Annotated in this window: 112 protein-coding genes and 6 pseudogenes (1 of these 118 only partly in view); 56 read left to right on the forward strand and 62 right to left on the reverse strand. The window is 59.0% G+C overall.

Features of this window, described 5'->3' with window-relative positions; translation table 11 throughout:
• Positions 1-100: 100 nt before the first annotated feature.
• The 6 genes from ACNA0J_RS05290 (at position 101) to ACNA0J_RS05315 (ending at position 7,067) form a co-directional block, all read left to right on the forward strand.
• Entirely contained in the window at positions 101-604 is a 504-nt protein-coding gene (locus ACNA0J_RS05290; RefSeq protein WP_415817157.1) for an SH3 domain-containing protein, read from the forward strand.
• Positions 605-713: 109 nt separating this feature from the next.
• On the forward strand, positions 714-848 hold the full coding sequence (locus tag ACNA0J_RS05295) for a zinc ribbon-containing protein (protein ID WP_415817159.1): 135 nt from the start codon (positions 714-716) through the stop codon (positions 846-848).
• 339 nt (positions 849-1,187) lie between these two features.
• Positions 1,188-2,783 (forward strand): GmrSD restriction endonuclease domain-containing protein, encoded by a 1,596-nt coding sequence (locus ACNA0J_RS05300; protein ID WP_415817161.1) that lies wholly within the window; start codon positions 1,188-1,190, stop codon positions 2,781-2,783.
• A 413-nt stretch (positions 2,784-3,196) separates the two neighbouring features.
• A complete protein-coding gene (locus ACNA0J_RS05305) occupies positions 3,197-4,147 on the forward strand; it encodes a HamA C-terminal domain-containing protein (protein ID WP_415817163.1) in 951 nt (316 codons plus the stop codon).
• Entirely contained in the window at positions 4,144-6,744 is a 2,601-nt protein-coding gene (locus ACNA0J_RS05310; protein ID WP_415817165.1) for a DEAD/DEAH box helicase, read from the forward strand. Before ACNA0J_RS05305 ends, ACNA0J_RS05310 begins: the two co-directional genes overlap by 4 nt.
• 26 nt (positions 6,745-6,770) lie before the next feature.
• Positions 6,771-7,067, forward strand: coding sequence for a DCL family protein (locus tag ACNA0J_RS05315; RefSeq protein ID WP_415817167.1), 297 nt, complete (start codon positions 6,771-6,773; stop codon positions 7,065-7,067).
• A 138-nt stretch (positions 7,068-7,205) separates the two neighbouring features.
• On the opposite strand, the gene ACNA0J_RS05320 is transcribed toward ACNA0J_RS05315, so the two are convergent.
• The 4 genes from ACNA0J_RS05320 to ACNA0J_RS05335 form a co-directional block, all read right to left on the reverse strand.
• Positions 7,206-7,820, reverse strand: coding sequence for a hypothetical protein (locus ACNA0J_RS05320; RefSeq protein WP_415817169.1), 615 nt, complete (start codon positions 7,818-7,820; stop codon positions 7,206-7,208).
• A gap of 288 nt (positions 7,821-8,108) precedes the next feature.
• Positions 8,109-9,668 (reverse strand): AAA family ATPase, encoded by a 1,560-nt coding sequence (locus tag ACNA0J_RS05325; protein ID WP_415817171.1) that lies wholly within the window; start codon positions 9,666-9,668, stop codon positions 8,109-8,111.
• Positions 9,665-10,666 carry a reverse transcriptase domain-containing protein gene (locus ACNA0J_RS05330; protein WP_415817173.1) on the reverse strand — a complete coding sequence of 334 codons (1,002 nt, stop codon included), beginning with the start codon at positions 10,664-10,666 and terminating at the stop codon, positions 9,665-9,667. Before ACNA0J_RS05330 ends, ACNA0J_RS05325 begins: the two co-directional genes overlap by 4 nt.
• Positions 10,667-11,356: 690 nt before the next feature.
• A complete protein-coding gene (locus ACNA0J_RS05335; protein WP_415817175.1) occupies positions 11,357-12,418 on the reverse strand; it encodes a LacI family DNA-binding transcriptional regulator in 1,062 nt (353 codons plus the stop codon).
• Between the two features lie 163 nt (positions 12,419-12,581).
• Here ACNA0J_RS05335 and ACNA0J_RS05340 point away from each other — a divergent pair, with 163 nt between their 5' ends.
• Entirely contained in the window at positions 12,582-13,910 is a 1,329-nt protein-coding gene (locus ACNA0J_RS05340; protein ID WP_415817177.1) for an amidase, read from the forward strand.
• A gap of 79 nt (positions 13,911-13,989) precedes the next feature.
• A complete protein-coding gene (locus ACNA0J_RS05345) occupies positions 13,990-15,324 on the forward strand; it encodes an MFS transporter (RefSeq protein ID WP_415817179.1) in 1,335 nt (444 codons plus the stop codon).
• 145 nt (positions 15,325-15,469) lie between these two features.
• Here the strand turns inward: ACNA0J_RS05345 and ACNA0J_RS05350 are convergent, their stop codons facing one another.
• Both ACNA0J_RS05350 and ACNA0J_RS05355 read right to left on the reverse strand, forming a co-directional pair.
• Positions 15,470-15,760, reverse strand: a complete 291-nt coding sequence (locus tag ACNA0J_RS05350; protein ID WP_415817181.1) for a hypothetical protein — start codon at positions 15,758-15,760, stop codon at positions 15,470-15,472.
• Positions 15,761-16,271: 511 nt separating this feature from the next.
• Positions 16,272-17,261, reverse strand: a complete 990-nt coding sequence (locus tag ACNA0J_RS05355; protein WP_415817183.1) for an NmrA/HSCARG family protein — start codon at positions 17,259-17,261, stop codon at positions 16,272-16,274.
• Between the two features lie 110 nt (positions 17,262-17,371).
• On the opposite strand from ACNA0J_RS05355, the gene ACNA0J_RS05360 reads away from it, so the two are divergent.
• A complete protein-coding gene (locus ACNA0J_RS05360; RefSeq protein WP_415817184.1) occupies positions 17,372-18,268 on the forward strand; it encodes a LysR family transcriptional regulator in 897 nt (298 codons plus the stop codon).
• Between the two features lie 57 nt (positions 18,269-18,325).
• On the opposite strand, the gene ACNA0J_RS05365 is transcribed toward ACNA0J_RS05360, so the two are convergent.
• Positions 18,326-18,910 carry a TetR/AcrR family transcriptional regulator gene (locus tag ACNA0J_RS05365; RefSeq protein ID WP_415817185.1) on the reverse strand — a complete coding sequence of 195 codons (585 nt, stop codon included), beginning with the start codon at positions 18,908-18,910 and terminating at the stop codon, positions 18,326-18,328.
• A 114-nt stretch (positions 18,911-19,024) separates the two neighbouring features.
• Here ACNA0J_RS05365 and ACNA0J_RS05370 point away from each other — a divergent pair, with 114 nt between their 5' ends.
• Positions 19,025-19,699: a glutathione S-transferase gene (locus ACNA0J_RS05370; RefSeq protein ID WP_415817187.1), complete on the forward strand. Its 675-nt coding sequence runs from the start codon at positions 19,025-19,027 to the stop codon at positions 19,697-19,699.
• Positions 19,700-19,853: 154 nt separating this feature from the next.
• Here ACNA0J_RS05370 and ACNA0J_RS05375 read toward each other — a convergent pair whose 3' ends face one another.
• A complete protein-coding gene (locus tag ACNA0J_RS05375) occupies positions 19,854-20,813 on the reverse strand; it encodes a LysR family transcriptional regulator (RefSeq protein WP_415817189.1) in 960 nt (319 codons plus the stop codon).
• A gap of 131 nt (positions 20,814-20,944) precedes the next feature.
• Between ACNA0J_RS05375 and ACNA0J_RS05380 the strand changes: the two genes are divergently transcribed.
• The 3 genes from ACNA0J_RS05380 to ACNA0J_RS05390 all read left to right on the forward strand — a co-directional run bounded on the left by ACNA0J_RS05380 (position 20,945) and on the right by ACNA0J_RS05390 (position 23,677).
• Complete coding sequence (locus tag ACNA0J_RS05380; protein WP_415817191.1) at positions 20,945-21,658, forward strand: SDR family NAD(P)-dependent oxidoreductase; 714 nt, start codon at positions 20,945-20,947, stop codon at positions 21,656-21,658.
• A 97-nt stretch (positions 21,659-21,755) separates the two neighbouring features.
• Positions 21,756-22,769, forward strand: coding sequence for a DMT family transporter (locus ACNA0J_RS05385; RefSeq protein ID WP_415817193.1), 1,014 nt, complete (start codon positions 21,756-21,758; stop codon positions 22,767-22,769).
• Between the two features lie 113 nt (positions 22,770-22,882).
• On the forward strand, positions 22,883-23,677 hold the full coding sequence (locus ACNA0J_RS05390; RefSeq protein WP_415817195.1) for an SDR family NAD(P)-dependent oxidoreductase: 795 nt from the start codon (positions 22,883-22,885) through the stop codon (positions 23,675-23,677).
• A 110-nt stretch (positions 23,678-23,787) separates the two neighbouring features.
• On the opposite strand, the gene ACNA0J_RS05395 is transcribed toward ACNA0J_RS05390, so the two are convergent.
• The gene (locus ACNA0J_RS05395) at positions 23,788-24,570 is read right to left on the reverse strand and encodes an IclR family transcriptional regulator (RefSeq protein ID WP_415817197.1); all 783 of its coding nucleotides are present in this window, start codon (positions 24,568-24,570) and stop codon (positions 23,788-23,790) included.
• Between the two features lie 184 nt (positions 24,571-24,754).
• Here ACNA0J_RS05395 and ACNA0J_RS05400 point away from each other — a divergent pair, with 184 nt between their 5' ends.
• The 4 genes from ACNA0J_RS05400 to ACNA0J_RS05415 all read left to right on the forward strand — a co-directional run bounded on the left by ACNA0J_RS05400 (position 24,755) and on the right by ACNA0J_RS05415 (position 29,594).
• Positions 24,755-25,948, forward strand: a complete 1,194-nt coding sequence (locus ACNA0J_RS05400) for an acyl-CoA dehydrogenase family protein (RefSeq protein ID WP_415817199.1) — start codon at positions 24,755-24,757, stop codon at positions 25,946-25,948.
• Positions 25,945-27,453 carry a class I adenylate-forming enzyme family protein gene (locus ACNA0J_RS05405; RefSeq protein WP_415817201.1) on the forward strand — a complete coding sequence of 503 codons (1,509 nt, stop codon included), beginning with the start codon at positions 25,945-25,947 and terminating at the stop codon, positions 27,451-27,453. Before ACNA0J_RS05400 ends, ACNA0J_RS05405 begins: the two co-directional genes overlap by 4 nt.
• Positions 27,454-27,484: 31 nt before the next feature.
• Entirely contained in the window at positions 27,485-28,504 is a 1,020-nt protein-coding gene (locus ACNA0J_RS05410; RefSeq protein WP_415817203.1) for a cyclase family protein, read from the forward strand.
• Between the two features lie 103 nt (positions 28,505-28,607).
• Positions 28,608-29,594 (forward strand): Bug family tripartite tricarboxylate transporter substrate binding protein, encoded by a 987-nt coding sequence (locus ACNA0J_RS05415; protein ID WP_415817205.1) that lies wholly within the window; start codon positions 28,608-28,610, stop codon positions 29,592-29,594.
• A gap of 51 nt (positions 29,595-29,645) precedes the next feature.
• On the opposite strand, the gene ACNA0J_RS05420 is transcribed toward ACNA0J_RS05415, so the two are convergent.
• The 6 genes from ACNA0J_RS05420 to ACNA0J_RS05445 are packed head-to-tail and all read right to left on the reverse strand — an operon-like array spanning position 29,646 to position 36,148.
• On the reverse strand, positions 29,646-30,617 hold the full coding sequence (locus tag ACNA0J_RS05420; protein WP_415817207.1) for a Bug family tripartite tricarboxylate transporter substrate binding protein: 972 nt from the start codon (positions 30,615-30,617) through the stop codon (positions 29,646-29,648).
• A 26-nt stretch (positions 30,618-30,643) separates the two neighbouring features.
• Complete coding sequence (locus ACNA0J_RS05425) at positions 30,644-31,807, reverse strand: FAD-dependent monooxygenase (protein ID WP_415817209.1); 1,164 nt, start codon at positions 31,805-31,807, stop codon at positions 30,644-30,646.
• The gene (locus tag ACNA0J_RS05430; protein WP_415817211.1) at positions 31,804-32,280 is read right to left on the reverse strand and encodes an acyl-CoA thioesterase; all 477 of its coding nucleotides are present in this window, start codon (positions 32,278-32,280) and stop codon (positions 31,804-31,806) included. Before ACNA0J_RS05430 ends, ACNA0J_RS05425 begins: the two co-directional genes overlap by 4 nt.
• Complete coding sequence (locus ACNA0J_RS05435) at positions 32,277-33,953, reverse strand: AMP-binding protein (RefSeq protein ID WP_415817213.1); 1,677 nt, start codon at positions 33,951-33,953, stop codon at positions 32,277-32,279. The genes ACNA0J_RS05430 and ACNA0J_RS05435 overlap by 4 nt, the downstream gene beginning before the upstream one ends.
• A gap of 18 nt (positions 33,954-33,971) precedes the next feature.
• Positions 33,972-34,868, reverse strand: coding sequence for a VOC family protein (locus tag ACNA0J_RS05440; protein WP_415817215.1), 897 nt, complete (start codon positions 34,866-34,868; stop codon positions 33,972-33,974).
• Positions 34,869-34,888: 20 nt separating this feature from the next.
• Positions 34,889-36,148 (reverse strand): alpha/beta fold hydrolase, encoded by a 1,260-nt coding sequence (locus ACNA0J_RS05445; RefSeq protein ID WP_415817217.1) that lies wholly within the window; start codon positions 36,146-36,148, stop codon positions 34,889-34,891.
• A 176-nt stretch (positions 36,149-36,324) separates the two neighbouring features.
• On the opposite strand from ACNA0J_RS05445, the gene ACNA0J_RS05450 reads away from it, so the two are divergent.
• The gene (locus ACNA0J_RS05450) at positions 36,325-37,041 is read left to right on the forward strand and encodes a TetR/AcrR family transcriptional regulator (protein WP_415817219.1); all 717 of its coding nucleotides are present in this window, start codon (positions 36,325-36,327) and stop codon (positions 37,039-37,041) included.
• A 113-nt stretch (positions 37,042-37,154) separates the two neighbouring features.
• On the opposite strand, the gene ACNA0J_RS05455 is transcribed toward ACNA0J_RS05450, so the two are convergent.
• Complete coding sequence (locus ACNA0J_RS05455) at positions 37,155-38,060, reverse strand: DMT family transporter (protein ID WP_415817221.1); 906 nt, start codon at positions 38,058-38,060, stop codon at positions 37,155-37,157.
• A 112-nt stretch (positions 38,061-38,172) separates the two neighbouring features.
• On the opposite strand from ACNA0J_RS05455, the gene ACNA0J_RS05460 reads away from it, so the two are divergent.
• Together ACNA0J_RS05460 and gph are read left to right on the forward strand one after the other, a co-directional pair.
• Positions 38,173-38,961: a helix-turn-helix transcriptional regulator gene (locus ACNA0J_RS05460; RefSeq protein ID WP_415817223.1), complete on the forward strand. Its 789-nt coding sequence runs from the start codon at positions 38,173-38,175 to the stop codon at positions 38,959-38,961.
• A 9-nt stretch (positions 38,962-38,970) separates the two neighbouring features.
• On the forward strand, positions 38,971-39,663 hold the full coding sequence (gene gph / locus ACNA0J_RS05465; protein ID WP_415817225.1) for a phosphoglycolate phosphatase: 693 nt from the start codon (positions 38,971-38,973) through the stop codon (positions 39,661-39,663).
• Positions 39,664-39,680: 17 nt separating this feature from the next.
• On the opposite strand, the gene ACNA0J_RS05470 is transcribed toward gph, so the two are convergent.
• Positions 39,681-40,124, reverse strand: a complete 444-nt coding sequence (locus ACNA0J_RS05470) for a GNAT family N-acetyltransferase (protein ID WP_415817732.1) — start codon at positions 40,122-40,124, stop codon at positions 39,681-39,683.
• 133 nt (positions 40,125-40,257) lie between these two features.
• Between ACNA0J_RS05470 and ACNA0J_RS05475 the strand changes: the two genes are divergently transcribed.
• Positions 40,258-40,911 (forward strand): HAD family hydrolase, encoded by a 654-nt coding sequence (locus tag ACNA0J_RS05475; RefSeq protein WP_415817227.1) that lies wholly within the window; start codon positions 40,258-40,260, stop codon positions 40,909-40,911.
• A gap of 229 nt (positions 40,912-41,140) precedes the next feature.
• Here the strand turns inward: ACNA0J_RS05475 and ACNA0J_RS05480 are convergent, their stop codons facing one another.
• The 3 genes from ACNA0J_RS05480 to ACNA0J_RS05490 all read right to left on the reverse strand — a co-directional run bounded on the left by ACNA0J_RS05480 (position 41,141) and on the right by ACNA0J_RS05490 (position 43,014).
• Positions 41,141-41,506 carry a hypothetical protein gene (locus tag ACNA0J_RS05480; protein WP_415817229.1) on the reverse strand — a complete coding sequence of 122 codons (366 nt, stop codon included), beginning with the start codon at positions 41,504-41,506 and terminating at the stop codon, positions 41,141-41,143.
• Positions 41,507-41,647: 141 nt separating this feature from the next.
• Positions 41,648-42,367: a hypothetical protein gene (locus tag ACNA0J_RS05485; RefSeq protein WP_415817231.1), complete on the reverse strand. Its 720-nt coding sequence runs from the start codon at positions 42,365-42,367 to the stop codon at positions 41,648-41,650.
• A 32-nt stretch (positions 42,368-42,399) separates the two neighbouring features.
• Positions 42,400-43,014: a TetR/AcrR family transcriptional regulator gene (locus ACNA0J_RS05490; RefSeq protein ID WP_415817233.1), complete on the reverse strand. Its 615-nt coding sequence runs from the start codon at positions 43,012-43,014 to the stop codon at positions 42,400-42,402.
• 228 nt (positions 43,015-43,242) lie between these two features.
• Here ACNA0J_RS05490 and ACNA0J_RS05495 point away from each other — a divergent pair.
• Positions 43,243-44,240, forward strand: a 998-nt coding sequence (locus tag ACNA0J_RS05495) for an MFS transporter (RefSeq protein ID WP_415817734.1), incomplete at its 3' end; no start/stop codon positions are given.
• Positions 44,241-44,451: 211 nt separating this feature from the next.
• Here ACNA0J_RS05495 and kce read toward each other — a convergent pair.
• From kce to ACNA0J_RS05530, 7 genes are read right to left on the reverse strand one after another with little or no spacing between them, the layout of a single operon-like run.
• Positions 44,452-45,393, reverse strand: a complete 942-nt coding sequence (gene kce / locus ACNA0J_RS05500; RefSeq protein ID WP_415817235.1) for a 3,5-dioxohexanoate:acetyl-CoA acetone transferase — start codon at positions 45,391-45,393, stop codon at positions 44,452-44,454.
• 39 nt (positions 45,394-45,432) lie between these two features.
• Entirely contained in the window at positions 45,433-46,155 is a 723-nt protein-coding gene (locus ACNA0J_RS05505; RefSeq protein ID WP_415817237.1) for an ABC transporter ATP-binding protein, read from the reverse strand.
• Positions 46,152-46,907 carry an ABC transporter ATP-binding protein gene (locus tag ACNA0J_RS05510; RefSeq protein WP_415817239.1) on the reverse strand — a complete coding sequence of 252 codons (756 nt, stop codon included), beginning with the start codon at positions 46,905-46,907 and terminating at the stop codon, positions 46,152-46,154. The genes ACNA0J_RS05505 and ACNA0J_RS05510 overlap by 4 nt, the downstream gene beginning before the upstream one ends.
• Positions 46,904-48,187, reverse strand: a complete 1,284-nt coding sequence (locus tag ACNA0J_RS05515) for a branched-chain amino acid ABC transporter permease (protein WP_415817241.1) — start codon at positions 48,185-48,187, stop codon at positions 46,904-46,906. Before ACNA0J_RS05515 ends, ACNA0J_RS05510 begins: the two co-directional genes overlap by 4 nt.
• 4 nt (positions 48,188-48,191) lie before the next feature.
• Positions 48,192-49,133 carry a branched-chain amino acid ABC transporter permease gene (locus ACNA0J_RS05520; protein WP_415817243.1) on the reverse strand — a complete coding sequence of 314 codons (942 nt, stop codon included), beginning with the start codon at positions 49,131-49,133 and terminating at the stop codon, positions 48,192-48,194.
• A gap of 7 nt (positions 49,134-49,140) precedes the next feature.
• Entirely contained in the window at positions 49,141-50,388 is a 1,248-nt protein-coding gene (locus ACNA0J_RS05525; RefSeq protein ID WP_415817245.1) for a branched-chain amino acid ABC transporter substrate-binding protein, read from the reverse strand.
• Positions 50,389-50,439: 51 nt separating this feature from the next.
• A complete protein-coding gene (locus ACNA0J_RS05530) occupies positions 50,440-51,222 on the reverse strand; it encodes an SDR family oxidoreductase (RefSeq protein WP_415817736.1) in 783 nt (260 codons plus the stop codon).
• 179 nt (positions 51,223-51,401) lie between these two features.
• Here ACNA0J_RS05530 and ACNA0J_RS05535 point away from each other — a divergent pair, with 179 nt between their 5' ends.
• The gene (locus ACNA0J_RS05535; RefSeq protein WP_415817247.1) at positions 51,402-53,393 is read left to right on the forward strand and encodes a helix-turn-helix domain-containing protein; all 1,992 of its coding nucleotides are present in this window, start codon (positions 51,402-51,404) and stop codon (positions 53,391-53,393) included.
• Here the strand turns inward: ACNA0J_RS05535 and ACNA0J_RS05540 are convergent.
• Positions 53,382-54,884, reverse strand: coding sequence for an FAD-dependent oxidoreductase (locus ACNA0J_RS05540; protein ID WP_415817249.1), 1,503 nt, complete (start codon positions 54,882-54,884; stop codon positions 53,382-53,384). The two genes, ACNA0J_RS05535 and ACNA0J_RS05540, sit on opposite strands and share 12 nt — an antisense overlap.
• Before the next feature lie 49 nt (positions 54,885-54,933).
• Between ACNA0J_RS05540 and ACNA0J_RS05545 the strand changes: the two genes are divergently transcribed.
• A complete protein-coding gene (locus ACNA0J_RS05545) occupies positions 54,934-55,431 on the forward strand; it encodes a MarR family winged helix-turn-helix transcriptional regulator (RefSeq protein ID WP_415817251.1) in 498 nt (165 codons plus the stop codon).
• Between the two features lie 22 nt (positions 55,432-55,453).
• Here ACNA0J_RS05545 and pdxR read toward each other — a convergent pair whose 3' ends face one another.
• Positions 55,454-56,872, reverse strand: a complete 1,419-nt coding sequence (gene pdxR / locus ACNA0J_RS05550) for a MocR-like pyridoxine biosynthesis transcription factor PdxR (protein WP_415817253.1) — start codon at positions 56,870-56,872, stop codon at positions 55,454-55,456.
• Positions 56,873-57,025: 153 nt separating this feature from the next.
• On the opposite strand from pdxR, the gene ACNA0J_RS05555 reads away from it, so the two are divergent.
• The 6 genes from ACNA0J_RS05555 (at position 57,026) to ACNA0J_RS05580 (ending at position 62,595) form a co-directional block, all read left to right on the forward strand.
• Positions 57,026-57,472, forward strand: a complete 447-nt coding sequence (locus ACNA0J_RS05555) for a carboxymuconolactone decarboxylase family protein (protein ID WP_415817255.1) — start codon at positions 57,026-57,028, stop codon at positions 57,470-57,472.
• A gap of 153 nt (positions 57,473-57,625) precedes the next feature.
• On the forward strand, positions 57,626-58,576 hold the full coding sequence (locus tag ACNA0J_RS05560) for a GlxA family transcriptional regulator (protein WP_415817738.1): 951 nt from the start codon (positions 57,626-57,628) through the stop codon (positions 58,574-58,576).
• A gap of 131 nt (positions 58,577-58,707) precedes the next feature.
• Positions 58,708-59,466: an SDR family oxidoreductase gene (locus tag ACNA0J_RS05565; RefSeq protein WP_415817257.1), complete on the forward strand. Its 759-nt coding sequence runs from the start codon at positions 58,708-58,710 to the stop codon at positions 59,464-59,466.
• Positions 59,467-59,526: 60 nt separating this feature from the next.
• Positions 59,527-60,720, forward strand: coding sequence for an MFS transporter (locus ACNA0J_RS05570; RefSeq protein ID WP_415817259.1), 1,194 nt, complete (start codon positions 59,527-59,529; stop codon positions 60,718-60,720).
• A gap of 61 nt (positions 60,721-60,781) precedes the next feature.
• Positions 60,782-61,321, forward strand: coding sequence for a carboxymuconolactone decarboxylase family protein (locus ACNA0J_RS05575; protein ID WP_415817261.1), 540 nt, complete (start codon positions 60,782-60,784; stop codon positions 61,319-61,321).
• A gap of 218 nt (positions 61,322-61,539) precedes the next feature.
• Positions 61,540-62,595: an RNA methyltransferase gene (locus tag ACNA0J_RS05580; RefSeq protein WP_415817263.1), complete on the forward strand. Its 1,056-nt coding sequence runs from the start codon at positions 61,540-61,542 to the stop codon at positions 62,593-62,595.
• A gap of 216 nt (positions 62,596-62,811) precedes the next feature.
• Here the strand turns inward: ACNA0J_RS05580 and ACNA0J_RS05585 are convergent, their stop codons facing one another.
• Positions 62,812-63,570 carry an SDR family oxidoreductase gene (locus ACNA0J_RS05585; RefSeq protein WP_415817265.1) on the reverse strand — a complete coding sequence of 253 codons (759 nt, stop codon included), beginning with the start codon at positions 63,568-63,570 and terminating at the stop codon, positions 62,812-62,814.
• A 100-nt stretch (positions 63,571-63,670) separates the two neighbouring features.
• On the opposite strand from ACNA0J_RS05585, the gene ACNA0J_RS05590 reads away from it, so the two are divergent.
• A complete protein-coding gene (locus ACNA0J_RS05590) occupies positions 63,671-64,582 on the forward strand; it encodes a LysR family transcriptional regulator (RefSeq protein ID WP_415817266.1) in 912 nt (303 codons plus the stop codon).
• A 146-nt stretch (positions 64,583-64,728) separates the two neighbouring features.
• On the opposite strand, the gene ACNA0J_RS05595 is transcribed toward ACNA0J_RS05590, so the two are convergent.
• The 7 genes from ACNA0J_RS05595 to ACNA0J_RS05625 all read right to left on the reverse strand — a co-directional run bounded on the left by ACNA0J_RS05595 (position 64,729) and on the right by ACNA0J_RS05625 (position 71,504).
• Complete coding sequence (locus ACNA0J_RS05595; RefSeq protein ID WP_415817268.1) at positions 64,729-65,835, reverse strand: cupin domain-containing protein; 1,107 nt, start codon at positions 65,833-65,835, stop codon at positions 64,729-64,731.
• A 47-nt stretch (positions 65,836-65,882) separates the two neighbouring features.
• Positions 65,883-66,686, reverse strand: a complete 804-nt coding sequence (hpaH, locus tag ACNA0J_RS05600; RefSeq protein ID WP_415817740.1) for a 2-oxo-hept-4-ene-1,7-dioate hydratase — start codon at positions 66,684-66,686, stop codon at positions 65,883-65,885.
• A gap of 17 nt (positions 66,687-66,703) precedes the next feature.
• Positions 66,704-67,708 (reverse strand): ornithine cyclodeaminase family protein, encoded by a 1,005-nt coding sequence (locus tag ACNA0J_RS05605; protein ID WP_415817270.1) that lies wholly within the window; start codon positions 67,706-67,708, stop codon positions 66,704-66,706.
• 56 nt (positions 67,709-67,764) lie between these two features.
• Positions 67,765-68,178: a nuclear transport factor 2 family protein gene (locus ACNA0J_RS05610; RefSeq protein WP_415817272.1), complete on the reverse strand. Its 414-nt coding sequence runs from the start codon at positions 68,176-68,178 to the stop codon at positions 67,765-67,767.
• A 2-nt stretch (positions 68,179-68,180) separates the two neighbouring features.
• Positions 68,181-68,996: a fumarylacetoacetate hydrolase family protein gene (locus tag ACNA0J_RS05615; RefSeq protein ID WP_415817274.1), complete on the reverse strand. Its 816-nt coding sequence runs from the start codon at positions 68,994-68,996 to the stop codon at positions 68,181-68,183.
• 129 nt (positions 68,997-69,125) lie between these two features.
• The gene (locus ACNA0J_RS05620; RefSeq protein WP_415817276.1) at positions 69,126-70,424 is read right to left on the reverse strand and encodes an MFS transporter; all 1,299 of its coding nucleotides are present in this window, start codon (positions 70,422-70,424) and stop codon (positions 69,126-69,128) included.
• Positions 70,425-70,760: 336 nt separating this feature from the next.
• Entirely contained in the window at positions 70,761-71,504 is a 744-nt protein-coding gene (locus tag ACNA0J_RS05625) for an SDR family NAD(P)-dependent oxidoreductase (protein WP_415817278.1), read from the reverse strand.
• Between the two features lie 125 nt (positions 71,505-71,629).
• Here ACNA0J_RS05625 and ACNA0J_RS05630 point away from each other — a divergent pair, with 125 nt between their 5' ends.
• A complete protein-coding gene (locus tag ACNA0J_RS05630) occupies positions 71,630-71,833 on the forward strand; it encodes a hypothetical protein (protein ID WP_415817280.1) in 204 nt (67 codons plus the stop codon).
• A gap of 81 nt (positions 71,834-71,914) precedes the next feature.
• On the opposite strand, the pseudogene ACNA0J_RS05635 reads toward ACNA0J_RS05630, so the two are convergent.
• The 3 genes and pseudogenes from ACNA0J_RS05635 to ACNA0J_RS05645 form a co-directional block, all read right to left on the reverse strand.
• Positions 71,915-72,308, reverse strand: a pseudogene (locus tag ACNA0J_RS05635) (DapH/DapD/GlmU-related protein); the annotation flags it as partial.
• 48 nt (positions 72,309-72,356) lie between these two features.
• Positions 72,357-72,563, reverse strand: a pseudogene (locus tag ACNA0J_RS05640) (macro domain-containing protein); the annotation flags it as partial.
• 56 nt (positions 72,564-72,619) lie between these two features.
• Entirely contained in the window at positions 72,620-73,030 is a 411-nt protein-coding gene (locus ACNA0J_RS05645) for a VOC family protein (RefSeq protein ID WP_415817282.1), read from the reverse strand.
• 321 nt (positions 73,031-73,351) lie between these two features.
• On the opposite strand from ACNA0J_RS05645, the gene ACNA0J_RS05650 reads away from it, so the two are divergent.
• Positions 73,352-73,447 (forward strand): carboxymuconolactone decarboxylase family protein, encoded by a 96-nt coding sequence (locus tag ACNA0J_RS05650; protein WP_415817742.1) that lies wholly within the window; start codon positions 73,352-73,354, stop codon positions 73,445-73,447.
• A gap of 227 nt (positions 73,448-73,674) precedes the next feature.
• Here the strand turns inward: ACNA0J_RS05650 and ACNA0J_RS05655 are convergent, their stop codons facing one another.
• From ACNA0J_RS05655 to ACNA0J_RS05685, 7 genes are all read right to left on the reverse strand, one after another.
• On the reverse strand, positions 73,675-74,571 hold the full coding sequence (locus ACNA0J_RS05655; protein WP_415817284.1) for an amidohydrolase family protein: 897 nt from the start codon (positions 74,569-74,571) through the stop codon (positions 73,675-73,677).
• Between the two features lie 31 nt (positions 74,572-74,602).
• Entirely contained in the window at positions 74,603-75,586 is a 984-nt protein-coding gene (locus ACNA0J_RS05660; protein WP_415817286.1) for a Bug family tripartite tricarboxylate transporter substrate binding protein, read from the reverse strand.
• Between the two features lie 99 nt (positions 75,587-75,685).
• A complete protein-coding gene (locus ACNA0J_RS05665; RefSeq protein ID WP_415817288.1) occupies positions 75,686-76,507 on the reverse strand; it encodes an amidohydrolase family protein in 822 nt (273 codons plus the stop codon).
• A 49-nt stretch (positions 76,508-76,556) separates the two neighbouring features.
• Entirely contained in the window at positions 76,557-77,558 is a 1,002-nt protein-coding gene (locus ACNA0J_RS05670) for a Bug family tripartite tricarboxylate transporter substrate binding protein (protein ID WP_415817290.1), read from the reverse strand.
• Between the two features lie 107 nt (positions 77,559-77,665).
• Complete coding sequence (locus tag ACNA0J_RS05675) at positions 77,666-78,574, reverse strand: LysR family transcriptional regulator (RefSeq protein WP_415817292.1); 909 nt, start codon at positions 78,572-78,574, stop codon at positions 77,666-77,668.
• Positions 78,575-78,615: 41 nt separating this feature from the next.
• On the reverse strand, positions 78,616-79,485 hold the full coding sequence (locus tag ACNA0J_RS05680) for an amidohydrolase family protein (RefSeq protein WP_415817294.1): 870 nt from the start codon (positions 79,483-79,485) through the stop codon (positions 78,616-78,618).
• A gap of 67 nt (positions 79,486-79,552) precedes the next feature.
• Positions 79,553-80,899: a LysR family transcriptional regulator gene (locus ACNA0J_RS05685; RefSeq protein WP_415817296.1), complete on the reverse strand. Its 1,347-nt coding sequence runs from the start codon at positions 80,897-80,899 to the stop codon at positions 79,553-79,555.
• Positions 80,900-81,034: 135 nt separating this feature from the next.
• Here ACNA0J_RS05685 and ACNA0J_RS05690 point away from each other — a divergent pair, with 135 nt between their 5' ends.
• The 7 genes and pseudogenes from ACNA0J_RS05690 to ACNA0J_RS05720 all read left to right on the forward strand — a co-directional run.
• A complete protein-coding gene (locus tag ACNA0J_RS05690; protein WP_415817298.1) occupies positions 81,035-82,015 on the forward strand; it encodes a Bug family tripartite tricarboxylate transporter substrate binding protein in 981 nt (326 codons plus the stop codon).
• 52 nt (positions 82,016-82,067) lie between these two features.
• Positions 82,068-82,570 (forward strand): NAD(P)-binding domain-containing protein (locus ACNA0J_RS05695; protein ID WP_415817300.1); only part of this gene is annotated, 503 nt, incomplete at its 3' end.
• 88 nt (positions 82,571-82,658) lie between these two features.
• On the forward strand, positions 82,659-83,006 hold the full coding sequence (locus tag ACNA0J_RS05700) for a DUF1932 domain-containing protein (RefSeq protein ID WP_415817744.1): 348 nt from the start codon (positions 82,659-82,661) through the stop codon (positions 83,004-83,006).
• Entirely contained in the window at positions 83,003-84,028 is a 1,026-nt protein-coding gene (locus tag ACNA0J_RS05705) for an amidohydrolase family protein (RefSeq protein WP_415817302.1), read from the forward strand. The genes ACNA0J_RS05700 and ACNA0J_RS05705 overlap by 4 nt, the downstream gene beginning before the upstream one ends.
• 2 nt (positions 84,029-84,030) lie before the next feature.
• A complete protein-coding gene (gene ligK, locus ACNA0J_RS05710) occupies positions 84,031-84,714 on the forward strand; it encodes a 4-carboxy-4-hydroxy-2-oxoadipate aldolase/oxaloacetate decarboxylase (RefSeq protein ID WP_415817304.1) in 684 nt (227 codons plus the stop codon).
• Between the two features lie 28 nt (positions 84,715-84,742).
• Positions 84,743-84,830, forward strand: a pseudogene (locus ACNA0J_RS05715) (substrate-binding domain-containing protein); the annotation flags it as partial.
• A gap of 1 nt (position 84,831) precedes the next feature.
• Positions 84,832-85,423: pseudogene (locus ACNA0J_RS05720) on the forward strand (substrate-binding domain-containing protein); the annotation flags it as partial.
• Positions 85,424-85,624: 201 nt separating this feature from the next.
• Here ACNA0J_RS05720 and ACNA0J_RS05725 read toward each other — a convergent pair.
• Positions 85,625-85,804 (reverse strand): hypothetical protein, encoded by a 180-nt coding sequence (locus ACNA0J_RS05725; protein ID WP_415817306.1) that lies wholly within the window; start codon positions 85,802-85,804, stop codon positions 85,625-85,627.
• A gap of 17 nt (positions 85,805-85,821) precedes the next feature.
• Positions 85,822-85,968, reverse strand: coding sequence for a UTRA domain-containing protein (locus ACNA0J_RS05730; RefSeq protein ID WP_415817746.1), 147 nt, complete (start codon positions 85,966-85,968; stop codon positions 85,822-85,824).
• 29 nt (positions 85,969-85,997) lie between these two features.
• On the opposite strand from ACNA0J_RS05730, the pseudogene ACNA0J_RS05735 reads away from it, so the two are divergent.
• Positions 85,998-86,387, forward strand: a pseudogene (locus ACNA0J_RS05735) (transposase); the annotation flags it as partial.
• A 537-nt stretch (positions 86,388-86,924) separates the two neighbouring features.
• On the opposite strand, the gene ACNA0J_RS05740 reads toward ACNA0J_RS05735, so the two are convergent.
• Positions 86,925-88,100 carry an MFS transporter gene (locus tag ACNA0J_RS05740; protein ID WP_415817308.1) on the reverse strand — a complete coding sequence of 392 codons (1,176 nt, stop codon included), beginning with the start codon at positions 88,098-88,100 and terminating at the stop codon, positions 86,925-86,927.
• A gap of 87 nt (positions 88,101-88,187) precedes the next feature.
• Between ACNA0J_RS05740 and ACNA0J_RS05745 the strand changes: the two genes are divergently transcribed.
• A complete protein-coding gene (locus ACNA0J_RS05745; RefSeq protein ID WP_415817310.1) occupies positions 88,188-88,688 on the forward strand; it encodes an Lrp/AsnC family transcriptional regulator in 501 nt (166 codons plus the stop codon).
• Positions 88,689-88,793: 105 nt separating this feature from the next.
• On the opposite strand, the gene ACNA0J_RS05750 is transcribed toward ACNA0J_RS05745, so the two are convergent.
• Entirely contained in the window at positions 88,794-89,687 is an 894-nt protein-coding gene (locus tag ACNA0J_RS05750) for an AraC family transcriptional regulator (RefSeq protein WP_415817748.1), read from the reverse strand.
• Positions 89,688-90,001: 314 nt separating this feature from the next.
• Here ACNA0J_RS05750 and ACNA0J_RS05755 point away from each other — a divergent pair, with 314 nt between their 5' ends.
• The gene (locus tag ACNA0J_RS05755) at positions 90,002-90,850 is read left to right on the forward strand and encodes an SDR family oxidoreductase (RefSeq protein ID WP_415817312.1); all 849 of its coding nucleotides are present in this window, start codon (positions 90,002-90,004) and stop codon (positions 90,848-90,850) included.
• 62 nt (positions 90,851-90,912) lie between these two features.
• On the opposite strand, the gene ACNA0J_RS05760 is transcribed toward ACNA0J_RS05755, so the two are convergent.
• Positions 90,913-91,536, reverse strand: a complete 624-nt coding sequence (locus tag ACNA0J_RS05760) for a LysE family translocator (protein ID WP_415817314.1) — start codon at positions 91,534-91,536, stop codon at positions 90,913-90,915.
• Positions 91,537-91,712: 176 nt separating this feature from the next.
• Positions 91,713-92,690: a Bug family tripartite tricarboxylate transporter substrate binding protein gene (locus tag ACNA0J_RS05765; RefSeq protein WP_415817316.1), complete on the reverse strand. Its 978-nt coding sequence runs from the start codon at positions 92,688-92,690 to the stop codon at positions 91,713-91,715.
• A 200-nt stretch (positions 92,691-92,890) separates the two neighbouring features.
• On the opposite strand from ACNA0J_RS05765, the gene ACNA0J_RS05770 reads away from it, so the two are divergent.
• From ACNA0J_RS05770 to ACNA0J_RS05790, 5 genes are read left to right on the forward strand one after another with little or no spacing between them, the layout of a single operon-like run.
• Entirely contained in the window at positions 92,891-94,057 is a 1,167-nt protein-coding gene (locus ACNA0J_RS05770) for a CaiB/BaiF CoA transferase family protein (protein ID WP_415817318.1), read from the forward strand.
• Positions 94,054-94,773 (forward strand): enoyl-CoA hydratase/isomerase family protein, encoded by a 720-nt coding sequence (locus tag ACNA0J_RS05775; RefSeq protein WP_415817320.1) that lies wholly within the window; start codon positions 94,054-94,056, stop codon positions 94,771-94,773. Before ACNA0J_RS05770 ends, ACNA0J_RS05775 begins: the two co-directional genes overlap by 4 nt.
• 58 nt (positions 94,774-94,831) lie before the next feature.
• Positions 94,832-95,665 carry a CoA transferase subunit A gene (locus tag ACNA0J_RS05780; protein WP_415817322.1) on the forward strand — a complete coding sequence of 278 codons (834 nt, stop codon included), beginning with the start codon at positions 94,832-94,834 and terminating at the stop codon, positions 95,663-95,665.
• Positions 95,658-96,392: a CoA-transferase subunit beta gene (locus tag ACNA0J_RS05785; RefSeq protein ID WP_415817324.1), complete on the forward strand. Its 735-nt coding sequence runs from the start codon at positions 95,658-95,660 to the stop codon at positions 96,390-96,392. Before ACNA0J_RS05780 ends, ACNA0J_RS05785 begins: the two co-directional genes overlap by 8 nt.
• A 16-nt stretch (positions 96,393-96,408) precedes the next feature.
• Positions 96,409-97,911, forward strand: a complete 1,503-nt coding sequence (locus tag ACNA0J_RS05790) for a class I adenylate-forming enzyme family protein (protein ID WP_415817326.1) — start codon at positions 96,409-96,411, stop codon at positions 97,909-97,911.
• 40 nt (positions 97,912-97,951) lie between these two features.
• On the opposite strand, the gene ACNA0J_RS05795 is transcribed toward ACNA0J_RS05790, so the two are convergent.
• The 4 genes from ACNA0J_RS05795 to ACNA0J_RS05810 form a co-directional block, all read right to left on the reverse strand.
• Positions 97,952-98,701 carry an IclR family transcriptional regulator gene (locus ACNA0J_RS05795; protein ID WP_415817328.1) on the reverse strand — a complete coding sequence of 250 codons (750 nt, stop codon included), beginning with the start codon at positions 98,699-98,701 and terminating at the stop codon, positions 97,952-97,954.
• A gap of 105 nt (positions 98,702-98,806) precedes the next feature.
• Positions 98,807-100,324, reverse strand: a complete 1,518-nt coding sequence (locus ACNA0J_RS05800; RefSeq protein ID WP_415817330.1) for a DUF1254 domain-containing protein — start codon at positions 100,322-100,324, stop codon at positions 98,807-98,809.
• Between the two features lie 83 nt (positions 100,325-100,407).
• On the reverse strand, positions 100,408-101,856 hold the full coding sequence (locus ACNA0J_RS05805; RefSeq protein WP_415817332.1) for a DUF1254 domain-containing protein: 1,449 nt from the start codon (positions 101,854-101,856) through the stop codon (positions 100,408-100,410).
• A 32-nt stretch (positions 101,857-101,888) separates the two neighbouring features.
• Entirely contained in the window at positions 101,889-102,740 is an 852-nt protein-coding gene (locus ACNA0J_RS05810; RefSeq protein WP_415817334.1) for a transporter, read from the reverse strand.
• A 270-nt stretch (positions 102,741-103,010) separates the two neighbouring features.
• On the opposite strand from ACNA0J_RS05810, the gene ACNA0J_RS05815 reads away from it, so the two are divergent.
• Positions 103,011-103,799: an AadA family aminoglycoside 3''-O-nucleotidyltransferase gene (locus ACNA0J_RS05815; RefSeq protein ID WP_415817336.1), complete on the forward strand. Its 789-nt coding sequence runs from the start codon at positions 103,011-103,013 to the stop codon at positions 103,797-103,799.
• Between the two features lie 174 nt (positions 103,800-103,973).
• On the opposite strand, the gene ACNA0J_RS05820 is transcribed toward ACNA0J_RS05815, so the two are convergent.
• The 4 genes from ACNA0J_RS05820 to ACNA0J_RS05835 form a co-directional block, all read right to left on the reverse strand.
• Positions 103,974-104,417, reverse strand: a complete 444-nt coding sequence (locus ACNA0J_RS05820) for a PA2169 family four-helix-bundle protein (protein WP_415817338.1) — start codon at positions 104,415-104,417, stop codon at positions 103,974-103,976.
• Between the two features lie 84 nt (positions 104,418-104,501).
• Positions 104,502-105,410, reverse strand: coding sequence for an AlkA N-terminal domain-containing protein (locus tag ACNA0J_RS05825; protein WP_415817341.1), 909 nt, complete (start codon positions 105,408-105,410; stop codon positions 104,502-104,504).
• A gap of 7 nt (positions 105,411-105,417) precedes the next feature.
• Complete coding sequence (locus ACNA0J_RS05830) at positions 105,418-106,221, reverse strand: IclR family transcriptional regulator (protein ID WP_415817343.1); 804 nt, start codon at positions 106,219-106,221, stop codon at positions 105,418-105,420.
• Positions 106,218-107,033 (reverse strand): HAD-IIB family hydrolase, encoded by an 816-nt coding sequence (locus ACNA0J_RS05835; RefSeq protein WP_415817345.1) that lies wholly within the window; start codon positions 107,031-107,033, stop codon positions 106,218-106,220. The genes ACNA0J_RS05830 and ACNA0J_RS05835 overlap by 4 nt, the downstream gene beginning before the upstream one ends.
• A 170-nt stretch (positions 107,034-107,203) precedes the next feature.
• Here ACNA0J_RS05835 and ribBA point away from each other — a divergent pair, with 170 nt between their 5' ends.
• The 7 genes and pseudogenes from ribBA to ACNA0J_RS05870 all read left to right on the forward strand — a co-directional run bounded on the left by ribBA (position 107,204) and on the right by ACNA0J_RS05870 (position 111,572).
• On the forward strand, positions 107,204-108,385 hold the full coding sequence (gene ribBA / locus ACNA0J_RS05840; protein ID WP_415817347.1) for a bifunctional 3,4-dihydroxy-2-butanone-4-phosphate synthase/GTP cyclohydrolase II: 1,182 nt from the start codon (positions 107,204-107,206) through the stop codon (positions 108,383-108,385).
• Positions 108,386-108,388: 3 nt separating this feature from the next.
• Positions 108,389-108,898 (forward strand): 6,7-dimethyl-8-ribityllumazine synthase, encoded by a 510-nt coding sequence (gene ribH, locus ACNA0J_RS05845; protein ID WP_415805451.1) that lies wholly within the window; start codon positions 108,389-108,391, stop codon positions 108,896-108,898.
• Positions 108,885-109,391, forward strand: a complete 507-nt coding sequence (gene nusB, locus ACNA0J_RS05850) for a transcription antitermination factor NusB (RefSeq protein WP_415817349.1) — start codon at positions 108,885-108,887, stop codon at positions 109,389-109,391. The genes ribH and nusB overlap by 14 nt, the downstream gene beginning before the upstream one ends.
• Positions 109,392-109,491: 100 nt before the next feature.
• The coding region (locus ACNA0J_RS05855; RefSeq protein WP_415817351.1) for an AIR synthase related protein at positions 109,492-109,917 on the forward strand (426 nt) is incomplete at its 3' end.
• Between the two features lies 1 nt (position 109,918).
• Positions 109,919-110,457: pseudogene (locus ACNA0J_RS05860) on the forward strand (thiamine-phosphate kinase); the annotation flags it as partial.
• 39 nt (positions 110,458-110,496) lie between these two features.
• Complete coding sequence (locus ACNA0J_RS05865; RefSeq protein ID WP_415817750.1) at positions 110,497-111,003, forward strand: phosphatidylglycerophosphatase A family protein; 507 nt, start codon at positions 110,497-110,499, stop codon at positions 111,001-111,003.
• Positions 111,000-111,572, forward strand: coding sequence for a CinA family protein (locus ACNA0J_RS05870; RefSeq protein WP_415817353.1), 573 nt, complete (start codon positions 111,000-111,002; stop codon positions 111,570-111,572). Before ACNA0J_RS05865 ends, ACNA0J_RS05870 begins: the two co-directional genes overlap by 4 nt.
• A gap of 78 nt (positions 111,573-111,650) precedes the next feature.
• Here the strand turns inward: ACNA0J_RS05870 and pyrF are convergent, their stop codons facing one another.
• A protein-coding gene (pyrF, locus tag ACNA0J_RS05875) for an orotidine-5'-phosphate decarboxylase (RefSeq protein ID WP_415817355.1) crosses the window boundary here: on the reverse strand, positions 111,651-112,131 show its 3' portion. Its footprint extends 338 nt past the window's final position; the window shows 481 of its 819 coding nt (coding positions 339-819); its start codon lies beyond the right edge, outside the window — the gene reads right to left on this strand; its stop codon occupies positions 111,651-111,653.

Raw genomic sequence — 112,131 nt, forward strand, 5'->3', positions numbered from 1 at the left:
GATCGATCAATTACTGCCGCATAACTGGCAACCGCAAACACCATAAACAGCAACGCCCGCTTATGCGGGCGTGTCAATATGGGATGGCCGGACGCTTACGATGCTTGGCAATTGCTCTGAGAAAAAAACAGTGCAAAAGGCTCCCGTGTCGAACGTCACGAGTACTGCCTCTACACATGTTGCCGCTACTGCCCCTATTGTCGATCCGAGGACGGCACACGTCCCGGAGCCAGAGTTTTTTGCTCGACCGTCATCATTGAAGCAACGCGCATCACCTAACGGCACCGTGGTTGGAAGCCTAATGCGAGGGGTTTCAGTGAAAGTGTACGTGCGTCAGGGGGACTGGGGGCGTATTACTCCAGATGGTCAGTCGGAACGCTGGGTATCAATGACGCATCTTTGTTCGGATCGGAATTGTTTGCAGAAAGACGCGCCGAAGAAAAGCTCCGCGCTGCTACAGCAAAGCACGTCGTCATCTCCTCGTATTAATCGCCTCACATCAACGTATTCGGGAGGATGCCCTTGTTCATCCTCTAGCAATTGCTTCGGGCCGAGAGGGGGCAGGTATTGCATCACGTCTGGAGGCAATAAGCGGTATCGATAGGGATTTGGAAATTGCGATTGGCGAATTGTTATTAGAGAAAAAGAACCGAGGGAGTTAGTCCGGCCACGGTGAATTTAATTATGGACTATACATTTCACAGGAGAAGAAAATGTCGACTACCGGAGAGAAGCCTGGAAGAGGGACATACGTTTGTATTAGCTGCGGGCAACGGATTTTTCTTGACGATAACTCTGATGTCTTGCCGCCATGCCCGAAATGTCATGGGACTGAGTTTCGACCTTAATTCATTAAGGGAATGACGCTCGTTCAGTTATCTAATCAAACGGACACTACTCAAAGTGGGCCACTGGCGTCTTGCGGGTGTAAACATCTTTACCAAACTAACAGAGCTGCCGCGCAGGTATCGCCATCTGCTATCAGCCAGGACCGGCAGCACAATAGCAGCCGTTTGGCAGAAACGTGATGCTTTCAGGTTAGGCGGGCGCCATATGTCCATGTCACCTTGCAATGTGTATTGCATTCACATATGCGCGCAAGCTTGCCGCCAAAGAACAGGATTGATTACCTCCCAATCCCCTCCGCGTCGTACTCGCGTCAACTTCGATTTTCCGGAGCGCTGTGCATGAAGGCAGATCTATCTTCACAACTCACTACCGAGACTTATTATTTCAGTCAGCTAGTAGCTGATATCAAGAAAGGCGAAGTCAAGATTCCACAGTTCCAGCGAAAATTCGTTTGGAAGGATGGTCAAGCGCTGGACCTCCTCGACTCAGTGGCGAACGGCTATCCGATTGGAAGTGTTCTTCTCTGGAAGACCAAAGACAAGCTCCACGCCGCACGCGATATTGGAGTCTTTCAACTTCCGAAGACTGATGACCTCACTCCTACCAGCTACGTTCTAGACGGCCAACAACGCCTCACGGTCATATATTCATGCCTGGGGGCGCCGGAGAACGCTGACGGATACAAAGCCGGATACGACCTGAGCGAAGAGACGTTTGTCGAGCTGAAATCTGGGGCCACAAAGCCGGAGATATTTCCCCTGCGGAAACTATTCAACACCACGAGCCTACTGAACTTTCGAACTTCGCTGTTGACACTCCCGAATGCACAGTTGCTTCAGCAGAGACTTGACGAGCTCATTGCAGCTTTTACTCAATATAAGCTGCCTGTAGTAACGCTGAAGGACCTCACAATCGACGAGGTTTGCCCAATCTTCGAGCGAATCAATAGCTCTGGCACAAGGCTATCAACCTACGATCTCATGGTTGCGGCTACCTGGGCGGAAGACTTCGATCTTAACGAGAAAGTCAGTGCGATCCTCGCCTCCGTTGACGCTAAAGGCTACGGAGAGACGGAACGCTCCACGATTCTCAAGTCGGTATCGGCAATCCACCTTGGGGCTATTCAAGACAAGGCGTTGCGTGACCTGCGCAACCTGACGACCGCAGAGATCGACGCACTGGCTTCGAAGACAGAAGCTGCACTACAACACGCCGTCGATGCACTTAGCACCCAGTTCAAGATACACAGTTGGGACTTCTTGTCATACGAGGCTGTACTTATCATCACTACCTACATTTTCCGGGAGACAAAACATCTCTCTGCGGAACAGTCGGCACGGTTACGCCAGTGGTTCTGGCGCGCGTCGTTTGGCGAGAGATACAAGGTCGGGGGAGAGAATTTCGTCTCCAAGGACCTTGAAAACGTCGCGACCTACGTTATTGAAGGCAGGGGTGAAGCTGAACAGTTTGGTTCCGTTCCGCAGCCGGCTGAATGGGGCAAGACACAGTTCAAAAGCAATGTTTCTCGTTCACGCGCGTTCATCTTGGCACTTGCAGCAGCAGGCCCCAAGAACCTCCCAAACGGAATGAATGTGGATGTGCAGCACGCCTTGTCGTCATACAACAAGAAAGAGTACCACCACGTCTATCCGAGAGCCTATCTCAAAGCGATTGGGGAGAGTGAATCTTCCAACGTTCTGGTCAACATTGTCATGTTGACATCTGCTTCTAACAAGACAATTTCGGACAACCCGCCGTCAAAGTACGTGCCGCCGCTGGTTGCATCGTTGGGCGCCAATTGCGATGTGGTCTTCGCGTCGAACCTTCTTCCTGCTCCGTCTAACTTCGACTATGGAAGAGCGACCTACACTGACTTTATAAATGAGCGCGGCAAGATTCTGACGGATCACGTCACCAAGCTCATTATTGGATGAAACGTGACAAAGTGACGCCTAATTCCAGTTTTCACTCATCCGAAATCTGCGATGCAACAGCCGCTGTCAGACCGAATCAAGCATGCGAAATACGAAGAAGTTTGAAACATTATCGTAGCCTGGTGATCTACCTACCAATGCAGGACTCCATTGATCTCAATTTCAAGTGCTGCATGGACTGTCCCAACACGGGTCATCGGGTATCAGTTGAATGGCATGGATGTTGTTATGCAATCATGGCCATCAACCGAGAGGTACGAGCTCGGCAGAGGAGCAATTATGTTGTGATTCGACCGACTTAATCTCCTGCTTAAAGCGCCTTAGGCGCCATTTCGGGGACTATGGAGGTATGTTCGGTTACATTTTCTTTCGTTGCCCGTCTGTGGGAGACGGGTGGACGATATGGAGGCCGTTTGTCGACCATCACTGCCACTGATCTCGAATCTGCTTTAACGGGAAATCCAGAAGCACTTGAAGTTCATCTTACGCTGGTGGAGCGAGACGTCCCCATTGAGGGACATTCAGTCAAGATCCACTGTCACTGTCTTTCGGTGGATGGGAATGGCCGTGTTCAACCGCATCGACTGGCGGAGTTCATGCGGAACGCCGTCGTTGACTATGCGATCCCGCGCTCGAAGCTCGCCGATGCGAAGGCGCGCGACCATAGGTTCAATAGCACCGAGGCAGTCACCGAACTCGTCGAGCGGGCCAAACGCTCATTTACCGATTTAGCGAACACCGGCGAGGGTGGCGAGATGTTGCTGTTCCTACTGACGGAGCGCTTCCTCAAGTTGCCACAAATTCTTTGCAAGATGGATCTCAAGACGGACACGCGAATGCACTATCACGGCGCGGATGGGGTGTATGCCGGGGTGACGCCGGAAGGAGTATTAAAGCTCTACTGGGGTGAATCAAAAATCTACGGGAATGCGAGCGCTGCGATTCGTGCCTGCCTCAATTCCCTCGCCCCCTTCTTGATCGAACTCGAACATGAGGAGGCGGGGCGGGAGCGCGACCTGATACTCCTGAGCGACAAGGCCGACCTTAGTAACCCAGTTCTCACCGATGCGCTCAAGAACTATTTTGACAAGTCGTCGGTCATGTCGAAGCGGGTCCAGTACTGCGGCGTGGCCCTTGTAGGCTTCGACGCATCATTCTACCCAGAAGCCAATGTGAAGGCGGTTGCTGAGGAGATAATCAAGGCATCCCGCACGGAACTTACTGGTTGGCGCAATAGCATTGGAGAACGGCTCAAATTGGAGAATCTTGCCCAGATGGAAATCGAGATGTTCTGTATCCCTCTACCTTCAGCCGAAGGTTTCCGCACCGCGTTCCTCAAGGCGATGGGGATCAAGGAACAATGAGCCTCGCTGACCTCCAATCCTGGCTGCTCCAGGAAGGCGTCCGAGACGATCTCGATGCAATTACACAACTCACAGTACGTAACGAACTAGATAATCTGGCGCCAGATCCGTCCGCACCGTCCGCCACGGCGATTGATTGGCCCAGATTGTTGCTCGCTGGTAGCATTCTGGCGCGATCCGATCGAAGGCACGATCAAGAAGCCGCGCTCCGGATCGCAACCGCTGCAATTTCTCTGGCGAACGGTCAAGCACTCAAAGACGCGGGTGCCGTCCTCTTGGGTAAGCTCTCCAACTTCCGGGCCATCGCGTTAGCCACGAATCGGGGCCTGCTGGCAGCTGACATTGACGGGCGGCTGGGCGTCGCGTTGCGTCTCGAAGCTCAGCGCCGCGAGATGGACCGCTCCATCTTGGTGCAATCGAGTGGTGCTTGGCTACAAGTAAACGATTTTCAGCAACGCTTCTGGAGCAATGCGGGCGGGGAACGCTGGCTCTCGGCATCTGCGCCTACCGCCTCTGGCAAGACGTTTCTCGTGCTTCAGTGGCTGATCGACCAAGTGATTGCGCGTGAGGCGCGGGTGGCCGTCTACCTCGCGCCGACCCGCGCGCTGGTCTCCGAGATAGAAACCAGTCTCAAGAGACTCCTAGGTAATACCGAGGTGATTGAGGTGTCGTCTCTTCCCCTTCCTGATAAGTACAGAGCTGCTCGCGCTGGCGGCGCACGAGTGATTCTCGTATTCACACAGGAACGGTTGCACTTTCTCGCCAACGTCCTCAGTGACGTGCTTTCGATCGATCTGCTCATCGTGGACGAAGCGCACAAGATCGGTGACAACCAGCGGGGCGTGATTTTGCAGGATGCAATAGAGCGGGCTACCCGTGCTAACCCAAAGTTGAAGGCTGTATTTATCAGCCCGGCGACCCAGAACCCGGAAGAGTTACTTACGGATGCCCCTGATGGCGTACAGACCGTCGCCGTCGATAGCGACTCCTCCACTGTCCTTCAGAACCTCATGGTCGCGACCCAGGTGCCACGAAAATCGAAGCTCTGGACGCTTACTCTTCGACACGAGGGGTCAACACTTCCAGTGGGGACTCTTCAGCTCGCGAGCACGCCGGATGGACTCAAGAAGCGTCTTGCATTTATCGCCGCAGCGGTCGGCGAGAGGGGGGGGACGCTCGTTTACACGAATGGCGCCGGAGAGGCGGAAGAGGTCGCCGATCTGATCAGTCAGCTTCTCCCCAAGCTTAGGCCCGTCGATTCGGAGCTCTTAGAACTCGCCGAGCTTGCTCGGAAGGGCGTGCACCAGGACTTTCGGCTTGCACCGTTAGTTGAGCGAGGGGTGGCGTTCCACTACGGCAACATGCCATCGCTGCTCCGGCTGGAGATAGAACGGCTGTTCCGTTTAGGAAAAATTCGCTTCCTTGTATGTACTTCAACTCTGATCGAGGGCGTGAACCTGTCGTGTCGCACAATCGTTGTGCGTGGACCGCGAAAAGGGAAAGGCCATCCGATGGAGCCGCACGACTTCTGGAACCTGGCTGGCCGCGCAGGCCGATGGGGCGATGAGTTCCAAGGAAACATCATCTGTATCGATCCGGAGGACACGCAGGCTTGGCCCAGTGGTGTGCCCAGCCGCGCACGCTATCCCATTAAGCGCGAAAGCGACGCTGTTCTCGACCTTGGCGACGGTATGGCGGACTATCTATCCGAGCGTGGGTTATCGGATATTTCCAGCATTGAGGACACGGATAAATTCGAACAGGTTGGCGCGTATCTGCTCACCACTTTCATGCGGCTTGGCTCTATATCAGCGGCCAGCCTCTCGAAGCGCCATGACGCTGCGTCGATTGCGAAGCTCGATCAGGCTCTAGGTGCCTTGGCAGCGCAGATCGAAATCGACGTTGATCTGGCCGCTCGGCACCCAGGGGTTAGCGCGGTTGGTCTACAGCGCCTTCTTGACGCTTTCCGTTCATATGGCGGTGATGTCGAAAACCTGCTCTTGGCCGAGGTGGCGAGCAATGACAGCTACGACCGGTTCATAACGATTATGGGAAGGATTAACAAGCACATGTTTCTAGCCTTCGCCCCTGATAGCCGTATTAGGCTATATGCGTTGATCGTCGTCAAATGGCTAAAGGGGTATTCGTTGGCTAGGATCATCCGAGATAGCATCGAATGGCACCAAAACACCGGGAGGTCTTTCAAACTCCCGGACTTGATCCGCGGCACGATGGAATTGGTGGAACAGATCGCTCGCTTCAGGGCGCCAAAGTACCTTTCAGCCTATATGGATGTGCTGCACTTGCATCTGCGTGAGATTGGCCGCGAAGATTTAATTGACGACGGTTTGGATATCGGAACGCAGCTTGAGTTCGGTGTTTCGTCGACGACACTTCTCTCGCTCATGGAGCTTGGCCTTTCCCGCATGAGCGCCGTTGTTTTGTACGAGAAGATTGCCCGCGATGACCTCAGCAGAGAGGAATGCGTAGCGTGGATTGCCGAGCGTGTGGGTCAGCTCCAAACAATGGGTGTCCCAGCCATCATCATCCGCGAGGTGCGCGAACGTCTCACGCTGCCTGGCGACATAGCCACGTAATACCACCACTGAATCGGAGGTTACACATGCCCGCAAAGCCTATTGTCCTCGGCCCATTGCAGTTCGACAGGAGGGGGGATGCTGTCAAATACTTGAAGGCGATGCTCCACCGGTATGACGTGGGCGATCGAGTCAACGCCGACGACGCAGTGATTCTGCGAGCGGCGCTGGAGCGCCATCCAAATGCCGCCGCAAAAATTGGTTGCGGCATTACCGACTTCAGTGTTCGAACTGCTGACTTCGGCACGAAGTGCTTCTGGGTGAATCGTCCTGATGGAACGACCGAAAAGTTTTCCATTACCGGCTCCATCCACGGTAGCTAAGCGAAATAGCGTTGCCCGCACTCGTTCACGGCACTAAAAGTGATAGCTCATATGCCTATATCAGCTGTCATCACGCACTTGCTTGCAGACTGCGGGAACTTCGGTAATGTGTGCGGGGTTAGGATCTCTCCCAGGGGATTACCTTTGTGCCTGCCCCATTGCATCGTCTGCGCCCGGGCCAAACACATCTTCGGCAGACAGCACCGACCAGAAGGCGCCCTGGGCGGACTCCCATGTATGACCTTCACCCAGGAGCTCTTGAGCCAATTGATCGCCGAGTCGCTCGGCCTCAGCATTGACATGGGAGAGGGCAAATTCAAGAGGCCTACGATATTCGCTCAACTTCTCTGGCGCGTCCGCTACGAAGAACCAATACCTGACCCCGAGTCCGACAAGCTCGTTGCGGCTTGGCTCGGGAACGGCCGCAAGCACAACGCATTGTTCGTGATCGCTCACAGGGTGAGCGATGTGTCGATCGCGCACGCCCTTGAGCTCTCTGTGAATGGCGAGGAGTTCCCGATCAGTGAAGATGTCCTCACGTAATCCCTTTCTCCGACCGCTCGCGAACGAACGTACGTAGGAGACAAGAAACTGCGTATACAAGGCTGCCATCACCTCAGACGAAGTGGCGTAGTTTTGACGAATCGCGTCCAGAGATCTTTCGGCTCTATTCAAATCCGCCTGGATCGACAGCATTGCCTCGAGCTCTTTCTTCGTTTTATTTTGAAAGTTCATCGCCTGCATGGCGATCATGTTAGCTGGCGGGAACATGATTCGCAATGGAATGAGAACTTTACAGGCCACCTTGCAGCTTGACGTCTATTTTGGCCTCATTACGGCGTGATTAGAACTGCCGCCGAGGGAAGAGCGGCTCAAAGTGGTCATCAAAATACGCAAGGCCGCAGATCGCTTTGGATCGAAAGCGGCCGCTGAACGTAAAAACGACAAGCGGGTGCCAAGCATTAGACAATGAACTTTTATGTAATGAGAAATATTAGTGTTGATTGGCCGGACTTTTCGGAGGGGGCTTTATAGCCAATCCTAAGTGACTTGCTGAGGGGAGGCAATTGGTTCGATAGCTTGAACTTCTTCTTTTGTTTTGGTACGAGCAGACAGGAATTCTTCGACAGTACGTTGCAATGCTGAAATTCCCGTGAGATTTTTCTCAATCAGGAATTCGAAGATTTGCTGCTGGGTATATTCGTGCTGAGTTAAATACTTAAATAGTCGTTTCCCTGCGTTTGAGAAATCCCTCTCTTTAATGGGTTCTCCTCGGGCAGAACTGAGCCTTCTCCGCAACTCGGTATTTTTTTTGAATAGCAAGAGGAACTTATAGAACCACACTTTGAGCAGGTTCTTTGTGCCATTGTTTTTTTTCTGCATGAAATCGGCTAGCCGTTCATGATCTTCAATGAGTGCTCGGAATCTGGCCGTGTCCCAGAATTCACCTAAGAGGCATCTGGTAAGTAGCTCCTTTTCAACACTCTCAATGGGAATGCAGTAGACATTTTCCTTCTTTGCGTGCGCTTTCCCTTTTTGGTCGCCGTCCAATACAACCATGACATTTTTGTGTTCGTCTGAGAAAAATTTCTCAATCTTATTTCTCTGCATTAGATCGGCTGTATTCGTGCCTCCCCCGACGTAAATTATTTTGAGTTGATAAAACGGCCTCATGCAGCGTTGCTCAATCAAATATCGGAGAAAGTCTTTAAGCACCTCGTCTTCTGTGAGGATGTATTTTTCCCATCCATTAAACCCGAATAAGGTGCTTTTGATGAATCCATAAGACCTTTTTTCAATAGCGATCGTTCCGTCAGCTTGCTCCTCCATGCAAAACAGATCATCAGAGACTGTTCGCATCATGGCTAGGGAGTGGGTAGTGAAGATGAACTTCGTCTTGTAGATTTCCTTAAATTTCTTCAGCCACTCAACTAAGCGAACTTGTGCCGCAGCATCCAATGAAATGTCGATTTCATCGATAAAAACAGCCAAGTACCTTGAGCGAATGCGCCGGTACAGGCTAATAAGGAAGTATTCGCCCGAGCTAAAATAGTCCTCGCGCAAGTAGTAATTGTCCTCATACGGAATAACGTAATATGGAACATTCTTTACTTGTATCTCTACGAGGTTGTCAAACTTATTTGTGGCGTAGATGGCTTTCAAGAACTCGATGAGCTCAGTGGGCCTGGAATATCGTTGAAGTACAACTTGGCGCCGAATATCATTATCGATACCACTGATTTTTTGGAAGAAGTTGAAGCGTTCTCCGTAGGGAATCGGAAGCTCTACTGATAGCTTATCCTTCAGAGCCTTCGACAGCGTATCCCGCGAGTCGAGCATTTTGAGTTTTTTGTTGTATTTGAAAACAATGCTTTGTCCGCCAATTTCATAGTGAATTTCGCTGTTATCTGAAACGATCTTGGGCGCGCTTGTTTTCGATAATATATCTGCATTGATTAGGTTGCCAATCGCCTTGATGAGCATTGTCTTCCCGGATCCATTTTTTCCGGTGATACAAACCAAGGATTTGTCGGCCAAATCGAAAGAAAACTCTATCTTCTTAATATGCTGAACATTTCGAATCGAGATGTCTAATTTCATTTTTCTTTTGCGAATCCGCTATATTTGAGTATATCGATAGTTGTCGATCCAAACTTTCTGCGCAACTTATCTGTATAAGCCGGATCAATAGAATCTACGTAATTGATATTCCCGCTCAAATAAGCGATGTAGTCATCTTCGGATAGTTCTTCATCAGATTCCGAGCGCTTCTTGTTCTTATTGACCATATCTTTAAACCGCCCGCGATCATTTAAGTAAAAATGAATTAAGACTTCCAAGTCATTTTTTTTCTTCGTGTCAACACTAATTTTTCCGGTAGGAAGAATCATCATTCCAAGGATTTTTACCTTACCTCCAACTTGGAAGAATCGTGTTTTTCCGTAGTGAATAAAGAATTTCTCAGAGCAAAACTGATGTAACGTTTCCTGCACTAGCACTTCTAGGTCAAGTAGGTGCTCATGCTTTTGTCCGGAAATGATGATGTCATCAGCATATCTTGAATAAATAAGCTCCCGCTGTTCGCAGAGTTGCTCTAGTTCGTGATCGAAATTAACTAGGACGGCGTTGCTTAATGGTGCTGACGCGGGCAGTCCGACGGGGAGTGAGTCGCCAACGCAGACAAGATCAACGATTCGATCAATGTGTTTGTGAAGATCTTCAATGGGGCAGCATTCTTCGCCAGCAAGGATGGTTTTCTGCGTCAATGATCTATCAATGGAGTCGAAAAAAGATTTAATGTCCGTTTGAAAGAAATATTTGCTTTTGGTATGCTTTTGGACGGCATTGACGGCACTAAAGCCTTTTCGGTAGGAGAATACGACCCGTTCGTTGATCGGCAAAAGCTCAAATAGAAATAAATTCAGGAATCGGTGGTACGTCTTGAGATTTTCTTTAGGCTTGAAAAGCGTTCTGCTTCCAGATGCATTGCCCGCAGCTATTTCGTAATTCGTCTCAACGGGGCTTTGCAAAAAGTCATGAAAACTAAACTTGCCGTGATACATCGCGTCAAAGAGCTTTTGCAAAGGTTGTTTTGTCATAGTCGCTTTAGTATTGAGTGGGCAACGTTGGGACGTATTGCGTCAATCCGCTTTGTAGTTATATAATCAGTGCATGTCAGTGACTAGGAGTAGCTCCAGTCATTTTGCTGACCTCTAGGCCGTCTAATTCTACCCAACCTGGTTGCGNGGCTTGAATCAAATTCAAGCCACGCAATAGTAGATCCAACAAACCAGATTGCGCCGCCGCCTCCCGATCCCCTACCCTGACCCCGTCTTGAGCATGAGCTCGATTTCCCCATTGTAAATCTTTGTAGTTGGATGACAATGGGCCCGCTTCGGCTGTTCGTAAATGCCGGCTAGGCGGGGCGGGGGGCAGCCTGTTAGGTGGGCAATTGACGCTTGCAAGAGTGCTACATCACTATGGTGGCGTTGCACAATCATCTTAGTCGCCAGTAGCTAATTCTTCAGCTCGGATGAGGAATCCGGCAGTTCCTGTTGTGGCATCGTGCCTCTACCTCACACGAGGGTTCCATGGGCGATCATGGGTTGATTGTTGTTTCGTCGATGACGCTGTGAAGTAGTTTTTTATCGAAAGTGGGCCTAACCGCGATTTTGTGTGCGAGACATAAACACTCCTGGGAGTGTCCGTATTTTTGTGGGCGAGGCGTTTTAAAAGTTGTTATCCACGCGCATCAGTAAAGCGATCTCCGAAGAGGATAGCAAACTGGTTCATGGCGGCCTCAGTGCGGAAGCCCCGCGCCAAGTCCATCCGCCAATACCCCCCCCGCTACTCTGCCGAACAACCAACTCCGGCGCCAACCTCTCCGACTCCGGCCTACTCCCCCTCATCTGCTCAATCAACAACTCAGCCCCCCTATACCCCATCTCATGCATAGGCGACCGCACTGACGTCAAGCTAATAGGCAAATCCGCAGCCACAGGCGTATCGTTATATCCCACCACCGCCACATCCGACCCCGGCGTCATCCCATAATCCCGCAGAGCCCCCATCAGCCCGATAGCCAAAAAATCGTTCACTGCGAAAAACGCCGTCGGCTTTCGCGATCCACTCAGCAGTCTTTCTCCCACGCTCCGGCCAGCTTCAGTATTAAACGGGCTAGTAGGCCGCCAGGCCTTATCGATATCAACCCCGAGCTCCTCGCACCTGGCCACAAACCCAGCCGTGCGATCCACCCCAGTGCTCGCATGTGCCTGTCCCGCAAGCACGGCAATATCCCTATGCCCCAGCCCTACCAGATGATCAGCCGCTAACCGCCCACCTTCAAAATCATCACACGTGACAGAGCAGTGTTGCCCCAATCGGCGGCTCACCAGTACCATCGGGATGCCTCGTTTCGCAATCTCGTCAATGAAGTAGGGATCATCCAACCGCGCATCTGCAAACATGATTCCATCCACCCGTCGCGCCAAAGCCGACTCTCCCAACTCACGTTGCCGGGCAGGGATGTCCTGGGTGTTCGAAACAAATGTCTGGTAATTCGCCTGCACGGCCGCCGCGTCTATGCCCTCGTAAATCATGGCGACCACGATGTCAGACAGTTGCGGCACCAGCACGCCTATCGTGCGTGTGCGCTGCGTTCGCAACCCAATGGCGTTCGGATTCGGCCTGTAGTTGAGTTGTTTAGCCAGGTCCCGGATCCGCTGGACGGTTTCGGGCGCGGCTGCCGATTTTGCATCCTCGTCTGAGCCGTTCAGCACGCGCGAGACGGTGGATACGTGCACGTTTAGCAGCCGCGCGAGCGCGCTCAGAGTGACAGGGCCTTGTTTCATTGGACAAAGGGTTGAATCAATCCCAAATGATACCAAGCCACCCCAGATCACAAACGCACCTAAATTTACCCAAACGTTAGGGTAAACCATGCTTGATAGCACATGTATCTTTGCGTGAAACTTCAGCCCAATCGTTTGGGTAAATTGTTGTGCAGAGGAAATCGTGGGCAATATCAATCAACTTCTAGCTTCGTATCGCTCGGGGCAGGGCACCGCGTCCGAGGTCGTCCAGACCTATTTGGAGCAAATTGGGCAATCCGAGCTGAATAGCTTCATCTCGGTGGATCGAGAGGCGAGCCTGGCAACCGCAGAGCTGTGCGACAAGGTAATGTCGGCCGGCGGAGCGCTGGGGCCTCTGCACGGCGTCCCCGTGGCGATCAAGGATCTCATCGATGTGGCGGGAATGCGCACCACCATGGGCTCGACCCAATACGCCGAGAACGTCGCCAGCACGGACGCGCTGGTGGCGCAACGTTTGCGCAACGCGGGCGCGGTGGTGCTTGGCAAAACCAACACGCACCAATTTGCGTATGGATCCACGGGTGATCGGTCGGACTTCGGGCCGGTACGTAACCCGCGAAACGTTGAGCACGTGTCGGGTGGATCCAGCAGTGGTTCGGCTGCCGCCGTCGGGGCAGGTCTCTGCCTGGCCGCTTTGGGTTCGGACACCAGTGCTTCGGTGCGTTTGCCGGCAGCGTTTTGTGGCGTGGTGGGACTGAAGCCGACCGTTGATTTGTTGCCTAGCACCGGTGTATTTCCGCTGAGCCCCACGCTCGATCATGTAGGCCATTTGAGCGCGACTATTCTGGACAACGCCCTGGTCCTCGAAGTATTGAGCGGCGCTGCGCCTGGCCGCTACGCCGAAAAGGTCGGAAAACCCATCGCAGGTATGACGATCGGCGTGCTCGGAGGCTATTTCGCCGACTTTGTCAGTAATGACGTGCAGGCAAGTGTGCGCCGTGCGCGAGAGGCTCTGGAGGCAGCCGGCGCGCGTGTTGTCGATATCGAGGTGCCAGAGACGCAGGCGATCTACGACAACCAGCAGTTGATTCTGCGTGCAGAGGCCTATGCAACACACCGGGCAGCGCTGGATGCCAATAAACCCTATCTGCCAGAGGTTCGCACTCGCTTAATGACCGGGGCAGACGTGTCGGCGGCTGATTATCTAGGCGCGATGGCGCAACGCCATTCGGCACAGTCGGCATTCGATGCGGCTTTGGCCGATGTGGACATTCTGTTGAGCCCGACATGTGGTGTGCCTGCGCCGCGGATCGACGAACGGGAAACGTTGGTGGACGGTACTGCGCATCCGACTTTTTGGTTGATCACGCGACTGACAGCACCGACAAATCTCTCTGGCCATCCGAGCCTGTCAGTGCCTTTCGGCGAGACAAACGGATTGCCGCATGGCATGCAATTGATCGGCCGGTATCACGATGAAGCCACGCTGTACCAAGTCGGCGCCGTGCTCGAGTCCGCCAATCGGATTTGATTGACTCAATACTGACCAAATCGAAAACGCAGGCCGAAACGGTTTTGCCAACAGGATCAAAAAAAGGGTAGAAAACAAAATGAGCACCATAGAACCAAGGCGCCGATACAACATATTTTTGTTGATCATGCTGCTTGCGCTGCTGAACTACATTGATCGCGGCGCCATGTCGTATGCGGCGGCGAGCATCACCTCGGAATACGGATTGAACAGGGCGCAATGGGGCGCTCTGCTCGGATACTTTGGGTACGGCTATCTGTTCGGCGCGCTGTGCGGCGGATTCCTGGCTGACGGCTTGGGGCCTCGAAAAGTCTGGCTTTGGGCAGCGGGCAGTTGGTCTATTCTCGCCATGGCTACAGCCTATGCAGGCGATCTCGGGGTTGCGATGTTCGGCGGGTCTGCGTTGGCCGGTTTCGCGGTCATCCGGATCGTTTTCGGCTTCGCCGAGGGGCCCGCGTACTCGGCGATCAACAAGAGCATTTCCCGCTGGGCAGCACCTAAAGAGCGCGGCTTTGTCGTGGCCCTGGGTTTGGTCAGCACGCCATTGGGCGCTTTGCTGACAGCACCGATCGCCTCTGGTTTACAGTACGCCACGGGCGGCTGGCGGGCGATGTTCATCATCCTCGGGGTGGTGTCGCTGGTCGTTCTTTTCTTCTTGATGCGCGTGTTCACTGATACTCCTCAGAGCAACAAGTACATCTCAGACGAAGAAAAAGCTTACTTGGCTCAGGAAAAAGCAAAAGAAGAGCAAGCCAAGCCGGGCAACGCCGATGACAGCGCATCCGTGCGTGTGCCTTGGTGGTCATACTTTAAAAGCCGGACCTTGGTGCTCAATGCGTTGGCGTATTTCTCATTCATGTACGTCAACTTCCTGCTGCTGACGTGGACACCAAAGTATCTCGAGGATCAATTCCATTTCAATCTCTCGTCACTCTGGTACATGGGGATGATTCCCTGGGTCGGTGCTTGCTTCACCGTGTTGTTAGGAGGCAAGATTTCTGACGCTATATACAAGTCCACGGGCAGCCTCGTAAAAGCTCGGAGCCTATTTGCTGCTGTCTGCCTGTTGTGCACCAGTGTGTGCTTTTTCTTCGTGTCGAAAGCAGAGACGGTATGGGTGGCCGTTGGTTTGTTGACCTTGGCCAACGCGATTAATTCTTTGCCGAACTCAGTGTTTTGGGCTGTCGTCATTGATACAGCGCCCGCCACTCGCACCGGCGCTTTCAGCGGAATGACGCACGCCGTTGCCAATACGGCCGCTATTGTTGCGCCTACGTTGACCGGCTATCTCACGATGCAGTATGGCTATTCGTCCATGTTCATTGCAGCTGCCGTTGCGACGGGAGTGGGCGTGCTGGCAATGCTATTTGTCCGGCCGGGCCAAACCAATTGGGCAGCGATGGCCGTGAAGTAATGAGATTTTGACCGCAGCGTGGCCAGGATATGCGAGCGCTGCGGCTTCCAAACCCTCATAGAGCCAGATAGAACTCCATCGGAATAAGCTCCACGGCGATCATCCGACGGTCGGAGCGGAAACCGATCGCTCCTGACCAGGGATTTCAGGCGGTCAGGAAGCGCATGACTTCGGCCCAATCGTTAGTCGACAGGGCGACGTCCTCAAAATCGCCTGCTTCCTCGTCATAGCGGGAAACGCAGAAGCGCTGGCTCCTGCCGGATTCGCGGTCGGCATAGCTAGCGTAGTCGACATACACTTTCAAGCTGCGCTCCTCGTTCTCGAACGAAGGAGCTGCATCGATGTAACTCGACGCGTCGAAGAAACCGTCGGGTAGGGTAGGCAGGGTTGTTATGTCGAAGTTGGGAAATTCGCGACGCAGTCGTTCAAGGTTCATAAGGGAAGCATGTGGAGGCTGAAAGCCTGAGATTTTACGTTGCTCTGTATCGGCCGCCACAATGTCCCGCGAAACAGAGTAACAGGCACCAGACCAAGCCATAGACCTCGTTTCTATCAACAGCGAAGAACCCTCTTCCAGACTGTCCAGATGCAGATGCGATAGTTCGTGCAGACCAGTCTTCGTCAGGCAATGTTAGAGAGAATGTTTTCCAAGCCTCGAGTGTGAGAGCCAGTATTTTTTAGCAGTTTGCTATTGCCCCACTCACAAGTCGACAAGAACCTTGTCTATCCGCGGATCCCACTGTCTCAGAGGACAATTTTCGATCATATTTAACGCTATTATGGACAATAATTAGAATTATTGACCATAATAGAAAACATGTCGCGCAAGCCGCTCGTTGTCTTTCCGCAAGAACAGCGCTTGCTCTTCGCCTTGGGACAGCGGCTTCGTCTCGCCCGCAAGCGACGCAAATTGAGCAACGCCGTCGTCCAGTTCGGCCGCCCCAGTCTCAAGGCTGGATAGACTCCGCTGGCGCGCCATAGCTCACGCGTTCTCCCTGCCATTTGGTTCGCAGCAGAAATTGCTCCCAGGTCAACGCATCAGGGTCGATCTTTCGGCTCCATTCCACGTCGCGGTTGGGCGAGTAGTAGCCGTATTCGACCGCGTATTCCACCATGCCCACCAGCTCGCGTACGAGGTACTCATCGGCACCGAATTCGGGAAAGTGCTGCAGCAGTTCGTCACGCGTGTATGCCGAGGCGTAATGTGCCTTCTGTCCTGACACGAGAACGAATGTGTCCACCATCTGCCGCGCCGTCAGGATCTCGCCGATCACCGGCAGGGTCTTGCCGGCGTATTTTTCCGGATGGTCAAATACCTCCAGCACGGCGGGGCCAGTCGCGGTGAGTGGGTCTACGAATGGCATGGGTATGTCCGGCGGCAAGTAGATGGCAAAGGTCAGGCTGCCGTCAGCGCCGCGCCGGGGTACGTAGTATTCCAGGAAGTTGCTGTAGAAAAACGCCAGGTAGATAAAAGAGCTGCGCAGCGGTAGCGTGCGGATGTGCTCTGCCACCAGCGCCTTCTCGGTGAAGTGCGGTGCCCACTTGTTACCGCGGGTCCGCATCTCGACGTTTTCCAGACCGCTCCACACGACGTGTTGCACGCCCGCAGCGTACGCGGCATCGGCGAGTTCACGGCCGAGCGCCAGCTCGGGCTGACCTGGCGGCGGCACCGGTGGGGTTGGCGGCGTCATCAGAAAGGCTCCATGAGAGCCGCGCATCGCGTCGGTGAGCGCGGCCTGATGACCCAACGCCAGCGGCGCCACAACGACTTCGGCACCGTGCTCAGCCAACTGGCGCATCGGGGGACTGTCCTTGCTTCGGGTGAGCGCACGCACGCGGTAACGACCGCTGGCCAGCAAGGCATTAGCGACGCTGCGGCCCTGTTTGCTGGACGCGCCGGCTACGGTGATCAGGGGCTTCTGTGAAATGGGGGACATGCGGTTTCTCCGGATATGGGCAAGCAGCTCGCGCTCGCGAACGAGTGCCTAGTTTCGATCGGTCGTTGGTATATGTAAAATTGTTATTCTTTTATCCTGCTATCCGTCTTATGGATACCAAACGCCTGGACCTCAATCTGCTGGTCACACTGGAAGCCCTGTTGGTGGAGCAGAACGTCTCCAGGGCGGCAAATCGCCTGCACCTGAGCCAGCCGGCGGTGAGCGCGCAGCTAAGCCGTCTGCGCGATATGTTCGACGACCCGCTGCTGATTCCCGCGCAACGAGGCATGACGCCCACGGCCAAGGCGCTGGATCTGCTGGATCCGCTTCGACGCTCACTGGATCAGGTTCGCACCACGGTGTCCCAGCACAGCGACTTCGCCCCGGCGCAGGCGACCCTTACAACGGTTATCGCCTGCACTGACTACCTGCAAGCTGCGCTGGCCCAGCCGCTTGTGCTGCAGCTGCGCAAGCGGGCACCAGGCGTGCGCTTGGCGCTGCGCAGCCTCGATCTACCACAGTTGGACGCGCAGATGGCCCGTGGCGAAGTGGACCTTGCGCTCATGACGCCGGGCGTCGCAGCGCCCAGCCTGCGCACGCGGCATCTATTCGACGAACGCTATGTGCTGATCGGTCGACGTGGCCACCCCAAGCTGCGCAGGAGCATTACAGTGGCAGAATTCGCGCAGCTCGAACACGTCATTGTGTCGCTGCGCGGCGGTGATTTCGTCACACCAGTAGACGACACGCTGGCAGCGCAGGGATATAAGCGCAACGTAGTGCTATCGACATCGTCGTTCCTGTTTCTGCCGGAGATCGTGTCGCAGTCGGACTTCGTGGCCCTGGTGCCCCAGCGGCTGGTGCGCGATCGCGCCAGTCAGTTGCGGATTGTCGAATGCCCGTTTCCGGTGGACGGATTCGAAGTAGGCATGGTGTGGCACGAACGAAACCACAGTCACCCCGGCCAGCGCTGGGTGCGCGAAGAGCTGGCAGCAGTCTCAAGCTGATTTTGTCGCCAGATAACGTTGAATACGTAGCTTTCGAATACTGTTGAAGTCTCGCCGTCAGTCCGTCTTATGCGCTGAAAAGAGGCCAGCGTCTCTATAGCCTTTCATGATGGAATCAAAGAGCTTGATGTCAGCTCTACCTCGCGCCATTAGCTGTGCTCCAGAGACAGCTGCAAAAATTCCTCTTGCACGTTGTTCAGCCTGCTTTCGCTTCACGCCTGCCATCTGAAGCACTTTGCTTAGCCAATCCACGTTTACATCTGCAAATGCTTGTACTTGCTTTTGCACCTCGGCTGGTAAATCGTCGTATTCAGCCGTCATGAAGCTGCAAAGGCAAATCCGATTCTCGTTTTCTAAGGAGCGTCGAAAAGTCTGGGGGTAGCGAAGCAGGCACTCTTCCGCGCCTTCAGATTCTTTCAGTATCGCTTCCAGTGTCATCACAGACTCTTCCGCGTAACGTCGCGCCACCGCAGCAGCTAGAGCAGCTTTGCTTGGGAAGTGGTGATACAGACTTGCCGCTTTGATTCCAACTTGCTCAGCCAAGGCTCTTAAGTTCAATCCTCCGTAGCCATGAGCCTGTGCAATGCGTGTAGCCGCTGCCAGAATCTTTTCGCTTGAATTTTGGGCTGTGTCACTGCTCAAGATAATTTCCTTGAAAAATGAATTGACGGAAAGAATTATAGCGCTTATCTTGAATCTACCTAACGTTTGTTAGTTAAGGCATTTTTTCCATTTTCGCCGTCTCAGGAGCATGTGATGACAACCGCCGCATTAAACAATGAACAATTGACTATCTATGATTTTCCTGTCGGACCTTATCCAACCCGCGTACGTATCGCACTGGCAGAAAAGCAGTTGCAAAGCAAAGTGAAATTTGAACTTGTTGATTTGTACAAAGGCGAACATAAAAGGCCTGAGTTCATCGAACAGAAGAATTACTCCGGGACTTTGCCGGTGCTGGAGTTGGCGGACGGTACGCTGATAGCTGAATGCACCGCAATTACTCAATATCTTGATAGGCTGGATGGCAAGCCTATCCTGACTGGTACGACGCCTTTGGAACAAGGTGTAATCCACATGATGAGCAAACGCGCAGAAATCGAATTACTGGACGCAATTAGTGTGTATTTCCACCACGGCACGCCAGGATTGGGGCCATCGGTAGAGCTATATCAAAATCCAGAATGGGGATTTCGTCAGCGCGATAAGGCACTTCGAGGCATGCACTACTTTGATAAGGTGTTGCAGCAGCAAACTTATGTTGCCGGTGAGCGGTTTTCGATGGCAGATATCACTCTCATCGGCGGCTTGGTGTTTGCAGCAATCGTCAAACTGGATATTCCAACTGAATGCAAGGCATTGCTAGATTGGTTTGAACGAATGATGCAGCGTCCAAGCGTTGCGTCTCAACCTGCCTTTATCGGTCAGTAGAACTTAACGCAAGATAAAGCGCGAGGACATCTTCCAGTTCGCACTGGAAGATATCCGCTCTCGGCCGAGGCGGTGTGAAAACGGGGCTGAACGAGGACCCGCGCGTAGTCCAATGTCTATATCGGAAGAGAAAAAACCGCCAGCGCGGACCACACTAGCGATGGCGTTGTGGCGAAGCTTGAGGCAGATTTCGCGGATAAGCTTCCAAGCAGAGATCCAGCACTTCGGCACGAAACCAGCAATGAGCCGGATCGTGATCAAGGCGCGGATGCCAGATTGCCGAGATATTGAAAGCGGGTATGGGCACGGGTAGTTCGAAGCACTGTAAGCCATTGGCAGTCGCGTAATCCGGCACAAAGGAGTTGCCGAGGCATGAATGCGGGACAACGGCCAGCAAGTCCGAATGACGAACTAGCTGCATAGCGTTCGTATAAGACGGCACCACCATCAGTATCTTCCGCCGCATATTCGGCGGTTCCATGGTTGTGTCAATCGAATTTTCCGCTTCGCCGGTACGTGACGTCATCACATGGTCGTATGCGGCCCATTGCTCTACGCTGATGCTCCTTGCACTCAGAATCGGATGGCCTATGCGGCACACGCCGACATAGCGATCGCGAAAGAGCAAACGCGTACGTACCTCGGGCGCCGAGGTTTTGACGATACCGATCTCCAGGTCAATCACGCCTTCCCTCAGCGGTTGAGCATTCCAGTCCGGCTTGGGGGCGAAGCGAAGCTGCACACCGGGTGCCAGGCTGCGGATCCGATCCATCAACGCCGCGCCAAGCAGGTCAATAAAACCCTCACCCACTCGCAGGGTGAAGCGTTGCTCAAGGGTGGCAATGTCGAACTGATGCTTGGTGCGACTCAGTACCACCTCTACTTCTCGGGTCAGCGCTGAGATACGCTGGCTCAGTTGTTCTGCGTATGGCGTGAGCACCAGCGTGCGCCCAGCCTGCAGCAGCAGGCGATCACCCGTCACTGCGCGCAGGCGAGTGAGCGTACGGCTCATTGCAGAGACGCTGAGTTTCAGTCGCCGGGCGGCCCCCGTGACGCTACGCTCACTCAGCAATGCATCTAGCGCGGGAAGAAGGTTGAGGTCGACGCGTGTCATGCGCCCAGAATAATCGAAAACCGCCCGGGCATGGCGTTTGGCGCAATCAAGGATTGTAGGCCAGGCGGCTGGTGCAAATTAGAGCCAGGTTCGACAATTCATGGCTTCAATAGTGCAAAAAGGAGAATCCTATGCACCAAGCACCCGTTCACACCCCCACCGTCCTGCTCATCGGCGCCTCGCGCGGCCTCGGCCACGCCATGGCGGCCGAGTTCCTGAAAAACGGCTGGCACGTCGTGGGCACGGTCCGCGCCGGTGGCGGCCGAACTCTCTTGCACGATTTGGCCGATGCGCATCCGGACCGGGTCGACATTGAAATGCTGGACATTACCCGACCCGAGCAGATCCGAGCCTTACACGAGCGCCTGTCCGGCCGGATGTTCGACATTCTGTTTGTCAATGCCGGTACGACCAATCCGGACCCGACTCAGACCATCGGTGAGGTGTCGACAGAGGATTTCGTGAATCTCATGATCACCAATGCGCTTAGCCCGATGCGGGTGGTCGAGAGCTTGTCTGACCTTGTCACGCCGGCCGGCCTGATCGGGGTCATGTCATCCGGACAAGGCAGTATCGCCGACAACGAATCCGGCCAGCGGGAGGTTTACCGTGGCAGCAAGGCAGCCTTAAACCAATTCATGCGCAGTTTTGCCGCGCGCCAAGTGCAAACGCCACGGGCTATGCTGCTGATCGCGCCGGGTTGGGTGCGCACCGACCTGGGGGGAGCTGAGGGGAGATTGTCGATCGAGGAAAGTGTTCCCGGGGTTGTGAACGTGCTTCTGACCAAGTTGGGTCACCCCGGTCTCGAATACCTCGACTATCGTGGTCGGACTGTTCGGTGGTGATCAGGGAATACGCTGCTCGGTAGTTCAAAAATATGCATTTCCTCTCATCGATCATCACGTTTTAGAACATATGTTATAAAACTATCTTCAGCTTTAGTTGAGCGACTGGTGTTCGATACAAGTGAGGAGAGAAATGGGTATTGCAAATGGTACCCGTAGCGACGTTGCACGACTGATGCCGGTGAAGGGTAACCTTTGGCAAGGACTTTGCTGGGCTGCTTTAAGCCTCACAATCTTTGCTGGCTGGTTCGTGGTGACTCGCTTGAGCGTTACGCATGAGCTACGGCTTTGGGATGTCACGGCATTGCGGTTTGGAATTGGTGCGCTTGTGCTGCTTCCCGTGCTGTTTGCGAGCAAGAGTCGCATTTCTCCTAAGCAATGGGCCGAGGGCTTGGTATATGCGTGCCTATGGGGTATGCCTTTTGTGTTGGCGGTCGCGTTTGGCTTGCAAATTTCCTCGGCTCGGCGCGCTGCAGCTATCACGCCTGCGCTGATGCCGGTGTTCGCAGGCGTCTTTACATGGATCATTTTTCGTGAGCGTCAGGGTACGCGACGGTGGTGCGGCTATGCCGCTATCGTTCTGGGCTTGATCTGGCTGGTTGTTATTGGGGCTATTGCAGATGGGGCTGTGCACCCGTTGGGCATCTGCGCTCTCGTCATGGCGGCCATGATGTGGGCAGTCTATACGATGCTCTTTCGACGCAGCACACTGACACCGATCCAATCCGCCGCGCTTATCTGCTTCTGGTCTGCGTTGCTTTTTCTGCCGGTCTACGTGGGGACTGGGTTGAGTCGTCTGTCTTACGCATCGGCAGGGGAGATCGCGCTGCAAGCGATCTATCAGGGGATTTTGATGACTGGCGTCGCCATCGTTGCTTTCAATCGGTCCGTTGCATTACTGGGATCATCAATCGCCACTGCCATCATTGCACTGATCCCAGCTGTCGCTGCGGTGGTTGCCATTCCTGTGCTCGGAGAGCGGCCAAGCGAGGCGGAGGCTTTCGCTATTTTAATAGTCGTTCTTGGGGTGTTGCTGGCAGCAGGCTCATCCGCGAAACCGTCGGCTCAATCGTCTCTATCGACGTCATCTATGACGCGGGTGCGGTCATGATCCACTTTCAGGACCTATCAAGGTGCATAAGTTTGAAGTGATCAGCGACGAAATGACTACTGTCGTGATGTTCCTGTCCAATTGTCCCCGCGCCGCGAGGAAAGGAGTCTGATATGCAATTACGAGACAAGCGTGTTCTTATTACGGGTGGGTCAAGCGGCATTGGCTTCGCACTGGCCCAGGCAATGATTGCGCGTGGTGCGAAAGTATTCATTACTGGCCGGCGCCAGGCCGTGCTCGAAGATGCATTGAGGAGCCTCTCCTCAGCTGGCGGTACTCATGCTGATGTGGGCACGGCCGAAGGGCGTGCGATTACGCTGGATGAGGCGTTGAAATGGCTGGGTGGCATCGACCTGCTCGTCAATAATGCCGGTGGCGTGAGGGCCGGCCGGTTGGAGCACACCCCGCAGGCTGAGATCGAACAAATGGTGATTGTCGACTTGCTTGCCCCTATCCTGCTTACGCAATCTGCCCTGGGTGCGTTGCGGCGGAGCGGAGAGGCTATGGTAGTGAACATTGCCTCGGGTATCGCCTTGGTTGGCGCCCCGTTCTACACGACGTACGCGGCAGTGAAGGCTGGTCTGGCACATTTCGGAGAATCATTGCGGCGCGAACTCAAAGGCGAGGGCATCCATGTCCTCACTGCCTATCCTGGTGGGACGGATACGCCGATGATGCGTTCGAATCGTGCGGGGCCTGAACTGGGCTTTTCGCGCGAGCCTGCCGAAGCAGTGGCCATGGCCATCATTGAGGGCATTGAAGCAGATGTCTTCGAGGTGGTTCGTGGAGGGGAGGCACGCGCGCAGATGATCGCGCTCAATCGCACAGATCCTGCCGCTGTGGACGCTCGATTCCTATCGCTGAAAAACGCACTTGAAGATGCGGTGAAGGACCACAGCGCACTGTGATCCTTTTTGGGGGCAATGCTCTAACGACGAATCTGATGCTCCAGAATCGACACGCACAGTGAAAGTTTGCAGCGAACCTCGCCAACCGGTCTCACTTGCGCATCGCGGCCTCACCCCAATTCCTCAGTCACCCCATCCGCCTCGCGCTTGAGCGCAGCAGCAATAGTCCTGCGGCGCTCCGGACCCATGCGGCCGTAGTGCGCAGCAACGCTCAGCGCAGCAACGGGCTGGCGCGCGAGGTAAATCGCAACACCGATGCCGTACATCCCCTTGAGAAGGTGCCCCGGGTTGAACGCATACCCTCGCTCACGCGTGTCGGCTACCATCGCGCGCAGCTTATCCACGTCCAAGCTGGGATAGGGTTGCAGGCGGCCTTGAATGCGGCGCAGCACGTTCTCCACCTCACCATCGTCAAACGCAGCCAGCAGCGCCAGACTTCCCGAACCCACTCCCAACGGGCGGCGAGTACCGATGTTCTGGGTCAGCACTTTGACCGGAAAGGAGCCTTCTTTGCGGTCTATACAGACCGCATCCAGCCCGCTGCGTATCGTGAGCATGGCCGTGTCGCCGGTACTATGTGCCAGCCGCTCCAGCGCCGGCCGTGTCACTGCCTGGATGTCGAGGCGGTTGGACGCACGCTCGCCCATAGATAGAAATTCCAGCCCCAGGTAATAGACGCGGCTACCCGCAGCCTGCTCGACAAAACCCTCAGCGCTCAGGGTTTTCAGGAATCGATGTAGCGTGCCTTTGCTCAGCCCGCTCTGGGCCTGCAGATCGGAAAAACGCATGCCGCTCGATGACGAGCTGTAGGAAAGGATGCGCAGAATCTCCAGCGCGCGCCTGACGCTTTGCACGGTATCGCCGCTGGCCCGCGGGGTGCCGTTGTCCTCCATTGCTGTCTCCTGCCTCGTCGTTGTGGTTACGCGCCACCCGGGCGCGCCGCCTTTTTTCTGGCTGCTGGTACTACTGTTCCGCAGTGCGGAACTTTTTGTAGGTATCCGCGATTTTGCCGCGTTTCGTTTCTATAGTCCAAACCCAACCCCGGCGGCGTCACCGCGTTCGGGAGGAGGCAAGGACATGATCGAAATCGCGAACTCATACCAATGCAGTCCCGCGCTGTGGCGCGACAGAGTGGATCCGGCGTTCCTGCGCGAGCTGCGGCGCGTGGTGGCCGATACCGTGCTGCCCGAGGCCGAGGCCATCGACCGGCAGGACGTGTACCCCGTGCACATCGTCAAGACCATGGCGCGCCACGGCTATACCAGTCTGACGCTGCCGCGCCAGTGGGGCGGCAGCGCGGCCCCATACGGGCACTGCGCCGCGGTGTTCGAGGAGGCCTCGTACGGCAGCGCAGCAGTGGGGATCAGCCTGATCACCATCTTGCAGGCGCAGACCTTGATCAACCAGTTCGGCGCCGACTCGCTAAAGGCGGCGGTGTTGCCGGAATTCGTCCAGGGCCTGATCACCGCCTACGCGCTCACGGAGGCGAATCATGGCAGCGATATTCGCAGCCTGGATACCAAGGCGCAACGCAGCGCCAGCGGATGGACGCTGAACGGCCGGAAGTCGTTCATCACCTCGGGTTCGGCCGCCGAGGCCTATATCGTCCTGGCCGAGACTGACCATGGCGTGTCCACGTTTTTCGTGCGCCGCGACATGCCCGGCGTGTCAACGTTTAACGGCCCGACATCTGGCACATTCGGCCTGCGCAACGGTCCGCACGTGGATCTGATCCTGGACGGCGTGGTCCTGCCGGATGACCACCTGATCGGCATGGAAGGCAAGGGCGTGCGCCAGGCTGTGACTACGCTGGATTTCTCGCGCACGATGGCCGGTGCCATCAGCCTGGGCATCGCCCGCGCCGCGTTCGACAACGCGCTGGCCTATGCAGCCGGGCGCGAGGCGTTCGACCAAAAGGTGTTGGGGTTCCAAGGCATTCAGTGGTATTTCGCCGATCTGGCGACTCAGATCGACGCAGCCCGCCTGTTGGTGTACGAGGCCTGTGTGGCATTGGACGAACACCGCGAGATCGCGCGCTACGCCAGCGAGGCCAAACTCGCCGCCAGCCAAGTCGCCACGCGCGCGGCCGAGCAGGCGATTCAAATCTGCGGCGCCTACGGGGTGACCGAACACGCGCCGTTCGGCCGTTATTTGCGCGACGCCAAGGCCTACGAGATCGCCGGCGGCTCGTCCGAAATTCTCAAGAACACCATCGGCAAGCAATTGCTCGCCTTTGCCGCCAACCATTTGTCCGGACCCAAGAAGACGTGATCACCGACCGCCTGTATAGCCTGGCCGACAGCCAGCCCGACGCCATTGCGCTCGTTTTTGAAACCCGCCAGTACCGCTACCGGGAATTGGCAGAGATGGTCAGCGCCATGGCGGTACGCCTGCACGACGCCGGGGTGCGGCCGGGCGATCATGTCGCGTTGATGTGCGGCAACCGCCCGGCCTTTCTGGCCTGCTGGTTCGGGCTGAGCGAGCTGGGCGCGGTGTGCGTGCCGCTGAACACCGGGCTGGTGGGGGAGGGCTTTTGCTACTCGCTGGCCAAGAGCGAATCGCGCCTGCTGATCATCGAGCCCGAGTTGCTGGCGCCACGCCGCGACACGCTGGCGAACATGGAGGGCGCGCCGCCGGTACTGGAGATCGACGCCGCGATGGATTTGCCGCCGGCCGAATCGCCGGCGCGTTGGGCCGGACCATTGCACGCTGCGGGCGACGTGAACAGTATCCTGTTCACGTCGGGCACGACCGGCCTGCCCAAGGGCGTGACGCTGCCGCACGGCGCGTACGTGGCTGCCAGTGACGACATGCTGCACTCGCTGAAGCTGACTCGCGCGGATCGCATCCTGGTGTTCCTACCACTGTTCCACGCCAACCCGCAGATGTACGCGGTGGCCTCGGTGCTGGGCTGCGGTGCCACCTTGGTGTTGTTGCGGAATTTCTCGGCCAGCCGCTTCTTTGACGAAGCGATAGCGCATGGCGCTACCGGTTTTACGTATGTCGGCACGGTGCTGTCGATTCTGGACAAACATTATCCCGAGCCGCGCCGTGATCACTCGCTGCGCTGGTGCGTGGGCGGTGGCGCGCCGGCCCGCGTGTGGGAGGCGATCGAATCGCGCTTCGGTATCTCGGTGCGCGAGCTGTACGGCATGACGGAAACCGGCGGCTGGGTGTCGATGAATACGCCTGAGCGCGCGCGCTTTGGCTCGGTGGGGTATGCCCGCGAGGGGATCGAGGTGGCCGTGGTGGACGACGCTGGCGCGCCGGTAGCCACCGGAGTCAAGGGAGAAATCGTAGCGCGCTCCAAACGCCCGCACGTGTTTTTCTCTGAGTACTGGCGCAATCCCGAAGCCACAGCCGGCACGCTCAAACAGGGCTGGCTGCATACCGGGGATCGCGGCTACCTGGACGAGGACGGCTTTCTATATTTCGACGGACGCCAAAAGGAACTGATCCGGCGCGGCGGCGAAATGATCGCGCCTACCGAGGTAGAGCAGCAGTTGCTCAAGCACGAGCAGGTGCGCGATTGCGCAGTGGTTGGCGTGCCCGACGACATCATGGGCGAGGAGGTCCACGCATACGTGGTGCTGCAGGGCGAGCCTGATGCCAAGGCCCTGCAGGCATTTCTAAAGGCGCGCCTGCCGGCCTATATGGCGCCGCGCTATTTCTCGTTCGTGCCCGCCATTCCCAAAACCGAAACCCAGAAAATCAAGCGCCACTTGCTGGCCGACCTGCCGACGCAAATGGTGGATCTGAGCGTGGCGCGCCGCTGACCCCTGCACCGATAACACAGGAGACACAATCATGACCCGACGATGGAAACAACGGCCCCCTGGCTCGAACTGGGGTGATTTCGGTGATGACGACCAACTGGGTCGGCTCAATCTGCTGACCCCCGAGAAAGTGCGCGAGGCCGTAGCCGAGGTGAAGGAGGGCATCGTGTTCAGCCTGAGCCTGCCGCTGGACCTGCCGGGCGGCAACGTACTGAACCCGGCGCGCCATCCGCCACGCCTGATGCCGACCCGGCGCGATGACAAGCCCATGTACCTGCACGCCTTTCAGCACGACCACAACACCACCGACGTGGCGTGCGACGACATGGTCGCCATGAGCCTGCAGTACTCGACGCAATGGGATGCGCTGTCGCACATCGGTTCGCATTTCGATGCCGATGGTGATGGGGTGGCCGAGATCGTGTTCTACAACGGCTACACCGGCAAGCAAAATTTCTCGCACCAACGCGAAGAACGCGACAGCCCGTCGCGCGCGCATCGCCTGGGCATCGAGCACATGGCGGCCAAAGGCGTGCAGGGACGCGGCGTACTGCTCGACCTGCGGCGCCATTTCGGCGACGAGCGCAAGCGCGTTGGCTACGACGATCTGATGCGCGTGATCGAACGCGACCGCGTCGAGGTGCGCAAGGGCGACATGCTCTGCCTGCACACCGGTTTTGCCGACGTGGTGCTGGGCATGGGCGGCAAGCCCGACGCGCAGCGGCTGGCACGTTCGTGCGCTGTGCTCGACGGCTCGGACAGCCGCCTGCTGGACTGGATCGACGATAGTGGCATCGCCGCGTTGATCGCGGACAACTATGCGGTCGAGGACCGGCCCTACGATTTCAAAGGCGATGGTTGCCATGCGCTGCTGCCATTGCACGAGCGTTGCCTGTTCAAGTTGGGCCTGCATCTGGGTGAACTGTGGCACCTGACTCCGCTGGCTGAGTGGCTGGCGCGGCACGAGCGTCATGCTTTCCTGCTGACCGCACCACCGTTGCATTTACCCGGTGCGGTGGGCTCGCCGCTGAACCCGATCGCCACCGTATAACAGCCTGCCATGCCATTGGAAATTCAGGAGGCCGATGGCATGGGTAGGGCGCAAGACTCCGCGCATCGTATAAGAACGACGATTTCAACAAGGAGAGAGAGACATGAAACAACTAACCGGAATCCTGCGGGCCGCACTGTTGTGCAGCGTTGCCACGCTTGCCGCAGGTAATAACGCCGTTGCCCAGGCTAACAACTGGCCGTCCAAACCCGTCCGCCTACTGGTAGGCTTTGCGCCGGGCGGACCGACCGACAACGTGGCACGCATCCTGGCCGAGAAAATGAGCAGCGAACTGGGGCAGCCGGTCATCGTCGAGAACAAGGCAGGCGCGGCGGGCAATATCGCCGCCACCGCGCTGACGCAGGCCCCCGCCGACGGCTATACGCTGCTCTATAACACCTCGTCCATTGTCATCGCGCCCTGGGTCTATCAATCGCCCGGCTTCGATCCTATGAAGGATTTCGCGCCAGTCGGCCTGACGGCAGCGGTGCCGCTGGTGCTGGCGGCAAACATGCAGGTACCGGCGCAGAACCCAAAGGCATTGGTTGAGATGATCAAAGCCGCGCCCGGCAAATACAACTATGCATCCTCGGGCGTGGGCGCCATCGAACACCTGACCGCTGCCCAGCTATTGAGTATGTTGGACCTGAAAGCGACCCACGTGGCCTACAAAGGCACGGCGCCGGCCCAGGTGGACCTGATTGCAGGCGCCACGCAATTCACCACGACCACGCTGAATACGGTGATTTCGCCAGTGCAGGCCGGCAAGCTGCGCGCGCTGGCCATCACCAGCAAAGAACGCTGGTCGGGCATGCCCGACGTGCCGACGGTGGCGGAAACCCTGATCCCGGGTTTCGAGAGCCTGGCCTGGCAGGGCATCGTGGCGCCGGTCGGCACGCCCGAACCGGTGCTAGCGAAGATCAACGCCGCCATCAACAGCGCTCTGGCTTCGCCCGACGTACGCCAAAAACTGGACCAGCAGGGCACCATCGTACTGGGCGGTTCGGTGGAAAAATATCGCGCCTATATCAAGTCGGAATACGATCGTTGGGGCAAGGTGGTAGAACAGGCCGGGGCACGCATCGAGTAGGGACGATTTGCCCTATCCATGATGAGTTTGTCATAGGGAGTCCTATACGAATCAATTGAGGGAGATGTTCGCTTGCTTGACGACGTCGGCAAAGTGAGCGGAGTCTTGTTCTTGCGCGCGAGTAACGCCCGCTGCGTCCGTCGGCCAGCGCTCGAAGCCGAAGGTTCTAAAGCGCTCTTGCAGCGCCGGCGTGGTCAACGCGGTGGCGATGGATCCGCCGAGTTTTTGAGAAACGTCTGATGGCGTTCCTTTTGGAACAAATGCGGCAACCCAGGTCTTGAGCGTGAAATCCGCGGGCCCTCCAGCCTCAGATACCGTGGGAATATCAGGATAGAGGCTTAGGCGTTGCGGTGCGGCCAGGGCTAAGAGCTTCACACGTTTGGCTTGGTACAGGTTTTGCACGGTCGCTGCTGTACCGAAGGCCCAACTGATCTCTCCGTTAGCAACAGCCGTATACAGCTGCGGCAATTCCTTGAAAGGGACGTGGACCATGGACGTCTGCGTTTTCTGCTGAAAGAGCGTCGAGCCAACGTGTGCGACACTGCCTATTCCCCAACTTCCATAAGTCAATGTCTCCGGAGCCCGACGCGCCGCCTCAACGAGATCGGTCACGTTTTTCCATGGGGAATTCGCAGCGACGACAATGAAGAAGTTCGTCGTGTATATGGGCGCGACTGGCGTGAAGTCCTTCATGGGGTCGAACGGCATCTTGCTATATAGGTGAGGCTGCAACGTCATATGGGTGTTGTCGACGATAGCAATCGAATAGCCATCCGGGGCAGACCGTTTGACTTCGCCGATGGCGAGCCAGCCATTGGCACCGGGCTTGTTTTCGACAATGAATGGCTGCTTCCATGCGTTCGAGAGCTGCTCTCCTACCATTCGAGCGACCGCGTCGGGGCCACTTCCCACGGAGTAGGGGAGAACGGCCCGTACGCTTCGGTTGGGATATGCGGGTGCTTGCGCGTAGGTGTTCCAAGTTGCCGTGAACGCAATCAAGGAAAAAATCAGAGTTTTCTTCATGTCTCCCCCATATTGTATGGGTGGTTTTATGGAATGAGCTGGGCGTCCTTTTTGCCCGTACGCTCGGTTCTTGCTTCAAAGGCTGCGGTAAAGGTGGGGTCTCGCTGACGCAGGTCTTCGTGACTGACTTGTCCTGTGCGCCGCATGTAGTCGTAGGCGAAGGAGACCGGGTCCAGGTACATCTTGTCTGCCACGTTTTCATACCAATCCAAGCTGCGCGCGGCCGCGGTTTGGAAGCTTGTGGACGGCGACCGACGCAGAGACTCAAAGACGGCGAATGCGGCGCGTGCATCAGACGGATACTGTCGAAGCCCCTGGTGCAGCGCGATAGCGTCCTGCATGGCCATGCGTGTTCCCGAGCCCAGCGAGAAGTGCACGGTGCGCAGAGCGTCGCCGAGCAGCACGACGTTGCCGTGCGACCAGTTTTCATTGCGCACGATGTTTGCTTCGAACCAGAGCGAGCGGTTTCCGAGAAGCTCGTTGGCGCCTAGGTCGTTGCGAAATACGTCCGCGCAATAACGACGGCTTTCCTCTTCGCTGGCGTTGTTCAGACCTGCTCGTGTCCATGTGTCGGGGTCGACCTCGACCAAAAAGGTACTGAGCTCAGGGCTGTATTGGTAACTATGGGCGATAAAGATGCCATGCCCAGTCTGACGAAAGATCAAGGACACTGGGTGGAAGCGCTGGCGTGTGCCATACCAGGCGAATTTATTGCGTCGCTTTTCGAACGTGGGTTGAAAGTGTTGAGCGAGTTGAGTGCGGGTCTGGCTGTTGGAACCGTCTGCGGCGACGACCATGTCGAATTCTGCGGTCAGGAGCGAAACGTCTCCGACGCGGTGGTCGTACTTGATTCGAACGCCGGCCTTGACACAAGCTTTTTCCAGCACTTGAAGCATCTTGAGTCGAGCGGTACGGGAGAAGTGATTGCCTTGAACTTGGATCCGCTCGTCCCGGTGAACGATCTCCATGTAGTCGCACCGTTCATGATGCGCGATAAAGTCTTTGAAGAAATCCGGGTCTGCATCCCGCAGAAAGTTCAGTCCGATGTCTGAAAAGACTACGCCCCAACCGTACGTGGCGCCCTGAGGGTTCTGCTCGAACACTTGAATGTCATGACCTGGGTCGTTCTTCTTAGCCAGCAGAGCAAAATACAGGCCGGCGGGACCGGCCCCAATGATTGCAATTTTCATACTTGGGGACTCCGGGACGAGGCCGCCATAGGATGGGCAGCCTGATACGTGACCAAGGCGTCGCGCATGATGGCGGGAATGGGGATTGCCCGGCGTTCGCCGCGCGCGACGCAGATGGGGGTGAGCTTCGCCACAAATGCGGGGTGGCCGTGCACAGTACCCGTAATGTTCAGGGTGTATGTGTGTTCGCCGATATGTTCGACAGAGACGGCCATGTCGAATTCTTGGTCGGGCCAAAGGGTGGCATGGAAATCGAAGGTGAGCGCCCGCGTGGGAGTGCCGAATCCGTGCTTGTCTTTGGATGATTGCGGGGTATTTCCGAGCAGGCGTTCGTAGAAAAGCTCTGCCGCGGAGATGACGTACTCGCTAAACGTGACGGTGTATACGACGCCGGCCGGGTCGCAGTCACCCCATTTGACGCGCCTGCGAATCACAAAAGGCGAGTCGCTGACGATGTATTCGGTGGCGATCATGATGCCCGTCCTGCTGCTTCGGCTTCGTTGTTGAGCTTTTCGGCGATCGCTTTGCGCAGGGCTGCCTTGTCGAGCTTGCCGACCTTTGTCACGGGGAAAGCTTCGATTTCTTCTACGCGTTCCGGGCATTTGTATTTTGCAAGGCCCTGGGCGACGAGATAGGTCAGGAGCTCCTCGACGCTCGGGGCGTTATGACCTGGTCGAGGGACAATGAAAATGCACCCTTTTTCGCCGTATAGCTCGTCAGGCATCGCGACTAGTCGCGCCTCGGACACTGCCGGGTGGCCGCTCACCAACGCCTCAACTTCTTCGCACCCGATTTTTTCGCCACCGCGATTGATGTTGTCGCGTAGGCGTCCCTGAAATGCGTAATAGGTCTTTCCGTCATGAACCAGCTCGGTCATCATGTCGCCGGTGCGGTAGAATCCGTCGGACGTAAATGCTTTCGCATTGGCTTCGGGCGCATCGAAGAAGCCGGGAATGGTTGCGGGACCACGGAAGCAGAGTTCCCCCATTTCACCGGCTTGGACCAGGCGTTCGCTAGCCGGATCAAGCAGGCGGATTTCGTCCTCCGGACAGCCTGACCGTCCTTGTGTCCGGTGGCGGACAAGTTCGGAAGCCGTATGAGACGTACCCAGCAGCAAGCCTTCTGTAATTCCAAAGAGGTTGGAGCAACGCACCTTGAGGTGATCTTCCAATCGGTCGGCGGCGCTCATCGTGGTGAATAGCCGCAGAGACGACAGGTCATGCCGCGCCAGATTCTCGTAGGCCATTAACTGCGGCGCGATGGGGCCGATTGAAATAGCGCGGGTGACGCGATGTTCTTCGATCAACTCCAGCATGCGCGGGACATCTACGCGCGGCATCAACACCGCGGAAAGCCCTATGAGAATCATGGGCATCAGCACGTAGACTTGAGCGGCGTTATGCAAGAGCGGCAACGCCCAGATGATTCGGTCGTCTTCCTCCATTTCGTACATGCGCGCGCACGCGAGGGCGTGTGCCAGGTACTCAGCGTGAAAGCGGGGAATGATCTTCGGAATACCAGTAGTGCCGCCGGATAGTTGAAAGGCTAAGACATCTTCGGATCCAGGCTGGTCCTTCGCAAGACGCGCGCGCGCTTGCTCAAGTGGCATGCCGTCGATTAGCGCTTGAAGCGAGGCTGCGTCACCGGCAGAACCTCGGGCGACAATGAGGTGTTCCAGGCTGCCGTGCGATCTCATCATTTCTTTGGCAAAACCGACGAGATCAAAGGAGCCGAAGTCGGCTTGGACAAAGTAGCAGCGCGCGGCGGATTGCCGGACAAGCTGGCCGATCTCGAGCGCGCGATGCTGGGGCAGCGAGCAGATGGGAATGATGCCTGCCTTGTAGCAGGCCAAAAGCGTCACCGCAGTCTCAAGGGTCGTGCCCATTTGAAAGATTGCGCGGTCGCCTGGACTTAATCCGGTATCTAGCAGGGCTGCGCCCAGTCTTTCACTTTGCGCGTCTAGCTCGGCGAAGGTCAGGGCGCCCTGATCAGTAATGAGTGCAAGGCGATCGCCGCAACGGGTCGCGGTATCACGTAGAACCTGGCCAACCGTTTGCGCACGCCAGGCGCCACTACTGAAATAGGCCCGCGCTCTTTCATCCGAGTGGTAGGTGACGCCCTCTATGGGGAATTTAATATCTCGCATGTGTCTCCTCCCCGTTTATCAAGCTTCGGCAGGTTCAATTCGAACCAGGTCTCGGTCCATCGTGGTGATGTTGCCGCTTACCCCACCGGTGAACAGGCCATACCAAACGGCAGGCTTTAATCCCAACGTCTTGCGCCGAAACTCCACAGGACCGGGGCTCTGTATGCAATCGAAGTACTCTCCAGCATGGACGTCGCATTCGGCACGAGATTCGGCATCACGCACAAGGGAAGAGAATTCTTCGACTCGCGGCACAAAGATACGAACGCCCGAGAACTGTTTCGATTCCGCCTCGCCAGCGGACTCTAGCAACGCCGCTTTACGAGCCCAGATGTGGTCCACGTGGGTGACGCGCCGGCCGGCGGACATCGCTTCATCTTCGAGTTCGATGGCGGCTTGAATGGTCAGGGCTGCGTCGGCTGCATCTACTGCAGCCAAGGGACGAAGCTTGCGGGTGAACTCAATGAAGTATCCGTTGGGATCACGAACGTAGATGGATTCAATGACCTCGTGGCGGGTTTCGACGGAGACATCCAGACCAGCGGTTTCCAGCCGCTGTTTCCACGCCTTCAGCTCGTCTTCGTCTTGGACAAGCCACGCGGTGTGAGTCGCATCGCCAACATGGTCGTCAGGGAGAGGGCGCATGCTACGGCGTTCACGTACCGAATCGGGCTCGTCGGATCCCAGGTAGTAAAAGAAAGCAATAGTGCTGCCTTGGCCGCTGTCAAAGAAGAAGTGCAGGAAGTCCGGATGCGTTTCGGGCCCCCAGCCGCGCGCCGAAATAACGTGTACCAGTGGCAGGCCCAAGATATCGCGATAGAAGTTGATCGTTTCGCGCAGACGCCAGGTGGGGCGTGCGGTGTGGTCAACGCCATGTAGCGCCAAAGAGCGGGGCTTGGTAGGAGTTGAAATCATTGAGCTACTCCGATATAGAGTTAAAGAAAGCGCGCTTGCAACCAGGAGGCAAGTTCGCGGCCCGCTTGATATCGGCCGGGCTCTTCCTGTTCCAGTAGTGCGCGTCCGTGGTGATCGCCTCGGATGCGCAAGTGCTGTTTGTCCTGTGCGCTGATCGCGTTATGGATGTCCCTGACATCAGCAGGAAAGCAGGCCTGGTCGCCGGTGTATTCGATGATCAATGTCGGCTGGATAATTGACGGGGCAGTCAACGCGAGGGCGGCGTTGGACGATAGCCCTGACCATGTGGATAGCCAGCTTTCAGGGGTGCAGAAGCGGGCGAAACCAACGGCTCCGAAGTTGGACGCGTAGGGGTCTTTGCCCCACAGCGAGCCTGGGTGACGATCCGAGGGGTCGATGCTGAGATCTAAACAGCGCAAGTCGGCGTCGGTACGCCAGATGGTCATGACCGGGGTGTGAGCTGCCCGTCTCCGCCCTTCTGCGGAGGTGTTGGCTCCGGTCTTGATCTGCTCGCGCGCATCAAGCCGCATGGCAATGATCTCGCGGGCGCGTTGGTCCAGTCGTGCGACCCGATTCCGTTGGGCCGCGCGGTAGTTAGCAATGAATTCGCGGGAATACCGCGCCTCTCCCGCCTTCCGATACCCGTTGTCGGGACTGAGCGGATCGAGCGCAGCGACGACTGACAGGGCGTCATCTTCATCAGCAACCGATGGGTCGATGCAATTAAGGAGCAGGGCGCCCTGGCCAGGGTGAGGGCCGACGAGCACCATACCGTCGACCGCGAGCATATCCAACTCCGGAAGGCCGCTGCGCTTGCCGCCTGGCGTGCGGGCAATTCGTTGGGCAGCAGGAAGAGATGACTGTTGGATATACAGGCTGTAGAGGCCCGCGCCCCCTGAGTTGCCCAGCAACACGATGTTCTTGAAACCTTGATCGCGCAAAAAGCGCATGCCTGCGGCAACGTCATGCAGGGCAATCTCGTGCTCCAGTCGCAGATCATTGCCGACGGATCGCGCGCCTTGCGACCATGCTGCACATCCTGATTCGACGATGTCGGGAATGAGGTAGTGACAGGCCATGAATTCGCGGGGATGCATTACGCAGACGACGGTATCTGGTCGATCCCCAGCGGGTAAGTACAGAGATCCAGAAGTTGCGGCGTCGTCATCCGTGCGCAATACGACGTTGCGGGTCGTGGCTCCCGACGGCAGGTCACGCGGATTCCAGTCGGTATTCAGGAAGCCGGCATTGACCCCATTTGTGGTCAGTTCTTTGGTCACATTGGTCTCCTACAGATGTGCCTCGCATCGAATTTGTCTTATTAGACGAATTATTGACACTAGTGTCAATTGATTTGGTCAATTTGACGCGTACGTCAGTTTGCGGACAATAGAGACTGCAAAAGATCAATTAGGGACAGGTATCGGCGCTATGCACGATCGCAATGGGGAAAAACGTGGTGAATGACATTTCGACAAAGGTCAATCTGAAGGGCGACGCGTTGCGAAATGCGATTCTGGACGTGGCAGCAAAGCTGTTCATTGAGAGAGGATCGGCCGGCACAAGTATTCAAAACATCGCCGAACGGCTGGGACTGAGCCGTACTGCCGTCTACTACTATTTCAAGAGCAAGGATGCGATTCAGCGCGCGCTGACGGAAGAGGTGCTGGCCGATGCGCGAAAGCTGGCAGGAGACACGGTCGCGCGCGATGACCTCGATCCGGTGACCGCGTTACGTGCTCTAGTGGCTCAACATGCTCAATTGATACTGTCGCGTCCTGCCGAATTTCGAGTTGCGGATCGCACACAAGCCGATATGACTAGCAAGCAGCGCGCAGCGATGCAAAGTGCGCGGCGCAATGTGCTCGATAACTTCAGTAGCGTGATTGAGCGCGGGATCCGTGAAGGTCAATTCCGGATGGTTGATGCGCACGTAGCCGCCTTCAGTCTCATCGGCATGTGCAATTGGTCGGCTTGGTGGTACAAGCCATCTGGCAGATTGAGCATTGCTGAAGTCGCCGATCTGATGGCGGAAATGGGCGTCAATGCGCTATTGCGTGACGAGGCGCGCAGATCGCGCTCGCCAGCAGATGCACGAGAGTCTCTGCGCCTGGTTCGGGAGGATCTGGATTACCTCGAGAAGATTATTGACAGAGCTGCGGATGCTACATGACGCTCGGCAGAGTCAATTTTTCGAGTCATTAAATAGCGCTGCGTGGACCGATGTTTTATCTGGCCCAGGCACCAGTTTGGAAAGATCAGGTGGTACCGCGACGCACAACAACTTCAGACTTTTGATGTGGCAAGCCATCCTCCTCCAACGAGGACCAATGCTATACCTATCCCTGTGGCTAAAGAGATTGGCTCATTAAAGAACAACATCCCGAACGCGGCACCGTAGACGACCCAACTATATCGAATGGGGCCAACTACGCTGGCACTCGCTCGTCTGAATGCGTTGATATTGCAGTACTGCGCCAGAATTGCCACGGGACCCAGTATCAGGAAAGCGAGTAGCCACTGTATCGGTATGCCATGCCAATTGGCGAGCCCCGGCCAGGCGAGAATCAATGATCCAAAAAAGTTCACATAGAAGAGCACAGTGAAGGTGGATTCGGCACGAACGAGTGTCTTTATCAGGATGCTTTCGAGTGCGACAAGCAGCGCTCCCAACAGCGCGATGAGCGCCGGCCCGGCGGAGTCTGTACCCCACACAGAGAACGCTCCTTGTGACCCTACCACCGTCATCGCGCCAGTCAAGCTCACTATCGTGCCCATCCATTGACGCGGCGACACATGCTCGCGCAGAATAATGACACCCAATAGAACGGTAAAGAGTCCGTCCAATAGGCCAATCGCGCTCGCAGACGCGACAGGCATGTGGGCGGCGGCGAATATGGCAGCAACACCGCCGATACCACCGGCTGCCGCCCGGCATGCATGCAAAACCGGTTGGGTTGTGGAGAGAGCCCGGGCGATGTCGCGTTGCGTCAATAGCGCCAGTGCCATCGTCGCGAATCCGCCGACATATCGAAGCCACATGATCTGCAGGGCGGAGGCGCCGGTCCCGCTAAGCTTTCCGGATACATAAATAAAGGAAAACAACCCCATGCCAGCGAGAGCCCATAGCACGCCGTTCAGGTTCGAGGCACCTTGCACTTGCATCCGTTGATAGTTGTTGTTCGATGGCACGGCTTGAGAATTACTCTCATGGTATGGTGAGAGCAGAGATTACGACGTGACTTCGACCTCGCGCTTTCAAGAAATTGCGGTTTGATGCGCAGATTATTTTGCAGAGGGTTCCATGAGGTTCAAATGGGTTCCAGGTGCAGCCCATAGTGCGCCGCGCTCGATCATCAATACGGTCCCGACCATCAGAATTCGTATGGGCGTCGGATATGGTGCAGAGGCATTCTATGGTCAAGCGCTACGTTCGGTGAGTTGGCCTGCCGGGGCGTTCGAGTTCGTTCCTCCCGCAATAGAGCATGTTCATACAACAGGTCTGGATGCAGACTGGCTGTCGGTAGAGTTCGACGTGGCTGAGTGGCAGGATGTCATAGGATGTGACGCGGCGGAGCGTGATTTGCTTCGTTGCGATGCTGGACATAGATGTGCGAATTTTCCGGCATTAATGAGATCTGCTTATCGCGTGCTGACTGCCGCACCTTGCGAAGCAGATTTCTTGCGGCAAGAGTTGGGAGCCGAATTTGCGAATCAGTACCGCCAGTGCATAGATCCAGTATCTCTAGGCCGACGGTCAAGTTCGCTAAATTCGACTATTGTCAAACGGCTAGCAGACTTGGTGGAAGAACGCTTGCACCGGGACATAGGGCTGGAGCAAATGGCGAATGAGGCGGGATTGAGCAAGTTCCACTTCACCACCGCTTTTTGCCGCGCAACCGGCGTCACGCCGTATCAGTACATTGTCAGTCGGCGTCTGAACAGAGCTCAGAAGTTGCTGCGAAACACAAATGTGCCCGTCACCACCGTAGCCCTGGATTGTGGCTTTTCAAGCCACGCGCATCTTACTTCTGCGTTCACGTCCAGGTTCGGGGTTTCGCCGACGATTTACCGTCGAATTGTCTTTCATTGATTTTTATAGATGAAGAATCTAAGCATTCTTAACGGAGCAACCATCGCATTCGACCTGGACGGCACCTTGGTCGAGTCAGCTCCAGATCTGATCGGTGCTGTGAACGCAATCCTTATGTCGGAGGGCTTTAAGCCCCTAGCGTATGAAGCAGGCCGTCCGTTTATTAGCCGTGGCGCGCGATGGCTGTTGCAGTGGGGGCTTGAGAACGCTGGTGATCCAGATCCAGCAGCCCACACAGCGGCTTTGTTTGGCCGTTTCATTAGTTACTATGCTGAGCATGTTGCGGACGAAAGTAAGCCCTTCCCTGGCGTGATCGATGCTCTGAGGATTCTGAAGTCGGCAGGCGCGAAGCTGGTGGTATGCACCAATAAACCCACCGATTTGTCACGAACGTTGCTGGCCAAACTAGATATGGCAGATTTGTTTGACGCAATAGTAGGATTGGACGCCGTAAAAGCGGCCAAGCCTAATCCCGCCCATCTTATTGAGGCCGTGGATGCCGTAGGCGGCGATCTTGCGCGCACAGTCATGGTAGGTGACGCTGACACCGACGCCGGAGCCGCAAGATCTGCTGGGACTTCTCTGATCTTGGTCGACTTCGGCTATACCGAAATCCCCGCTGCCGAACTGGCCCCAGACATTCTGCTGCATCACTTTGATGACCTAGTGGGCGCTTGCGTCGCCTTGCTCAATGACGGGTAACCGCTTGGATGGCGAGGTCATTCTCTACCCGGCTTTCGAACGTAATAGATATCCCATTCACCTTCAGAAGTCGGCACGAAGCCATGGCGCTGATAGAAACGGTTTGAACCGCTACCGCGCAAGGCTCCTAAGCGGATTTCCATGTGATGGGCGTCTGCACCTTTGAATACGTCGCGCAAGACTGCGGCGCCAATCCCCTTTCCCTGATGGTTGGGCAGGATGTAAAAATGATCTAGAAGCCAATGGTCCTCTCGTGGGCGAATCAAAATGAAGCCAGCTCGAACACCGTCAGCGACTATGAATCGGCACAGATAGGGATCAAAAGACGCCAGAAAGCGCTCTCGAGCACGTTGTGGGTCAAAACGCCCAATGCGCTCTAGGCTCTCGCGCATTGCAGCGATACGAATGTCGACCAGTACATCAGCATCGGATGAATCTGTACTAGCAAAGCTTAGCTTCAAGCCGGCCGCTGCCGACAAGAATTTAGTGTTCAAGACTTTCCCCTTGTTATCAGGCTATTTTGGGTTAAATCGAAGACTCCTACAATAGGTCCAGTCCCATCGTATAGCCACTGACAAGGAAGACCCAAAAAACATGAGCCATCGCATTGCACGACCGTCGCCTCGTTGTATAGATACGATCATCTTTGACCTGGGTAATGTTCTCATCCGGTGGGACCCACGCCATCTGTTCAGAAAAATCTTTGGTTCTGACGAAGTCGCAATGGAGCATTTTCTATCCGTCGTGTGCACTCCAGAATGGAACGAGGAACAGGACCGTGGCCGTCTATGGAAGGACGCTATCGCAGAAGCGGTCGCACGACATCCGGAACACGAGTCGAACATCAATGCCTATTTCGATCGTTGGTCAGAAATGATACCGGGCGAGGTCGAGGGGACAGTCAAGGTTCTGGCGCAATTGCGCGACCTCGACCTCCGATTGCTGGCGTTGACAAACTGGTCGGCAGAGACGTTCCACATTGCGGAGGCACGGTTCCCATTTTTGAATTGGTTTGAGGGAATCGTGGTTTCCGGCCGCGAACGTGTCATCAAACCCGATCCAGCCATCTTTAAGCTGATCATCGATCGCTACCATCTGAGCCCCGAGAAAACGGTCTTCATTGATGACAACGTCCGCAACGTTGACGCGGCAGAGCGAGAAGGCCTTCACGGCATTCATTTTCAGAACGCAGATGAGTTGGTTGCCCGGTTACAGGAGTTGGGTGTCTTGCCTCCTGACAGGGGTTAAACAAGGGATAACGTGGCAGGCGTGATGCGTACCTGTCGATACTTAGGCAAGACCTATGCTAATGACGACGTCCAAGTCAGAATATTCGTCAAAGCCGCCGTGAATATACGAACCCGCTGCGAGCAGCGCGGTCAGCCGCGTATCTGCAGCGACTGCCGCGCGGACATTCTCCAAGTACCGGCTGTGTAGAGCTGGGGCGTAAGGGGCTGGGAGCCTCGGGACGCTCGCCCTACAGGGTAGGTTGCGGAATCGGCGTGTCTTTCGGCAGCGTGCCCGAAATGCGCGATGGGCAATCCGAAATCCCCCACTTGGTGACCACACCCTTCTCTATCATGAATTTTTCTACGCATACGTGATATGCAGAAATAGGGCCCCAGACATGTTCGTACGAAACGATTTTTGCCCCGCTTTCAAGCGTATAGCCATTTTTGGGAGGCCCCCACTTGGAAATCAATTGCTCTTCTGTGCTGCCGACCCAGGTTGCATTGGCGTCGTTGTAGGTTTTGTTCCGCTTGCCCATCAGCATGTTCATCTGTGCAGAAGTACATCCCGCGAGCAACGACGGCAGAACAACAAGCAGTGCTAATTTTTTCATTTTGAGTATTACCGCAAAGTTCGACTATTGAGAGCTGAGTGCTTGATTTTCAAGGCGTCAATGTATCAGAAACCTTGCCGCCTCGCCGCGGGCATTTCCACAGGGCGCCTGGGGCGGCTTCGGTATTCTCCAGCCTGTTATTTACTTGCCTTGCGAGTCGCCAGCGATCTTCCTGGCCGTCAGCGTCACGGTGAAAAACTCGCCGCGCTTATCGGCCGAAACGGCATCCAGCTGGTTACTTCCATAATCGGCATGTTGCCCGTTCTCGAATCGAGGGTAATACCCTTTCCAGAAATAGCGCGCCTGTGTCCCGCCCGCGAGCACTTTTTTCGCAGGCAGCCCGGCTACGAAGCGCGTATCGGCGATGTCCGGCCGCGCTCGCAAAGCGACTCGGGCCTCGGTCAATGTCCAATGGCATACCTCGCGCCCGTAATAATTCTCATCGAGCAGCATGTCGGCATAAATGGTGCCTACATACTCGGTGGCGGATATACGGGAAAGGCGGAATGGTTCGTGGCTGGATAAGCTCGGCACGTGGCCGGACAAGGCGTTGGATTTTCCGCAACGGGCGCCGTTGCTGGCGTCAAACTGCACAGTGCCCTCTACCACCGTAAACGGCGATTTGCCGTCGGCTGTGCTTGAGAGATCCGACGCATTGGAAAGTGTCAGCCGTATCTCATAGGCCTGTGTCGGAGTGGGGTTCAGCTTGCGCAGCGGCGGCGTGAGCGTGTTGGGTGTGGTGTCAACTCTGGCCTGGGTATCGGCGTAATTAGACCCACAGCCGCCGGCGGCCAGAAGGATCAGCGTCGGCAATGCCCAGCGTAAGGCCGGCGATGAGAGATATCGAAAGGCGCGCGACAATGTCGATGTTTCCTATGTTAGCTATTAGATGTTTACTCAACTTTACAGATATCCCACAGCTTCATGAGTTCTGTAATGGACATATTGATAGTAGACAGCTTCACGCCATCCCTAGCCGATATCGACACGCCCAGAAGGAAGCTGTTGAAGGCATTGCCCATGGCACGAGCATGCGTGCCCTGGGCAAGCTCCCCCGTGACAACACCGCGTTCGACACACCGCACAAAGCCTTCCAAAGTGCGTGCTCGCGATGCCGCAAGGGGCTTTACAACGTGGGCATGCTCTGGCGTGGGGGCGCTCACGATGCCCAGCGTCACCATGCAGCCCTTGGGGTGACCCGGTTCGCACTGCATTTTCGCCGATCCGCGCAACGCACGCTCAATCGCCTCTCTTGGTGGTATCCCATCGTCCCAAAGGCAAGCCGTCACTTGAGCGTAGCTCTCCAGATAGCACTGGACCACTTCGCCGAACAGGGCCTCCTTGGAACCAAAGGCGGCGTAGAAGCTCGGCGCAGAGATTCCACCGCCCATACACGCCTTGAGCTGGCTTAAGGACGTCGTTTCGTACCCCTGTTCCCAGAACAGGTGCATCGCTTGCTTAACGGCTTCTTGGCGATCGAATGTCCGCGGGCGTCCCATCTGCGCCATATGCACCTCCCAAAGCTTCCTTACGGATTTATATCCTAGTCGATACATAAATCGTTGACAAGAGTGGCGTGCATCGATACATTTATATCAATCGGTACATATATTGAGCAAAGAGGCTCGAAGCACGTGCCGAACCCTACGCCTCAGAAGGAATTTGTTGTGGAAAGAACACCGGCCCAGCGAGCACAGTCCGATCGCTTACCTATCACCGCATTGCTAGCACTAGCCATGACCGGCTTCATCTGTATCGTCACGGAGACGATTCCCGCAGGCCTGTTACCGCAGATCAGTTCCGGGCTCATGATCAGTCAGGCGGCTGCTGGTCAAATGGTGACAGCCTATGCACTTGGATCGTTGTTGGCGGCGATCCCCCTTACCATCGCAACACGCGGTTGGCGGCGTCGCAATGTGTTGCTGTTAACCATCGGCGGCTTCCTCGTTTTCAACTCGATTACGGCGTATTCGAGTCACTATGGGCTGACGTTGTTTGCACGATTCTGTGCCGGTATGGCAGCCGGATTGGCCTGGAGTTTGGTCGCGGGATATGCACGCCGCATGGTCGAGCCCCATCAGCAAGGACGAGCGCTTGCCGTAGCAATGGTAGGCACCCCCATCGCACTCTCACTTGGCGTGCCGTTGGGCACCTTCATGGGCGCTGCTATCGGCTGGCGTTCCTCATTCTGGGTCATGTCAGCTTTGGCACTGACGCTGGTTTTATGGGTTATCGCAAAATTACCTGACTATCCTGGCCAGTCCTCCCGGGATCGCATGCCTCTGCGTCGCGTTTTCACGACGCCAGGCGTGCGCCCCGTTCTAGCGGTCGTTGTAGCTTGGATGCTGGCGCACAACATTCTGTATACCTACATTGCGCCATTCGTCGCGCCCGCTGGTCTAGGCGAGCGGGTTGACCTTGTTCTATTGATCTTTGGTGCGTCGGCGCTTGTGGGAATCTGGATGACAGGGAAACTAGTCGACAACTTTCTGCGAACCACTGTCCTGACAAGCCTAGCTGCATTTGCAATCACAGCTCTCATCTTCGGGATCGGTGCAAGCACTCCGCTCGTCGTCTACTTGGGTGTCATGGTTTGGGGAGTGACGTTTGGCGGTGCCGCCACGTTGCTGCAGACCGCACTGGCAGATGCCGCTGGAGGCGGCGCAGATGTTGCGCTTTCCATGAACGTGGTGGCATGGAATACCGCCATTGCGGGAGGGGGAGTCGTGGGGGGNATGCTTCTCGACATTTGGGGTGTCAGGTCATATCCATGGGCGCTCGTACTACTGCTAGTCGTCGCGCTGCTGACCACATGGTTTGCGCACTCACATGCTTTCACGCCTGGACCACGACGCGCAAAAACGCAGGCTTTTGGTCATTGATAGAGTGTGTTTCGGGCTAGAAGCCGGAAAGCGTGCTTTCGTACTCTGTGAAAACTGGCCAGTTCAGAACCCGACCGCGTCTCTGCCCTTTAGGCCCAGCATGACGCGCGCTTCGTCCGGTGTGGCGACTTCCAGCGACAGCGCTTCCAAAATGAGCCGGATCCTGGATACCTGTTCCGCGCACGATTTGGCTAATTGGCCTTTGCCGAGGTAGAGGCTGTCCTCCAGCCCCACGCGGACGTTACCGCCCATGATGGCTCCCATAGTCACTAGCGGTAATTGATGGCGCCCAGCCCCCAGCACCGAAAAGCGATAGCCGCCGCGGCCAAACAGCCGGTCGGCGGTGGTCTTCATGGTGGCAAGGTTCTCTGGGTCTGGCCCCATGCCGCCCAATATGCCGTAGATGCTCTGGATGAACAGAGGTCCCTGCACCACGCCTTCGTCTACGAAGTGGGCCAGGTTGTACAGGTGCCCCAGGTCGTAGCACTCGAACTCGAACCGCGTGCCGCATTCCTCGCCCAGCACTTTGAGAATGTGGCGGATGTCGCGGAAGGTATTACGGAAAATAAGGTCTTCCATGCCTTCCACATAAGGCTTCTCCCAATCGTGCTGCCATTGCGAGATGCGTCGGGCCGCGGGATGGATGGAAAAGTTCATCGATCCCATGTTCAGCGAACACATTTCAGGTTTGGCGCGCAGTGGATAGGCCAGCCGTTCCTCCAGCGTCATGCGTGTGCTGCCGCCGGTCGTGATGTTGATGACCGCATCCGTGGCATCGCGGATGCGCGGCACGAACTGGTCGAAAATGGCCGGATCTGCGGTGGGCCGCCCGTCGCGCGGGTCGCGAGCATGCAAGTGGAGGATGGCTGCGCCAGCCCGAGCCGCGTCCACTGCCTGCTCGGCGATCTGGTCTGGCGTCAACGGGAGGTACTCGGACATGGTGGGCGTATGGACCGATCCGGTTACCGCGCAGGAGATGATGACCTTGTCTTGGCTGATTTTCATGTTGATATCTGGGGTTGAGATCTTGTAGATGTGCTGGGCCTACACGGCAAGCCATTGGGAAACCAGTGATTCGTTCGAGCCCAACGCTTGCGGACTGCCCTCGAAAACGATGCGGCCGTGGCCCATGACGCAGACCCTCGTCGACACCTTCAACGCGATGGTCAGCTTCTGCTCCACTAGTACCACCGACACGCCCTTGCGATGCATGTCCTGGATGCATTCTCCGACCTGGACGACGATCTTCGGCGCCAGGCCTTCCGTGGGCTCGTCGATCAACATGACGAGCGGATTGCCCAGCAGCGAGCGGCAGATGGTCAACATCTGCTGCTCACCGCCCGACAGGCTGCCGGCCTTGGTGTTGCGCCGTTCCTTGAGGCGCGGGAAGTAATCGAACATCTGTTCCACCGTCCAACGATGGGCGCCGGACGCAGGCCGCTGCTCGCCCATGCGCAGGTTTTCATCGACGGTCAGGTTGGCGAACACCTCGCGCTCTTCGGGCACGTAGGCCAAGCCGGCGCGATTGATCGCATAGGGACGCTGCCCGGCCACGTCTCGGCCCAGCAGGCGCACCCGACCGGACGTGGGTGGGACCAGGCCCATGATGGCCTTCATCGCGGTCGAGCGCCCGGAGCCGTTTCGACCCACCAGGCTGACTACCTCATCGCGTGCCACCTTCAGGTCCACGCCATGCAACACATGACTTTTTCCGTAGTGTGCATGCAGGTTTTCGACTTCGAGCAGTGTCGTCTCTGTCTGGTTCATGCGCTCACCTCGTCGCCGAGATAGGCTTCGCGTACGGCGGCGTTTGCGCGGATTTCGTCCGGCGCACCGGTCGCCACCACCTGTCCGTAGACCAGCACACTGATACGGTCACTTAATGAAAAGACCACGTCCATGTCGTGCTCCACGATCATCAGGGTACGTCCTGCCGTAGCCTCGCGAATTAACTCCGAGGTGTATGCAGTTTCTTCATGCGACATACCGGCCATGGGTTCGTCCAGCAGGATGAGCCGGGGGTCTGAGGCCAACGTCATGGCGATCTCCAGCGAACGCTGCTCGGAATACGCCAGCTCTCCGGCGATGGCCTTGGCCTTCGACGTCAGCCGGACTTGCTCCAGCAGGAGTTCGGTTTCGGCGCGGATGCGTCGGTCACGGTCGATGAACTTCCAGAACGCGTACTGCAGGCCATGTGCGCGCATCACGGCCAGCCGGAGATTTTCGAAGGTGCTCAGACGGGGAAAGAGGTTGGTGATCTGGAACGAGCGGGCCAGCCCCAGGCGATTGATCGCCTGGGGCGAACTGCCGTTGATTTCACGGCCCTCGAACCGGATCGATCCAGAGGATGGAGCAAGCTGGCCAGACACCAAGTGAAATAGCGTGGATTTCCCCGCCCCATTGGGACCAATGAGCGCGTGCCGTTCGCCGACACGCACGTCCAGGTCTACGCCCCGGATAATCTCCGTTGGCCCGAAGGATTTACGCAGGTCCTGGATGCTGAGGATGGATGCGCTCATACGGCTTCCTTCGAATCAAGGACATGCGGTGCCAAGGTCGGCTGAGCAGCTTGGGCGGACTCGCAGGCGGACAGCCGTAAACGGTAGCGCCACGCCAGCAGGGCGGCCACTGCAAACAGCAGTGCGGGAAGTCCCCAGGTGGTGACCGAGGACACTTGCCACGGATGCCCGAACAGCGTCACGCTCGGCCAGGCGCCGCCGGAATCGAGTTGCAGCATGGCGCGGTATTCCTGCGAAAACAGGCGCTGCAGCAGTTCGACGAGGAAGACAGTTCCCGCAGTGGCAGCTGCCGCTGCTCCCACGGCCAATCCGAACAACGGCATCGTCCGCGCCAGCCCGTAACGCTGGCGCAAGCTCGCCGCCTGGCCCACAAGTCCGCTCAGGCCAGTGGGCATGAACATCATCACCAGCACGAACAGGATGCCCTGGTAGAGCAGCCATGAGCGCGTCAAGTCTGAGACGAAGTAACCGAAGAACGTCATCAGCGAGGCGCCCAGCGCGGGGCCGAGGAACACCTGGACTCCGCCGATATAGGTGTTCAGGACTGCGGCAGCCGACAGCGCCGGATCGAACACCACATAGTTCGCCGATTCGTTCGATATCACCTGCAGGCTTCCAGCCACGCCGGAGAACATAGCCGACAGCGCGAACACCAGCGTGGCCACGCCATGCACGTTGTAGCCAAGAAAGCGCAACCGGTGGCTATTCTCGCGCAAACCCAAAGTCAGCCTGCCCAGTGGCGTCCGGGTATAGGCATAGAGCAGGGCCAACGACACCAGCACCCAGGCCAGGGTCAGGTAATACACCTGAGTTGTGGACCCAAAGTCGAACCCCCACGCAGGCATGCGCATGGTCGATAGGCCTGCTTCACCGCCAAACACCCCTTTCAGATGGGGCGCCAGCGAATGGACCAGTTCGGCGATGGCCAGCGTGATCATGGCGAAATAGGTGCCGCTGCGCTGCGTGGCGAACCAGCCTGCGATTCCACCGAAGATCAATCCGCCCACGGCGCCAGCCAACGGCATAAACGGCGTGGGCAACAGTCCCGCGCCGCCCACGGCGTTCATGGCATGCACTGTGGCGAACGCGCCCACGCCGAAATACGCCGCGTGGCCGAACGACAGCATGCCCGCCTGGCCACATAGCAGGTTGTAGGCGCTGGCGAACAGCGCGGCGATCAGCATCTGGATGGCTGCATTGAGCAAGCCCTGCGACAACAGGTAGGGCAGTGCGGCCATGAGGACGAGGCCAGCCAGGCCGGCAATCAAGTGGATTCTCATCGCATCATTCCTTCTCTCCCATGAGACCGCCGGGCCGCAGCAATAGGATCAGCAGCATCAGCGCGAATGGCAGCGTCGCAGCGAGACTCGATAGCTTGAGTGTCATCAGCCCGCCCAGATTGCGCGCCCAGTCGCCGGCGCCAACTAGCGCCAAAGCGTCGGCCAGACTGCTGTCCACCGTCACGGCCAGCGAAGTGATGATGCCGATCAGCAGAGAGGCCAGCATCGCACCAGCCAGCGAGCCCAGTCCGCCGACCACGACCACCACGAATACCATCACGCCTAGTTCCAGCGCCATGTTCGGATTGGTGGTGTAGAACGCCCCGGCCACTGCTCCCGCCAAGCCGGCCAGGGCCGCTCCTGCGCCGAACACACCCATGAACACCAGCGGCACGTTGTGACCCAGGGCCTCAGTCATGTGCGGCTTGTAGATGGCGGAGCGCACCACGATGCCGACGCGCGAGCGCGTCAACACGAGGTAGATCGCGATAAACATCGCGATGGCAATGCCGCCCATCAACAGTCGATAGAACGGGTACTGCGTCGCGCCAATGCTGAACGCCGAGAAATCGAGGGAAGTGGGAATGCGATAGTCGACCGGATAGTTGCCATAGAACAGTTTGATCGACTCGGCGATGATGAACGACAGGCCAAAAGTCAGCAACAGCTCGTGCGCATGGCCATGCCGGTGCACCCGGCGCAGGAAGTAGCGCTCCACCACCACTCCGATTAGCCCAACCAGCAGCGGCGAGACAACCACGGCAGGCCAGAAGCCCAGCGTTCCCTGCAGCGTGTAGGCGAAGTAGGCGCCCAGCATGTAGAAGGAAGCGTGTGCGAAGTTGAGCACGCCCATCATGCCGAAGATGAGCGTGAGCCCGGCGGACACCATGAACAGCACCAGCCCGTAGATGATGCCGTTCATCAAAGAGAACAGGAGTTGTTCCATGGTTCGGTCAGCCAGGACGCTTCATCTGGCAGCTAGCCTGCGGCGGCGTGGCGGCCTCGTGTGCCGAGAGCAACAGCACCGGCGTGAACCCCATGTCCGTGCCGTCCACCTTCAGTTTTGCGTCGCGCGACACGACCGACACCACCATCGGCATCTGAACCTGGTGATCCTGCTCGCGCATGCTCATCTCGCCCATGGGCGTCTGGATACGGGCCGACTCCAGCGCCTTGGCGAACGTATTGACGTTCAGTTTTCCATCCTCGGGAGGTGTGCGCTTGAGTGCATCGGCCACCATCAGCATGCCGAAGAACGTCTGCGGCTCGACAAACACGGGCGCGCTGCCGTTCTTGGCGCGGTAATCGTCTACGAACTGCTGGGCATCGGCCTGACCTGCCTCGGCGTTGAAGGTATGCACCACAAAATTGCCTTGGGCCAGGTCGCCCGCGTTGGCCAGATTGCCTGGTTGATCCAGGTAGACTGTGCCATAGCGCGCCTTCAGTCCCGCCGCCTTGGACGCCTTCATCAGCAAGAGCAAGTCGTTGGACCAGTTGCCCGTGATAACGGTGTCTGCGCCGGAGGCCGCGATGCGCGCGACGTAGGGTGCGAAATCCTGGATGCGATTCACGTCGTGCAGTGTCTTGGCCACGACTGTATAGCCGCCGGCCTTCTGATTGTCGACGGTGGCCTGCTCCATGTCCTGGCCCCAGGAATAGTTCTGGTTTATGGCATAGACCTTGGTGCCCAGCGCGTTCGCTTTTTTCATGCCCTCGATCAGCGCTTTGACGCGGACTTGCGCATTGCTGGCGAAACGGAAATGATAGAAATTGCACTTCTCGCCGGTCAGCTCTAGTGCTTCGGCGCCCACGTTGATGTAGACCATCTCCTTGCCCGCGTTGCGTAGGTTGTATTTGCGTACGTCTTCGGTAATCTGCCCTCCGATGGCCGATGAAGCACCCTGTACGATGAGATGAACGCCATCGGCAGCAGCTGCCTTGAGTTTGTCCGCTGCGCCGGCGGGACCGCCCTGGTTGTCGTATTCCAGCAATTGCACCGGCTCGCCGTTCCATCCTCCGGCCTGATTGATCCGGTCCACCGCAAAGCGCACTGCCGAGCGATAGGCCTGCCCAGAGGAAGCCTGTGGGCCGGACAGCGTTTCGACCAGGCCTATCTTGACAGGCTCCGCCGCGGCGGGAGCGGCGCAGGCCGTAGCCACTATGCAGGCGCCGGCGATGAGAGATATATCGAGCTTGCTCATGTTTTGTCTCCTTTTTTTAATGAAAATATTGAAGGGCCGGTTGGCCACGCTCTAGAGATACTCCACGTTCCCATCCACGCTGATCGCTTGGCCCGTGATATTGCGCGCGGCGGGTGCACTCAGGAACAGCGCCGTGGCCGCGATGTCTTCGGCCGTGACCATGCGGCGCAACGAAATTTTCCGCAGATACTCTTCGCGCATCGTTTGGACCGGCACGCCCGCGACGGCGGCGCGCGCGCCGATCACGCCGTCCATGCGCTCACCCTCGACCGTTCCTGGCAGGATCGCGTTGACGCGCACGCCGTGCGGGCCAAGTTCGATGGCGAGGGATTTCATGAACCCGATGAGCGCCCACTTCGTCGATGAGTAGGGCGTGCGCAAGGCGTAGCCCAGCCGACCCGCCACGGAGCTTATCGCGATGAGACCGGGGTTGTGGGTGGAGGCCTTTAACAACGGCACCGCGCGGTTGGCGAAATAGAAATGACTGTTGAGATTGACGTCGACGGTCCGCTCCCAATCGCCCCTTTTGAGTTCCTCGATCGGCCCCGTGGGACCTGCGATTCCGACGTTGTTGACCAGCACGTCCAGGCCGCCCAGCGCGTTTTTCACATCGTCGAATACTGCATCCACGTCCCGCGGCACCGAGGCGTCCGCGGCGCTCGTTGTCATGCCGGGAACCTCGGTCGCCAGCCGTCTCAGCGCGGCGTGATCGATGTCGCATACATGCACCCGGGCGCCCATCTCGCAGAACGCGCGGGCTACGACCGCGCCGATGCCGGACGCGCCCGCAGAAACCAGTACGCGCAGGCCGGGCGGCGGTCGCAGCGAATCCATAAAACTTGTATGCACCAAGGGTTCCTCCTTTCTCATAACGGCAGTGTCTGATACATAGCCTCCTCCATCTATGTGCAATCTGTACATAAATAAGCGCTTATTGATATACACTTTTGACACAAATCGCATTCCTTCGTCCGACGCTGCTCCTGTCCGGGCCAAGCGCTCAACCAGGCCTCATGCACCCATCCGAACGCAAGCCGTCCCCGAGTCCCGATCTCGACGTGTCGCCACACACCGAGACGGAATCGATCGCCGCCGGCTTGATCGGCCTGTTGCACGAAGACGCCTCTGCCGAGGCGTTCGCGACCCGTTTGGCCGCGATCGAGGCGCTACCCGACGGCCTGCGGAGTAAAAACAATCTGGTCGAACTCGCGCGAATGGCCATGGCCATTCGCAATCGGCTCGAACAGCATGAGGAACGTGAACGGGGGATGCTCGCGGTCATCGAGTCGGCGCAGGATCTGGCCGGCCGTCTCAATCTGACGGAATTGCTCAAGGCCATCGTGGTGCGCGCGCGCAGACTTTTGCGGGCGCATCTGTGCTGGTTGACCATCTATGATGAGCAGGCCGACGAATTCAAGGTGGTGGTAGTCGATGGCGCGATTTCCGAGCCCATCGGCCGCATGACCGCGCAGCGCAATCGCGGCGTGGCCGGCGTCGTCATGACTACGCGCCTGCCCTTTTCCACGCCGCATTATCTGCAGGACGCACGCTTCGAACACGATCAGGTGCTGGACGACATTTTTCGCGCCGAAGGCGTGACGGCAATGGTCGGCGCTCCTTTGATCCGGGACGATCAGGTGATTGGCTTGTTGTTCGTTGCTGATCGCTACCATCGCACGCACACTGCACTCAATATTTCCATCCTGTCGACGTTGGCCACGCATGCCGCCGTGGCGATCGCCAATGCCAAGGCATTCGCCGACGCTCAATCGGCGCTGGAAGCCACCAATCAGGCCAGGGCCCAGCTGGAGCGGCATGCCTCTGACGTGCAAGGCGCCGTCGAAGCGCATGAACGTCTCACCTCGCTGCTTGCTCGCGGCGCCACGCTGGGCGAACTTTGCCAATCGATTGCCCAGTTGCTGCAAGGCACTGTTCTGGTTCTGGACGAAACCCATCATGTCGTCGCGCACGCTGATCCCGAGGGCCGTCCCAGTCCGGCGGCGCACGCCTACACACCGCACGGTGCCCACAGCGCGGCCTTCACGCAAGCCCTGCGGGATAGCCGCCGCGCCGGCCGTTCCACGATCGCCTATGAAAGCCATGGCGAGCTGTGCCGCGCCATCGCGGTGATCGGCGGCGGCGGTGTCTTGGGATCGGTCCTGCTGTTTCGCCGCGAAGATCTCAGCAACACCTCCATCCGGACTTTCGAGCGCAGCAGCAGTGTCATCGGCATCGTGCTTCTATCGCAGGAGCGAATGGAGGAAAGCCGGCACCGTGACGTCTCCGCGCTATTGCAGACACTGATCTCGCCCCGCCAAGGCGAACCGACGTTAACGCGCCAGCGCGCAGAGCGCCACGGGCTCGATATCTCGCAGCCCATGATTCTGGCCCTGCTCGATGCGGGATTGCCGGAGGCCAGCTTTTTGGCTGGACGCGCGCGCGCCGCGCTGGGCGTGCCAGGCATGGTGCTTGATGAGGTGGATGGCGTGCTAGTCGCGGTATGCGCGTCCACGAACGCGCAAGCATTACGGGAAGCCTTCACTGATTTCGCCCGCCGTGAACTGGGCGGTGCCCACATCGGCGTCCTCTCGCGCCCGGTGTATAGCGCAGCGGAAATGCCGGCCCTCTACGCCTCGTTGCGGCGATCTCTTGCGGTGGCGATGCGGCTCGGCCTGCGCGGCCATCTCGTCGAGCAAAACGAAATGGCGTTGTATTCGGTGTTGTTCGAAACGCAGGATCGCAACGGTCTCGATCAGTTCCTGCGCTCCACGATAGGTGCGCTCATTGCGCACGATCAGCAGCGTGGATCGGAGCTGACCGCGACGCTGCTGACCTACTTCGACCACAAGCAGAACGCCACGGAGACCGCCTCTAGGCTCGGGATACATTTGAACACCGTGAGGCAGCGGCTGGCGAGCATCGAGCGTCTGGTCGGAGATTGGGAAGAAATGCCGCGGGTACTCGAACTGCACATGGCGCTGCGGCTATGGAAGCTAGGGGGCTGAACCGTGGCTTAGGTCGGGACATTTGCAATACCGGTCCAGGTGCTCTCGCAGCGCTGCCATTCGATCCTCGTGAAAGACTCCCGCCAAATAGCCATCTGGCCTGACCAGCGCGGCGGCGCCCTCACCGAGGCCATAGAACCTGGCGAACTGGTCCAGGTGATCTTCGATCTCCATGCCGGGGCCGATGCTGTGGATGTGCAAGCCAGCGCTTGCCGGAAAGGTCGAGGGGCCGTTGACCAGCAAGGTCCAGTGCGTGCCCTTGAACAGGTTGAACAGGCGCGTTGGGCTGCCGCCTGCTCCACGCACAACGGCATCAGGCGCGCGATTGCCCGAAGCAAGTCTGCTCGCGGCTTGCGACGGAAATGATAACGACGAGGTGGGATAGCCGATGTCCAGTTGCTGGACTTCACGGGGCCGCCTGTTGTCCCCGGTCTTGAAACCAGCAAGCAGACGTGTCGACAGGCCGAGTACGTCCGCAGCCACGGGCCGACGTTCGGCTTCGTAGGTCTCTAGGAGTGCCTCAGGCGCGCCGGCGAGCACAGCCGCCAGCTTCCAGCCCAGGTTGTAGGCGTCCTGCACGCTGGTGTTGAGGCCTTGTCCACCGGTGGGGGGATGGACATGCGCCGCATCACCGACCAGGAACACAGAGCCATCCCGGTACCGATCGGCGAGCCTGGCATTCATGTTGTAGGTGGAGGACCAGGCAACCGAATGGACCGTGATGTCCGTGCGTTTTGTGTGCAGAGCAACGCGTTCGGTTAGCGCAGCCGCGGAGAGATCGATGTCGCCCTCCAGGGGGACGGGCGCCTGGATCTGGAACAGATCGGTGCCTGCGAGCGGGCAGATGGCCAGGGGGCCTGCGTCCCCACCATCAAACTGGTGCCAGACATCGCGCGATAGCCCTTCCAGCACGACATCGGCCACGATGGCTCGCACGCCCAAGGTCTTGCCCGGAAAGCCAATCCCCAGGGTGCTACGCACAAAGCTGCGCCCGCCGTCGGCGCCCACCAGATAGCGGGCACGGAGAGTCTGCTCGCCCTCAGGGGTGGCGAGCTGGACTTCTATCCCGTCGGGGCTGACCACCATCCCGGTCAGCTCGACACCAAATTCCGGCGCATGGCCCAGTTCAACCAAGCGCTCTCGCATGACTGCTTCGGTCTTGAATTGAGGAACCATCAACGGCAGCGGATAGGGCTCGGTAGGCGTGGGCTCAGCAGCATTCGTCACTTTCTGATCCACATAACTGCCGTCATTCGAGTATTTGCGAATCGTGGGGTAGATCCCGCCCGCAGCCGTGGCTCGATCCAGGATCCCCAGGTCTTCAAAGACCTCCTGGGTGCGCGGTTGAATCCCTTTGCCGCGCGAGCCCAAAAAAGGGGAAGGGAGTTTTTCGATGAGGGCAAAGCGCACGCCGCGCCGTGCCAGTTCTATTGCCAGGGTCAGGCCAGCAGCACCAGCACCGCAGACCAGGACATCAACAGGCTCACGCATATCATTTCTCCAAGGTATGTGTAAAATACACATATTAGGAGGACAGTTTATGGTCACCAAAAAGAAAGTGCAAGATACACATATCTCGGCGCAACTGAAGGATCTCCATCGGTCCTTGATTTCGATCGTGAGTGTGATGAACCGCCCGCGAAACGACGAACGGCTGATCGCGGAAGCCGGCGTGCAGTTGGACCAAGCGCTTTTTCGCCTCTTGGTGGTGATCGAACGGGTGGGCCCGATCGGCGTGGTGGATCTGGCTGATCGCCTGGGCAGGGATTACACGACCATCAGTCGCCAGCTCGCCAAGCTCGAAAGCATGGGGATGGTGATGCGGCATGAGAATTCGGTAGATAGGCGGATGCGCGAAGCGGTGGTGTCTGCCAAAGGCAAGGCCGTGACTGACCAGCTTGACCTGGCCCGCGAGCGTCTGGCACGGGGGATTTTTCAGGGCTGGACTGCAGAAGACATCACGGACCTGGTGCGTCTGATGCGCAAGTTCGCAGAGGCGCTGGAGCAGGGCACACAGCCTGGGGGCGGCGAGCGTTGAGGTATGAAGCGCGGGTTACGAGTCAATAAGACGCAACGATTCTCGCAAGCGTCGCGCAAGCGGCATCGATGTTGTCGAGGCGCAGGTTCGTCGCGCTGAGTAGCAAGCCACGTTGCGCATGAGTGCGGCGGAGGTACCACGGGGAAAGCGCAGACGGCGCGAGGCCGTGTGTGCGGGCAATACCGACTAGGGTGCTGTCGTCGGCGGCCTGTGGGAGCGGTGCGATCAGGCCCAGGCCTGCCGTCAGCGTGCCCGGTAGAAACTCACTGACATGCTGTAGCGCGAGGCTGCGACGCTCGGCATAAAGAGCTTTCATCTGACGCAAGTGCCGCAGGAAGTGTCCACCCGCCAGAAACTCCGTGACCGCCAATTGGGCGGTCTGGTTCGGAGCGGGGGCCAACACGGCGGAGACCTCGACCAGGCGCTCCGCCACGGAGCGTGGGGCGACGACGAAACCGAGACCCAGCGCCGGGCTGATCGTCTTGCTGAACGCGCCGATGTGAATCACGCGCTCGGCGCCTGCACCTGCGGCAAGGGCTGGTGCCGCCCGGCCATCGAGCTGTAGTTCTCCGAGATAGTCGTCTTCGATGATCCAGGCGCCACTCGCTGCTGCCCAATCGAGCAGGGCGTGTCTTCGTGCCGACGACAGAGGCACGCCCAGCGGTGCGTGCTGGCCCGGGGTGACCAGTGCCAGCAGCGCGTCCGGCGCGCTGGCGATGCCATCTTCCACGCGCACTCCCTCGGCATCGACGGGTACGGGCTCTATCACGGCTCCGATCAGTTCCAGTGCGCGTCTCGCTAGCGGAAAACCTGGCTCCTCAATCCACGCCTTGCATCCGTGTGCGCGTAGTGCCGTCAGTGCAATCATCAGGCCGTGCCGGTATCCGCTGGTGACGATAATCTGATCGGGATGACATTGCATTCGTCGGCTGACGGCCAGGTGGCTCGCGATATGGGCCCGCAGTGCAGGTTCGCCGCGCGGGTCGGCGTAGGCCGTGTAAGCGATGGCATCGGCGCGTGCGGCACGCGCCCGCATGCGCGCCCAGAGCTTGGCGGGAAACGCATCTTGAGCTGGTACGCCCATCTGGAATGGTAGCGGGGCGCTAGAGTATGGGCGGGTGAAACCTGCTAAAGGCCCGTCGAGCGACGTCTCGTCGTCCGTTCGGCCGATAGGCAGCCGTGCACATACGCGCGTGCCGGCGGGGCCAGCACCGAACACCAGGTTTTCGGCGATCAGTCGTTCGTAGGCCACGCGGATGGTACCGCGCGCTACGCCAAGCTGCACGGCGAGGTCCCGACCGGAAGGCAAACGCTGTCCGGGTGCAAGTCGGCCGTCGACGATTGCCTGTCGCAGGTTCGCATGGATCTGGTCGCCGATAGGCACGGCGGTGGCACGGTCCACCTGGATGGAAAGCACAGCAGGCGCGTTCGGGTCAGTCATCTTGGATCAATCGTTTCGGCATTTTTTGGGCCTGTTTCTCCAACTCCCGGCGGAGTATCGTGGAGTTATGACATGGATCGCGGTCGAAGTCGATAGGCCGCCTGGCGCGCCGACCGCGATGCTATCCACCATCAACAACAGGAAAGGACTGAGATGACCCGCTTGAACTGGCAGGAGATTGCACCTGACGGCGCGAAGGCTCTTTTTGGTATTCACCACTACGTCACCAGGAAGACGAACCTCCCCGAGGAACTCGTCCACCTTGTGTTCCTTCGAGTTTCGCAAATCAACGGCTGTGCTCACTGCATCGACATGCACAGCCGCGATCTCAGGAAAACCATGTCGATCGACAAGATCACGTTGGTGCCGGTTTGGGATGAGGTGCACCACCTGTTCTCCGACCAGGAACGTGCTGCGCTGGCCTGGGCTGAGGAGGTGACCCGTATCAGCGAAACGCATGCCTCGGATGAGGCGTATGCCGCCGCCTCGGCAGCGTTCACGCCCCAAGACCTTGTCGACCTCACGATCACGATCGCCGCAATGAATGCGTTCAACCGACTGGGCGCGCCGTTTCGGCTCCCTGTTGCTGCCAAATCGTGATGTGGGTCCCACACGCATATTGTGGAAGCAGGCGGGATGGAGGTCATATCCCTACGTCAGAATAATGCAACAAAGTAGACCGATTCCCATCAATAATTGGATGCTGCTCCGGAGGGGGATTATTCTGATCTTCCATTTCCCGAAGGACGCATGATGCGGCATGTTGGTTTGATCCTTGAAGACGGCTTCCAGTTGATGGGCTTGGCAGCGCTTTCTGCCTTTGAATTGGCCAACGCGGAGCTGGGCGACATGGGCTATCAGCTGACAGTGTTGTCCGAAAAGGGCGGCACGATCAGGTCGTCGATGAATGCAGGTATCGAAACGACACAGCTAGGGTTCGTGCCCGACACGCTGATGGTTGCTGGGCAATTGGTGCCCCAGGATATTTCGCCTGGGCTGAGTGCGTATATCGCCCTCGCGGGTAACCAGGCCCGCCGCGTGGCTGGGGTATGCACTGGCGCTTTTGTGCTGGCGCAGGCGGGCCTGCTCGATGGCCGCATCGCCACCACGCATTGGGCACATGCACACGTGCTTCAGACGCGCTTTCCGAGGATAAAGGTCGAAGAGGATCGCATTTTTGTCCGTGACGGGAACATCTGGACATCCGCTGGCATGTCATCCGCTATTGACCTGACGCTGGCGCTGATTGAGGAAGACCATGGGCCCACGCTTTCTCGGCTGTTGGCTCGGAAACTCGTTGTCTACCATCGCCGCCACGGCGGGCAATCGCAGTTTTCGGCGATGCTGGCGCTGGAGCCTCGTTCAGACCGGGTCAAACGTGCGCTGGCCTATGCCCGAGAAAACCTGCGCAATTCCTTGTCTGTTGAAGAGCTCGCGGAAGCTGCCAACCTGTCTCCGCGCCAGTTCAGCCGGGTATTCCGCGAAGAGACCGGAAGGTCTCCCGCCAAAGCCGTGGAAATGCTGCGGCTCGAGGCCGCCCGCGTTATGTTGGAAGACGGCCGCCATCCCCTGGAAATCGTGGCGCGCGACACAGGCTTTGCGGACCGAGACCGGATGCGGCGCGCTTTCCTGCGTAACCTGGGCCAGCCGCCAGCCAGTGTGAAGCGGGACCTGATGTCGATGCAAGAACGCGAGTCGGCCTGATCGCTGGGGTTTTTTGAAGCGCTGATTTTCCATGTCCGTTATTGTCGGATCTATGACATTTGAGTCTTTTCCGGAACCGCGCATAGTACGTCCATTGAAAACGCCATCCAGGCGTCAGACAAGGACAAATCATGCAAATGACGGGCAACACGATCTTTATCACTGGCGGCACCTCCGGCATCGGCCGCGCGCTGGCCGAGCAGTTTCATTCTCTGGGCAACAAAGTCATCATCGCCGGGCGTCGGCAGGCTCTGCTGGATGAAGTGGCTGCGGCGCATCCCGGGATCGAGGGTGTGGCCCTGGACATTTCTGATGCAGCCGACATCGACCGCGTCGCCGCGCAACTGATCCGCGACTATCCGGCGTTGAACGTACTGGTCAACAATGCAGGCATCATGCCGTTCGACGATCCGTCAGGCCGCATCGATGATGCCGTTTCGCGCCGGATTCTTGATACGAACCTGCTTGGCCCGATCCGGTTGACTTCTGCGCTCATCGAGCATCTCAAGACTCAACCGCGCGCCGCCATCATCCACAACACCTCGGTGCTGGCCTACGTGCCTATCGCCACTAATGCGGTTTACTCCGCGTCGAAGGCGGCGCTGCACTCCTATGCCTTGTCACAGCGTTTCATGCTCAAAGGCACCAGCGTAACTGTCCAGGAAATCGCGCCTCCGTGGGTCGACACCGACCCCATCAAAAAGAGCGGTGACCCTCGCGCCATGCCGCTTGACGCCTTCATCGCCGAAACGATGAAGGGGCTGGCAACCGACGCGCCGGAAGTGTTTGTTGAGGCGATTCGTGCCTTGCGCGATAACCCTGGGATTGGCGAGCACGCGTTGATTGATGGTTTCAACGCTGAAATCGCAGCTAACCCCATCCCGGTGTAAAGCACGTGGATTGATGCCGCCCGGCGTTCGCCCGGGCTGCATTTATAGGAGAGTTTCTTCATGACCGCAACGCTCGCGCAGGATTCGCGCGCCTTGTTGCTGCCGGCCGGATTCCTGGCTTTGGGGACGTTCGCCATAGGCACAGAAGGATTCATGATTGCGCCGTTGTTGCCAGTCATGGCGCAAGACTTTGGGCTGTCGGTTCCCACCATCGCTCTGTTGGTTGTCGTGTTCACGTTGGTGTTGGCATTGTCGTCGCCGCTCACCACTGTGGCCACCGGCCGGATGGCGCGCAAGCAGGTGTTGCTCATTGCCATGGTCTTGTTCGCCATTGGCAATGTGGTGGCAGCGCTATCGTCGTCATTCACCGTATTGATCGTCGCGCGGGTGCTAATGGCCATTGCAGCGGGGCTTTATGTGCCGGCTGCCAACGGACTGGCTGGCGTCATCGTCCCTCCCGCGATGCGGGGGCGGGCGCTTGCCATCGTCAGTGCGGGACAGACACTGGCCATTGCACTGGGCCTGCCGCTTGGCGGACTGATCGGCCACGCCTTCGGTTGGCGCGCAACATTTCTGATGGTGGGCGCGATGAGCATCGTGGCTATCGCGGGAGTTTGGACCGGTATCGATCGCGAAGCGGGACAGAGTATCGAGGTTGCCAGCTTGCGCCAACGGTTCTCGGTTGTTCGTCAGCGTTCAGTGCAGCGCCTGCTGGCGGTCAGCCTGTTCTGGTCCATTGGCGCCTTTGTTGCCTATCCCTATCTCGCCGAATATCTGAGCGCCGTGCTGGCCTTCGGTCCGTTGGAGATTACTGCGTCCGTCTCGCTCTGGGGGCTTTGCGCGGCCGCGGGGGTCATGGCTGGCGGAGTACTTAACGACCGTTTTGGGGCAGGCAGCGTGGTGCGTGGCTCGCTCGTGCTGTTGGGTTTGTCGTTCCTGGCATTAGCCATTGCAACAGTGCTATCCCGAGGCGTTTCGCTGGGTCTGGTCTTGGCGGCCGTCGCCGTGTGGGGCTTTACCGTGTGGTCATTTTTTCCCGCGCAGATGGCTAGGCTGATCGGCGCGGGCGTCCCGTCGCAGGCACCGGTTGTCCTGGCGCTTAATACGTCGACTATGTATTTTGGTTTTTCCGTTGGCAGCGCCCTGGGGGCTGCCATGTTGGACGCAGGCGCCCTTTGGGCGATCGGCGTGGCGGCTACCCTGGCGGAGTTGATCGCCTTGGGCCTGAACGCCGCCATTGCCCCAAAAATTTGAGCTTTTTTACGCGCCAGTTGCACTCGTTTTCCACCAAGACCACTTTAAAGGATTCAAGAAAATGACTTCCCGTATCAACACCCCCGCAGCTACTAGCGCCTCCGGCGAAACGGCCGACGTTTTTGCCGGTATCCGTAAAGCAGTGGGGATCGTCCCCAACGCCTATGCGGCCATTGGTGCCTTGAATACGCAGGCGCTTAAGGCGATGCTGTCCGCCGACGCGGTGCTTGCGCGTGGTGTTCTTTCCGCACAGGAGCGCGAGACCGTCAAGCTGGTGGTGAGCGCGATCGCCGGTTGCGATTACTGCGTCGCGGCACATAGTTTGGCGGCTAAGGCGTCCGGCCTGCCCGTGGATACGGTGCGCGCTATCAGGGCTCTGGAAGCCACCGGAGACGCAAGGCGCGATGCGTTGATCCAGTTTGTCCGGCGCCTTCAGGAGGGCCGAGGTACCCTCGATGCAGAGTCATTCACTGCATTGCGCTCGGCGGGCTTTCCGGACGAGGCTGTAGTGGATATCGCATTGGCGATCTCCGTCATCACCTTCACGAATGTGTTCAACCGAGTGAATGACACCGTCGTGGATTTTCCAGAACTCAAGTAACGCGATTGGCTGGGGTAAGGCGATCAGTAGGATACGTCCGGTCGAATCGGGTCGATGACCGTTCCTAGTCTTAAGTGGTGAGTGAGTGGGTTAGGTGAGTTTGTACTAGTAAAGCTCAGATTCATAAGCGACGTCCGCTGGCCGGAGTGGCCGCAGGGCGGGCCCTCCCCTAATTGGTAGTACCGGTTCAGATGGGGGCAGAGTAAAATCCGCCTCCCATGCGATTCTCCGACTTCGACCAACGCCTCGCCGCTCTCGGCGCCTTGCCCGTTCATCGCGGCCGGGTCGTGCGCGTCTGGCTAAAAGGGCAAGCGCTCGACATCGGTACGCGACGGCGCAGCTCCGAGCATTTTCTGCCTCTCGCGCTGCGCGACGCTGTGCCCGCTTTGACGGCAGAACTGGACGGCCTCACCCGCGTCCGCTCCGAACATACCGGCAGCGGTGGCTCGCGCTTGCTCGTCGAGCTCGCCGACGGGCAGATGGTGGAAAGCGTGCTGTTGCCGCGCGACGGTCTTTGTGTCTCCACCCAGGTCGGCTGCGCAGTCGGCTGCCGCTTCTGTATGACTGGCAAGAGCGGCCTGATCCGCCAGGTCACGAGCATGGAAATCCTCGCCCAAGTCGTGCTGGCGCGGCGTCTGCGCGCGGTGAAAAAGGTCGTCTTCATGGGCATGGGAGAACCGGCGCACAACCTCGACAACGTGCTCGAAGCAATCGATCTGCTCGGCACCGAAGGCAATATCGGCCACAAGAATCTCGTGTTCTCCACCGTGGGCGACCGGCGTGTGTTCGAAGCCCTGCCGCAACAACGCATCAAGCCCGCGCTGGCGCTGTCGCTGCACACGACCAAGGCCGAACTGCGCGAACACCTGCTGCCGCGCGCCCCGAAAATTGCGCCGGAAGAACTGATCGAACTTGGCGAGAGATACGCTCGCGACACCAACTATCCGATCCAGTATCAATGGACGCTGCTCAAGGGCATCAACGATGGCGACGACGAACTCGATGCAGTCGTGCGTCTGCTCAAGGGGAAGTACGGCGTGCTCAACGTCATTCCCTTCAATAGTCTCGAAGGGGATGACTACCAGCGCCCTGATTCCGAGCGCATACGCGAGATCGTGCGCTATCTGCACTCCCGTGGTGTGCTGACCAAGGTAAGGAATAGCGCTGGGCAGGATGTGGATGGTGGCTGTGGGCAACTGCGTGCTCGCGCCGTTGGCGCAGCGCAAGTAGTTGAACTGCGCCGCAAGCGCACTGCAAAACCAGAAGCTGCCTAGGCCAGGCCTATCCGCCCCCGAGTTTCTTAAGGACAACTTGAGAGGTTAGCTTCTTTTATTGCGTGGATGCCTTTAGCTTGACCGTCCGCTTATGGCCGAAAATGGACATCGATTGAGACATACGTCAATCAATACGAGGGAAGACCTGCTTGATCCATTGAACGCGGCGCTACAGCAATCTGTGGCGGGCCGCTTCATTAGCATTAGTTCAGGACGTCAAAATCCCCCACGCACGTCCATCAGGCAACCCGTGACATATGATGCGGCGGGCGATGCCAACCATAGTACGGCTTCGGCAACCTCGGCCGTTGTGCCCATGCGTCCCATCGGAATGGCGTTGACCATCGCGGCCAGTGCCTGTGGCGTGCGCTGGTGGTGGATTTCAGTGTCGATCACGCCCGGCCGTACCGCGTTGACTCGGATGCCTTCGGCCGCAATCTCCTTGGCCAAGCCTATTGTCAAAGTGTCAATCGCGCCCTTGGAGGCGGCGTAATGGACCCAGGTGCCGGGCGCGCCCAGCACCGACGCGCCCGAGGATACGTTGATGATGGCGCCACCCAGGCCGCCCTGCCGGGTAGACATGCGCCGCACGGCCTCGCGCGTGGCGATAAAGGCGCCGAACACATTCACCTGCAGTACTTGGGCCAGCGCCTCGCCCCGCAGATCCGCCACACGTGAAGCGCCACCGGTCAAGCCTGCGTTATTGACCAGCACGGCCACGCGGCCCAGCGCGTCGATGCGCCGGAATGCGTCGCACAGAGCCGCTTCGTCGCCGACATCGGTCATGATTGCCCAGGCCCGGCCGCCGTTAACGCCGATTTCGCGTACAAGATTATCAGCGGCCTCTCGGTCATGCCGGTAAAGTATGACCACGGGATGCGTGCGTGCAGCCAGGCGCGCGATTTGCGCGCCAATGCCTCGGCTAGCGCCGGTGATGACGAAAAGGCCTTTCGGTTGCCGGGATACTGCGGACATGATGAACTCCGTATGTGGGCTGGATGTAACGCGTTATCCTTGCCGCGCGGTTGCGCCAGGCACTGCGACGAAGCAAGGTAAAAGACAAGAGGGGGCGCAGATGGACATCAACAGATTGGATTTGAATCTCCTGAAAATTTTTGATTCCGTGTATCGGCTGAGAAACCTCACCGAGGTGGCCAAAGAGGTCAATCTCAGCCAGCCGGCGGTCAGCCACGCGCTGGGACGTTTGAGGGAAGCGCTCTCCGACAGATTGTTTGTGCGCACGCCCGGCGGCTTCGAACCCACCGAGCGCTGCGAGCGGTTGGCCACGCCTGTGCGGGTCGCACTCGAGACCATCAAGGATTCGCTGATCGACTCGTCGAGTTTCCGGCCCGAGGACTGCACCAGGGAGTTCCGCCTGCTGCTTTCGGATGTGGGCGAGATGCTGCTCGCGCCAGCGCTGATGAGTCGGCTGCGTGAGGAGGCCCCGCAGGTCAAGCTGGCCATCTTCCAGGCGCCGCGGTCCGGCTATGAGCGGATGCTGCGAGACCGCGAGGTGGACATCGCGGTGGGCCATCTCAACATGCCGCGGCAGACGATGCGCAAGCAGCCATTGTTCCAGGATGGGTGCGTGGTGCTGCGGCGCAAGCAGCCTGGACGCCGCAAGACGCTCACCCGCGAGGTGTTCGAGCAGAGCTATCACGTGATGATCATGCCGCCGGATGATCCGGTGGAGGAAAACCTGGCCGACCTCAATGTGCCGCGCAAGATCATGCTTCGCATCCCTAACTATTTCGCTCTGCCGGAAGTCATCGGCACATCGGACCTGCTTGCCACCGTGCCTTCTCGCATCGGCCGGCACCTCGGAGGGCGGGCTTCGCTCGAGATCCACCCTGTGCCCTTTCCCGAACCGGTGTTCGACGTTCACATGTATTGGCACATGCGGCATGACGACGATCCGGCGCACACCTGGTTGCGCGGCATTTTCCTGGAACTGTTCCAATCCCCTCGCTACGAAGCGGCGCCGTAATCCCTGCCAAAGGCAGGGCTGTAACTAAAGTTCCCTTGATGCGCCGCGCTGGTTCACGGCCCGAGCCAAGGCCGAATGCAGGGCCGCGGACGTGGCCTGCATTCGGCCTTGGCTCGATGATATCTGCCGCACGGTTCTCCCGCGTTTTAGCCGGCCTGACGCGGGCCGACATAGCCCTTTTGGCCGGCTTCCGAACCCAGGTTCAGGATCGGGCCGTCCATGCGTTCTTGCCAGATCAGCGATTCCATGCCAATGTGCAACGGATGATCCTGGATCGTCAGCACCTGGGCGCCGTGCCCGTCGTAATAGTGGGCGTGCTCGGACCAGGAGGGACCAGACAGCAGCAGGTCGCCGGTTTTCCAGTGGATCGTCTCGTCGTCGACCACGCTCTTGCCCTGTCCCACGAAGTGATAGTTGATCGCAACGGAACTGTGCTTGTGGCCGCGCGTCACCGGTCGTGGCGGCACGCCCTTGGGTATCGAGAACAAGGTCGCGAAGAACGAGTGGGTGGTGCCATTGCGCCGCTCGGTGGCGGGGTTGTAGAGCAGGATGATATTGCGCAGTCCGTCGCCTCGCTCGCGCGAGAGCAACGGCGTGGCTGACTCCCAGGGCCAGACCAGCGGCCGGTTTTCGACTACTTCGATGTCGGTCAGAAACTCGTAACCGCGCAAGCGCGCGCCCTCGGCCGAGATTTGAATGTCGGGCGCATTGGCGCGATTGATGTCGACGTTCACACCCGCCGTCGAGGCAATGGCCTTGATCTCCCAGCCGGGCTGCGCGTAGTCCGACCAGTGCACGCCGAGCTTGCGCAGCAGCGGAGCGTTCGAGTAGACCAGGCGCACCCACAGTTCCTTGCCGGTGTTCTTGCAGCTATAAGGCTGCATCGACGGAATCGAGGCGACGTCCCACTTACCCGTAGCCAGGGTCTCTTTGCCGACCTGGATAGCGCCGGAACCCTGGATACCGAAGTGGATCTGGTTAGAGTTGCGCAGCATGGGGCGCGTTTGCTCGCCGGGCTTGAGCACTTCGATGGTGACGTCTACGCCGGGAGCGAAGCCCTGCGTGCCGTCGACACATTCGGGGTGAACGATGACAGCGGCACGACGGCCATCTGCGGGCGCCGGCTCATCGGCCAGGCGCTGGATTTCCGCTTCGATGGCCTCGCGCGGCACCAACACGGGAGCCCAATGGGTGATCGGGGCCGGTACGGTGCCGCTGACGTTCACCAGACGATAGGAGGTAGTCTCGGACATTTGTTTCTCCGCTGTACAGATAGGAATTTTTTAAGATGTGGGGCCGGTTAGATCAGCCGGAAGCTGATGGCCCCCAGCGGCCCGTAGTCGACCTGGAAGGTATCGCCCCGGGCGCCCGTCACCGGGCGAGTGAAGGAACCGGCGAGGACGACTTCGCCCGCCTGCAACCCCTCGTCCCACTGGGCAAGGCAGTTGGCCAGCCAGGCCACGCCATGTGCGGGGTGGTCGAGCACCGCTGCGGCCAGGCCAGATTCTTCGATGATGCCGTTGCGGTACAGCAAGGCGCCGGTCCAGCGCAGGTCCACCGCATCTACGTGCACGGGCCGTCCGCCCAGCACGACGCCGGCGTTGGCAGCGTTGTCCGAGATCGTGTCCGTGACTCGGCGGATCACGCGGGTTTCCCGGTCGAACTGTTCGATGCGCGCATCGATGATCTCTACAGCCGGCGTTACGAACTCAGTGGCCCGCAGGACGTCGAAAAGGGTCACGCCGGGACCCTTCAGCGGCCGGGAGAGAATGAAGGCCAGTTCGACTTCGATGCGCGGCGCGATGAAGGTCTCGAATGGAATGTCGCGGCCGCTGTCAAAGAACATCGAATCGAACAGCGTGCCATAATCCGGCTCGTTGATCTGGCTGGCCTGCTGCATGGCGCGGGAAGTCAGTCCGATCTTGTGCCCGCGCACCTGCTGGCCGCGCGCCAGTTTCAAGCCGCACCAAGCACGCGCGATCGCGTACCCGTCGGCGATAGTCATGTCCGGAAAGCGGCGCGAGAAATGGCGTACTTGTGTGCGGCTCTGTTCGGCTTGATCCAGTTCAGCGGCCAGGATGGCAATCTGGGTATCGGTCAACATCATGCGGCGTCCCTGGCTCAGCCCTTGGCCCAGCGGATCGGCGCGGCCGCCGTCAACGGCACCGTCTGCGACGTGCCGGCCGTGGTGGAGGCGCGCTCATAGGCCAGCGCGGCGATGGCCAAGTCGGACAGCCCCATGCCCATAGCCTTGAACAGCGTGATGTCGCCGCTGCCTCCGGCGGGCAAGCCGCCGCGCTTGATGACGCCATGCAGGGTCTGCACGTCCGGCCACTGCGGCGCGTCCGCGCCATATCGTTCGCGCAATTCGCGCGAGCCGCTGCGAGCGTTGTCCAGGTCGTCCACGACCACCGCCCGGGCGCGCTCGAACACATCGGGGAAGAACTCCGCGTTGGCTGGCAGTATGGCGCCGACCGCGTTCAAGTGCGCTTGAGGGGCAAGCAGGTCCGCCCGGAAGAAGGGCTCGGTGGCACGGGTCACTATCGTCACCAACGAGGCGCCGTCAGTGGCGGCTTCCAGGCTGCTGGCCACCGTCACATCGGCTTGAGGCAAGTCGGCGCGCACCTTGTCGGCGAAGGCTTGCCGGCGTTCGGCGTCGCGGCTCCAGACACGCACACGCCGCAGAGGCCGCACGGTATTGATCGCGTAAACCTGGGCGATGGCTTGACGGCCAGTGCCCACGATCGCCAGATCATCGGCATTGGCGGGCGCCAGCCATCGGGTACCCAAAGCCGTCATGGCCGCGGTGCGGATCTGGCCCAGCGTATTCGCTTCCATCATGGCCAGCAGAGTGCCGTCGTGCGTGCCGAACAGCGCGAACACGGCTTTGGCACCATTAGGTGTGTGGACCCAGGTCTTGAATCCGCACACGCCCAGGCGCGGCGAGGCGGAGGCCAGCGCGTGCATCGCGCCGCCGTTGCCTAGAGAGCCCAGGGCCTTGGGCACGTTGAAGGCGGCGCCGTCTGCGATCTCGATCAGATTGCGTTCCAGCGTGTCGATCGCGTCATTCATGGGCACATGGCCGGCGACTTCGGCTTCAGTCAGCCAGAGAGCGGTATTTTTCATCGGTGTCATCACAAGTATGGAAAAGGGAATCGGCAAATTCGCCGGCAGCAAGCGCGTCAGCGGCCGGCGGGTGGCAGATGCGCCTGGCTGGCCTTGTGCACGATGCGCCATGTGTGGCCGTCATGGGTCAAGCGATCTTCGCAGCGGCGAATACCGATAGGCGTGAGTGGCTGCGAACAGTCCTGGTCTAGCTGCGTTTCGTAGGCCATCAAATAGAAGCGCACGGTTGCTTGGTTGGGAGACTCCTGGCTGACTACCGGGTTGCAGACGGCGTGAAACGTGCGGCGCTGCGGCGAGCGTTGCTCCAGCGCGGCGCCGATCGCCGCACGGCCTGCCAGGGTATTGCCTTGACGTTCCCACACGCCGTCTGCGGCGAACAAGGCCAGCGCGCGATCGTGGGCATGCATGTCGAGCGCGTCGAAGAAGCCGTGCACGACAGCAAGGCAATCGAGGTGTTGTGTCGTCGTCATGCTCAATTCTCCTGTCGCGTGCCGTGGCGCAACACACCCACTCCGGACACCTCGACCTCGAACTGATCGCCGGGGTGCAGGTAGCGAGGAGGTTTCCGGGTCATGCCCACGCCCTCGGGCGTGCCGGTGGCGATGATGTCGCCTGCTCGCAGCGTGGTGAAGGCACTGAGATAAGAGATCAGCGCCGGAATGGAAAAGATCAGATCATCCAAGCCACCGTTCTGCACCTCGACGCCATTCAAGCGGCCGATCACGCGCACTTCGCGCGGGTCTGGCAGCGCATCGGGCGGCACGATCCACGGGCCCAAGGCGCCGGATCGCTCGAAGTTTTTGCCCGGCGTGGCTTGCCGGTTGTGCATCTGATAATCGCGTACCGAGTTTTCGGCCATGCAGGTGTAGCCGCCCACGTATTCCATGGCGCGCTCGACCGGCACATGGCGCGCCGGCTTGCCTATCACCACCGCCAGTTCGGCCTCGTAGTCCAACTGGTCGGAGTTTCTTGGGCAGACGACCTGGTCATCATGGCCCACGAACGAATCTGCGAAGCGGGGAAAGACCGAGGGATAGGTGCCGGCGCCGCGATCCATTTCTTGTGCATGCTTGCCGTAGTTGAGGCCGGCGCAGATGATTTTGGTATTGGACACAACTGGAGGCAGCCAGCGCACGTTCGTGATCGGCAAGGCCGCGCGTTCAACAGCCGATGTTGCTTCGGCCAGGGCCTCGCCGTAGTCGTGCGCGCCAGGCAGAAGTTCGACAGATTCACTGCCGACGACGCCCCAGACGGCATGGCCATCGTGTTCCAACCTTGCGATCTTCATTGCTACCTCCAGTACAGAAAACAGATATTTCGGAAAAGCTCCGCCCTTGGCGCAGACGGTGGTCTGCGCCGATGGGTACTACTCGGGTTTTGAGGGACGCCTCTGTAGAGAGTGCGTGTCTACTGTGTCTTAGGCGCGGGCCGCCTGATGCGGATCGGGATAGCGGTAGGCGCCGATCATTAAAATTCCGAGCGCGCAGGCGACGCATACAATGCCGGCGGTTACCATCACGAGGTTGTAGCTGTGGAAGCGGTCAAAGGCCAGGCCATACAGGGCGGGGCCGAACATTGTGCCCAGGCAGAACAGCGAAATCAGCACGCCGTAGATGGCGCCAAAGTTCTTCAGGCCGAAATAGCGCTTCACGAAGAACGGCACCAGGTCGCCTTCGGCGCCGATCAGCATGCCAGTCAGCATCGCACCCAGCGCAAGTTGCAGATAGGGTGTTTCGTGCGTGGCGCTTCCCAACAGGGCTACGCCGCAACCGCCGAGCAGGAACACCGTGGAGGCCAACACCCGCGCAGGAATGAGGTCCAAAAGAAGGCCAACCAGGAAGCGGCCCATCGTCAAGCCGATCGCGGAGAATGCGGCGCCGGCCGCCGCCATTTCCGGCGACACGCCGTTGTCCGACAGCAGTGCCGGTACATGCACGATGCTGCCCAGACCGACCGCCGCGATCAACGCGACACACAAGCCGATCAGCCAGAAGCGTGGATTGGTGAAGGCGGTCTTTGGCGTATCACCCGTCAAGCTGTTGGGCGATTTTGCGTTGGCCGACGCGTCCGCGTTCCGCGCCTGAGTGGGGATGCGCCGCAGCATCATATGGGCAACGAAGCCGATGACCGCTGCAATGGCGGCCAGCAACAGGTAGGCCGTCTGCCAGTCGTAATGGCGGATCATCCAGCCGGTAAAGAGCGGCGCTAAAGCCGCGCCGATACCCGCGCCGATCGAGGCGATGCCGAATGCCAGTCCGACGCGGCGCTCGAAGGCGTAGGCCAGGATCGGCAGGTAGCCGACCGGCGATGTTGCGACGCCGAGCAGGCCGAGCAGGAAAGCCTTGATGCCCAGCGCAGTCGTCGTCAGCGGGCCGGCGGCCAGCAGCAGCAGACCGATCACGAAACAGATGATGGATACGCCGATGACGCGCTGATAGCCGTAGCGGTCCATCAGCCGGCCGGCCACCGGCGAGCTTACGGCAAGGCCCAGCGAGGCCAACGCCATACAGCTGGCGGCCGTGCCGCGCCCAATGTCCAGCGACTGAGCGATCGGCAGCAGAAAGACACCAGTAGTGCCGGCGAAAAGAGCGGTATATCCGCCCGCGAGCCCTAGTGATGTTGCGGCGACCAGGGCGACACTGCGCCGGTTTTGCGCGCGCTTCGCCATATCGCCGGGTATGCTGCGCCCCACGAAGTTCTCGATTGAACTGTCCACGTTTGTCTCCTCGCTTTTTCTCTTTTGGATAGCGTGGAGGCCAATTTAGCAGAGCGCTTTTGGCGAAAACACTGAAACTTCTGCATCAGCGAAATGCACCATATGAATAGCGCCAAGGGTCTTTCTATGCACGGACTGAATAAGCGAGATATCCGGTAAAACGGCGGCTCGATAGCCGGACCTCGCGGGCGCATGACCCGCCTCCGGGCAACTTGGTCATCTGGAGAGGCATGCGCCGGCCAAATAGAAATCCATAGGAATCAGCTCCACAGCCCATCCACCTTCTTCGCCCAGCGTGGCAGCCGGATGCATGGACGCAATACCGTTTTTCCAGAATCACGTGAGATTCAATCCACCATCAGAAAGCAAAATTTCGCCTGTCAAATAGTTAGATTCAATAAGCACTGACACTGCTTGTGCAATGTCTTCAGGGCTAGCAGCCCGCCGCATCGGCGCGCGCTCGCGCCACAACTGTTGAGCTTGCGTCCAGTCGGCTGTCAGCGGCGTATCCACAAGTCCAGGAGCGACGGCATTCACACGAATATCCGGAGCAAGTGAGACCGCTAGCAAGCGCGTGACATGATTCAATGCCGCTTTCGTGGCGGCATAGGGGATAGAAGCCCCTTTCGGACGAACACCTGCATGCGAACTCACATTAATCACGCAGGCGGGCGTTCCAGTAGCAGCAGACGCCCGTAGTGCGGCCTCGGCTTCCGCAATGATGCGAAACGGCGCGATGACATTGACCTCATGCAGCTCGCGCCATATGTCAGGCGTAGCGGCCGCCATATCGGCATGGGGAATCACGCGGCTGATGCCCGCATTGTTCACGACGATGTCCAAACGCCCCCATTGCGCGACAGTTTCTTGCACCAGTCGTATCCGATCTGCATCGTCAGCGAGGTTTGCCTGCACATAGGCCGCCAAGCCCAGTTCACGCGCCATAGCGATGCCTACATCCACAGAGCTGCGCGAATGCAACACGACGGCATAGCCATCCGTAGACAGCCGGCGCGCTATTGCTGCTCCAATACCTGAAGTGGATCCTGTAACCGGAGCAACACGTGGAGGTTGACGCATAGGGAGGTCAAGGGAGTTGGAAAGAGATGTAGTTTACATACAGGGAGTCATACCGTATGCCTAGGAGATGGTTGTTGCAGTTGGCGCAGCAGTATGATGCGAATATCCATCAACAGGAGAAAATCATGGCCCGAAAACCCGAGTTACCTGATCCAGACGAAGTCGCGCTGATTCAGTGGTGTACTGAAGTAGAAGAATTATTCGTCGCGGCTGGTGCGTCACGCGAAGAATCCCAACAGCATATCGAAGACGAAGCCGAGTGGTTTACTGACATGTTTTACGAGGGGCTGACCCCAGCGGAAGCCGCGAAGGCTGCCTTGAATCAATAATTCGCGCAGACCTGCTATAGAAGAAGTCCATGAGTTTCAGAAGTTGCTTGATAGTCGGGCGATTAGATTGACGGATGGGTCTTAACTGTCCTCTGCATTTTCTGAGTCCTCATCGATTGCGCGAATGACGCGTGCAGGATTTCCGGCAACTAGCGTGTTCGCCGGAACATCCCGAGTAACGACCGAACCTGCTGCGACAACCGAGCTTTCACCGACCGTCACGCCTCCGATGATCGTGACTCCGGCGGCGATCCACACATTTTCTGTATTGTGATGGGCTTGGCGATCACGCAGGCTTGGCGCTGAGCAGGGTCAAGGGGATGACTCGAAGTGATGAGACTCACATTCGGCCCGATCATTACGTCATCCGCAATATCGATTCCGCCAAGGTCGTACATCGTGCAATTCTGATTGATAAAGACATTGAGCCGACGCGAATGCTTTCTCCGCCAGTCGTGTAGAACGGCGGGATCATTGGCGGTCTGGCTCATTGCGGAGTTTCGCTTAGGCATGTCCCGTTGAACTATACCGAAAGCGGCCGATTCAATATGCGCTCATATTGAAAAAGATCCTCTGCCGAGAAACAACAGAAGATCACCTCTTGAACAGACGAGTCCGCCGACAAGCTCTCGCGCACGCTTTTGACAGCTACCTCCGCTGCTAACTCGATGGGATAGCCGTATATGCCCGTGCTGATGCTTGGGAATGCTATCGAAGCGATTGCCTTTTTGCGCTTAGGCTGGTAGGCATATTCATGCTCCTTGGAGTACGAAACAAATTTTCACTCTACATCGCTGGGCCTTTCAGCTCGATTTGATTGCCATCGGGATCGAAGCAATAGATCGAAAGTCCATCGCCTTCTGCTCCATATCGCATCACGGCTTTGCTCGCGGCAATTCCGCAGGCTTGTAGATGTTCCAGGATGGCAGTTTCATCGAACGGATCGACCCGCAGGCAAAAGTGGTCGAGATTGTGCCCTTCTTTTTCCGGGGCTTTGCCGCCGGTGGCGCCCAAAGGCCCTTGCACATCAACCAGATCGATCATGGACCCGCCGGCACCCAGATGAATCATGGCGTATTTCTCGTTCTTCTTCTTGACGGGACAGCCTAGTACCTTTGTATAGAACTCCACACTACGCGCCAGATCCTGAACTCGAAGCACGACATGGTCCAAATGCTTAATCTGAAATATCGGCATGATTATCCTCCTGGGGTGAGGCAGATTTGGGGCTAGACGTCGGACCGTCAACGTCCACTCATGAATCACAGATTAAGAGCTGTAGCCAGTGTTCGGCAAATTTTGGCGCTCGTTCGGTGAAGCAACGTGCGTGGCGGGGCGCGCTGAAACTGTCTCGTTCTGTCGCATAGGTCCTAAAGGTAACTCCCCATTTTCAACAGTAGGCGGCAGTAGAACGAGTTAACTGGGTTAACTGGCGATTGCCAAGTTTCTGTTTTGGGGTAGTGCCGCCGAACGTCATGTTGGGCGTTTCCGACGACGGAAATCCCTTTGTGAGTTCACATCAACGTTGCCTTGAACATTGGTGCAAGTCGACAAGAGATTATCGAAATGCTGATAAATCTCGCGCCCTATAGCGGCTATGCGACAACCCAGTAGGCGATCCGCATCGCTGCGCAAGAGTTCGCCAAAAGTCCCCCAAGTGTTCACGATGCTCTTAATCCGTAGATCGAGTGTTCGAGCCACTCACAGCCCACCAGAATTTCTGTAGAAATAAAAGGCTCAAATCGTTGGTGATCTAAGCCTTTTTGCTTTTTCGCCGCATTCATCAGCTTCGCCCTCATCGCTGATGGATTGCGGTGGTGTCAACGGGCCTTGGACGGGTATTACTTGGCCGTCTTGCCGAACTCGCCGTAGACTTCGCGCGGGTTTTTCACAAGAATCTGCTCCAGCGTGTCTCGGTCGTCCACGCATTCCGACAGCAGATCGAACAGATCGCCATCGTTGGGCATGAGGCGGCCGTTCATGTTGGGATGAGGCCAGTCAGTGCCCCATAGCAGGCGTTGCGACGCATGAGCTACCAGCGCCCGCGCCATCGGCGTCACCGAGGCGTAGGGGTAGTCTTCATCCGTGCAGCGCATGGGCCCGGAGATCTTGGTCCAGACGCGGCCAGTATCGAGCATTTCCAGCAGTTTGCGGAACGCCGGCTGCCCGGTGCCGCCGGCTGCCGGAATGTGCGCGAAGTGATCCAGCACGATCGAGTTCGGCAGCGCCAGCAGCGCGTCTGCATGTTCCAGCAGGTCAGTGCCATGCGGGTAGAACTGGATGTGCCAGCCGAATTCATGCACCATCGCCGCGATCCGCGGCGACAGCCGCGGTAGCGCGCCGCGGTGGCCGGTGCTGATGAAGCGCGCGCCGCGCACGCCCAGACGGTCGAGCTGCTCGATGTGTTCCATCGTCACGTCTTCAGGCAACAGCGCCACGCCGCGGAAGCGATCCGGGAAGCGCTCCAGCACGTGGATCAGATGGCGGGTGTCGGGCCCATAGCCGCCGCCGCTCACCACGACCGCGCCGGCCAGGCCCAGGGTGTCCTGCAGCGCGATATGGGTTTCGGGCAGAGCATCTTCCGCGCTGTAGCGGCTGTCGGGATGGAACGGGAATTCGCTGGCTGGCCCGAACAGGTGGATGGCGCAATCGATCGATCCGGGCGGCGCGACCAGCTTGGGCTTGCGGGGATGCGGGTCGGGCGGCTGGGTCGGGGGCGGCTGCTTGGCGGGATTCATCAGTACTTCCTTGTCGAGTCGGGTCGAGAGATCAATTTACGGTGATGTTGTCGCGCTTGATCATGTCCTTCCATTGCGTGATTTCACTCGAGATCATCTGGCGGAATTCTGCGGGCGTGTTGGTGATCGGCTCGGCGCCGCCGGCCTGGAAATTCTGGCCAAGCTCGGGGTTCTTCACGGCGTCGGCGATGGCGCGATGCAGCGTGTCGATGATCGGCTTCGGCGTTCCCTTGGGAGCCAGGATGCCCATCCAGAGTATGCCCTGGTAGCCCGGCAGGCCGGATTCAGCGATGGTGGGCACGTCGGGCATCAGCGGCGAACGCTGCAGGCTTGCCAGGGCCAGCGGCTTTAGGCGCCCCGAAGGGATGTGCGGCTGCGACGTGGTGATGGTGTCCATTTTGATCGCGACCTGGCCGCTCAGCAGATCGTTCATCGCCGGGGCGGCGCCCTTGTACGGCACATGCGTGACCTTGAGGCCGAGCTCGAGCAGCAGCAGTTCCATCGTCACGTGCGGCAGCGTGCCGTTGCCCGCCGAGCCGTAATTGAGCTGGCCCGGATGGCTGCGCGCGTAGTCGATGAATCCCTTGAGGTCAGAGAAGGGCTGCTGGCCGTTGGCCACCAGCAGTTCCGGGATCTGGGCGACGAGGGAGACCGGTTCAAAATCGCGTTCCGTATCGAACGGCAGCTTGGACTGGATCACCGGGTTGATGGTGTGGTTGGGTGTTGCGAACAGCAAGGTGTAGCCGTCGGGCGCCGCGCGCGCCACGCGCTGGCTGGCGATGACGCCGCCCGCGCCGCCGATGTTCTCGATGATCACGGGCGTCTTGAGCCGCTTGCTGATTTCGGCGCTGGCCAGACGCGCGGTGGCGTCGACGGTGCCGCCCGCGGGAAAGGGCACGATCAGCGTGATGGGATGATCGGGATAGCTGGCTGCGCTGGTCAGGGCCGGCGCGGCGGCGAGGACCAAGGCGCCGAGCACGAGGCTGCGGCGGTGCGGCGCGGATTGTGTTGACATGACGGCCTCTCTTTTTCGGGTGAATGCTCACTCGGCAACGATCTGCCCAGGCAGGATTTGGTCGTTACGTCCAGCCGGGGCGTTTTCTTAGACGTGCATTCAGGCCCGTGGCGAGAAATACAGCTTCAGCGCGTTTTCCCCGAACACTCGCCGACGATCCGCCTCGTTCGGGATCGTGTCGTTCAGCCACTGGATGGCTCGGGGATAATCCGTATCTTTCTCGCCGCCCACGAACGGCAGGTCACTCGCCCATACCATCTTGTCGTACCCCACGCGGCGGCACAATTCTTGCGCGCAAGCGCGGGCATTCTCGCCCAGACGGTAGGCACCGGAGAGTTTGACCCAAGTGCGGCCCTTTTCCACTGAGCTCACCATGGCCTTGAAGCCATCGCCTTCGATGCCAGTCACGGGATCGGGACGGCCAATGTGGTCGATCACGATCTTCACGCCGGAACGTTCCAGATAAGGCAGCACCAGCGGCAGGCGCGGGCCGTCGATGTGGACGTGCACGTGCCAGTCCAAGTCGACCAGGCGGCGCAGGAACTTGCGGTAGTTCCAGCTGTCGAGGTCGGGTAGCTCTTTCATGCTGATGAAAGGCAACCGCACGCCAACCACGCCGTCGCGGTCCATCTCGTCGAGCACGATGCGTTCGACCGAGGGCTCCAGGATCACCGTGCCGCGCAGGCGCGAATTGCTGCGCAGCGTATCGATGATGTAGTCGTTGTAGTCGCCCCACGGGCTGGCCGCGGCGATCACGGCGAAGCGCACACCGTTCGTGCCCATGGCGTCCAGCAACTGTTCGCCGGTGAAGCTATAGGTGGGACTGTGGCGCGGGTTGGGGATCAGCGGCATGTCCTGCTTGAACACATGGACGTGCGAATCGATGAGCAGGCAGTGCTCCGGGTGAGGCGTTGATGTCATGAAAAATACCCTGTGATACTTCGTGCTAAGAGGAAGGAGCCTTGTCGCTTTATTGGCGCGGGATGCCCGATTGCTTGATGACGTCGGCCCACAGAGTGACATCGCGATGCATGATGGCGCTCATTTCCTGGGGCGTGCTGATCTGGGCCTCCGTACCCAGGTCCTCGAAGCGCTTGCGCAGGTCGGGCATCTGCAGCACCTCGGTCAACTGGTGGTGGATTGTCTCGATCACTTCGGGCGGCGTGCCGGCCGGGGCATACAGCGCGTTCCAGCCCGTGACTTCATAGGTGGGCAGGCCGCTTTCTTTGACGGTGGGCACATTGGGCAGCCAGGTCGAGCGCTTGGCGCTGGTAGTCGCGATGGGCTGCAGCGTGCCAGCGTCGATAGGCCCTTTGAGCGCGGCATACGACTCGAAGGCTACGTCCACGTCGCCGCGCACCAGGGTCGCCATGACCTCGGCCGTGGTCTTGAAGGGAATGACGGTGGCGTTGTCGAGCTTGGCAGTCGAGTTGAACAGCGCGGCCGACAGGTTCTGCGTGCTGCCGGGATTGATGGTGCCCAGCGTCAGCGGGCGCTTCCGGCCTTCCGCGAGCAGGTCAGCCATGTTGTGTATCTTGCCCTTCGGGTTGGTCAGCAGGATCAGGTCGAAGTAGGCGACAGTGGAGATGGGCGTGAAATCCTTCTCGGGGTCGAAGGGCAGGTTGAACAGCGATTTGCTGATCGCTGTGCCGTTGGCGAAGACGATCAGGGTGTGGCCGTCTTTGGGGGAGGTCCGCACGACGTTGGCCGCGACGATGCCGCCGGCGCCAGGCCGGTTGTCGATGATGACTTTCTCGTTGAAGCGTTCGCCGAGTTTCTGCGCGACCAAGCGCATCGAGATGTCGGCCAGACCGCCTGGGCCGAAGGGCACCACGAGGCGGATGGGCTGGTCGCCAGGGTAGGGGCTGGCAGCCTGGGTGGCTGGTATCAGGGCGCTCGAACTGGCTATGGCCAGCAGGCCGCTGGTCAGGCAACGGATGGCGGCGCGGCGCGGCATTGTAGATTTGCGCATGTCGGTCTCCTCGTTATTTGGCTGCTGCGCAGTCTAAGTAGGCCGACACCTCCGCAGCAAATGAATTGTTTGATCCGATTCATGCGCCGGTTTCATGATGCGCTGCGTCAGCGCAGTTGAGGGATGCTGGCGGCGCCGGCCAGCGCCTGCATGATCCTGTCGCGCAGCATGGCGGCTTCGGGCGCCAGGGTGGCGCCGTGGCGCGTGACAATGGCGAGTCTGCGCGTGATGCCCGGTTCGCCCAAGGGCCGGGCGACCAAGCTGGCCGAGGCTGGTATCGACAGCGCAGGTACCACGGTCAGCCCCAGGCCCTCTTCCACGAAATTCAGGGCCACGGCGGTGTGCTGGGTTTCGTAGATCCAGCGTAAATGCAGCCGCCGTTCGCCCAGTGCATCGTCGATAGTGGTGCTGTTGCCGGCGGGCAGGCTGATGCGGATCAGCGCTTCGTCGCGCAGCTGGTCCCAGCATACGCGGGGCTGGCGCGCCAGCAGATGGCCGGCGGGGCAGGCCAATACGAAAGGCTCTTCGGCGAAGGGCTCGACGGTCAGGGCTGCGTGCACTGGCGCCGCGACGGATACGCCAAAAGCCGCGATACCTGACTCGACAAGTTCTGCGATCTCGTTGATGGAGTTGTCAAAGACCCGGATCGCCAGATGCGGGTGCCGTTCGCCGAAATCTCTCAGAATGGGAGAGAGGTGCTGCGCGGCCAGTGTGGGCAGGCAGGCGAAGGCCAGCCATTGCGGCGCGGCATTGCGGTGCTGGCGCACGGTGTCGTAGGACAGGGCCAGTTCCCGCATGGCGCCGCGCACGCGCGGCAGCAGTGCCTGCCCAGCATCGGTGAGCGTGACGTCCCGCGTGGTGCGCGCCAGCAGCCGAGTTCCGAGGCTGTTTTCCAGCTTGCGGATCCGGTGGCTGATAGCGGTCTGCGATAGGTTCAGGTGCAGGGCGGCTTGCTGGAAACTGCCGTGCTCGGCAATGGCCAGGAACGCCTGCATGCCCAGGAAGTCGATCTGCATTGTGGGGCTACGGTAGCACGAGCCTGGGCCCTTCTGGCGGATCAGAATCCGTAGAGCCGGGCGGGATTGTCCACTAGCACTTTGTGCAGGACGCCGGCGTCGGCATAGCGCGGCAGGAGATCGACGAGCTTGCCGTCGTCGGGCACTTCGCGCACGTTCGGGTGGGGCCAGTCCGTCCCCCAGACGATGCGGTCTTCGGCCACGGCCAGCATGCTCTGCACGAAGGGCACGACATCGCCATAGGGGATCGGGCCTTGCGACAAGATTTCGGAAATGCGTTCCGGCCCGCTGATCTTGAGCCAAGCCTGCTCGTCTTCCAGCACGCGCAGTAATTCCGTCAGGGCAGGTTGCTCGAGACCGTCACGGACCATGGGGCGGCCCATGTGGTCGATTACATAGGGAACGGGCAGGGTGCTTAGAAAAGGATGAAGCTCGGCCAGATGTTCGGCTTGTACATGCAGTTGCACGTGCCAGCCGAGCGGTGCGACGCGGCGGGCCATCGCCAATACTGCTCGCGGGTCGGCGGAATGCCCCAGGTGCGGCATGAAGTTGTAGCGTAGGCCGCGCACGCCCCCGGCATGCAGGGTTTGCAGTTCATTGTCGGTGGCGTCGTCGGCCACTAGCGCCACGCCGCGCGCGCTGTCGGGCCTGCGCGCGATGGCGTCGAGCATGGCGCGATTATCGGTGCCATGCACGGTTGCCTGGACGATGACCACGCGGTCCACGCCTAGGTGGAGGTGCAGGTTTTCCAGTGCCTGAGCGGGCGCCTCGGGCGCATCGTACGGGCGATCAGGGTCGTAGGGGAAGCGGTCGCTCGGGCCGTAGATGTGGACGTGCGTATCGCAGGCATGGCGCGGCAGCGCGTACGTGGGCTTGCTGGGGGAGGACTGAGGAGGGGGGACGGTTCTCATGAAAGGATGGCCGCTTGCTCATTATCGAGAAAAAACGTGAACGGAGTTCGTTGGCAATAGACAGTATTCACGACCGGAGATGACCGGTCGTTGCTTTTGTGCGAGCAGGGCGATCTAATTTATTTATTGGGTCCCCCCATAGTTGGGCGGGATCGGGAGACTGATCAAGGGGCAGGGCGGCGATCGGCGCGGCCAATATCTCCACTTCTCGCAGCAGGGCCAGCGCACCAGGAGAAAGCTGAGCCCCGGTGCGGGTGGTAACGCCGATCTGCCGCGTCAGACCGTCCATCGGCGAGTTCAGCGCGACCAGCTTGCCGGTGCTGAACTCGTGGTGCAACTGGTGTTCTGATAAAACGGTCAGCATGTCGGTGTCCAGGAGCAGGCCACGCAGGAGGGCCAAGTCGGCAGTTTCCACCGAGGGGATGGGAAGAGGGTGGCCGTGGCTTGTGAAAAAGGCGTTTAGTTGCTTGCGCAGCGGCGACCATTCTCGCGATACGACCCAGGGGTAGCGGAGCAGGTCGGTGAAGCCGATCTGCCGTTTCCGCGACAACGGGTGGCCGGCACGCGCGATCAGAACGAGATTTTCCTCGAACAGAACACGGGTCTGCAGCGTGGCATCCTGCAATGGCCGCATGGCGCCCAGGATGAAATCCACATCGGCGCAGAGCAGGTCCGCGCACAGGTCTTCATAAGGGCTTTCCAGCGTGCGTATGCGCACGCGCGGATGGCGGGCAAGGACGTTGGCGATCGCGCGGGGCAGGAGCAGGGTGCGCACCAGCGGCAGGGCGCCGACGGTAATGATGCCTTCGAGGTCGCCCCTCAGGGCGGCAATGTCGGCCCGGATGTGGCGTAGTTCTGCCAGTACGCGTTTGAAGCGGCGCAGCCATGGCGCGCCCGGCGCGGTAGGTACCATGCCGTGTGGCGCGCGCTCAAACAGGCGTCGGCCCAGGCCGGCTTCCAGGCTGGCGATGGCCGCGCTGACGGCGGGCTGCGTGACGCCCAGCAAATGCGCCACTGTGGGCATGTGGTGGATATCGGCCAACATGACGGCCATCATCAGTTTGCGGGTCTGGAACAGGCTGCTCGTCGTTGTCGCGACCCTGCCGAAAGACGGATGCAGCGCCCGTGCCTCGGCCCGGATGGTGTTGAGTTCGTCTTCGATGCGCAGGGCGCGCATGCGTACGGTTTCACCGGCGGCGGTCAGCAGCATGCCGGTGCCCTTGCGTTCGAAGAGCTGGATATCCAGGCTTTCTTCCAGCCGGCCAATGGCCCGCGTGATGGCCGACGAGGCGCGAAACAGCGATTCCGCCGAACGCCGTACGCCGCCGCTGGCGGCGACGTCGCAGAACACCCTGAGGTGGTGGAGGTTGACGAGGGATTCGGCGTCGCCGTATGCCGCATGGTCCGTTTTCATGGACATGGTCGAGGAATGGTCGATAAAAATATTAGAACGAGTTGTGCGGAACTAGGCAACCCGCCCAGGTAACGACGTCCTCATACTGTCAGTCGCCCTCACTAGTATCCATAGCTAGCTATGGTGGAGATTATCTTGAATCGTCGTTCATTTGTTCAAATGGCCCTGGCGCTGCCCGCCGCGTCCCTTCCGGCTTGGGCGCGTGCCGCGGCCTACCCTGGCAGCAAACCCATCCACATGATTGTGCCTTTCGCCGCTGCGGGGAATGTGGACACCATGGCGCGCCTGGTCGGTGCGGCCATGGGGCCCCTGTTGGGTACATCGATCGTGGTGGAGAACCGTGCCGGCGTTGGCGGCGGGATCGGCGCGGGCTACGTGACCCGGTCCAAGCCCGATGGTTACACGCTGTTGGCCAGTTCGAACGGGCCGCTGACGGTGAACCTTTTCTTCCAGAAGAACATGACCTACGATCCGCTCAAGGATCTGATTCCCCTGGGCAAGATCAGCGATGTGGCCCACGTGTTGGCCGTGAACCCATCCCTGCCCGCCAAGACACTGCCTGAGCTCATTAAGCTCTCGCAGCAGCGGCCGATAAACGTGGGCACGTCTGGCGTCGGTAGCGCCACGCATATGACGCTGGTGCGATTCGTTGCCGCGACGGGTGCGAATCTCACGCATGTGCCGTACAAGGGCGGCGGCGCGCTGACGGCAGATCTGGTAGGCGGGACGCTTGATGCGGCCTTTACCGAACTGTCCACGGCCCAGCCCCTGCACAAGTCCGGCATGACCCGCATTATGGCGATAGCCGCGCAGAACAGGTCGCCGCTTGTGCCCGATGTGCCGACCGCCATCGAACAGGGCGTGGCCGATTTCATCGCCACTAGCTATGTCGGTCTACTCGTCCCGGCCGGCACGCCGGAGGAAGTCAGGAATCTGGTACAGCAGGCGCTTGCCAAGAGCCTGGACGACACCAATGTGACCAGCAACATCCGCAACCAGGGTGCCGAAGTGGCGATCCGGGCGGAACGTACGGGGGCCGGTTTCGGCGCTTTCCTACGCGGTGAATTCGACCGTTCCAAGGCCGCTGTGCAGCAGGCTGGCATCGTGCCGGAGTAAGGGGCGGCGCATTCGTCCCTTTAGTCGTTAACGCTTTTTGGAAAAAATCATTATGCAATCATCCATTCATGCCGATGTGAACGCCATTGCGATTATCGGCTTTGGCGAAGTCGGCCCCATTCTGGCCTCGGCCTGGGTTGCCCAGGGACGCACGGTTTCGACCTACGACGTGAAGCTCGACGATCCCGGCGCGCGTGAAGCGATCCTCGTCCGTGCCCAGCGTGCCGGTGCTGTTACGCACGATACTCTGGCGTCAGCGCTGGCCGGCGCGCGCTTGGTGTTCTCCGCGGTAACGGCCAGCCAGGCGCAGGCCGTGGCTGAAGCGGCCGCCGCGCACATGCGGCCGGGGCAGATTTTCATCGACCTCAACTCGGTTTCGCCCAAGGTGAAGCAGCACAACAGCACGAGCATCGAGCGCAGCGGGGCCGACTACGTCGAATCGGCGGTCATGGCGCCCGTTCCGCCCCAGGGGGCACGCGTGCCCATGCTCTTGGGTGGCCGCCTCGCACGGCAGGTATCAGAGGAATTGAACGGGCTCGGCATGAAGACCGAGGCNGTGGCCGATAGCATCGGCCTGGCTTCGGCGATCAAGCTGTGCCGCAGCATCATGATCAAGGGAATGGAGTCCATGTGCGTGCAGTGCATGCTGGCCGCTCGCTATTTCGGCGCGGATGCCCGTGTGTTGACCTCGCTCGCGGCCAGTTTCCCGAGCGTGGGCTGGGACACTGGCTACGAAGCTTATCTGATCGGCCGGGTGGTCGAGCATGGCCAGCGGCGTTCTGAGGAAATGCGGGAAGCGGCCGCCATGCTCGGCGAAATCGGAGTGGACGCCAGTCTGGCCACGGCTATTGCCGATGTGCAGGAAAGCGTGGCGCGCACCGGTGTCGCCTTGCGCTCCCACCTGAGCGAGAAGGGCGCCCTGCCGGATTGGCGCGAAAGCCTGCTGCCCGAACTTAAAGCACCGAACCTCACCTTGCCGGACCAAGCATGATTATCGACATCCACGGCCACTACACTACCGCACCCAAGGCGCTGGAAGACTGGCGCAACCGCCAGATCGCCGGCATCAAGGATCCGTCCGTCATGCCCAAGCCGTCCGAGCTGAAGATCAGTGACGACGAGCTGCGCGAATCGATCGAGACCAACCAACTGCGCCTGATGCGCGAGCGTGGCCTCGACTTGACCATCTTTAGTCCCCGTGCCAGCTTCATGGCGCATCACGTCGGCGATTTTCAGGTATCGAGCACGTGGGCAGCCCTCTGCAACGAGTTGTGCTATCGCGTCAGCCAGTTGTTTCCCGACCACTTCACCCCTGCGGCCATGCTGCCGCAGAGCCCTGGCGTCGACGTCTCGACCTGCATCCCCGAGTTGGTCAAGTGCGTCGAACAGCACGGTAACGTCGCGATCAACCTGAATCCCGATCCTTCGGGCGGTCACTGGACCTCGCCTGCACTGTCTGATCGCTATTGGTACCCGATCTACGAAAAGATGGTCGAGTACGACATCCCCGCGATGGTTCACGTGAGCACCAGTTGTAACGCCTGCTTCCACACCACCGGCGCGCACTACTTGAACGCTGACACGACCGCGTTCATGCAGTGCCTGACCTCCGACCTGTTCCACGATTTCCCGACCCTGCGCTTCGTGATCCCGCACGGCGGCGGGGCGGTTCCCTACCACTGGGGGCGTTTTCGTGGCCTGGCGCAAGAAATGAAGAAGCCGGTACTGGAAGAGCATCTGCTGAACAACATCTTCTTTGATACCTGCGTCTACCACCAACCTGGGATCGACTTGTTGACCAACGTGATTCCGGTCGACAACATCCTGTTTGCCAGCGAGATGATCGGCGCCGTGCGGGGTATTGATCCGCGCACGAACCACTACTACGACGACACCAAGCGCTACATCGAAGCCGCCAGCGTGACACCGGAGCAACGCTACAAGATCTATGAAGGCAACGCCCGTCGCGTGTACCCTCGCCTGGACGCGGCGCTCAAGCAAAAAGGGCAGTGACTATGTATGAAATCGGAGTGGTATATCGCAACATCGTGCGCGCTAACGGCGATGTCGCGACCAAGCTCGGCCAGCTCGGCAGCGCTACCGTACACGAGGCGATGGGTCGCGTCGGCCTGATGAAACCCTATATGCGGCCCATCTATCCCGGCACGCAAGTGGGCGGGACCGCCGTTACCGTGTTGCTGCAGCCCGGCGACAACTGGATGATGCACGTCGTCGCCGAGCAGATCCAGCCAGGCGACCTCGTCGTCGCAGCGGTGACCGCCGATTGCACCGATGGCTATTTCGGCGACCTGCTCGCTACCAGCTTCAAAGCGCGCGGCGCGCGCGGGCTTATTATCGACGCGGGTGTGCGCGACATCAGCGTGCTTCAGGGCATGCCGTTTCCGGTGTGGAGCAAGGCAGTCTCGTCCAGGGGCACGGTCAAGGCCACGCTCGGCTCGGTGAACATTCCGGTCGTGTGTGCGGGCGCCATCGTCAACCCGGGTGACGTGGTCGTGGCTGACGATGACGGCGTCGTCATCGTGCCGGCCGGTATCGCTACGCAGACGCTCGAGAAGGCCCAGGCCCGCGAAGCGAACGAGGCGGACAAGCGCGCCAAGCTCGCCTCCGGTGTGCTCGGCCTTGATATGTACAACATGCGAGGCTCTCTGGAAACCGCGGGGCTGCGCTATGTCGACTGAACGCCAGGCCCTGAAGGGCATAGCGTCCATGGTTACTCGCTCGCTGCTGGCGCGGCTGACCGAGCAGTACGCGCGCGACATGGGGCAATCCGTCGTGTTCGAATCGGTCGGCGGCGNCGACGCCGCCAAGCGCGTGCGCGACGGCGAACCGTTCGACCTTGTTTTGCTGGCCGCTGACGTGATGGAGCGCCTGGCGTCCGAAGGGAAAGTCGATCGCGGCACGCTGGTCGGCGTGGTGGACTCGTCAATGGCGGCGGCGGTGAAAACCGGCGCGCTAGTGCCCGACGTCGGCAGCGAGGAATCGATCCGCAACGCGGTGCGCAACGCCGGTGCGATCGGCTACTCGACCGGACCGAGTGGCGGACATATTCTGCGCCAGCTCGAGAAATGGGGCATCACGCCGGACGGTGGCGAGGGCGTGCCGCGCCTGGTGCAGGCGCGCCCTGGCATTCCTGTCGGGTCTCTCGTCGCGTCCGGCGAAGTCGATCTCGGTTTTCAGCAGTTGAGTGAATTGCTGAACGTCGAGGGCATTACCCTGCTCGGCCCACTGCACGAATCGATCCAGCTGACCACCACGTTCTCGGCGGCCCTGGCTTCGCCCGTGCGCGACCGGCAGGCCGCGCAAGCCTTTCTGGCTTATCTCACATCGCCTGCAGTTGAGGCGGCCAAAGTGGCGAACGGGATGACGGGAGTCCGAGCCAGGTGGTAGAAAATCCGAATGGCCGATAAAGTGCGGCGGCCATAGACCGGAGGCACTGCCGTGATTGAGTTCGAGGCCAGGACCATTCCCGGATACAGCAGGCTGAGTGGGCCCAGAATCTGCTTAGCCGCCTCAACCTTGAACTCTTGCGTGTACCCTTGCTGCTCATATCCCCCTTTCTGGGTACCTAAACTCTAGGCTGCGAAGTCTCTAGGAAGCCTTGGTCGATTCATAGATCATCTCCATCAACCTCAGTGGCGCTTCCGTTGGGATGTCCACACCAAAAAGCAGCGTGAGGATAGGTACGATGAAGATGCCACTCGCCATGCCAAGCACTCCGCCAAGCGCACTTGCACCGAAAGCGGCCACGAATAGCCATAGGATTTCCATCTCGGTTGGACTCTGGGTCACGATCGGTCGCGTGGACGGCGGGCCAAGCGCGTGACGAGACTGATGAGATCGCCGCGATAGTGGAGCTTTTCGTAATCGATGGGCCGCTGTCCTTCGGTGAAGGACACGCGCTCGATTAAAAAGACGGCACTGCCGGAATCGATGGCGAGAGCCTGCGCTACCGCCGGAGTGTCTGGACGATTTCATTGGCGAGGACAACCCGGTACGCGTTGTCGACATCTTCGTCGATGAGATTGACCTACAGTCGCTTGGCTTCAAGGGTGTCGATCCTGCGGCGACGGGGCGCCCCGCCTATCACCCCGCCGTTCTGCTAAAGCTCTACATCTACGGGTACCTCACCCGTATCCAGTCCAGCCGTCGGCTTGAGCGAGAAGCACAACGCAATGTGGAGCTGATGTGGCTCACGGGCCGATTGGCGCCAGACTTCAAAACCATTGCTGATTTCCGTCGCAACAACGGCCCTGGCATCCGCAATGTCTGTAAGCGCTTCGTCGCCATGTGCCGCCAGTTAAAGATATTCTCGCAAGCCATCGTTGCCATCGACGGCAGCAAATCAAGTGCTTGTCCTCAATGCCTCATCAAACACCAGTGCACGACTAGCAGCTATCGACGTATCCGCCGCTGGGAACATGAAGAGGTGCTTCCTGACGCGTACGCTCGAGCATGTGAGTGCCGAAATGAGCTTGCATGTGCTCGCCTACAACCTGAAGCGGTTGATGAGCATGTTGGGCATCGCTGGAACGATGAAAGCGATCAAGTCGGCAAGGGCTTAAGCCCATTTATGCGCTGTTGAAGCTCGCGAAATAGGCCAAAGCCTCACTTATAAGGCCGCTCAACAAATAAGTAAGCTGGATCGCGGCGTATGACCAACGGCACGTTCACTGCCGAATGCTGCACACGCTCAGACTTCCAATACGTTTCCACACAGCCTCGGCCGCAACTAGTCGTTGATGCCAGCACTGAGCGGTGACTGCGCCTATCGAACGAAGCTCAAGGCGTCACAGTGAAAGTCATGATCAAGAGACGCCAAGCCACATTCTAGACGGGTCGAGCGCGGCAAGCCGAGTGGCCGCGCAGCGTTTCCACGCCCCTTATCGTTTCAACATTCAGCGGCCACGACTGCACACTTCCTGCCGGCGCTCACCCAAGCAATAGCGGCCAGGCCAAGAGCGATCAGCGAGAGTATTGCACCCGCCCAGTTCGGAGAAGCAAATCCAAATCCAGCCGCAATCGTCGCTCCGCCGGCCCAGGCACCGATAGCATTTCCGAGATTGAACATGCCGATGTTCACGGACGCCGCCATAGTAGGCGCGCCAGCGCTGTTGGCTCGGTCCATGACTAGCTTTTGAATCGGAGAGACCGTTGCGAACCCAAATGCAGCCATGAGGAAGACAGAGATAGAAGCGACGGCACCACTACTTACACCGATCCAAAAAACAAGTAGCACTACGGCCTGCCCGGCGAGGGTTACGAACAGCGTTCCAAACAGGGAGCGGTCCGCAAAGCGCCCACCGATCCAGTTGCCTACAACCAAGCCCAAACCGAAAAGGACCATCAAGCGAGCCACGCCTGCATCTGAAAAACCCGCTTCCTCGATCATCATCGGGGCGATGTAGGTGATGGAGGTAAAAAAAGCTGCGGGGCCGAATACGGTGATTCCCATGGCCAACAGCACCTGGGGGTCCATGAAAGCCCGCAGCTCCGTTCTCAGTGCTATCGCCTTTCCCGCCTTAATCCGGGGAACAAGCAGCGCCACGCTGATAGCGGTAATAAGACCGATCGCAGCGATCAGCCAGAAAACCAGTCGCCAATCATAGGCCTGTGCTAACCATGTGCCGGCGGGCACTCCGAACAAATTCGCCATCGTCAGGCCCGAAAACATGAAGGCGATCGCGCTCGCCTGGCGGTCCTTTGCGACCAGCGATGCAGCGATGATGGACCCGATTCCGAAGAATGTGCCGTGGTTGAAGGCGGTGAGGATGCGGCCGGCCAACGCGATAGGCAGGGTGGGAGCGAGCGCGGTAAGAGCATTGCCCAATGTAAAGACGATAGCTAAACCGAGCAGCATTTTCTTTCTGGGGACTTTTGCGCCCAACACGGTCAAGATGGGTGCGCCGACAAAGACGCCCAGAGCGTATGTGGTTGCCATGAGGCCTGCCGTTGGAATCTCGACACCGAAATCCTGGGCAATCTGGGGAAGTATGCCGGCGATGACAAATTCGGTGAGGCCAATTCCGAACGCGCCTATCGCCAGCGCAAACAGTGCTACTGGCATAAATCAATTTCCTTTCTGCAATATGTCATCCGAACAGTGTTCGTTTATATTAATTTTATGGGATACAAAATTCGGACGTAAATCGAAATGACACAACAGCAGAAAGAAACAGACGCAGTTCGGCAAATTCGGCATAAGCCCGCAGAACTGGACGCGATCGACCGAAAAATTTTAGGTGCACTCGCCCAGGATGCGTCGCAAAGCTATGCCGAGCTCAGCGAAATCGTTCACCTCTCTAAACCCGCGGTACATGATCGAGTCAAAAGACTCAAGCGGGAAGGAGTGATCAAGGGCACCGTGGCTATCCTGGACGGTTGCAAACTCGGCAGGACGCTTCTGACGTTTCTCGTAGTGGACACGAGCAGCTACAACGCAACGCGCCAATTGCTGGCACTGGCTGGACGGCCTGAAATCGAGGAACTTCACACGGTGGCGGGCGACGGTTGCCTGATGATCAAGGTGCGCGCGGATGACACCGAATCGCTAGAGACCTTGTTGATGGAAATTCAAAGCCTGGAGGGAGTCCGTTCAGTTCGCAGCTACATTGCTCTTTCCACGTTTTTGGAGCGTGGGCCTTCGCCAGGGTGAGCCGTCAGGGTATCTATCGATGCTGCGATGGCAGTCGCCTGAGTTAGCGCGTCAGTTGGGACGGACGTCTTTCGCCTGCGGACCAGACGAATCCATGTTGATTGCTCAGGCCCCAAAGCGCGCAGCCGGCGAGAGCGTAAACGATTCGCGCATGTCACGCACTTCATCAATGGGCGTTCGCCCAAACAGGCGTTTGAATTCGCGACTGAACTGGGACGCGCTCTCGTACCCGACGCGCCCCGCTGCCGCTGCTGCAGTCACGCCATCGCGGATCATCATTAGGCGCGCCTGATGCAGACGGGTTGATTTGATGTACTGGATCGGCGATGTCTGCGTCACCGTGCGAAAGTTCGCGTGAAATGCGGGCACGCTCATGCCGGCTTCTTCGGCGAGACGGGTGACGTTAAGCGGCTTTGCATAATCGGTATGAATTCTATTGAGCGCTCGCGCCACGCGCCCGAATCGGCCGTGATGCGCGAGCGCCGCTCGCATGGCGGGGCCTTGCTCACCTGTGAGAACCCGATAGCAGATCTCTCGCACGATGCTTGAGCCCAGGATCTGCGCGTCCAGAGGTTTCGTCAATGCATCCAGCAACCGTAGTGTTGTATGTGCGAGGTCGCCTTCCAATCGGGTGGAGGTGATGCCTATCGGTGATGCATCGGAGTGGTGTTCGGCGGCAGCGATCTGTGTAATCAGGTCGCTGAGTTCCAGCAGGTCCAGACGGATGGATACCGCAAGCATGGGTTCCTCTGGCGAGGCCTGCGTTTCCGTGGAAAACGGCAACGGCACGGACAGCACGAGGTAGTGCTGTGCATCGTAGGTATACACCGCATCGCCCAGGAATCCCAGTTTGCGGCCCTGGCAAACAATCACGATGCTCGGTTCATACAGCACGGGCGTGCGCCCGAGCGGGCGATCCGACCGCATCAGCCGCACGCTGTCCAGCGCCGACTGTGTGTACCCCTCGTTGGGCGCGAGTTGCTCCAGCAGACGGATCATTTTGGTCGAAGCGGGATTGCGGAGGTTAGGCACCGTTCTTTCCTGTTGTCACGACGGGGATCATTCTAGCGTCGCTATTTCGCGCACGTTACCCAGGTAATAGGAATAGGCAATGATGGCATCGGTCCATGTATTCGCCTGAGCGGCGGATTTTTCTACCATTCTTTCATCGGCCAATGAATGAATATTGCTTCATGGCAGTTCTGAAATTGGTCCGCTGCCCAAGGACATCGATGTCGCTGCCCTCGCACGGGGTCTACATCGCTGCTATCTCACTTATTTATCACAACATATCCCAATCAGGACCCATCATCATGAAATCTACATCCCGTATCTGGTTCGTCACCGGTGCATCGAAAGGCGTCGGCCAAAAGCTCGTCAAACGTTTGCTTGAACAAGGTCATCGTGTGGCCGCAACATCGCGCACCGCAACAGCATTGACGAAAGTGTTCGGGCAACCATCCGAAAATTTCCTGCCGCTCGAAGTAGACTTGACCGATGATAGAAGCGTCGAACAGGCGATCATGCAGGCCATGCGAATGTTCGGCGGCATCGATGTGGTCGTCAACAACGCGGGTTATGCGCAACAAGGCACGATCGAGGCACTATCCGACGAAGAGCTACGTCAGAACTTTGAGGTCAATTTCTTCGCGCCGGTGATCGTAGTTCGTCATGCTCTGGCACATCTGCGCGCACAACGCAGCGGGCACATCATCAATATCGCATCCATCGTGGGTTACCAGGGCGGCTATCCGGGCTGGGGTAGCTACGTAGCGAGCAAGTTCGCGCTCGCCGGGTTGACGGAGTCGCTGGCCGCGGAGGTCGCGGAACTAGGCATCCACGCCACGGTGGTGTATCCAGGCCCTGTCCGTACCGATTTTCTGTCCAGTGGCGCCCTGGCCGTGGCCAAGCACCAGATCGACGATTACGCCGAAGCGAAGGCTTCGCTTGACCTGCATCTGGACACGCTGCACGGCCATCAGGCCGGAGATCCGGACAAGCTCGCCTTGCTGATTATCCAGGCGGCCAGCGTCGAGACGCCGCCACTGCATTTGTTTGCCGGGAAAATCGCCAATGAACTGGCTGTAGCCAAGTCCTCGGCTGTCGAGAAAGACTTGAACGCGTGGAAGGGCTCGTCGAAAGCCACCGATTTCGTGGAGTGATAGAAGAGCTCAAATGGCCCGGCATGATCTCCGGGCTCTTTCTTCAGAGGTGCATGAACGTTTTAACGACTGCTAGCCAAACGAATCCCCAACCCCACAAGCGCCGCGCCCATCACTGCATCGACCACGCGGCTCACACGTGCATAGACCGACCGAACACGTCCCACGGAAAAGAATGCAGCGAGTAACCCCAGCCACCCAGCCGTTATCAACCCCACCAAGGCAACCACGCTGACATACACCCACGTGGGTGCTCCGACCGGCAGTACGGTCACGAACAGGGTGGCAAAGAAAGTCGCCGTCTTTGGATTCGTGATGCCGACCATGAAGCCCTGGCGCCAGGCTTGCAATGCCCCGATTCGCGGCACATCGTCTACCCGTGGCGTACCGTTCCTGGCTTTGAACGAGGCCATCAGCATCCGAGTGCCGAGATAGATCAAGTAAGCCGCTCCGACCAAGCGGATGGCTTCATACAACCAGAACAGCTCCTTGATAAGCAATCCAAACCCCAGGATGGCCAAGGTCGCCCACACGACTACCGCGCACGCGATCCCCAGGCCAACGAACACGCCTGATCGCCGGTCATTCAAGGCATTCGACGTGACGGCGACGAAGTCCGGCCCAGGGCTGATGCAGGCCAGGAGAACGATGCCGGACAGCGTGAGCAATTGAGATAGATATTCCATGAATCCAACTCGAGAGGTGATTGATTAGAACTCGGCGATGCGCCACTTGGCGTATATGGAACCTTACCATTGCTGTAGCGTTGCCCGCCTGAGACTTTTGCCAAGCGGCTTTGCCGGCGTCATCTTTACTCACGTGCTGGAATTGGTTACTGCCAGATGATGATCTGGTTGGTCAATCACTTCTTGGCAGTGCGGGTAGTCGAACGGTTCACAACGGCAGCCCATTTCTCCAATTCGTTGGATATCACTTTGTCAGTCTCAGCCGGCGACGTGGGCGTTGCTTTCGCACCTAGCTTGGCAGCGCCGTCGCGCAGTTGAGGCAGTGCACCGGCTTTCTGCATGGCCATCGACATTTTTTCGATGGCTTGGGGCGGCGTACCTGTCGGCGCCAGCAAGGCATAGGTCGTCGCCACTGCATAGCCCTGGACGCCTTGTTTGGCGAGCGTTTTGACGTCGGGCAGGGCGGGGGCGCGCTCGGCGGTGGTGACGCCGAGAATACGGATCTTGCCGCTGGCCAATTGGGGCATTAGCGCAGGCAGCGTGTCGATCACCATATCGATCTGCCCGCCGAGCAAGTCGGTGACGGCCGGACCGCTGCCGCGATAGGGAACGTGCAGGATGTCAGTGCCGGTGATTTGTTTGAATAATTCACCGGCCATGTGCTGCGAGCTGCCGTTACCGGCCGAGCCCATCGACAGTTTGCCGGGGCGCGATTTAACCAGGGCGATCAGTTCCTGTACGGAGGTGGCCGGCACGGTGGTGTTCACTGCCAGCGCCATCGGCATGGTGATGGCAACAGAGACCCCCTTGAAATCCTTTACGAAGCTGTAGTTCTGTTTGTCGAGCAGCGAAGCGTTGATCGCGAGGCTGCCCAGCGCGCCCATGAGCACGGTGTAGCCATCGGGTGTGGCGCGCGCGACGGCCTCGGCGCCTACCTCACCACCCGCACCGGCTTTGTTTTCTACGACGACGGTTTGTTTGAGGAAATCGCCCATGTGTTGTGCGTAAAGGCGGGCTGCGACATCGGTGGCGCCGCCGGGTGGATAGGGGACGATCATTCGAATAGGGCGGTCGGGCCAATCAGCGGCGTGGGCGACGGCCATCAGCGGGCCGCTGATGGCGGCGGCGAGAAATAGCAATAGGGTCTTGTACATGGTGGTTTGTCTCCGATGTGTTTCTTATGGCGCAAAGTTATGTGCCTTTCTGTATTTCCCAAAATATAGGATATGAATCCCAAATTTGGCTTAACAAGAATCGCATGTGGTGCTATTCTGGTCAAGTATTGATCGACTACCCCAGGTTTTTTATGGGATTCGATGTATGAAAATCAGGATTTGAAAAACAAAGAGGCAACATGGATCACAAGCAAGCATTGGCCGGTGTGCGAGTCATCGAGGTGTGCAACGTGGCTGCAGGACCGTTCTGCGGCATGCTGCTCGCGGATATGGGGGCCGATGTCATCAAAATTGAACATCCGGAAGGCGGCGACACCCTCAGGTCGTGGCCGCCTCTCAGTGATGGATATAGCGAGAATTTCGCTTCTTTGAATCGCAATAAACGTTCGGTCACCCTGAATCTCAAGGACGCAGGTGATGCCGAGCTCGCACGCCGCTTGATCGACGATGCGGATGTGCTGCTGGAAAACAATCGTCCGGGCGTGATGGAGCGCCTGGGTCTGGGGTACGAAGCCCTGGCAGCTCGTAACCCGCGTCTCATCTATTGCTCGATCTCTGCCTATGGCCAGACCGGGCCGCGTTCGCAAGAGGGGGGCTTTGACCTCACCATCCAGGCCATGAGCGGCATCATGAGCGTGACAGGCGAGCAGGGTGGTGCGCCCGTGAAATGCGGCGTGCCGCTGGCGGATTTCACCGCCGGCCTGTATGCGGCGACCTCTATCTCGGCTGCGCTGCGCGTGGCAGAAAATACAGGAAAGGGCACGCATCTGGACGTCGCCATGCTGGGCGTTACGCTCGGCATTGCCGCGTTGCAGACCTCGGAATATTTCGGCAGCGGTAAAGACCCGCAGAAACTCGGCTCCGCGCATCCGCGCAATGCGCCATATCAGGCGTTTCGCTGCCGCGACGGATATTTTGGGATGGCTGCGGGCAACAATGCGCTGTGGCGATCGGTGTGCGAGATCATCGGTCATCCTGAACTCGTCGAGGATCCGCGTTACGCCAGCACTACGCTGCGCGCACGCAACCAGAACGAGCTGCGCGAATTCCTCGAGGCTCTGTTCGTGCAGGACGACGGCGCCAATTGGTTGCAGAAATTCCGCGCGCGTGGCGTGCCGTGCGCGCCGATCAACAGCTACTCAGAGGTGTTGACCGATCCTCAGGTCGAGCACATGGAATGGGTGCGTCCGCTGGAATTGCCCAATGGCGTGCAGACCAAGACATTCGGCGCGCCGGTGCGTATCGGTGGCGCCAGCGCGCCTATCCGCATGCGTCCACCCAGCCTGGGAGAACACACCGAGGAAATTCTGGGTACGCTGCGTAATGCGGACAAGGTATCACCATGAGCGCACTCGTCGATGTGAAATATCAGGATGGCCTGTGCCGCATCACGCTGCAACGACCTGAAAAGATGAACGCGTTGTCGGCCGAGCTGGTGGAGGGGCTCATTGCGGCGGTCGACGACGCACATGCTCAGCACAGCGAGGCCATCGTGTTTCAGGGCAGTGGGAAGAATTTCAGCGCGGGTTTCGATTTTGGCGGCTACGAGGAACAGAGCGACGGCGATTTGTTGCTGCGGTTCGTGCGCCTGGAACAGCTGCTGCAGAAAGTAGCGGCATCGCCCGCGCTCACTCTGGCGCTGGCTCATGGCAGAAATTTCGGTGCTGGCGTGGATCTCTTCGGTGCGTGCCGATTGCGCGTGGCGACACCGGATGCGAGTTTTCGTATGCCTGGACTGAAGTTCGGCCTGGTGCTGGGCACGCGCCGCTTTGCGGCCGTGGTAGGTGCGCAGACCGCGCATGACGTGCTGATTCACACTCGTACCTTTAATGCCGAGGCCGCGCTGCAAATGGGATTTGCCACGTCGCTCGCCGCGGCGGGCGAGTGGGAGGCAGTAGCGGCTGCTGCGCATGTCAGTGCACGTGAGCTGAGTGCCAGCGCTCGCCAACAGCTGCACGCTGTGCTGGGTGGCAGCGAGAGCGACGCTGATCTCGCCAGTCTGGTGCGCTCGGCCGCTGCGCCGGGGCTAAAGAGCCGTATACACGCCTACTTGAATCCATAGGCAGACGTTTGCCGCCTATGCTGCCGGCGAGCAGCGGGGCTTATCTGGAGTGAGACAAATGACATCAGGCTTTAACCAATCCGGTAAACAGATGGCGTTGACCGAACTGGCCGCCAAGATTTCCGACGGCTCGTCGGTGGCGCTGGGAGGCAGCTTTCTGCATCGCGGTCCATTTGCGTTCGTGCGCGAGCTGATCCGGCAGCAGCGCCGCGATCTGGAGATCATCAAACAATCCCCGGGGTATGACATCGATATTCTGTGCCGCGCGGGCGTTGCCTCGCGGGCGCGCGCGGGTATTGTCGCGATGGAAGGCAACTTTGGCCTCGCGCCGTGGTATCGCAAGGCGATCGAACGCGATGAGCTCAAACTCGAAGAGCATGCGTGCGCCAGCTTGACTGCGGGTTTGCGTGCGGCCGCTTTTGGTGTGCCGTTTATGCCTTGCGGCGGATTGCACGGCAGCGATCTTCCTGCGTTGAACAATTGGACATTACTGGACGACCCATACGGCAGTGGCGCCAGCACCTATCTGATTCCCGCCGTGAAACCGGATTTCGCGGTGTTGCAGGTATCTGAAATCGACCGGCTCGGTAATGCACGTGTATACGGCACAGCGCACTGGGATCGCATCATGTCGCGTGCAGCCCGCACTGTACTGGTGGTAGCTGAGAGACTCGTGGAAACCGCCGTGTTCGAAGATCAGCCAGAGGCGACGCTGCTGCCGTATTTCATGGTGGAGGCATTTACCGTGCTGCCCGGCAGTGCATGGCCCGGCTCTTGCACGCCGTATTACGACATCGACTATCCCGCGGTCGAGCGCTACATGAATAAGGAAGGTTCGTTAGAGGCCCACATGGCCGAAGCGCCCGAGCTCAAGGAGACCCTGCATGTCTGAAGCATTTTCCCCGTTCGAACACGTGGTGCTAGGCCTGGCGCGATTCATCCGGCCTAATGAAATCACCTTCAGCGGTGTGAACTCCACGCCGCCGATGCTGGCCTGCCTGTTGGCCAAGCGCGCCTACGATTTCGATTTCATTTACATCAACGTGGCGGGCGGAGTGGATCCGCGGCCCGAGTCGATTCCGATCTCGAGTTCAGATCCGCAGCTCGCGGCACATACCGCATCGATTTTTTCTAACGAAGATTTCTACGATCTATGTACGCGTGGAAAAATGGATCTCACCTTTCTTGGGGCGGCGCAGATCGATGGCGAAGGGTGCGCCAATAACTCTTGCATTGGCGATTGGCATCAGCCCAAGGTACGTCTGCCCGGTGGTGGTGGCGGTGCAGTCATGCTGCCGACTGCCCGTAGAGCCTGCACATGGCGTACCGAGCATTCCACTCGTACCTTTGTGCAGAAGCTCGACTTTCGTACTTCGTGGGGAGGCTTTCACGGCGTGGCTACGCCGATTGCCATCTTTATCAAGCGAGACGGCAGATTGGCTTTGCAGTCCTGGCATCCGGATTCCAGCCTTGAGGAAGTGCGCGAGCGCACGGCTTTTGATTTCGACGCGACGGGCGCCGAGCCTACGCCGTTCCCGACAACTGCAGAGCGCGCCGCGTTGGCAGCGCTCGATCCAGACGGCACATTTGAACGCGATGCCAATGTGAAGTTGCGCTGAGACGAGCGAGGAGACCATGATGAATGCGATCTCGAGCCTGCCGCAGGTCTGGCAGTCGGTGTGGCGTGCGCCGGCATTCCAAGACCAGCTTGCGTTGGTTACCGAACTGCGCAGTTGGACTTATCCGCAACTGGATCACGATGTGCGTGCGCTCGCTGGGGGCCTTCGGCGTGCTGGTGTACAGCCGGGAGACTACGTTGCGCTGGCATTGGAGCGCGGCCCCGCGCAAGTGCTGATGTTGCTGGGTTGCATTGCCGCTGGTGCGTGCCCCTGCCCATTGGAGCCGCGTATAGCCGCTGAGGAAACCGCGCGCCGAGTGCAGGCCGTGGGATTGCGCTGGATCGTGCACGATGATGAGAATGCGGCTTGTGCAGCGGCGTCCGACCTACTGGAAGGGCATGTGCTGGCGTTTGAGGATTTGCAGGGCGCCACTGCGTTCTGGGCAGAAAATCCCGAACCGGACCAGGCTGCGCTGTTGTTGTTCACTTCTGGCAGTACCGGCAAACCCAAGGGCGTGTTGCTGGCGCATCGCGGGCTGGCGCTCAATGCCCACGGTGTCATCGCTCACACGGCGCTGACACCGGCAGACGTATTGCTGCATCTGATGCCGCTGCACCATACCAATGCCATCAACAATCAAGTCTTTGCGCCGCTGGCCTGCGGTGCGACGATTGCGCTGGCCGAGCGGTTTCGCGCCGAGGCCTTGCCCCATGTGCTGTCGCGCTTCCGGCCGACTATTCTCACCGGCGTGCCCACGATGTATGCACGCATGCTGCAGCAAAAAATCTCGCCAGACTCATTCGCCCGCCTGCGGCTGATGCGCTGCGGTTCGGCGCCGATCACACCGGCCTTGCATCGTGAGATCGAGGCGTTTACGGGCTGCGAACTGGTTGTCTCCTATGGTCTATCCGAAGCGACCTGCACGTCCACGATGAATCCGCCAGGCGCGCGTCGCATCGGAACCGTCGGGACGGTCTTGGCCGGTCAGCAGGTTGCTCTGCTTGATGCCGCTGGTACGCCCGTGCCGCCAGGAGGCGAGGGCGAGATATGCATTGGCGGCGGCGCGCTGATGCTGAGGTATCTGGGCCATGATGGCGATGATCCGGTGCGCGATGGTTGGCTGCATACCGGCGATCTCGGCCGTTTCGATGCCGAGGGTTATCTCACTATCACTGGCCGCATCAAGGAGGTGATCATCCGCGGTGGAGAAAACATCTCGCCAAAATTGATCGAAGACCTGTTGGCATCGCTTCCCGGCATCGCGGCATGTTGCGTCGTAGGCCAGGCTGATGATGATCTCGGAGAAGTGCCGGTGGCAGTGATTGTGGCGGACGCGAGTGTGCCTCTCATCGACGAAGCGGCGCTGCGCGCCACAGTCCAGGAACGGCTCGGGCGTATCTATGTTCCGCAGAACGTGTACCGGTGCGAGGCATTGCCAGAAAATGCAGTGGGCAAGGTTGATCGCAAGGCGGTCGCTAAATGGGTGGAAACACAGCGTCAGGCGGCTGTCATGTTGTGAGGTGCCGATGGACAGCCGACAGGCGCCAGGGGTCTGTCCTTCAGGGAGCTTTGTGTCCGAGGGCCGCTGAAATACCGGCGGCACAGGCTTTGACGTCGGCGGCCAGTTCCTTGGCTCGGCCTAACGACAGCCGGTCCAGCGGTCCTGAAATGCCTATCGCGCCCACGACATCATCCAGGGCATTGAAGATCGCTACCGCAACACCGCCCACGCCGTCTCGCCATTCTCCCCGGTTCAAGGCATAGCCGGCGCGCACCGCACGTCGCAGATCCTCTTTCAGTAGCGGCAGCGTGGTGATCGTGGCGCCGGTATGACGGCTGAGCGACTCCGCGTACGCCTCGAGATAGCCTTCGGGCTGATGGGCGAGCAGTGCCTTGCCCGTGGCCACGGCATACGCCGGCGCCCGTCCGCCGATCATCGAATAAGCACGGATCGGCTGGGGGCTGTCGATCTTGTCGATATAGACGACTTCGATGCCATCGAGCACCGAGAGGTGAACGGTTTCACCGGTGTCAGCGGCGAGCTTGCGCATGGCCGGACCCGCAATTCGGCGCAGGTCGAGATTACCGAGTTGCCGCGCAGCCAGTTCAAACAGGCGGATGCCGCCACGGTAGCCGGCGCCTTCGTCACGCTCGATGTAGCCGGCGTGCATCAGCGTCTGCAGCGTCCGGTGCGTGTTGCTGCGGGTCAAGCCTACCCGGGCCGCCAGTTCCTCGATCGTGCGCGACGGGTGCTCCACGTCGGTGACGGCTTCGAGAACGGTCAGGCCTTTGAGTAGCGTCTTGTCCATGCCTATTTCCTGAATATTGGGAAAACCGGGGCATTTTACACATGGAGGTGTACTTCACCGTGGCGGCCAAAGGTCCTCGCGTAAGGAGATATACGGCTTTACGAATCACGCGAGCGTGAAGTCAGGCAACTTGAATGTCTTTTTATTCAGGGCTTCGGTCGGGCCATAAAATCGCATGGCGGGAAGCGGGCGTTTACCTTCGGTTGGAATCCAGTTGTTCTCGAGTCCCGCCGGTGGAGTGGGGCCGACATACAGCGTGGCGCTGCCATCGGCGTTCTTTTTCAGCTGGTCAAGATCATACGAAGACAGCGTCGTACGATTCGATTCACTGTAGATGAAAGCGTTCGTCGCCCGGTCGTATATCGTCAACGCCCAGAATTGTTTGACCGGCATCTGAGCAGGCACTGTCAGCTTGTAGAGCTTGCCTGCCTGCAGCGGTTTTCCATCGGCATCCGCGACGGCCATCAAATATTGCGTGGCGGGATTCTCGCTGAGTTCCTTGGGCATGTATGTGCACCAGAAATACTCCGCGGCGCGTTCGATCAGATCGATTCGATCGTCGTAGACGAACGTGAATTTCTGGTTCTTATCGGCCTGGAGTAACGACGCATAATGCCGATCGGGCCAGTACAGTTTCTCGGCAGGAAAATTGTCGAACCGGTGTTGCATATAAAACCACGCGTCGATTGCGGCCTGGCGCATCGCTTTGCGTGCTGCGTCATCGGGCGTGAAGGGCTTTCCAGCCCGGATGCCCAGCGACGCGACCATTCCCATCATGACCTTGTCGTGTTCCTTGACCGGCTCGACACTCAGAACGGCGTGCATGTCTTCGAAATGCCGCTCGTCGTAAAACGGCAGCGTGGGATATCGTTCCCCGATTGGATTGACAAAGCGCTGTTCAGGCGGGTTCTGCGCTTGCGACAGGTAGTACATACGCAGCTTTCGCGCGTATTTATAGGCGTCCTCGGCAGATTTTCCCGGTGCCGGCACGGATCTGAATGCCAACGATATCCGGAAATTTGGCGACGGGACGTGAATGTACTCTTTTGGAACCGGCTTATCGTAGTCTGGTGCAGTAAATAGAAACTTCGCGCCTTTCCCCTTGTCCAGTCCCGACGGCCCCACATCGGCAATCGTGAACTGCCAAGCATCGACGACCTGCCCGTACACGCTGCCCTCGGGCCCGGCGGCGGGCACGACCAGGACCACCGGGCCTTTGCGCAAGTCGGTGAATGCCGTGATGTACGGCGTCGTGCTATTCGCGGTAATCGCTTCGAGCTTTGGCGTGGCTGGCGCCGAGTACGCAATGATGTCGTTGTCCGTCAATCCCAATCCGTCAAACGCTGCGCGGCGAAAGCTGTAGATCGACACCGAAGGCATGTTCCACAGCACGGCTTCGAACGCGCGTTGATACTTGAGTTGATAGTCGAAATTGGTAATCGAAGGCGCGGCTCCTGCCGGAGGCTGCCCACCCAGAGGTTCGGACTTTTCACCTGCGCCTACGGTCAGGCGAGCCGCAGACGCCGGGTCGGCCGCCCGGACACTCGGCGCAACGACCGCCGCGGAGAGCCCGCCAAGGGCGGCCAAACTCGTACGCGTGAAATCCCTACGTGATATAGACATGCGAAATCCCCTGTCGCGCCGGGAGTCCCGACGATGCATTGCTGTTGCAATTCAAGCGATATATGCCCGGACGAACCCGCCCTTTACTTGGCCCGCATCAAATCCGGGATCATCCACTTGCCGCTCAAGATGTCCTCGTTGGGCTGATACATGCGCAAGATCACGTAGAAGGGCCCATCGGGTGCAGGCAACCAGTTGGCAGCGTTGTCGCTCGTGGGCTTTTCGTGCTGGATGGGAATCGTCAGTGAGCCATCCTTGGCTTTGGTCAGGCCTTCGGTGTCCGAGCCTACCTCGTAGCGCTGGATCTCGTTGGCCACCAGCATTTTGTCATCCGCGTTGTACATCGTGAGAGACCAGAACGCGTTCACAGGCGGCAGCGTATCGAACTTCAGGGTATAGCGATTGCTGCCGTCCAGCGCCTTTCCGTCGCTATCGGTATAGCGTATGGGATACATCGCCTCTTTTTCGCCGTTACCGCCGAGGTAGGGACCCGACACGACCGCGCGCAGCGGATAGTTGTAGCCGAAACTATCGAGCCCGGTGACCCAGTCCCAGCCGTTGCGCTTGGAGCTCGTGCTGGCCAACGAAGCCACCGCTACGGAGGGACCATCCTCCAGGCCCCGCAGCATGCCTTTGCGGACGGCGGGATTCAGCTTGGACGGATCAAAACCGTCCTGCGTCAGGCCTATGCGCTCGAATTGAGCGAAGAGGGCTTTGTCTTCCGTGCGAATGGGGTTGGCTTTGATGATCTGGCCGAGGTGAGTAAAGAAACCCAGTTCGTCGCCGTCAATGGACGGCAGTGGCTCCAGAGATGTTTGAGCAGGTTTTCCCCCTGCGTTCAGCGGCTGGAGCTTGAACTGTTGCTGCAAGGCTTGGAGCTTGGCGGGCGCTTCTCCTGGTACGACGCGAAGGCGTCCCCAGAGCCAGACCTTGTCGGTGCTGACGTCCAGCCGTTTGACGCCGGCAGGAAGCTTGCCTTTCCATCCAGGAGGCACCAGCGCGAATTTCCCTGCCTTGGTGCCTGTGGCGCGTCGCCCAATGTAGTGCTCCAGCTCTTGATACATGTTGAACACGTCGATCACGTAATAACGATCGTGCGTGTCCGGTACGGTGAGGATCCACGGTTCGTCCAGTTTCACCACCGCGCTCATGTAATAGGTGTCGTTGTTCGCGGTGGGCATATCCTTGGCTTGCGGTGATGCGAGCTCCGTCGCCCAGCCTATCTGGTTGAGCGGCGCGCGATAACTGGTTGCCGGCTTTGGCGACGGCACGTCGGTGTACTCGCGCATTGCGCGTTCCACGCGTACCAATGGGTAACCCCAGGTATACGCTGAAACCGCGAGCTGATAGCCATCGACCTCCATGCCTTTTTCCACGACGTCTGGCGTACCAGGCGTGGAGAGCAATTTGTCCGGGAACGGCGCTGCCAGCACAACATTCATGCTGGCGCACAGCCCGATCACGGCGAATGCGCCCCTGATAGACTGCAATCTCGAACCCTTCTCTGGACGGCAGTGCTGATCGGTCGTCATGGTGATGCCTCTTAAGGTTGCGCTGACGGGATTTACTTGGGAAATAGCAGTGTGACGGTGAATCGGCCGCCCCAGCCTCTGGGCCCGTTTTCAGGTGATTCTGCCCAGTAGCGCAAGCCCACTTGAAAACTGATGGGTTGATCGCCGATCTTGGTCACTTTTGATACTTGGAAATTGATGGGCACCGACCATTCGGACTGCTTCCAGTCGTAGGTGGATTCGGTATTCAGCGCGTACGTGATCGCGTCCGGTGTGGTGTAAGCCAGGAACGGTTGGAGAAAGGTGGATGAAACACCGGGACGGGAGGATTGACCCGCGTACGACCAGATGTGATTCGCGAGGCCGCCATACGTCCATGGGCCGCTCTGTTGCAGTACCACGCCTGTGGGGCCTGCGCCCCATTTTTTGCCGCCCAACAGACTGTCGGTCGCGGTCGGAAGCAGCAGGGCAGGGCCCAGGCCCCAAATGGTGCCAGCGGCTGTCGGTTTGGCTGGAGAAAAAAAGAAGCTTTGAACGGTATCGCCAAGTCCGCTTTGGCTCGAGCCATCGCCGGCAACATCGCTTTGCCACGTCACCGGCAGGATCGTGCGCGAAATCAGGTTCCAATCGTCATTCAGCGTGATCGGAATCACCGGTTGAATATTCAATGTGTTGCGATGGCCATTACCGTTTGGCCCGATGCCACGATCGTAGTTGTATTGGAACGGGACGCTGATCAGCGCGGCAACGGGATTGCTGAGCTGTTTCGCGAGCTCCTGGCTGTCCGCGGCATTTGCGGTCCACGCGTTGAGCGTTAAGAACGCCGCAAGTGCTAAATGCGTTCCTGCGCTTTGCGAAATACAGTTACCCGGTCGTGAGAGATGGGGCTTTCTTGCGGAAGACATGACAACTCCTAAGCCGGCCCGCAAGCAGGCTGGAATTCAACGAAACTTTCGCATAATGTTGCTAACTCTATCGGATTTGCGATATGGCGTAAACCGAATGGGCGGAGCATTAGTTGAAATAAACGGTGACGGCGGTCAGTCAAAGATGGTCCTTTGCGTTTTGTCCAAAGGGGCTGAAGGACACAATCCGGTAGTATTTCGTGAGTGCTTCATTGGTGAGCGGCATGAGGCCGCCACCAGTCATTCGAAATAAAGGACGCGATTCTCACTATGAGTGCTACATCTCCAGAATTAATCGCAGACCAAGTATCAGCTACGCTGTCAATTTTAGAGAAACACCTGGGCGAAAATATTCTGGCGATTCACTTGTTTGGCTCTGCCGTGGATGGTGGCTTAAAACCATCCAGCGATATCGACCTGCTGATTACGGTGAGCGCTGCGTTGGAGGACTCAACCAGAGTTGCCCTGATGACCGATCTGTTATCGGTGTCGGCTTTCCCGTGTACCGATGCGGCACTTCGAGCGCTAGAGGTGACCGTACTGGCTCAGGCAGATGTGAAGCCGTGGCGATACCCGGCGAAACGGCAAATGCAATTCGGTGAGTGGTTACATGACGATATCAAGGCGGGTGTTATTGAGCCGGCGATGATGGATCACGATCTGGCCATCTTGTTGACCAAGGTGCGGCGGCATAGTGTGCCCTTGTACGGCCCGCCAGCCCAAGCGTTTTTCGACGACGTTCCTCTCAGCGATGTGCAACGCTCGCTATTGGACACTTTGGCTCTCTGGAATACGGAGGCAGACTGGGAAGGCGATGAAAGAAATATCGTTCTGGCCTTGGTGCGTATCTGGTACACGGCTATGACGGGAGATATTGCCTCCAAGGATGCTGCGGCTGACTGGGCCCTTCAGCGTCTGCCAACCGGGCACCATCAAATCGTCATGGCTGCACGAGATGCATACCTCGGATTGGGCACGGATAATCTCGCCGCCTATCCCCGAGAGCGGGCAGAATTGCTGAACTACATCAGATCTAGCGTGATGGCGAAATTGCGATAGCTGAGTGGTACTGGCAGTACCGGTATTTCGAATTGCCTTGTTGCGACATCGGACAGCTACAACAATGCTGCCTGACATTTGTACGCTATAGGAATTCACAGTGCCGATCATCCGCGCCGATGTCGCGCTGAAACAAAAGACGCCCGGCACCAGCCGGGCGCGTATGAAACGGCTTCAGGTTTTGTAGCGATTGCGCAGATCACGGATCTGATCGTGGTTGCGCAGCACGCCCTGATACTGACGCTCAACGAGGGCGCGGATTTCTTCTGGCAGCGCTTCTTTCAACGCATCGTTGTACTGAGACTTTGCAACATCTTCGCCGCGTTCGCATTCCTCGAGGATGGAGAGGTCGCTGCGGCCGGTGACGGCGGCTTTCAGGTTCGTCCACCCGCGATGCATGGCACCGGCCACCGTGCCGCTGTCTTCGGGCTTGCCGCCCAGTTGAACGACGACGGTTTGCAGCTCGGCAGCGCCAGCCGCGCAATCGCGCGCACGGTCCCTGAATAGCGTTTGCAGTTCGGGATTCTTGGTGTCCTCGGCGGCGGCAGTAAAGCCTTTTTCGCCGTTCTTGGAAGTTTCAATAAGGTTGTTCAATACCTTGACGACGTGATCAGCCATGCTTTTCTCCATAACGGTTAACACACCCAGGGCGAAACGCCCCACTTGCCGTCATGGCTCAGCAAGTAGTGTGCCTGATCCGTTTCAGTGCAGAGAATTCCACAGATTGACCGTGGCGTAGCTACGCCACGGGCGCCATCCGTTTGCGAGCTCGACGATCTGCTTCGGCGTACGCGGCGTCAGTGCTTTTTTCACACCATAGTCAGTCGGCAAAAATGCGTCGGGCCACGCCATCGCGCGCATCGCAATGTATTGCGCCGTCCACGGCCCGATGCCGGGCAGTGCCAACAGTTTCTCGATCTCTTGTTCGGGCTGTGCGCCAGCGCCAAAGTCGATCTCGTTCTCGGCCAGCGCCCGCGCGAGCGCGAGAATCGTTCTGGCGCGGGTGCGGATGATGCCGAGCGGACCGAGATGGCTCTCGATGTCTCCGTCCAGGGACAGCATGCGTTCGGGCGCAGGAAACGCATGGGACAAGCCTGCAATGCCCGTCTGCACCGGCGTGCCGTACTGGTTCACCACACGAGTCGCCAACGTGCGCGCTGCGCCCACAGTGATTTGCTGCCCCAGCACCGCCCGCACCGCCATTTCAAAGGAATCGAAACAGCCGGGCAATCGCGTTCCCAGCACCTGCAGCCCCGGCGCCAAGTCGTTCATCACACGCAGCCCCTCGTCGACGGCCACGGGATCGCAATCCAGGTCAAAGAGATGGCGAACACGCGCTAACACTTGCGGCAGAACGGGCCGCAGCGATACCGAGGCCTCTACATTGAGCGCCTGTTTTTGCGGCAGATGGTTCACGCGTATCCATCCCGAGTGCATTTTTCCGTCGAGTCCCGTCAGCGCTACAGCGCGTGCATAGGTATTCGACTCGATGAGCTCTATGCCAGGAATGGCACGCGTAGCCAGAAACGCCAGTATGGCGCTCCATTGATAGGGTGGACGATAGTCCAGCGCCAGGGGGGGCTGGTCGGCGGCATTCTGGTTTCGCCTCATGCGCTGCCTATTTCCGATATCCCAGTTTCCGCGAAATCTCGCTTGCACAAGCCAGCAACGGCTTTGCAATGGCGCCATCCCACGCCACATCGAATAATCCCGACGGCCCCAAGCTCGTCAGCGCCAACGTCACATTGCCCGTGTTATCAAACACCGGTACCGACAACGCATCCACACCCGGCAACGGATTGCCAATCGCGCGCGCCATCCCATGTACGCGGATATCTGCCAAGCGTGCCTCTACATCGGCATAGCTGACTTTCCGAGGCGGTTGCTGGCCTGCGATGACAGCGGTGTCGCCTGCTTCACGCTGGATATAGTGCTCGGCGACTTTGGGCGGCAGCCATGCGGCGAACACCAATCCCGTTGCCGTGTGCAGCATGGACATGACCGTGCCCTTGCGCATGTTCACATGCACCGGATAACTGGCCTCGGTCATATGGATCATCGTGGGACCGTGCGAGCCCAGCACGGCAATACCCAGCGTGTGACCGATACTCGATTGCAATTCCGCAATCTCGGGCAGGGCAACACGCACCGGATCCAAGCGCTGCAAACTGACCAACCCCATCTGCAGCGCAAAAGGCCCCAATTCATATTGCCCGGTAATCCCATCCTGCTGCACCAGGCCGACGCGAGTGAAACTGACTAAATATGGATGGGCTTTCGCTGACGTCATGCCTGCCGCTGCAGCCAGGTCGCGTAACGTCAGAGGCTTGCCGGCATTCACTAACGCGGCCAGCAAGGGAAAGCCGACCTCTACAGATTGAATGCTCCGCCGCCCATCGTTAGGCTTGGACGCTGCCGTCATGCTCGCTGCCCCTGTTCGCCGCGAGCTTGCAGCAGGCGTTCAGCCATTTCCACGAATCCGCCGCCTCCGTGACGTGACGCCACGTATGCCGGCTGATGCGTGAGCCTATGCAACAGCGCCTGAATGTTGGCAACGCCTACGGAAATCGGAAAGAACTGGAACATGGGCTCGTCGTTCGGCGAGTCTCCGATAAACAGGCAGTCAGACAGTACTTGATCAATATTCAGATCGAGTTCGCGTTCGAACAGGGTGCGCGTCATGCTGAGTTTGTCGTAGTCCCCAAACCAGCCATTGACGTGGATCGAGCTCACCTTGGCTTGCGCGCCTGCTGCTTCAAAAATGCTCACGATCCGGCTGATGGCCTCATCCGGCAGGGCAGGGACGTCTTCGCAAAAATCAATCGCCAAGTCCGCCACCCGGTAATCCTGGTCACTGGCAACCGCCGTGCCCGGCACCTCGTGCAGTACCCGGTCACGAATCGCATTGAGCTGCTCGCGGTTGACTGCGCGGGTTTGTGCATCGGCCCAGTAATGGCTTTTCATACGCCGTGCGCCGCGATCGTAGGCGTAATAAAACGCCCCGTTCTCGCCCACCACGGCGCGCACCGGCCACATCCGGGCAATATGGTCGCACCAGCCCGCGGGGCGGCCCGTGATCGGGATGACCTGAATCCCGGCGGCATCCAGGCGCTCCAGCGCGTGATAGGCCTCGGCCGGCAGGCGGCCTTCGGTGGTCAGCGTATCGTCGATGTCGGTCAGTACGATCTGCACCGCTGCGGCAACGGGGGCGGGGAGGGACGCTAGATCTTGCATGGCTGTTTTGTCTGGTTTCTGATGAGTTTTTCTGATGGCAGTGTACCGTTCGGAGACGCAGTCGGGCACGTGGCGGGATCCGGGGATCGGCCTTTGTCACTGGGGCTGGCCCCCCGGCGGTCCCAAGGGCAGGTAAAATCACGTTTTTCCCAGCCGGTTTCTCTGACGTTATGTCCGCCCCGCTTGCCTCCGTTTCCCCTGACACCGCATCCGAATCCTTTGATATTGCGTCTGTCGCAGAGATCATCGCCGAGCTGCGCGCCGGCCGCATTGTCATCCTGGTCGACGAAGAAGACCGCGAAAACGAGGGTGACCTGGTCATGGCGGCCGAGTTTGTAACGCCCGAGGCGATCAATTTCATGGTCACCTATGGCCGCGGACTGGTCTGTCTGACATTGACCGAAGAGCGCTGCCGCCAGCTCGAGCTGCCCCTGATGGCCAGCCGCAACGGCACGCGATACGGCACGAATTTCACCCAATCCATCGAGGCCGCCGTCGGCGTGGAAACCGGGATTTCGGCTGCTGACCGGGCCCGCACCATTCAGGTTGCTGTGGCGCGTGATGCCAAACCCGCCGATCTGGTGCAACCGGGCCACATTTTCCCGGTGCGTGCCGTGCCCGGCGGCGTACTGGTGCGCGCGGGCCATACTGAGGCCGGTTGCGACCTGACCGCCATGGCCGGCCTGACGCCTGCTGCCGTCATCTGCGAGATCCTCAACCCCGATGGCACGATGGCGCGTCTGCCTGATCTGGTTCAGTTCGCTCGCCAGCACGATCTGAAAATCGGCACGATTGCCGATCTGATCCAATACCGCAGCGAGCACGAGTCCGTGGTCAAGCGCGTCGGCGAGCGCACCATGCAGACCGCCTGGGGCGAGTTCCGCGCCGTGGCCTACCAGGATACCGCCAGCGGCTCGGCCCATCTGGCCCTGGTGCACGGCGATATCGATCCGCAGCGTGAAACCCTGGTGCGCGTGCACGAGCCCGCGTCCATTCTCGATGCCCTGGATACCGGCAATACGCCCCACAGCTGGGGCGTGGGCCGCGCGTTGCAAGCCATCGCCCAGACGCCCGCCGGCGTCGTGGTCCTGATGAATTGCCAATCCTCCACCGAACACCTGTTCCAACAAATCGCGGGTTGGGCCGGTAACGCCCAGCAAACCAGCACCGATGGCGGCGATCGCTATGGGTTGCGCACCTACGGTATTGGCGCTCAGATCCTGCGTGATCTGAACGTCGGCCAGATGCGTTTGCTGGCGCGTCCGCGCAAAATGCCCAGTATGGCCGGCTTTTCGCTGACCGTTACGGGTTACGATTGCGACCCTTCAACCCCCGCCACTTCACAAGGCTGACAAATGAATCCTTACATCCTGACCCCTGATCTGAATGGCGAAGGGCTGCACATCGGTATCGTGCGCGCTCGCTTTAACGAGGAAATCGGCCAGGCCGAACTCGACGCTTGCCTGCAGCAATTGGCTGAACAGGGCGTGGACGAGCGCGACGTCATGGTCGCGACGGTGCCTGGTGCGCTCGAGCTGGGCGTCGCGCTGTCGCACATGGCCGAGACATTCGAGTTCGACGCATTGATCGCCCTGGGCGCGGTCATTCGCGGCGAAACCTACCATTTTGAAGTCGTCAGCAACGAAATGGCTACCGCCATTTCCCGCATTTCCCTGGAAACGGGCATCCCCGTGGCCAATGGCGTCCTGACCGTCGACACCGACGAGCAGGCGCAGGCCCGCGCGGCCGGCAAGGGCCGCGACTGCGCCCTGGTCGCCGTGGAAATGGCCAACCTGGTCGCGGCGCTGGAGCCCGAAGAGGACGACGAGGACGAAGACGAGGAAGAAGATTTTGACAACGAATAAACCGACCGCCGCGGATAGCGCTGCTCAGGCACGCGCCAACGCCCGCAGCGCCCGCCGTCGCGCCCGTGAGTTCGCCTTGCAGGGCGTGTATGCGTGGCTGCTGCGTGGCGGCGAAGGCACGCAGGACGCCGGCGAGATCGACGCGCACCTGCGCGATGCTGACGATTTTTCCGAGGCAGACGCGCAGTGGTTCAAGACCTTGCTGCACGGTGTGTTTCGCGAGGCGGCCAGCTTGCGCGAGCGTTTTACGCCGTATATCGACCGTCCGCTGAACGAGCTGTCGCCGGTCGAGCACGGTATTTTGCTGATCGGCAGCTACGAGCTGGTGCATCACGTCGAGGTCCCCTACAAGGTCGCCATCAACGAGGCCGTTGAGTTGGCCAAGTCGTTCGGCGGCACTGATGGCTTCAAGTTCGTCAACGGCGTGCTCGATAAGCTCGCCGCCGACGTGCGCACCACCGAAGTCCAGGCCGCAGCCGCTCAGCGCCGCTAAACGCAGGAGGCTGACCCGGCGGCGGTTGCGGCCGCCCCAAAGCAAAACACCCCCTTGGGGGGGGGTAGCAACCCGTAGGCAGCGTGGGGGGCATTTCTCTTTGTCGTCTGAATTCGATCTGATTGCGCGTTACTTCACGCGGCCCGCGCCTGCGGGCCTGCTTGGGGTGGGCGACGACTGCGCGTTGTTTCCGGTGCCTGCCGGGATGCAGGTTGCGACCAGCACCGATTTGTTGATCCAGGGCCGGCATTTTTTCCCCGATGTTGATCCACAAGCCCTCGGCCACAAATCGCTGGCCGTGAATCTTTCCGATTTGGCAGCAATGGGTGCGCGTCCTATCGGTTGTGTTCTCGGATTGGCTTTGCCGCAGGCCAACGAGTCCTGGCTGGCGGCGTTCGCGCAGGGATTCCACGCGCTCGCTGATGCACATGGCTGCCCGTTGATCGGGGGCGACACGACCCGCAGCCCGCAAGATCTGGCGATCAGCGTGACGATATTTGGCGCGGTTGCCGCCGATCGCGCCTTGNGCCGCGATGCGGCGCAAGCGGGCGATGAAATCTGGGTATCCGGTGCGCTGGGCGCCGCAGATGTCGCGTACCGCTTGCTGGATGGTCAATGGCCTGAGGATGCCGCTTTGTTAGCCGCGACGCGCCGGGCGCTCGAATGGCCTGAGCCTCGTGTTGCCTTGGGGCAGGGCCTGGTTGGCGTAGCCCACGCAGCGATCGATATTTCCGACGGCCTATTACAGGATTTGGGACACATCCTGTCCGCAAGCCGCGTGGGGGCACAATTGCATTACGATGCGATGCCGGTGGTGCCTGCGTTGCATGGCTTGCCGCCGGCCGTCTTGACACAAGCCGTGCTGGGTGGCGGCGATGTGTACGAATTATGTTTTACGGCCGCTGCGGACCAGCATGAACAGGTCCTCAGCGCTGCGGCCCGCGTGGGCGTTGCTGTGACGAGGGTGGGCCATATCACGCAGGCCCTCGGTATAGTGGTGCTGGGCGCAGACGGCCATCCTCTGTCCGCATTGCCGCGCGGCTTTGATCATTTTCCGGTGTCTTGAATCATGTTCGATGCTTCTTCCGACTCTTCGTCCAAGACCATGCGCGACCGCACGCGGGTAGCCTATCCCGCGGCGCGTTGGGTCATGAGCGATCCAGGCAGACTGATTGCCTTTGGTCTGGGCAGTGGCTTATTGCGTCCCGCATCGGGTACGTGGGGCACACTGTTAGCGTGGTTGATTTGGGCCGCTGCTGCAGGGGCGGCTTCGGATCTGGCCATGGGTATATTCCTGGCCCTGGCATTTCTCTATGGCTGCTGGGCCTGCCATCGTGTCGGCCGCGAGTTGCAAGTCGGCGATCACGTCGGTATCGTCTGGGACGAGATGGTCGCGTTCTGGTTGGTCTTGTGGCTCACGCCCGACACCTTTTATGCGCAACTGCTCGCTTTTGGCTTGTTCCGTTTATTCGATATTGCCAAGCCGCCTCCGATCAAATACTTTGATTCGAAGATCAAAGGCGGCTTTGGCGTGATGTGGGACGACATTGTCGCGGCCGCCTATGCGTTGCTCGTCATGGCAATTGTCGTGCGTTTGGGAGCCTTTGCTTGAGTACCACCCCCCACAAACCCGTGCCCGGTCTGGCGCCTGCCTCGCTCTCTCATGCCCAGGCGTTGGGCTTGGCCGAACGCCTGGGCGCTGCTTTGCAGCGCCGCGGCTGGCTGATGGGCACGGCGGAATCCTGCACCGGCGGCTTGTTGGCGGGTGCGATCACGTCGGTGGCGGGCTCCAGCGAATGGTTCGAACGCGGGTTCGTGACCTATAGCAATGCCGCCAAAGTCACCGAAATCAGCGTGTCTCCCGATACGCTCGATCGTTATGGGGCGGTCAGCGAAGCCACCGCGCTGGAGATGGCCAATGGCGTGTTGCTGGCGACGCCGAACGCACACATCGCTGCCTCTACCACGGGCATCGCCGGGCCAGGCGGTGCCACGCCGGGTAAACCGGTGGGCATGGTGTGCTTTGGTTTTGCCATGCGAGGTGTCGATGGCATCACATCGCGTGCGCTGACGGAGGTATTCCCCGGCGACCGGGCTCAGGTCAGGCAGGCTTCGGTGGTCTATGCCCTGCGGGGGCTGTTGGAATTGATTGGCGAGCCGGTCAATCGTAGCCGGCCCTGACTCGGGCTGGACATCAAGTCCCGGCTATAGGGTCGCATATCAAGCCATGTCGATACTGCGACCCTGAGCAACAATTCATCAACGCACCGCGTTCACCGCATCACGCAGATCACGCGCTGCCTTGGCTGCGGCATCACGCCAATCATCGCCGCCGCTCGCGTACAAAATCGCCCGCGACGAGTTGATCATCATTCCGGTTCCCGCCGCGTTTCTGCCCGCGTTGACAGTGGCCGGGATGTCACCGCCTTGTGCTCCAATCCCCGGCACTAACAAAGGCACCGCATCACCGATGCGTTGCCGCACCGACGCCAATTCATTCGGAAACGTCGCGCCCACGACCAAGCCGCATTGGCCGCCGGCATTCCACTTGTCCGCCACCAGGCCGGCGACATGCAGATACAGTGGTTCGCCATTGTCCAGCTTTAAAAACTGCAGATCGGACCCGCCAGGATTTGAGGTGCGGCACAACACGATCACACCGCGATCTTTCCACGCCAGATAAGGCTCGATCGAGTCCAGCCCCATATACGGGCTCACCGTCAACGCGTGCGCGCCATAA

It is taken from the genome of Bordetella tumbae (assembly GCF_965139195.1).
Taxonomy (GTDB): Bacteria; Pseudomonadota; Gammaproteobacteria; order Burkholderiales; family Burkholderiaceae_B; genus Bordetella_A; species Bordetella_A tumbae.

Bases quoted from the DNA above. Each gene is read 5' to 3' on its own strand.
- ACNA0J_RS05525 (WP_415817245.1), bottom strand. From the start codon at position 50,388: ATGAGCAAGCTCGATATATCTCTCATCGCCGGCGCCTGCATAGTGGCT.
- ACNA0J_RS05380 (WP_415817191.1), top strand. From the start codon at position 20,945: ATGCACCAAGCACCCGTTCACACCCCCACCGTCCTGCTCATCGGCGCC.
- ACNA0J_RS05800 (WP_415817330.1), bottom strand. From the start codon at position 100,324: ATGTCTATATCACGTAGGGATTTCACGCGTACGAGTTTGGCCGCCCTT.
- ACNA0J_RS05345 (WP_415817179.1), top strand. From the start codon at position 13,990: ATGAGCACCATAGAACCAAGGCGCCGATACAACATATTTTTGTTGATC.
- ACNA0J_RS05360 (WP_415817184.1), top strand. From the start codon at position 17,372: ATGGATACCAAACGCCTGGACCTCAATCTGCTGGTCACACTGGAAGCC.
- ACNA0J_RS05700 (WP_415817744.1), top strand. From the start codon at position 82,659: ATGCTGGCCGCTCGCTATTTCGGCGCGGATGCCCGTGTGTTGACCTCG.
- ACNA0J_RS05580 (WP_415817263.1), top strand. From the start codon at position 61,540: ATGCGATTCTCCGACTTCGACCAACGCCTCGCCGCTCTCGGCGCCTTG.
- ACNA0J_RS05400 (WP_415817199.1), top strand. From the start codon at position 24,755: ATGATCGAAATCGCGAACTCATACCAATGCAGTCCCGCGCTGTGGCGC.
- ACNA0J_RS05725 (WP_415817306.1), bottom strand. From the start codon at position 85,804: ATGGAAATCCTATGGCTATTCGTGGCCGCTTTCGGTGCAAGTGCGCTT.
- ACNA0J_RS05565 (WP_415817257.1), top strand. From the start codon at position 58,708: ATGCAAATGACGGGCAACACGATCTTTATCACTGGCGGCACCTCCGGC.
- ACNA0J_RS05540 (WP_415817249.1), bottom strand. From the start codon at position 54,884: ATGCGTGAGCCTGTTGATGTCCTGGTCTGCGGTGCTGGTGCTGCTGGC.
- ACNA0J_RS05685 (WP_415817296.1), bottom strand. From the start codon at position 80,899: ATGAAAACGGACCATGCGGCATACGGCGACGCCGAATCCCTCGTCAAC.
- ribH (WP_415805451.1), top strand. From the start codon at position 108,389: ATGAATCCTTACATCCTGACCCCTGATCTGAATGGCGAAGGGCTGCAC.
- ACNA0J_RS05390 (WP_415817195.1), top strand. From the start codon at position 22,883: ATGCAATTACGAGACAAGCGTGTTCTTATTACGGGTGGGTCAAGCGGC.
- ACNA0J_RS05820 (WP_415817338.1), bottom strand. From the start codon at position 104,417: ATGGCTGATCACGTCGTCAAGGTATTGAACAACCTTATTGAAACTTCC.
- ACNA0J_RS05335 (WP_415817175.1), bottom strand. From the start codon at position 12,418: ATGAAACAAGGCCCTGTCACTCTGAGCGCGCTCGCGCGGCTGCTAAAC.
- ACNA0J_RS05395 (WP_415817197.1), bottom strand. From the start codon at position 24,570: ATGGAGGACAACGGCACCCCGCGGGCCAGCGGCGATACCGTGCAAAGC.
- ACNA0J_RS05415 (WP_415817205.1), top strand. From the start codon at position 28,608: ATGAAACAACTAACCGGAATCCTGCGGGCCGCACTGTTGTGCAGCGTT.
- ACNA0J_RS05545 (WP_415817251.1), top strand. From the start codon at position 54,934: ATGGTCACCAAAAAGAAAGTGCAAGATACACATATCTCGGCGCAACTG.
- ACNA0J_RS05295 (WP_415817159.1), top strand. From the start codon at position 714: ATGTCGACTACCGGAGAGAAGCCTGGAAGAGGGACATACGTTTGTATT.
- ACNA0J_RS05645 (WP_415817282.1), bottom strand. From the start codon at position 73,030: ATGCCGATATTTCAGATTAAGCATTTGGACCATGTCGTGCTTCGAGTT.
- ACNA0J_RS05560 (WP_415817738.1), top strand. From the start codon at position 57,626: ATGCGGCATGTTGGTTTGATCCTTGAAGACGGCTTCCAGTTGATGGGC.
- ACNA0J_RS05330 (WP_415817173.1), bottom strand. From the start codon at position 10,666: ATGACAAAACAACCTTTGCAAAAGCTCTTTGACGCGATGTATCACGGC.
- ACNA0J_RS05630 (WP_415817280.1), top strand. From the start codon at position 71,630: ATGGCCCGAAAACCCGAGTTACCTGATCCAGACGAAGTCGCGCTGATT.
- ACNA0J_RS05440 (WP_415817215.1), bottom strand. From the start codon at position 34,868: ATGATTTCAACTCCTACCAAGCCCCGCTCTTTGGCGCTACATGGCGTT.
- ACNA0J_RS05625 (WP_415817278.1), bottom strand. From the start codon at position 71,504: ATGCGTCAACCTCCACGTGTTGCTCCGGTTACAGGATCCACTTCAGGT.
- ACNA0J_RS05420 (WP_415817207.1), bottom strand. From the start codon at position 30,617: ATGAAGAAAACTCTGATTTTTTCCTTGATTGCGTTCACGGCAACTTGG.
- ACNA0J_RS05835 (WP_415817345.1), bottom strand. From the start codon at position 107,033: ATGCAAGATCTAGCGTCCCTCCCCGCCCCCGTTGCCGCAGCGGTGCAG.
- ACNA0J_RS05675 (WP_415817292.1), bottom strand. From the start codon at position 78,574: ATGCAGATCGACTTCCTGGGCATGCAGGCGTTCCTGGCCATTGCCGAG.
- ACNA0J_RS05460 (WP_415817223.1), top strand. From the start codon at position 38,173: ATGAGGTTCAAATGGGTTCCAGGTGCAGCCCATAGTGCGCCGCGCTCG.
- ACNA0J_RS05810 (WP_415817334.1), bottom strand. From the start codon at position 102,740: ATGTCTTCCGCAAGAAAGCCCCATCTCTCACGACCGGGTAACTGTATT.
- ACNA0J_RS05785 (WP_415817324.1), top strand. From the start codon at position 95,658: ATGTCTGAAGCATTTTCCCCGTTCGAACACGTGGTGCTAGGCCTGGCG.
- ACNA0J_RS05760 (WP_415817314.1), bottom strand. From the start codon at position 91,536: ATGGAATATCTATCTCAATTGCTCACGCTGTCCGGCATCGTTCTCCTG.
- ACNA0J_RS05475 (WP_415817227.1), top strand. From the start codon at position 40,258: ATGAGCCATCGCATTGCACGACCGTCGCCTCGTTGTATAGATACGATC.
- ACNA0J_RS05315 (WP_415817167.1), top strand. From the start codon at position 6,771: ATGCCCGCAAAGCCTATTGTCCTCGGCCCATTGCAGTTCGACAGGAGG.
- ACNA0J_RS05575 (WP_415817261.1), top strand. From the start codon at position 60,782: ATGACTTCCCGTATCAACACCCCCGCAGCTACTAGCGCCTCCGGCGAA.
- kce (WP_415817235.1), bottom strand. From the start codon at position 45,393: ATGAAAATCAGCCAAGACAAGGTCATCATCTCCTGCGCGGTAACCGGA.
- ACNA0J_RS05865 (WP_415817750.1), top strand. From the start codon at position 110,497: ATGCGCGACCGCACGCGGGTAGCCTATCCCGCGGCGCGTTGGGTCATG.
- ACNA0J_RS05740 (WP_415817308.1), bottom strand. From the start codon at position 88,100: ATGCCAGTAGCACTGTTTGCGCTGGCGATAGGCGCGTTCGGAATTGGC.
- ACNA0J_RS05825 (WP_415817341.1), bottom strand. From the start codon at position 105,410: ATGAGGCGAAACCAGAATGCCGCCGACCAGCCCCCCCTGGCGCTGGAC.
- ACNA0J_RS05665 (WP_415817288.1), bottom strand. From the start codon at position 76,507: ATGACATCAACGCCTCACCCGGAGCACTGCCTGCTCATCGATTCGCAC.
- ACNA0J_RS05790 (WP_415817326.1), top strand. From the start codon at position 96,409: ATGATGAATGCGATCTCGAGCCTGCCGCAGGTCTGGCAGTCGGTGTGG.
- ACNA0J_RS05615 (WP_415817274.1), bottom strand. From the start codon at position 68,996: ATGAAGATCGCAAGGTTGGAACACGATGGCCATGCCGTCTGGGGCGTC.
- hpaH (WP_415817740.1), bottom strand. From the start codon at position 66,686: ATGTTGACCGATACCCAGATTGCCATCCTGGCCGCTGAACTGGATCAA.
- ACNA0J_RS05535 (WP_415817247.1), top strand. From the start codon at position 51,402: ATGCACCCATCCGAACGCAAGCCGTCCCCGAGTCCCGATCTCGACGTG.
- ACNA0J_RS05350 (WP_415817181.1), bottom strand. From the start codon at position 15,760: ATGAACCTTGAACGACTGCGTCGCGAATTTCCCAACTTCGACATAACA.
- ACNA0J_RS05300 (WP_415817161.1), top strand. From the start codon at position 1,188: ATGAAGGCAGATCTATCTTCACAACTCACTACCGAGACTTATTATTTC.
- ACNA0J_RS05570 (WP_415817259.1), top strand. From the start codon at position 59,527: ATGACCGCAACGCTCGCGCAGGATTCGCGCGCCTTGTTGCTGCCGGCC.
- ACNA0J_RS05750 (WP_415817748.1), bottom strand. From the start codon at position 89,687: ATGATCCGTCTGCTGGAGCAACTCGCGCCCAACGAGGGGTACACACAG.
- ligK (WP_415817304.1), top strand. From the start codon at position 84,031: ATGTATGAAATCGGAGTGGTATATCGCAACATCGTGCGCGCTAACGGC.
- ACNA0J_RS05795 (WP_415817328.1), bottom strand. From the start codon at position 98,701: ATGGACAAGACGCTACTCAAAGGCCTGACCGTTCTCGAAGCCGTCACC.
- ACNA0J_RS05435 (WP_415817213.1), bottom strand. From the start codon at position 33,953: ATGCGAGATATTAAATTCCCCATAGAGGGCGTCACCTACCACTCGGAT.
- ACNA0J_RS05590 (WP_415817266.1), top strand. From the start codon at position 63,671: ATGGACATCAACAGATTGGATTTGAATCTCCTGAAAATTTTTGATTCC.
- ACNA0J_RS05605 (WP_415817270.1), bottom strand. From the start codon at position 67,708: ATGAAAAATACCGCTCTCTGGCTGACTGAAGCCGAAGTCGCCGGCCAT.
- ACNA0J_RS05425 (WP_415817209.1), bottom strand. From the start codon at position 31,807: ATGAAAATTGCAATCATTGGGGCCGGTCCCGCCGGCCTGTATTTTGCT.
- ACNA0J_RS05320 (WP_415817169.1), bottom strand. From the start codon at position 7,820: ATGATCGCCATGCAGGCGATGAACTTTCAAAATAAAACGAAGAAAGAG.
- ACNA0J_RS05770 (WP_415817318.1), top strand. From the start codon at position 92,891: ATGGATCACAAGCAAGCATTGGCCGGTGTGCGAGTCATCGAGGTGTGC.
- ACNA0J_RS05775 (WP_415817320.1), top strand. From the start codon at position 94,054: ATGAGCGCACTCGTCGATGTGAAATATCAGGATGGCCTGTGCCGCATC.
- ACNA0J_RS05410 (WP_415817203.1), top strand. From the start codon at position 27,485: ATGACCCGACGATGGAAACAACGGCCCCCTGGCTCGAACTGGGGTGAT.
- ACNA0J_RS05480 (WP_415817229.1), bottom strand. From the start codon at position 41,506: ATGAAAAAATTAGCACTGCTTGTTGTTCTGCCGTCGTTGCTCGCGGGA.
- ACNA0J_RS05515 (WP_415817241.1), bottom strand. From the start codon at position 48,187: ATGAGAATCCACTTGATTGCCGGCCTGGCTGGCCTCGTCCTCATGGCC.
- ACNA0J_RS05555 (WP_415817255.1), top strand. From the start codon at position 57,026: ATGACCCGCTTGAACTGGCAGGAGATTGCACCTGACGGCGCGAAGGCT.
- ACNA0J_RS05595 (WP_415817268.1), bottom strand. From the start codon at position 65,835: ATGTCCGAGACTACCTCCTATCGTCTGGTGAACGTCAGCGGCACCGTA.
- ACNA0J_RS05660 (WP_415817286.1), bottom strand. From the start codon at position 75,586: ATGTCAACACAATCCGCGCCGCACCGCCGCAGCCTCGTGCTCGGCGCC.
- ACNA0J_RS05765 (WP_415817316.1), bottom strand. From the start codon at position 92,690: ATGTACAAGACCCTATTGCTATTTCTCGCCGCCGCCATCAGCGGCCCG.
- ACNA0J_RS05520 (WP_415817243.1), bottom strand. From the start codon at position 49,133: ATGGAACAACTCCTGTTCTCTTTGATGAACGGCATCATCTACGGGCTG.
- ACNA0J_RS05325 (WP_415817171.1), bottom strand. From the start codon at position 9,668: ATGAAATTAGACATCTCGATTCGAAATGTTCAGCATATTAAGAAGATA.
- ACNA0J_RS05505 (WP_415817237.1), bottom strand. From the start codon at position 46,155: ATGAACCAGACAGAGACGACACTGCTCGAAGTCGAAAACCTGCATGCA.
- ACNA0J_RS05375 (WP_415817189.1), bottom strand. From the start codon at position 20,813: ATGACACGCGTCGACCTCAACCTTCTTCCCGCGCTAGATGCATTGCTG.
- ACNA0J_RS05745 (WP_415817310.1), top strand. From the start codon at position 88,188: ATGACACAACAGCAGAAAGAAACAGACGCAGTTCGGCAAATTCGGCAT.
- ACNA0J_RS05510 (WP_415817239.1), bottom strand. From the start codon at position 46,907: ATGAGCGCATCCATCCTCAGCATCCAGGACCTGCGTAAATCCTTCGGG.
- ACNA0J_RS05680 (WP_415817294.1), bottom strand. From the start codon at position 79,485: ATGAGAACCGTCCCCCCTCCTCAGTCCTCCCCCAGCAAGCCCACGTAC.
- ACNA0J_RS05290 (WP_415817157.1), top strand. From the start codon at position 101: ATGCTTGGCAATTGCTCTGAGAAAAAAACAGTGCAAAAGGCTCCCGTG.
- ACNA0J_RS05530 (WP_415817736.1), bottom strand. From the start codon at position 51,222: ATGGATTCGCTGCGACCGCCGCCCGGCCTGCGCGTACTGGTTTCTGCG.
- ACNA0J_RS05815 (WP_415817336.1), top strand. From the start codon at position 103,011: ATGAGTGCTACATCTCCAGAATTAATCGCAGACCAAGTATCAGCTACG.
- ACNA0J_RS05370 (WP_415817187.1), top strand. From the start codon at position 19,025: ATGACAACCGCCGCATTAAACAATGAACAATTGACTATCTATGATTTT.
- ACNA0J_RS05310 (WP_415817165.1), top strand. From the start codon at position 4,144: ATGAGCCTCGCTGACCTCCAATCCTGGCTGCTCCAGGAAGGCGTCCGA.
- ACNA0J_RS05830 (WP_415817343.1), bottom strand. From the start codon at position 106,221: ATGACGGCAGCGTCCAAGCCTAACGATGGGCGGCGGAGCATTCAATCT.
- ACNA0J_RS05355 (WP_415817183.1), bottom strand. From the start codon at position 17,261: ATGTCCCCCATTTCACAGAAGCCCCTGATCACCGTAGCCGGCGCGTCC.
- ribBA (WP_415817347.1), top strand. From the start codon at position 107,204: ATGTCCGCCCCGCTTGCCTCCGTTTCCCCTGACACCGCATCCGAATCC.
- ACNA0J_RS05490 (WP_415817233.1), bottom strand. From the start codon at position 43,014: ATGGCGCAGATGGGACGCCCGCGGACATTCGATCGCCAAGAAGCCGTT.
- ACNA0J_RS05670 (WP_415817290.1), bottom strand. From the start codon at position 77,558: ATGCGCAAATCTACAATGCCGCGCCGCGCCGCCATCCGTTGCCTGACC.
- ACNA0J_RS05610 (WP_415817272.1), bottom strand. From the start codon at position 68,178: ATGACGACGACACAACACCTCGATTGCCTTGCTGTCGTGCACGGCTTC.
- ACNA0J_RS05805 (WP_415817332.1), bottom strand. From the start codon at position 101,856: ATGACGACCGATCAGCACTGCCGTCCAGAGAAGGGTTCGAGATTGCAG.
- pdxR (WP_415817253.1), bottom strand. From the start codon at position 56,872: ATGACTGACCCGAACGCGCCTGCTGTGCTTTCCATCCAGGTGGACCGT.
- ACNA0J_RS05705 (WP_415817302.1), top strand. From the start codon at position 83,003: ATGATTATCGACATCCACGGCCACTACACTACCGCACCCAAGGCGCTG.
- ACNA0J_RS05430 (WP_415817211.1), bottom strand. From the start codon at position 32,280: ATGATCGCCACCGAATACATCGTCAGCGACTCGCCTTTTGTGATTCGC.
- ACNA0J_RS05655 (WP_415817284.1), bottom strand. From the start codon at position 74,571: ATGAATCCCGCCAAGCAGCCGCCCCCGACCCAGCCGCCCGACCCGCAT.
- ACNA0J_RS05585 (WP_415817265.1), bottom strand. From the start codon at position 63,570: ATGTCCGCAGTATCCCGGCAACCGAAAGGCCTTTTCGTCATCACCGGC.
- gph (WP_415817225.1), top strand. From the start codon at position 38,971: ATGAAGAATCTAAGCATTCTTAACGGAGCAACCATCGCATTCGACCTG.
- ACNA0J_RS05780 (WP_415817322.1), top strand. From the start codon at position 94,832: ATGACATCAGGCTTTAACCAATCCGGTAAACAGATGGCGTTGACCGAA.
- ACNA0J_RS05755 (WP_415817312.1), top strand. From the start codon at position 90,002: ATGAAATCTACATCCCGTATCTGGTTCGTCACCGGTGCATCGAAAGGC.